We start from the raw sequence: 112935 nt of genomic DNA on the forward strand, positions 1-112935 counted from the left end.
GTGCACTGAGTCGCGCACCGAGACGCGACGGCGCTCACTCGCTGGGGTCGAGCTTGTCGACCAGTGCCAGACCGCGCTGGGCCCAGGCGATCTCACCCTTCGCGCGCTCGACGAGTCCCTCGTAGGTGAAGTGCTTGTACGCGACGATGCGTTCGTGCTCGTCGACAGGGGAGGCCTTCAGACGGCGCTCGAGCATGGGGTTTGGGGGATCGATGAGATCGATCTTGCGGATCTCGCCCTCCCACTGGGCCAGTTCGCTCTCCCACTGTTCGATGTGGCGGAGGAAGAACGCCCGCGCAGCATCCGGTGATGCCGACTCCAAGTACGCGGCGCGCAAGTGGGCAGGGTCGCGTACGCGCTGGTACTCGAGAGGTGAAGCCATCCAGTCGAGGAACGCCTGGTTTCCGGCATCCGTGACGTGATACATGCGACGAGTGCCGCGCTCGCCGCGCGCCTGCTCCTCGGCCTCGACGAGGCCGTCGGCTTCCATCTTGCGCAGCTCGGGATAGATCTGCGAGTCCGGCGCATGCCAGACGTGGCCGACGGACTGGGTGAACTGCTTTGCCAGCTCGTACCCCGACAGCGGTCCGACCCGCAGCAGCGCGAGCAGCGCGTAGCGAAGGCTCATCGGGCCACTCCTTCCGGTCGAATCCGCTCCCGTGATGCTACCGATACGCCGCGAGACTGCATCCGCGCCGCGAGACAGCGTGTTGCGTGTGCTGTCTCGCGGGCAGGATGCAGTCTCGCGGGTTACGGGCCTATCAGTCGTTCTGGTAGCCGGTGCGCCATCCGCCCTGGTAGGTCTGGCGGGCGACGGTCGAGTACGGCACGGGGCTGACGACGACGCGCACGTCGGTCTGCTCGTGCGGCTCGACGGAGGCCTTCTTCGAGCCACCGTTCGGCTCGCCCCAGACCACGCGCAGCTCGGTGCCCTCGGGGACATCGGGCGACACGGTGGCCAGCGACAGGCCGCGGCGCTCGTTCGAGGAGTAGCCGGTGAACATCGAGTAGCCGACGACCGTGCCATCGGCATCCACGACGGCGTCGTAGTTGGCCGAGCCGTAGTTGGCCAGCGGCAGGTCGAAGAACTTGTAGTTCGGGCCGTCGACGTTCAGCAGCGACGTCCAGACCTTGCCGAGGTCCTCGGCATTCCACGCGAGGGTGACCTTCTTGCGCTGTGCGGCCGGGTCCATCTTCTCGAGCGCGTCGCGACCGATGAAGTCGTGGTCGAACTTGACGAACGACCCGTAGCCGAGCTCCCAGGGCGTCAGGTAGTAGTCCTCGATGTTCTCGGACACGAACGACCCGGCGAGCGTTCCGGTCGCCTCGTACGAGTTCGCCGGCAGCCAGTCACGGTACGCCTGCTCCTCGGCGCCGGTGTAGATCGCGGGAAGCGGGGAAGGAATCCAGCCCGACTCGAGCGTGTTCGACGGGTAAGCCCGCGAACCGACGGGCAGGAGGCCGAACTCGGCGCCAGCCTCGACGATCAGGTCGCGGATCTTGTGGTGGTCGGCGTAGGGGCCCCAGATCTCCAGGCCGGGGGCGCCGGCCATGCCGTGACGCAGAGTACGCACGTTCATGCCGCCGATCTTCATCTCCGACATGTTGAAGAAGCCGAGCTTCTCGAGCGGTCCGCCGTTGAGTTTTTCGATCACGGCCCAGGCGTTCGGGCCCTGGATCTGGAAGCGGTAGTACTTGCGCGAGACGGCGTCACCGTACGGGCGCGAGTTCGAGCGGCGGTCGACCTCGACGTCCAGGTTCTGGTAGCCGCCGGTCTCGCCATGGAACATGAGCCAGTTCGATGCGGGCGCGCGGCCGACATAGACGTATTCGTCTTCGGCTTCGCGGAACAGGATGCCGTCGCCGATGACGTGTCCCGAAGCCGTCGTGGGAACGTACTGCTTGGCCTTGTTGACCGGGAAGTTCGCGACGGAGTTGATGGCGGTGTCGGAGATCAGCTTGATGGCATCCGACCCCTTGAGGAACACGTTGTCCATGTGGTGGGACTGGTCGTAGAGCACGGCGGTGTCGCGCCACGCCTTCTGTTCCTTGATCCAGTTGGTGAAGTCGGCTGGCACGACGGGGTAGATGTACGAGCCGATCTGGGAGTTGCGCAGCAACTCGACGGGCGATCCCGCCGCGTCGATGACCTGCTGCAGATTCTGAGGTGCCACGATGAACCTTTCTTTGGGGTGGTGATGGTCAGGGTCAGAAGACGACGGTGTGGTTGCCGTGTCGGATGACGCGGTCTTGTGCGTGCCACAGCACGGCGCGCGAGAGGACTGCCCGTTCGACGTCGGCGCCGCGGCGTTGCAGGTCGGCGGCGGAGTCGGCGTGGGTGACCCGTACGACGTCCTGCTCGATGATGGGTCCTTCGTCGAGGTCCTTGGTCACGTAGTGGCTCGTTGCGCCGATCAGCTTCACGCCGCGTTCCTTCGCCTTGCGGTAGGGACCAGCGCCGATGAAGGCGGGAAGGAACGAGTGGTGGATGTTGATGACCGGGACTGCGACGTCGTCGATGAAGTCCTCGGAGAGGATCTGCATGTACCGCGCGAGGACGACGAAGTCGACGTTGCCCGCGAGCAGCTTCACGATCTCGGCTTCGGCAGCCGACTTGTCCGGCCCCTGGGAGGGCACGTGGAAGAACGGGATGCCGAAGCTTCGGACGTCCTCGGCCATGTTGGTGTGATTGGAGATCACCATCGGGATCGATACGGGGAGCTCGCCGCGGCGGTGACGCCACAGCAGATCGAGAAGACAGTGGTCCGAGGTTGAGGCGAGCACTGCCATGCGTTTGGGAATCGACTGGTCGGTGAGTCGCCAGGTCATCCCGTACGGCTCGAGCGTCTCGGCGATGTCGCTTTCGATCTCTTCGAACGCCGCCGTCAAGTCCGGTCGGTGGAAGACGACGCGCTGGAAGAAGGCGCCGCCTTCGGGGTTGTCGGAGTACTGATCAAGACTCACGATGTTCGCCTTGTGGCGCGTGATCAGGCCGGTGACCGCCGCGACCAGGCCGGGCTGGTCAGGGCCGTGGACGATCAGGCAGGCGTGATCGCGCAGTGCTTCGTTGTGTACCGTCATGGCGTCAAGTCCTCCCCGCTCACTTCGCGATGAAGTCGCGGGCCCACGTCGCCGTGGCCTCGAGACCGCCGAACGTGTACATGTGCAGCTTCACAGCGCCCACCGAAGGGTCAGCGTCGAACAGCGCGGCGAGATCGGAAACGAACTTGTCAGGTCCCGCGGAACCCATCAGGTTCGTGAGGGAGAACCCGTACTTTTTCACGATCATCGCGTTGGCTCCCACGCCGAAGCGCGACGCGAACGAGATGAGGCGCTTGATGCCGGCGGGGCCGGGCGTGCCGAGGCGGATCTGGGTGTCGATGCCGCGGTCGCGAACACCCTTGATCCACGCCATCACCGGGTCGGTGTCGAAGCTGAACTGGGTGAGGATCACGGCATCCAGGCCGGCATCCTTCAGGGCGGCAGATTTGTCTTCGAGGTGCTGCCACAGGACGTCGGTGGCGATGTCGGGGTGGCCCTCGGGGTAGCCGGCGATCGACACCTCCTTGACGCCGTACTGCTGCAGGACTCCCGAACGGATCATCGTCAGCGCGTCGGGGTAGGGGCCCTCCGGCGTCGCGGGGTCGCCGCCGACCGCGAACACGTGCTCGGTGGCGCCGATCTCGGCAAGTGCGCTGAGGAATTCCTCGAGCTGCGCCTGGGATGCGATGCGGCGCGCAGAGATGTGCGGGACGGGGACGAACCCGAGCTCTTTGACGGCCTTGGCTGCAGCTACCCGCATCGGCAGGTCTTCGTTCCCGAGGAAGGTCACGTTGACCTTCGTCCCGGCCGGGATGAGCGAGGCGGCCTCGGTGAGACCGACGACGTCCTTCTCTTTTCCGGTGATCTCGAGGGAGTAGCCCTCGACGAGACGTTTGGCCGACTCGGTCGTCGGTGTGGCGTGTGCCATGGCGAGTGGTCCTTTCCGCTGCCAGGAGTGCGTCGTTGCAGTCTGCAGCAATTTTACCTATGGGCATAGGCAATGTCTAGAGGTACGAAAGCGAGGAGGGGATACCCGACGCCCGGTCGGATATCCCCTCCTCGGGAAGGCGCCGCTCAGCGCGCTCGGCTCGCGGCGGTCTCGTTCTCGAGGATCTGCAGCTCGCGCGCGTCGACGAGCATCCGCTGCAGCAGAGCATTGAGGCTCGTGATCTCGTCGGGTGAGAGGTGGGCGAGGATGATGTCCTGGCCCCTCATCGAGATCGGCAGCATGTCGTCGTGCATCTGGACGCCCTCGGTCGTCAGATACATCGGCCGGGATCCTCGCGGGCCGTCCAGCAGCACGATCAGGTCACGGCCCACGAGCGTGTTGACGCTCTTGGAGACCACTGCCTTGTTGACGCCGATGAACTCGGAGACCTCTGTCGCGGAGAATCCCGGGTTGAGCGCCAGGACCGAGATCACGCGCCAGTCGTTGGTGCCGAGGCCGAAACGGCGTCTCAGCTCGTTCGATTCTCGCCACACCAGAGCATTGGACAGCAGCGCGAGCAGGCGCGGCGTGAAGTTATCGGGGTCGACGGTGTTCTGAAGTGGTTCCCACTGGATGCGTTGATCGAGCCGGTCCATGTGGTCCTTCGCGCGTCGGGATCTGAGTCTGGTCGGGTTGGGAGTGACAGTAGTAGACGATCGGGGTCGCGCGAGGAATCTGCCCGACCCCGATCGTGTGAGGTGCTTCTTAGTGCGCCATCGCCGCGAGGGCTTCGGGGTCGATGGTTGCGATCGAGCGGGTGTCCTGGAACGCACGGATGCCTTCGATACCCTGCTCGCGACCGATGCCGGACTGCTTCATGCCGCCGAACGGAGCACGCAGGTCGAGGCGGGTGGCGCCGTGGTCGTTGACCCAGACGTATCCGCACTCGAGCGCGCCTCCCACCCGCTGAGCAGCTTCGGGGCTTCCCGTCCACACCGACCCGCACAGGCCTGCCCAGGTGTCGTTGGCCAGGCGGATGGCGTCTTCTTCGGAGTCGAAGGGGATGATCGGGATGACGGGGCCGAACTGCTCCATGGTGACAACGCGCAGGTTCGGGTCGGGGTCTACCACGATCGCCGGGCGCATGAAGTTGCCGCCCGCGAGCTCCCCACCGGGCAGCTCGCCGAACTCGCGCACGTCGGCGCCGGCATCCTTGGCCTCCTGGATGAGTTCCTCCACGAACGCTTTCTGCGCCGACGAGTGGAGCGGGCCCATCGTGGTCCCCTCATCGAGGCCGTACCCGATGACTGCCTTGCTCAGGCGGTCGGACAGACCGTTCACGACCTCGTCGAGGCGCGAGCGGTGCACGTAGACGCGCTTGGCGTTCATGCAGATCTGGCCGGTGGTGTCGTAGATCGCGGCGTACAGGCGGTCAAGGTGGGTGTCGTCGATGACAGCGTCTTCGAGGAAGATCGCCGCGTCGTTGCCGCCCAGTTCCAGGGTGACCCGAGTGAGCGTCTTCGAGGCCATCTCCATCATCCGCTTGCCGCCGTTCACCGATCCGGTGAAGCAAACCTTTGCGATGTCGGTGTTCTGAATCAGGCCCGACATGTTCTCGTCCTTGCCGGTGACGATGTTCAGCACCCCGGGCGGGAGCTTCTCTGCTACGCGCTGCACGAGCTTGGCGGTGGCAAGCGGCGCGGTCAGCGGCGGCTTGACGATCGCCGTGTTCCCGGCCAGCAGCGCGTGCGGAAGGGCTGCGCCCAGGATCGCGATCGGCCAGTTGAACGGGACGATGATCGTGGTCACACCCAGCGGCTGGTACGACACCTTCGTGTCGACGGGGATCGCGCCGGGCACCGCGGGGAGGGTGTGGTCGGTGTCGACCTCGTCGGCGAGCATGAGAGCAAGGTTCCAGCGGATCTCGAACACGAGTGCGTCGACCCACGCCTCGAAGCGGACCTTGCCGTTCTCTTGCGAGAGGATCGCCGCGTCCTCGTCACGGTCATCCGCGATACCGGCGATCGCCTCGGCCATCAGGCGTGCGCGCTCTTTCGCGCCCAGAGCCGCCCACGCCGGAAAAGCCTCTTTCGCGGCAGCAACCGCGTCGGCGACGTCCTGCGTCGAAGCGGACGCGGCCTCGCCGACAACCGCGCCCGGCTTTCCCGGGTCCGCGATCTTCAGCGTCTCGTCGGTGAACCGTTCGGTTCCCCCGATGAACAGACCGGTCCGTACACCAGCCTGCGTCAACGTGTCAGACATCCTGCACCTCTCTGTGTGTTGTCTTCCTGATTTCGGATGCCGTAGCACCCTCCCCGCGCCGGGCGGCGCGAGTCCATTGTGCAGCGCCGTCGTGGCGTTGGTAACCGTCTTCGGACAATTCGGATGCCGCGGGAGACGTCCGACCATGCCGTGCACCCAATCACCAGGATGACGCTTCAACGAGTTTAGGTGCATTCCTGTTTACTTGTAAATGAGTTTGTGTTAGCGTCACTGCGTCGCCCCGGCTGAGCCGGTGGCCACCCGAACGAGAGTCGATGATGACCCCCGCGGTCCGTCGCTCTCCTGTCATCGATGAGGAGGCATGTGATGGGTCGAACGTCCCCTGTAGCGCAGGAGCGTCGGAGCGTCGAGGAACTCGAGGATCTCGCTTTCGAGCTTCGTCAGAAGCTCCTGAACCTGTGCGGTACGTACGAGGGAGCAGTGCACATCGGCGGTGATCTGTCCTCTGCCGACATCTTCACCGTGCTGTTCGAGTACGGACTTAATGTCGACCCCACCAACCTCGCCAATCCGACCCGCGATCGGTTCGTCCTCAGCAAGGGTCACGCCGCTGTCGCGATGTACATCGCGATGGCGATCGATGAGGTACAGCGCGATCGGGTACACGCCCTGGTGATGGATGCCGTCGCAAGCGGCGCCGAGCTGCGCGCGGGCGGCACCTACGAGGACCTGTTCTACCGACCGACAGTGCTCGCGAACACGCCCGCAGAAGCGCCCGCCTACTGCGAAGAAGTCTTCGGACCCGTCGCGTCGGTGGTGAAGTTCTCGACCGACGAGGAGGCCGTGGCGCTCGCGTCGGCGACCGACTACGGCCTGTCCCTCGGCATCGTCACCAAGGACGCGCTCGCGGGGTGGGACCTCGCACAGCAGATCCCGACCGGGATCGTGCACATCAACGATCAGACCGTGAACGACGAGGCCAACACGCCCTTCGGCGGAACCGGAGCATCCGGCACGGGCTCACGCCACGGAGGTGCCCAGGCCAACATCGATGCCTTAACCGAGACTCGGTGGATCACGATGCGCCGAGAGCCGTATCCTGTGCGCCCAGGCCGATCTTCTTCAGGGGGCCGCTGCGGGTGAACCCGGGCATCCCGTCCTCAACGACGAGGAGGCTGAATCCGTCTCGACCGGCGTCGGCATCCGTTCGAGCGACGACGATCACGAAATCGGCGAGGAGACCGTTGGAGATGAAGGTCTTCGCTCCGTTGAGCACGAAGTCGTCACCGTCGGGTCGTGCGGTAGTCGCGATGGATGCCAGGTCTGAGCCGGTTCCGGGCTCTGTCATCGCGATAGCGCCGATCTTCTCGCCAGCCACCAGGGGAGTGAGCCACCTGTCGTTCTGCTCGTCGGAGCCGAAGGCGATGAGGTAGGGCGCGATGAGGTCATTGATGCCGCACAGCGACATCGACACCGCTGTCGCGCCGGCGGTAGCGAGCTCCTCGATCATGATCGCGTTGTAGCGGAAATCGTCGACGTCCCCGCCTCCGTTGCTAGCCGGGGCCGAGATTCCGAGCAGTCCGGTCTCGCCAGCCTTCGCGAAGAGGGTCCGATCGACGCGTCCGGCTTCTGTCCAGGCATCCAGGTGGGGCGACACCTCGCGCTGGACGAACCGGCGAACGGTGTCTCGGAAGTCGGCGTGAGACTCGTCGAAGATCGTGCGGGGTACGGCGACGCTGCTCATGGTGAGGATTGTGGCTGCGTCCTCAAATGATTGTCAAGTTCAACGATTGTGTTCGGCAGCGAATTGCTACAATCGCCGGGTGTCCACCGCAAACGATCAGGCACGAGCGGCAGAGCCCCTTGCCCGCTCGGAGAGATTGTGGCGCACACCGGTTGTGGACGACCTGGCATTTCTGCTGGCTCGCGCTAATGCGGTGTCGGTTTCGCGGGTGAATGCGGCGCTTCAGGCTGTCGATCTGCGGGTTCGCGCGTACTCGGTGCTGGCCATTGCCGCCAACAACGCCCGTCCCTCCCAGCGCGAGCTCTCGGAGTTTCTGCGGCTCGATCCGAGTCAGATCGTCGCTCTCATCGACGAGCTCCAGTCTCGCGGGCTCGTCGAGCGCGAGCCCGACCCCAATGACCGGCGCGCCAACGTCGTCGTAGCGACGCCGGCTGGCCGGGACCTGCTCGCCCGGGCCCAGGAGCTTGCGCGCGAGGTCGAGAGCGAGATGTTCGGTGCTCTCGACGGCTCCGAGCGCGAGGCGCTCGCGCACGCGCTGCGCGTGATGGCGGGAGCGGTCGAGGTTACTCCCGACCGCTGAGTGGCGCCCGGCTCCTTACGCGAACTGCCAGCCCGTGTAGGCCTCCGCGAGGTAGGTCTGGCCTGCTTCGGACTCGACGACCGAACGCAGTTCGCCGATCTGGCGGCGGCGATCGAAGTCGGATGCCTCGGGAGTCAGGTGCAGCATGCTCGTCATCCACCAGGAGAAGTGCTGAGCCTTCCAGATGCGCTGCAGGGCCGTCTCGGCGTAAGAATCCAGCAGGCGCTCGTCGCCGTCGTTGAGCAGCGCTCCGAGTGCCCGGTCGAGCAGTACGACGTCGGCGACGGCGAGGTTCATGCCCTTGGCTCCCGTCGGCGGAACGGTGTGGGCGGCATCCCCGACAAGGGCCGCGCGTCCGCGCCGCAGTTCGTAAGCGACGAAGCTGCGGAACCGCAGCACGTCCCGCTGGAAGATGGGCCCCTCCTGCAGCGTCGTGCCGGGAACGCACGATTGCAGGGTCTCCCAGATCTCGGCCTCGCTCATCGCGTTCGGATCGGTCTCCGGATCGCACTGGAAGTACATCCGCTGCACGGTGGCGCTGCGCTGGCTGATGAGAGCGAAGCCGCTCGGGGAGTTGCTGTAGATCAGCTCTTCCGAGCTTGGTGGCGCTTCGCACAGGATGCCGAACCAGGCGAACGGATACTCGCGGAAGTATCCGCCGGTCGACGATCCGGTGACGGCGGCGCGGACCAGGCTGCGGGAGCCGTCACCGCCCACGATGAAGTCGGCCTCAATCTCCAGCGGCGAGCCGTCAGGGTTCGTCGCGAACACGCGGGGTCGATCGGTCTCGATGTCTTCGACACGGTCGACGGTGACACCGAACCGAAGATCCTGCCCGGCAGCCAGGCGTACCGCGATCAGGTCGATGAGCACCTCGTGCTGCGGGAAGAGCCAGACACTGCGACCCGTGAGCGCGGGGAAGTCGATCCGATGCCCCTCGCCCTGGAACCGAAGCTCGATGCCGTCGTGGCGGTTTCCGACAGACTTCACGCGCGGGGAGGCGCCGGTCTCGTCGAGGAGCTGCACGGTGGGGTATTCCAGGATGCCGGCGCGGATCGTCTTCTCGATCTCCTCGCGGGTGCGCTGATCGAGCACGATCGAGTCGATGCCTCGGGCGGCAAGAAGGTGTGACAGCAGCAGCCCGGCGGGGCCGGCGCCGACAATGGCAACCTGAGTGCGGACGGTGGACATGGCGTCTCCTTCGACGGATGCGGGTCTTCGCCGAGTCTGCAACATCAGACCGGTTCGAACCGGCACTTTCCCATTGAACGGGACCAGATCGCGGTCAGAGTCGCTGGCGTCGAAGATCGCTCTCGATCGCTGCGACTGCATCCCGCAGCGCGGCGACTGCCGGCGTCGGGTCGGCATCCCGGGGAAGCACGACGGATAACGCGGCCACGACTTCGCCTTCGTGGCGAAGCGGAACCGCCACACCCGTGGACACTGACTGAATCGATCCGGGCGCGATAGCCACACCGTCGCGTCGGATCCCCGCAATCACGCGCTCGAGTGTCCGCGGGTCGGTGATGGTCTCGCCTGATACGGCGCGCAACGGGCCGCCCAGAACGCTCGCGCGCACCGCCGCCGGCGCGTAGGCGAGCAGGACGAGGCCCGACGACGAGGCGTGCAGCGGAAGCCGACCAGCGATGCGGGTGATGTTGGCACCGGCATCCGGATGCGAGAGACGTTCGATGAACAGCGCTTCATCCTTCTCGCGTACGGCGAGCTGCGTGTGCTCGCGGATCGTCGTTTGCACCGCCTCCATGTGAGGGAGGGCCGCCGTTCGCAGGCGTAGTGCCGAGGATCCGCGCAGGGCGAGTTCCCACAGGCGCATGCCCAGGCGGATCTGCGCATCCTCGTCCCGATCGAGCAGGCCGGCCGAAACGAGGTCATCCACGATGCGGTGGGCGCTGGAGGACGGGAGCCCCGACCGTCGACCGATCTCGGATGCCGACTGCACGGTCCGTTCGGACGTGAAGGTCTCCAGGACGCGCACGATGCGCTCTGTCATCGAGTCACCGGTGGGCGAGTTCGCCATGGCGACAGCTTGGCATGTGCCGATCGACCACGCAGCCGTCGAGTTTTCCCTGCGGATTCATATCGCCCTGCTCGGTCCGCATCGGCGCCCGCCTCGCTACGCTCGAGGTATGACCCGCGCAGCGATGTACAACGAAGTCGGAGGACCCGAGGTCCTGTTCGTGACCGAGGTCGAAGACCCTTCGCCGGGCGCACGGAAGGTGCTGGTCGCCGTCGAAGCTGCCGGGCTGAACCCCTACGACGCGAAGGCTCGCGGCGGATTCATCCCCTCGGACGCCCCGTTTCCGCGACGCATCGGTGGCGACTTCGCCGGCACCGTCATCGCGGTCGGCGAGGGGGCCGCCTATGCGGACGGGACGCCGGTCTCTGTCGGGGATGCCGTCATGGGCCGCGCCGCGGGCGCGATCGCCGATCAGGTGGTCGCGAACGCGGCAGAGATCGCACGGCGGCCCGAGGGGCTTGCGGTCGAGGTCGCCGGTGGGCTGCATGTTGCCGGCCTGACCGCGGTGTCGTGTTTGGCAACCGTCCCGGTCGACGAGGACGATGTCGTGCTGGTCGGTGGCGCGAGCGGCGCCGTCGGACTGGTGGCCTCGCAGCTCGCGATCGCACGCGGAGCGCGAGTGATCGGGTCGGCATCCGTCGCCAACCACGACTTCTTGCGATCGCTCGGCGTCGAGCCGGTCGAGTACGGCGACGGACTCGCCGACAGGGTGCGCGAACTCGGCGAGATCACGGCCGTCATGGATTGCCACGGCCGCGACGCGCTCGATGCCGGGGTCGCTCTGGGCGTTCCCGCCGACCGGATGGTCGCGATCGCCGCCTACGCGGCCCTCGACGAACTGGGCGTACACAATGTCGAGCGGGAGGCCCGCACGCCGGAGAACCTGCGGGCCCTCGGCGAAGACATCGCCGCCGGCAGGATCGTCTTCCCGGTTGTGGCTACGTACCCGCTGGACGACGTGGTGGCGGCATTCCAGGCGCTCGAGTCCTCGCACGACCCCGGCAAGATCGTCGTCCTTCCCTGACGGATGCGCCGAGCCCCTGCGGTTCGTTTGCCGCAAACTGTGCGCTCGGCATCCGTCGGGCGGCGTGTTGCGGCAAGCGAACCGGGCACACGTAGCCGGGGTGAACACCCTCAGTGGTCCGTGACCTCACTCGGCGCGCTCGCGGTAGATGGCGGTGCGGCGGGATCGATGGATGGTGCCGTCAGCCGGCGCGAGACGAACCCCGACAGACGGTCGAGAGCCACGACCGCAAGGGAGATCACCGCGAGCATCACCACGACCCGTAAGAGCGCCAGGAGCATTCCGTCGACGCCGTTGAGCGTCGGATCGAGGAACGGGTAGGGGTAGCGCACGTTGATCTCCGGCAGAAGCGCACCGCGCGCGATCATCACCACGCCATAGCCGATCGGGTAGAGCAGCCACAGCAGCGTGTCGCGCCAGCGGACGATGCCATGCGGCCCGAAGAGTGCCCAGTCCAGGAGGACGAGCCCCGGCGCCACGTAGTGCAGCAGGAAGAGCCCCCAGTTGTCGATCGCGAGCGCTGGGTCCGCGACGACGAGGCCGGGCAGCGGGCTCTCGCCCCGGTTGTTCAAGATGTGCGAGATCAGCGCCGTTGTCAGGAGCCAAAATGTGACGGCACCCCGAAGACGCGGCGCCGGAGGAGCGCTCGTGCGTCGCTGGATCGTCACAACCAGCGTCGTTACGACGTAGGCCAGCGCGATGATGCTGCTTTGACTCGTGAAGTACGGGAGCAGGCGCTCGCCGAGGAGCAGGCCTGTCGCGAGCGCCGCCACGATGGCGCCGCGGAGGATGAGTGGTCCCATGTGGTCGCGGCGATTCATGCGGGCTCTCTTCATCGAGTGCAGGCTTCTCGTATGCCGCAAATTGTGCGCTCGGCATCCGTCGGGCGGCGTGTTGCGGCAAACGAACGCGGGCGGCTAGGCGCGCCAGACTGTCTTCAGATTCATGAACTCTCGGATGCCTGCTGCGGCAAGCTCGCGGCCAACGCCCGAGTTCTTGATTCCGCCGAACGGCAGCTCCGGATGCGAGACTGTCATGCCGTTGACGAAGACGGCACCCGCTTCGAGGCGGTCGATGAACCAGTCGATCTCGTCGTCGTCGGAGCTCCACAGCGAGGATGACAGACCGAACGTCGTCGCGTTGGCGATCTCGACGGCCTCCTCGCGAGAGTCGACCCGGTAGACGGTAGCCACGGGGCCGAACGCCTCCTCCTGGAACAGGCGCATGTCCCGCGTGATGCCGGCGAGGACGGTCGGCGGGTAGAACCAGCCCGGGCGGTCGGGAACGGAGCCTCCCGTCAGCACCTGTGCGCCGCGCTCGATCGCATCGCCAACGAGTTCGGCAAGCTCATCCCGACCGCTCTCGGTCGCGACGGGGCCGACATCGGTTCCGTCCTCCAGAGGGTCGCCCACGCGCAGAGCCGCCGTCTTCTGCACGAAACGCCCCACGAAGTCGTCGTAGACGTCAGTGTGGACGATGAACCGCTTGGCAGCGATACACGACTGCCCGTTGTTCTGGTTTCGGGCGGTGACAGCGACGGATGCCGCAGCATCGAGGTCCGCCGTCGGCATCACGACGAACGGATCCGAGCCACCGAGCTCGAGCACGACGTGCTTGACCTCGCTGCCCGCGATGGAAGCGAGCGAGCGACCGGCGGGCTCCGAACCGGTCAGGGTCGCGGCCACGACCCGCGAGTCGCGGAGGACCCGCTCGACTCCGGATGCCGGGATGAGCAGCGTGTGGAAGGAGCCGACCGGGAATCCGGCGCGCTCGAAGAGAGTGTCAAGGTAGAGCGCGGAACGCGGAACGTTAGAGGCGTGCTTCAGTAGCCCCGTGTTGCCGGCCATGAGCGCCGGGGCAGCGAAGCGCATCACCTGCCACAGCGGGTAATTCCAGGGCATGACCGCAAGCACGACGCCCAGCGGTGCCCAGCGGGTCCCGGCGGCCGAGGCCTTCACCGACGAGGGGTCGGCAAGCTCCTCTGTGGCCAGGAAGTCCTCGGCGTTGTCGGCGTAGAACCGGCATCCGCGAGCGCACTTGAGCACCTCGGCTCGCGACTGGGCGAGGGGACGCCCCATCTCGATCGTGATGGTGCGCGCCATCTCGTCGACGTCAGCTTCCAGCAGCTCGGCAGCCTTGCGCATCCATCCGGCGCGCTCGGCGAACGTCGTATCGCGCAGCGCGACGAACGCCGACTGTGCGGCGGCAATGCGGCGCTCGACCTCGGCCTCATCGTGAGGCTCGAAGGTTTCGATGACTTCGCCGGTCGCAGGATTTGTCACTGCAATGGCCATGAGCTGCCTCTTCCTCGAGATAGGGGACTCCGCGAGCCTATCCGGCGCTTCGGTGTCGCGACAATGTGCCCCGTGGGGCCGAGCGGTCAGAAGACGATGGTGTGGTTTCCGTGACGGATGACGCGATCTTGCGCGTGCCAGAGCACGGCGCGCGAGAGCACTGCACGTTCCACGTCAGCGCCACGTCGTTCGAGGTCTGCAGCAGTGTCGGCGTGCGTGACCCGCACGATGTCTTGCTCGATGATCGGCCCCTCGTCGAGGTCGGTGGTGACGTAGTGCGAGGTCGCTCCGATGAGCTTCACGCCGCGGGTCTTCGCCTGGCGGTAGGGCTGGGCGCCGACGAACGCTGGAAGGAACGAGTGGTGAATGTTGATCACGGGCACCCGCACGCTCTCGAGGAACTCGCCGCTCAGGATCTGCATGTAGCGGGCGAGAACCACGAAGTCGGCATCCGCGTCAGCCAGCACCTCGAGGATGCGGGCTTCACTGGCGCTCTTGTCGGGCCCGGCGACCGAAGGCACGTGCACGAAGGGGATGCCGAAACCGGTGACATCAGCCTCGGCATCCGTGTGGTTCGAGATGACGACCGGGATCTCCACCGGCAGATCGCCGCGACGATGACGCCACAGGAGGTCGAGCAGACAGTGGTCCTGCTTCGAGGCGAGGATCGCCATCCGCTTCGGAACCGACTGGTCGGTGATCGCCCACTGCAGATCGAACCCGTCGCCCAGGGTCGTGGCAAGGTCGTTTTCGATCGCGGGCAGCGCCTCGCGCAGGCCTGGCCGGTGGAAGACGACGCGCTGGAAGTAGGCGCCGCCGGCAGGGTTGTCGGAGTACTGGTCGAATTGCACGATGTTCGCGCCCTGCCGCGTGATCAGCGCCGAGACCGCCGCCACGATGCCGGGGGAGTCCGTGCCATGGACGATGAGGCAGGCGTGATCGACGGGAAGCTGTGCGGCGGGCATGGATCGATTCTGCCCGAACCGCTCAGTCGCCGATCGTCTCGCGCAGTCCGGAGTGGACGGCATCCAGCCAGGCGCCGACGTTTCGGCGGGCCTCCGGGGTGTCGGGGTAGCGGCAGCGCAGGTGCAGGCCTGTCTCGTTCGCGATGAACCAGATCATGACGCCGTCGGTGCGCACCACCGCCGACACGTATTGGATGTCGCGGAGCCTGCCCGGCGCGATCGGGAGCCGCCCCGTATCCAGCCACGAGACCGCGAACATCCCGGGGGTTGCCGGCATGCCGCCGTAGGGAGCAAGGATCGGACCAAGCGGATGCGACCCAAGGCCGATCGCTTCCTTCACGGCGCGGGCGCACGCCCGGGGCGACGGGTCGGATGACTCGATCACGGCGTTCGTGATGAACCATCCGACCGAGTCGTGCCACTGCGGATCGTGCCGGCTGTGCACGGGGAACACCGCGCGCAGCGGCTGGTCACCCATCGCGAGGCTCACGCGCGTCATGACCGATACCGCGATAGCGATAGCGCGGACCCCCGCGGCGGCGGCGCGCTCGCAGAAGGCCTCGAACTCGGAGCCGTCGAAGACGTCGCGAACATCGACGATCTCCGATCGCGCCGCGGCGACGTCGCCCAACGTCAGGGGGAACAGCGGCATCTGGCCGCCCTCGGCATCCAGGATCTCCGCCCATCGGGTCGTGATCGCTTCGGGCGCGGGAGCGCGGGCCGCAAGCTCTGCGGAGTGCTCGGCGAACGCTCGCGGTGCAGGCAGCGCCCCACCCGGCGTGCGATCCTCCCGCTCGTCGTCGACGACCTCAGCGAGATCCCGCGCGAGTACGAGAAGCGACCACATGTCGACGTGTGCGTGATCGGAGGCGATCACGATCGTCGGGTCGGCCCCGCCACCGGGTTCGATAAGGCACAGCCGGTGGGAGGGGGTGGCGAAGGGCCGGCATCCGTCGTCGAGCACTTCGCGCAGCACTTCGCGTGTCAGCCGCTCGGGCGGTGCCGGATGCGTCACCCACCGTCCGACGCCCAGTCGCGCCGGTCGTACCCGCACGGTTCCGACATCGTCCCGATCGAACACGGTACTGAGGGTGCCGTGCCTGTCGACGACGGTGGCCCACGCGTCAGCGATCTCGTCGGGGGCTGCCGGTGTGCGGAGGCGAAACGAGATCGCCATCCATGACCCGGGTCGATCTCCTTCGGAGACGTGCCGACCCTGGTCGAATGACAGCGTCAGCGGCTCCGTGTCGGGCAGAACCTCGGCGGGAAACACGAGGCTGCGGACTCGGCCTGGGGGCAGCGTCATTCGGGCGACGTTCGTCAAGCGCATCGCGCGTAGTCTAGGCGGCAACCGTTTCGCACAGAGGACGCCCGGGAGGGCACGTGAGCACGCTGCGGATTCGAGGCGCCACACTCGACTTCGATGTGACCGGTGATGACGGTCCGCTGGTCGTCCAATTGCACGGTCTGATGTCCAGCCGCAGCCGAGACAGCCACCTCGGTCTTGACCTCGGCCGGGCCCTTCGGGATCACCGCATCCTCCGCATCGACGCGCGCGGCCACGGTGGCTCGACGGGGACCGAGGATCCGCTCGACTACCGGTGGGACAACCTCGCCGACGACCTCCTGGCGGTGCTGGATGCCGTCGCTCCCGGTGAAGCGGTTCACGGCGTGGGGCCATCGATGGGGACCGGCACGATGCTGCACGCCGCACTCAAGGATCCGGTCCGCTTCGCGAGCTTGACCCTCATGGTTCCGCCGACGGCATGGGGTACCCGCCGCGCGCAGGCCGAGGTCTACCGAACGAACGCGGAGCTCATCGAACGCCACGGTGTCGAGGCTTTCGTGAAGCTCGGTTCCACCACGCCCGTCCCGCCGGCCCTCGCGGATGCTCCCGAGTCGCTTCCCGCGGTCGACGAGACACTCCTCCCGACGGTGCTGCGGGGAGCTGCGGCAGCTGACCTGCCGCCGAAGGAGGAGCTCGCGCGCATCGATGTGCCGACGCTGATCCTGGCGTGGACGGGTGACCCGACGCATCCGCTTCGCACCGCGACACGTCTCAACGAGCTTCTGCCGAACAGCCGCCTCATCGTTGCCCGCACGCCCTACGGGGTCATGGCCTGGCCGGGACTGTTCGCCGAACACGTCATCACGGCGGGGGTCGAACTCACCGCGACCGGCTCGATTCCCGTCGTCCGCGAACCGAGGGCCTCATGAGCGACACCGAATCGGCCCGGCTCAGCATCCGCGAGCTCGACACCGTGGCAGAGGTTTTCGAAGCCTCCGCGGTGCTGTCGGAGGTGTGGGGAGGGGACCGCACCGGCATGCCGCCGAACCTGCTGCGCGCCCTCGCCCATTCGGGCAACTACGCGGTCGGGTTCTTCGCGGACGAGCGGATGGTCGGGGCATCCGTCGCCTTCTTCGCCGAACCCGCAGCCCGATCCATGCACTCGCACATCACCGGCATCCTGCCGAGCGCCCAGGGTCAGGGTTTCGGACGGATGCTGAAGCAGCACCAGCGTGAGTGGGGGCTGCGCCGCGGCATCGGGCACGTGACGTGGACCTTCGATCCGCTCGTGTCGCGCAACGCCCACTTCAACCTGGCCGTGCTGGGCGCGCGCGTCACCGAGTACCTCGTGGACCACTACGGCGCGATGGATGACGGGGTCAACCGCGGCGATGAATCGGATCGGCTCATGGTGTCGTGGGCCCTGGCCGCGCCGCCGGTTCCCACCCCCACGGATGCCGAGGTCCGGGCATCCGTCGCGATTCCCCGCGACATCGAGTCGCTCCGGCGCCGCGAACCCGCTGCCGCTGCCATCGAGCGACGGCGCGTCCGCGACGCCCTGCTCACCCACGTGAACGCGGGCCGCCGCATCGGTGGGTTCGACGAGCATCGGGGCTATCTCATCGTCGACGCCTGAGTCGTGCGGGCCGGTTTCGGTCGCGCCTTCGTGTGGGGTGTGGGTTGGGTGACCCGCAATATGGCGCGACTGAACGATGGTGGCCTCCATTTCGGTCGCGCCGAACTGCGGGTGCCGGGTCGGTTGGCCCGCAATATGGCGCGACTGAACGATCTGGCCTAACGAGGATTAGCCTGGCCGCATGCCGATCGCACAGCCCGCTCCGACAGTGACGCTCGAGGGAATCGAGTTGCGGGTGCTGCACCTACCGCTCGTCTCGCCGTTCACGACATCCTTCGGCACCGAGACGGTGCGCGAGGTCATCGTCGCGCGGGCGCTGACTGCCGATGGGGACGGCTGGGGTGAGATCGTCACGCAGGAGTCTCCGCTGTACTCGAGCGAGTACACGCAGGGCGCGTGGGACGTGTCGCTGCGCTTTCTCATCCCCGCGCTGTTGGATCGGCACACTCTCGCCCCCGAAGACGTCGCCTCCGTCTTGGAACCCTTTGTCGGGCACCGGATGGCGAAAGCGGGGCTCGAACTCGCGATACTCGATGCCGCGCTGCGCGCCGAGGGGCGACCGTTCGGACAGTACCTCGGCGCGATCCGCGACCGCGTGCCCTCGGGTGTGAGCGTCGGCATCCAGCGCGACCCCGCCGCTCTGGTCGACACCGTCCGTGGATACCTCGACGAGGGGTACGTCCGCATCAAGATCAAGATCAAGCCCGGCCGCGACATCGCCGACACCGCCGCCGTTCGGGATGCCTTCGGCGATATCCCGCTGCAGGTGGACGCCAACTCCGCGTACACGCTCGCTGACGCCGACACCCTCGCCGAACTCGACAGGTTCGACTTGCTCCTGATCGAGCAGCCCCTGCAGGAGGACGACCTCGTCGACCATGCGACGCTCGCCCAGCGCCTGCGCACACCGGTGTGTCTGGACGAGTCGATCGTGTCGTCGAAGGCTGCAGCCGACGCTCTCGCGCTCGGGTCGGCATCCGTCATCAACATCAAGGCGGGGCGCGTGGGCGGCTACCTCGAGGCCGTGGGTATTCACGACCTGTGCCGAGTGGCCGGCGTGCCGGTGTGGTGCGGCGGGATGCTCGAGACGGGGATCGGTCGCGCCGCGAACGCTGCGCTGGCAGCCCTCCCCGGATTCACGCTGCCGGGCGATATCTCGGCATCCTCGCGGTTCTACGATCGAGACATCGTCACCGAGCCCGCCGTTCTCGAAGACGGCCACGTTCGGGTGCCCACGGGCCCCGGGCTGGGCATCGAGATCGACCCTGTCGCGCTGGAGGACATGACAGTTGCCCGCGAGGTGCTCCGCCGGTGACCGGCCCCGCCGGTACCTCGGGTCAGCGGCGACTCGTCGCCGTGATGCTGGGTGCTGCGCTGGTCCTCGGGATCGCCGCGTGTGCTTCCGCGGCCCCGAACGAGGATCTTCCCGAGGGGGTGAGTGTGCGGCTTGTGCAGCAGCGCTCGGATGTCGCGCTGCATCAGGCCCAGGTCGAGATCACCAACGGCACCGACTCACCGCTGAGTGTCGACGCCCTCTCAGTGGCTGACCCGCGTTTCGAGACGGATGCCGACCGCGTGCTCCAACGGACGAGTGTCATCGCTCCGGGCAGCACTGTCGGCATTCGTATCCAGCTCCCGAGGCCGGCCTGCGATGTTCCCGATGACGGGGCGTCCACCGTGGAGTTCGCGTGGCGTCTCGATGAGCGCTCGGGGATCGCGCGGGCAGACCTTCCCGACGCGCTCGAGTTCCTGCCGGCGATGCACGCGCGCGAGTGTGTCGCCGACGCGCTCGGCGACGCGGCGGCTGCCTCGTTCACGCACTTCGAACCTGGCGCGGGCGGAGGTGTCGGCATCCTCACCCTCGGGGTCCTGCCGACCGGAGCCGGTGGCGCGAGGATCGAGGCGATCCGCCCGACCAACCTCCTCGGTTTCGGCGACGCCGGCACCGGACCGGACGCCGCGCTACCGCTGCAGATCGAGCTCCCCGCCGGCGATACCGCTCGCCGCGAGGTGAACATCGTGCTCGAGCCGTTCCGCTGCGATGCCCATGCCGTGCAGGAAGACAAGCGCGGCACGATCTTCACGACGGATGTGACAGTCGGCGGCGAGAACGGCCAGATCGAGCTGGCGGCCCCGCCGGACATGCGCGCCGAGATCCTGAACGCCGTGGCCGACTACTGCGGGTTCGGTTCCTGAGGCCCACCGGGCTTGTCGGCTGCCTGCTCTAGCGTGGGTGCATGCGCTCACTCGGTGTCGTGTTCGAACCCGCCTTCCCGCCCGAACGTCTCCGGGAAGTGGCTCTCTCGGTCGAGGACGCCGGAGTACCCCAGCTGTGGCTGTGGGAGGACTGCTTTCGCGAGTCGGGTATCGCCTCGGCTGCCGCGGCTCTGGCCGCCACGACCGAGCTGACCGTCGCGATCGGTGTGCTGCCCATGCCGCTTCGCAACGTCGCGCTGACCGCCATGGAGCTCGCTACCCTCTCGCGGCTGTTTCCGGGGCGCATCATCGGCGGCGTCGGCCACGGGGTGCAGAGCTGGATGGCGCAGGTCGGCGCGCGGCACGCATCCCCCCTCACGCTGATGGCGGAGTACTTGCCGACACTGCGAGCGCTGCTTTCCGGGGAACGGGTCACGATCGACGGGCGGTACGTCCAGCTCGATGACGTGGCCCTGGACTGGCCGCCGACCGTCGCCGTTCCCGTCTTCGCCGCGGCAGAAGGACCCAAGACACTCGACAGAGCTGGGGCCCTCGCCGACGGAACGGTCATTCCCTCGGGCTGGAGCCCGAGCCGACTGCGTGCTGCGGCGAGCCGGGTACGAACTGCGGCAGCCGAGAGAGCTGACGACTACCCCGTCGTGGTGTACCTCCCGGCGCGGTTCACCGATGGGTCCGCGGCATCCGACGAGCCGGCGGGGCGCGAGCGCGCGCACGGCGACGTGGCAATGGTCGCCGAGACGGTCGAGGCATTCTTCGCCGCGGGTGCAACCACTGTTGTGCTCCAGCCTTATCCCGACGAGCAGGACCTCATCGGGTTCTCGCAGCGCAGCGGAGAGGTTGCTCGGATGCTGGGAGTTGCGCGGTCTTCGAGCGGCTCACCATCCGTGTGATCGCCGCCCCTTGCGGGGCGCACAGCGAGTCGCCACACTCAGAGGTGGGAGCCGACCATCGCCGGTGTTCGTGTCGGCGCGCGCTCCCAGGGGAGGAACACCAATGAAGACCCGAATCGTCGCTGCCGCGCTCATGCTCGGCGTCGGAGCCATTGCCCTGACCGGATGCGTGAACCCGGTCGAGCAGCTCATCAACAACACCGTCGAAGATGCCATCGAGGGCGCCACCGGCGTCGACATCGACACCGGTGACGGCGCGAGTGTGCCGGAGGGCTTCCCCTCCGACATCCCGCTCCCTTCCGGCTCACCACTCGTTGCGCTCGCGGTCGACGGTGGCTACACCGTCACCTACACACTGCCGAGCGTCGCCGACGGTGAGGGCATCATCGAGCAGCTGAAGGCCCGGTACACCGCAGACTCCGAGTCCGACTTCGGGGGGATGAAGATCTGGTCGTTCACCGGCTCTGACTACACCGTGGGCGTCACTCTGCTCGAGCAGGAAGACGGCACGGCGCAGCTGCTCTACGTGGTCGCGCCGATCACGCAATAGAGACGCCCGGGCCGCTCGCCGGCCGCTGGCTACAGTTCGCCGCGTTCGCGCAGTTCACGCCGCGTGAGCGCTTCCCCCTGCGTCGCAGCGGGTTCTGATTCGTGGGAATCCTCGGCCTGATCCTCCTCGGCCCAGGGCGCGTGGTGGGCGCGTTCGAGCTTGGCGCCTTCCACATCGACATTGGGAACGATGCGGTCGAGCCAGCGCGGCAGCCACCAGGCGGAGCGTCCCAGCAAGTGCATGAGGGCAGGCATGAGCAGCATCCGTACGACGAAGGCATCGAGCAGCACACCGAACGCGAGACCGAAGCCGATCGAGCGGATCATCGTCGATTCGGCGAAGATGAAGCCGCCGAACACCGAAACCATGATGAGCCCCGCCGCTGTCACTACCGCTCGTCCGGCCCGCAGGCCGCGCATGACGGCGACGCGCGCAGGCGTGCCGTGCACGTAGGCCTCCCGCATCCCCGACGACAGGAACAGCTGGTAGTCCATCGCGAGTCCGAACAGGATGCCGACCAGCAGCACCGGCAGGAAGCTCAGGATCGGACCCGTGCTGTGGAGGCCGAAGATCGGGGCTCCCCACCCCCACTGGAACACCGCGACAGTCGCGCCGTAGGTTGCGAACAACGACAGGATGAAGCCGCCCGTAGCGATCAGCGGCACCAGCAGCGACCGGAACACCACGATCATGATGAGAAGCGACAGGCCGACGACGACGCTGATGTAGAGCGGGAGGACTCCGGCGATGTTCTCGGAGATGTCGATGTTGATCGCCGCCTGCCCGGCTACGCCGAGCTCGTACTCCCCGTCAACGGGAGGCAGGGCTCGAAGGTCTCGGACCACTTGTTCGGTCGACTCTGCGCTGGGCCCTTCGGTCGGGATGACCTGGAACGCAGCGAGCGTGCCGTCATCCGATACCGCGATCGGCGCGACGGCCACCACGTTCTCGACCTCCGACAGGGCTGTCGCCACGTCGAGCTGAGCCTGCAGCTGAGCGGTGTCATCCAGGTCACCCGGCAGAGCCGCCGTCACCAGCAGCGTGCTGTTCGCGCCGGATCCGAACGCTTCCGCGGTCAGCTCGTATGCCTGATAGGCGTACGAGTCCTCCGGCTCACTCGATCCGTCGGGCAGGCCCACGCGCATCGACAGGGCAGGAATCGCGATGACCAGCAGCGCCACGATTGCGCCGACTGCCGTGAGCAGCGCACGCCAGGTCGGCATCGCGCGAGCTCGATCGTCAGCGTGGTGCACTGTCCCAACGCGCGCCCGGGCGCGCCGGCCCAGGACCCGCATCCCGACGAGCCGCAGGAGTGCGGGAGTCAGCGTGATGGCGATGAGGACCGCCACGAGAACAGCGAAGGCGCCGACGGTTCCCATGAGGCCGAGGAACGGGATGCCGGTGATATTCAGGGCAAGCAGCGCGATGATCACCGTCGACCCGGCGAACGTCACGGCGTTGCCGGCGGTGCCGTTGGCCAGGCCAATCGACTCGCGGAGGTCAGCGCCCTCAAGCAGCTGCTTGCGGTGACGGTTGATGATGAACAGCGAGTAGTCGATGCCCACGGCAAGTCCGAGCATCACCCCGAGGATCGGCGTGACAGAAGACATGTCGATCACGCCCGACAAGGAGAGTGCCGCCAAGACCGCGATCCCCACTCCTACCAGCGCCGTGACGAGGGGCAGCGCGGCGGCAATGACGGTGCCGAGCATGACCAGCAGCACGATCGCGGCGATGACGACACCGGCGATCTCCCCGATACCGATCAGGTTCGGGAGGGACTGCGCGAGGGTCGTCGAGAAAGCGACCTCGACTCCGTCGATCGGGTGCGCCTCGACGTAATCGATCACCGCTTGCTTCGCTTCGGCGTCGAGTTCGAGCAGCGGTACATCGAACGCGACGTTCAGGAGAGCGGTAGTGCCGTCGCTGGAGACCACTCCGATGCCCTCTGAGAGCTCGAGCAGGTCGGCACCGAGCTCGAGCTGCGTCTCGTTGGTGGCCAGTTCCTCACGAGAGGCATCGAGTTCCGCCTGTTGCGCCTCGAGCTGCTGGCTCGCGGCATCCAACTGTTGACGCTGGGCATCCAGCTGAGCCTGCTGCTGGTCGAGGGCCGCGAGTTGGGAGGCGGGGGCGCCGCCTGCCTCAGCCTGCGCGCGGGCGGCATCCAGTTGCTCCTGTGCGTCCTGGAGCTGAGCCTGTCCGCTCTCGACCTCGGCTCGGGCGGCGTCGAGCTGTGCCTGTCCGGACTCGAGCTGCGCGCGTCCTTGCTCGAGCTGGGCACGCCCGTCGGTGATCTCCTGCTGTTGGTCGGCTCGTTCCTGTTCGGCCTCGAACGGGTCGACGACCCGGGCGACGTCGGGCAAGTCGCGGATGCCTGCAGCAAGGTCAGCGACCTCCGCACGCTGTTCGTCGCTGAAAGGCTCGCCATCTTCGGTGTGCAGCACGATCTGACCCGAGGCCCCCGAATAGTCGGGGAGCTTCTGGGCGAGCTCGTCGGTTACCTCGCCCGATGCGGTTCCGGGAACGTCGAAACTCGTGGCCAGCGTGCCGGCGCCCAGGGCGAAGGCGCCGCCCGCGAGACCGAGAACCGCGACCCAGGCGACGATCACGATCCACGCGCGCTGGGCAGAAGCCTTGCCGAGCCGGTACAGCAGTTCAGCCATGGTCACCTTTCGGGCGGGACGCGGGGGAGAGCAACCGACAGCATACGATACGTACCGTCTCGCATGCTGAGTCGAAGACGGACACTGACTCGAGGATGGATACTGTGACCGACATGACCGAAGCCCTGCCCATCTCCACCGGGCGACGAGGTGGCCCCCCGCGCAGCGAAGAGGCGCGCCTGGCGATCCTGCGCGCGACAGCTCGCCTGTTTCTGGAGAGAGGGTTCGGGCACCTGAGCATTGAGGGGATCGCCGCCGAGGCGGGGGTCGGCAAGCAGACGATCTATCGGTGGTGGCCGGGAAAGAGCGACCTGGTCGCCGAGGCGCTCATCGAGGGCTTCCTGATGCCCGAACACTTCGCGCCCAGCTTCTCGGGCACGCTGCGAGACGATCTGGCGAGCTGGATGCGTATCGTCCTGGACTTCGTCGATGACCCCGGGCATGACGAGATGCTCCGGTCGCTGCTGGCAGCGGGAACGACCAACCCTGCGATCGGCGAGCGCATTCGCGAGCGACTCGGGGCTGACGGTGACCTCGTGCATCGGCTCGAAAAGGGCGTGACCGATGGCGAACTGCCGCCGACAGCACCCATCTCCTCGATCATCGAGCTTCTGGTCGGCGCGATCGTCCTACGCGTCTTCGCGCCCTCGAACCGGGACGACGGTGAGGCCGAGCGGCTCGTCGACGTCGTCCTCGGAACCCACACCGCACGCGGCCAGTGAGTCGCGACGGATAGAATCGACGGATGTCGCGGCATCCGCGATACCCTCGCGCGCAGCGCATCCCCGACCCAGGAGTTCCTCCGTGGCCGAGCAGTCCCGCCTCGACAAAGTGATCGCCCTTGCCCGCCACCGCGGGTTCGTCTTCCAAGCCGGCGAGATCTACGGGGGCTCCCGCTCCGCATGGGACTACGGCCCGCTCGGCACCGAGCTCAAAGAGAACATCCGCCGTCAGTGGTGGCAGACCTTCGTCCGCGGGCGCGGCGACATGGTCGGCCTCGATTCCTCGATCATCCTGCCCAAGCGCGTGTGGGAGGCATCCGGGCACGTCGCGACCTTCACCGACCCCCTCGTCGAGTGCCTGCAGTGCCACAAGCGGTTCCGCGCCGACAACCTCATCGAGGACTTCGAGGCGCGCAAGGGTCGCACCGCCGAGAACGGGCTGGCCGACGTGCCGTGCCCCAACTGCGGCACGAAGGGCCAGTACACCGAACCCCGCGCGTTCTCGGGTCTGGTCAAGACCTACCTCGGGGTCGTCGACGACGAGTCGGGCCTGTACTACCTCCGCCCCGAAACCGCGCAGGGCATCTTCGTGAACTTCACGAACGTGCTCACCGCGAGCCGCAAGAAGCCGCCCTTCGGGATCGGTCAGGTCGGCAAGGCGTTCCGCAACGAAATCACCCCCGGCAACTTCATCTTCCGAACCCGCGAGTTCGAGCAGATGGAGATCGAGTACTTCACTCCCCCGGCCGAGGCTCCGGAGTGGTTCGACCACTGGGTCGAGGCGTGCTGGGACTGGTTTACCGACCTCGGTATCGACCCAGCGAACATGCGGCGCTTCGATGTGCCCGAGGAGGATCGCGCCCACTACTCCGCCGGCACGATTGACGTCGAGTACCGCTTCGGGTTCCCGGGCAAGGAGTGGGGCGAGCTCATGGGGGTCGCCAACCGCACCGACTACGACCTGAAGAGCCATGCCGAGGCATCCGGGCAGAGCCTGACCTACTTCGACCAAGCCTCGGGCGAGAAGTACACCCCGTATGTCATCGAGCCCTCGTTCGGGCTTACTCGCGCCATGATGGCGTTCCTCGTCGACGCTTACCGCGAAGAAGAGGTTGCCAACGCGAAGGGTGGCACCGACACCCGGACCGTCTTGAAGCTTGACCCGCGCCTGGCGCCGGTCAAGGTCGCCGTGCTGCCGCTGTCGCGTAACGAGGCCCTGTCGCCGCTCGCCCGCGGACTGGCTGATCGCTTGCGCGGGCACTGGGCTGTCGATTTCGACGATGCAGGCGCGATCGGTCGCCGTTACCGCCGACAGGACGAGATCGGTACCCCGTTCTGCGTCACCGTCGACTTCGACTCCCTCGAGGATGACGCCGTCACTGTGCGTGACCGCGACACGATGGCCCAGGAGCGCGTGCCGCTCGAGAACGTCGAAACCTACCTCGGCGAGCGCCTCACCGGCGCCTGACACAGGCTGCGGAATCGAGGGTGAGTATCAGCCCTTGGCGGCAGCCTTCATCGCCTTCTTGTGCTCTCGCACCTTCGCAAGGGACTCGGGGCTGGTGATGTCAGCGACGCTGCGGAAGGACCCTTCTTCGCCGTAGGGAGCGGAGGCCTCGCGCCATCCGTCCCCGTCGTACCCGTACTGCTTTCCGAGCAGGGCGAGGAAGATCTTCGCCTTCTGCTCGCCGAAGCCGGGCAGCTTCTTCAGGCGGCTCAGCACCTCCGCGCCGTCGGGATTGCCTTTCGTCCAGATGGCAGCGGCGTCGTCATCCCAGTCGGTCGCGACAGCCTCGCACAGCGCCTGCACCCGACCCGCCATCGATCCCGGGAATCGGTGCACGGCCGGGGTCTGGCGGAACACCTCGACGAATGCTTCGGGGGCGTACGCCGCCAGGGCGGATGCGGAGAGCTCTCCCGTTCGTTCCCTGATCTTCTTCGGGCCTGTGAAGGCGGTCTCCATCGCGATCTGCTGATCAAGCAGCATCCCGATCAGCAGTGCCAGCGGATCGTCGGTCAGCAGTTGGTCGGCGTCGGCATCGCCGGTGATGTGGAGCGTCATGCACCCAGTCTGACATCGAGGCCTAGTGGACTTGGCGAGCGGTAAAGGTCGTGAGCCACGGGGCGATGCCGGTAGGTGTTGCGGCGTTCAAGGTCGTGCCTACTCGAAGGTACTGTACTTCTGGTACAGTACCCATATGACAACAAATCAAACTTCCGTCAACGCACGCCGACTTCTACTGCCCTATGCGCTGATCCTGTTTATTGCGATGGCGGGCGTGCAAACGGTGATCGCTCTGACCGGCGGTCAGATCGGGCTCCTCGCTGGCCTCCTTACCGCCGCAGTCGCGCTTGGGATCGTCGTCTGGCTGTGGTCCAACCGCCGCGAACTTCGACGGGTGCGCTTCGGGCAAGTCGTCGCGCACGCGGTCGCTTTCGTCGTCATCACGTCATCCTTCAATCTGCACGCAGCCATCCGCAGTGTCGCCCTGGCTGGTGAGGCTGATGGCTTCCAGCTCGCAGCCCATGACCTGCTCGCTACGCCGTGGTTCGGAGCAACGCTTGTGATGAGCTCAGTGTGGGGGCTGGGGCTGCTCATTCACCTGATTGGGGCCATTCTGGGCCGCGGCTGGGAAGATTGAGGTGTGAACATGGCGCACCCCGATGAGAATGAAGAGTGGGTGACAAGCCGAATCGAGTCATGGGTGGAGACCTATAAGAAGGCCATGCTTGCCCCGATCCTTCTGCGACTGACGTCCATTCATCAACCGGTCACCGTCAATGACCTCACCACTCATCTCGCCGCCGCTTCCGGCTGGCACGTGACTGAGAGGGGCCTGTATCGCACGGTGAAACGCCTCGAGGACTCCGGGCTCCTCGTGAGCAAGGCTGTCGACGCCCCTCGCACCGGGGCCAAGCGAAAGGAGCTCTCTCTGTCCCCGCTCGGCGGCCACTTCCTGTCCGGCATCAGCGCCAACATCGTGGAGCTCCCCAGGGACGCGACGTCAGCAGACTGAACGCCGCCACGAGCGGCTCGAGGACTCATCCGCCCGCGAGCCCCTCAAGCAGGCGGTGGTCGCACGCGGTCGTCGCGATTGCCAATGGTTATCGCACACGCTGGTCAAGCAGCATCCCGATCAGCAGTGCCAGCGGATCGTCCGATAGCAGCCGGTCGGCAGCGTCATCGCCGGTGATGTGCAACTCCATGGCACCAGTGTTCCACGCAGCTCCCTCCTTCAGCCCAGTTGTCCTTCGCTCAGCCGACTTGTCCTTCCTTGAGTCGAGTTGTCCTTAGTTGCTCGATGTGGGTGAAGGACAACTCGCGTGGGTGAAGGACAACTCGGCTGGGATTGGGGCTCGCGCGGATGGTGGAGGATGGAGGAATGGCCGAATCCGCGTTCGAGAAGCTGGTCGAACACGCCAGATCCGAGCACGTCGTCGTTGTCGGTGCCGGGATCGCCGGACTGGTTGCCGCGCTGGAGTGCGCGAAGGTCGGGCTGCAGGTGACGCTGGTTGAAGCATCCGAGCGTCTCGGCGGTGCCATCGCGCGCGCCGAGGTCGCGGGTATCGCTGTCGACCTCGGCGCCACGGGCTGGGCTACCCGAAACGGTGCAGTCGACGCGCTCGTGGCGGAACTGGGTCTCGGCGATGAGGTGGTCGAGCCGGCGAACGCGGATGTCTGGGTCGCGGTTTCCGGTGGGGTCCAGCCCTACCCGGAGCAGACCGTGGCCGGCATACCGGCGAATCCGTGGGATCCGATGGTGCGCCGCGTGATCGGGTGGGCCGGCACCTGGCGGGCCTATCTCGACCGGCTGCGCCCGCCGCTGACCATCGGGAAAGAACGCAACCTCGGCACACTCGTTCGTCGTCGCATGGGCGGGCAGATTCTGGGCCGGCTCGTTGCCCCGCTGATGCGGGCCCGGTACGGACTGGTCCCCGACGCGGTGGATGTCGGCCTCATCGCGCCCGGACTGAGTTCGGCACTGACGCGAACCGGATCGCTCGCCGCCGCGGCTGGCGAATTGCTGGCGGTCGCCGACGACGAGTCAGGGGTTCCGCCGATCCGTGGCCTGGTGGGCGGACCGACACGTCTGGTCGATGCCCTGATCGCGCGCCTTGGCGACTACGGGGCTTCTGTCATCACCGGGGCGCGAGTATCCCAGCTCACGTCCTCGGGCGGTTCCTGGACCGTCACCCTGGATACCGTCGATGAGACGCAGACACTGGCCGCTGACGCCGTGATCGTCGCAACGGAAGCTGCCGACGCCACCCGCCTCGTGCCCTTCTCCGTCCCTGAGCTCCTGACGCGCGAACTCGTGCAGGATGTCGTCACGCTCGTCGCCTCCGCGCCGGCACCCGAGGAGCAGCACACCACCGTCTTCACGCTGAACCCCGCAACCGAACCGGTTGTCGCGTCGGACGAGACCGCGCGCTGGACCGGTACTGTCACCGGGGTGCGCGTGGCCCGCCTCACGTATGGTGACCTCGAGACCGCGCCCCCGACTGCCGCGCTCAGTGACGACGACGTTTTCGTCAAGGCGGCGCGTGAGGCTGAAGCCTTGCTCGGTCTACCCGCTGACGCGGTTGTCGAAGCGCGTCGAGACCGGTGGGTGCAGCCGCCGGCCGCCGTGATGCGGGGGCGAGACGAGGCAGCCCAGACGCTGCGAGAGCGGGTAGGCAAAGTGCGCGGGCTCGGCCTCGTGGGTGCGTGGGTGTCGGGCCCGGGCCTCGCGCGCGTCGTCGCGCACGCGCGCGAGGAGGCTGAGCGGCTCCGTGTCAACCTCCTGTGGGGGACACATGCCGATGGCGTTACGCTGGGTGAGGACCACCCGCTCGACAAGCGTGAGGAGACCCCATGAGGGGCAAAGCAGGACTCGTCGTCGGACTCGCCGTGGGCTACGTGCTCGGGTCGCGTGCCGGTCGGCAGAGATACGAGCAGATCAAGTCCCAGGCTCTGAAGGTCTGGAACATGGAGCCCGTGCAGAAGCAGGTGGGCAAAGCGAAGGACTTCGCGAAGTCCAGCGCGATGGCGTTGCCGAGCACCCTTTGGGACTCGGCGGTCAAGGTGACCAAGGCTGCCACCTCGAAGGGGACCGCGGGCGAGCGGCTCGACGCCGCGGTGAAGGCCGGGAAAGACTCCGTGGATGCCGTCAGCAGCGCAGCGGACACGTCCGCCGACGCTGTGAAGCAGGCAGCCGACGAGGCGATCGACGACATCGCCAAGGCAGCCGGCAAGGAGTGACATGAGCGCCCCTCGAGAATTCCGCGATCGGGCGAACGATTCCCTTCTCTCGCTCCTCGGCGAGCTTCCGGAACTGATACGGAACCTGATTGTCGCCGAGGTCGATGCCGCGAAGGCATGGGCGCGGCAGGCGGGGAAGGATGCCGGGATCGGCGTCGTCCTGTTCCTCGTCGCCCTGTTCGTGCTGTTCTGGTCGTTGCCGGTGTTCGGTACCTTCCTGATCGCCGGGCTCTCGTCGTGGTGGCCGGTGTGGCTGTCGGCGCTGGTCGTGTTCGCCGCCCTCCTGGTCGTGACTATCGTGTTCGCCCTGCTCGGCGTGCTGAGATTCCGGAAGCTCACCCGCAGGCGTAACCCCGCCCAGGCTGTCAGCCAAGACATCAAGGAGATCCGTGATGAGCTCTGAGACCGGCGTTCCCAAGACAGCGGTAGACCTGTCGCTCACGGACCCGGTCGAGAGGGCCCGGGCAGAGTTGAAGGCCGCGCTCGCTGCCATCGAAGACAAGACCAACGTTCCCAAGCAGGTCTCGAAGGCCACCGACAGCGCGGTGACGAAACTGCGCCGCTTCTCGCGCGAACACCCCGTCGCGACCGTCACTCTCGCCGTGGTGAAAGCGGCGGCCGTGGGCGCTTTGGTGTGGTGGGGCGTCAACTCCTACGTCAACAAGTAGCCCCGCAGCAGCCACGAGGTGACCATCTCGTGACCTTTTGACCGCGACATCCCCCGAGCGTGGGGGTTATGCTCGGACAACAGGCAGCGCGATGATGCGGAAGCTGCCGACGACGTAGTTGCCACCATCCTGTGACCCGAGGTGACACGTCGTTCGGCTGCTCGAACGTCGGGCGGTCGACTCCGCATCGATGAGTCGATCATGAACCGAGCACCGTCCAAGACCGCCGCCAAGCCACTGGCCGGGTGGCGTGTTCTGGTCCCCCGCGGGGGACCCTGGGGCGACTCCGTCGCCGCGACGCTGCGGCGCCAGGGCGCCGTACCTGTCATCGCGCCGCTGATCAATTTCGCGCCCACAACTGACCAGACAGAGCTCGAGTCGGCGCTAGCGGCCCTTGCGGCGGGCGATTTCGACTGGGTGACGCTCACGAGTGCGACCACCGTCGACGTCCTCTATGCCTACCGCGCCGTCATCCCCCCGCAGACGAAGGTCGCCGCGGTCGGAGAAACCACGGCTGCAGCGCTGCAAGCCGTCGGGTACCGCGTGGATCTCGTACCGGACCTCGACAATTCAGCCGCGGGCCTGGCAGGCCAGATGATTGACCTCGAACCCGAGCCGCGCGACATCCTGACACTGCGCAGCGAGACGGCGAAGCCGGTGCTCACCGGAATGCTCACGGAAGCCGGCCACCGCGTGCGCAGCGTGGTCGCCTATCGGACGGTCGGGGTTCCGGTCACCGAGCGCATCGCGAACGACGTGCGTAGCGGTCGGATCAACGCGATCCTCGTCACAAGCGGATCGGTCGCCGAACAGGTGCGCGAGCAGTTCCCGCACATTCCGCCTTCGACCGTCGTGGCGGCGATCGGCCCGCGGACCGCCACTGACGCCCAGGCCGCCGGTCTCACTGTCGACGGTGTGGCCGATCGCCAGACCGTCGATGCGCTCATCGAGGTCGTTGCGCGCTTTCCGCTGCTTCATGCGACCGACGAAGCTGCGCCCTGACGCGATCTCCCTTCCAAGAGTGCGGCCGTGCGGATGCCGAGCCCGAGCTGGGCGGCTTCGTGGAGCTGATCGAGAGTGTCGACGTCTCGCCGTGCGCTCCAGGCCCCCCGCTGCTGCCGGCCGGCCTCGATCTCGCGGGCGAGGTCGAGGAATCCTGCTGCCCGGTGGCGGGTGAAAGAGTCCTCACCGAATGCGGGGACGAGCTCGCCGGCCACCGTCCGCGTGATGAGGGTCGTGCCCGTCCCTTCCGCGTCCGGCAGCGCCGCGCTCTCGTACCGTGCTGCCGCCACGAGCACGGTCTCCAGGTCTGTGGCGCGAAGCGCGGGAAGGTCGCCGAGCATCGCGGCTCGCGGCTGGGCGGCATCCGTCACCGCGAGCCCGGCCCGCACCGCGTCGTTCAAGCCGGTTCCGGGGTCGGTGACGACGAGGCAGCCATCCGAGATCTCACGCGCGATCTCGGCATCCGCGGTCACGACCACCACTTGCGCGACGGCCGGGCACGCCTGCGCTGCGGCTATCGTGTCGAGCCCGATCGCGCGCGCCAGTGCTGCCCGATCGATATCCGGCACGACGAGGCGACTCTTTCCCGCGCCGCCGCGCACCGGGATGACAAGCGTCCAGCCGCTCACGGATCCAGACGTTCGCGCAGGCGGGGGAGGATGTCGCGGCTGTAGCGTTCCATGAACTCCGCCTGGTCGTGCCCGGGGTCGTGGAACACGAGGTGGCGGAAGCCGCGCTCGGCGACTTCGACGATGCGATCGACGTGCTCGTCGGGGTCGGACGAGACGATGAACCGTTTCGCGACACGCTCGATCGGCAGTTCCGCGGCCCGTCGCTGCATCTCGATGGGATCGTGAATGCCGACCTTCTCTTCGGGGCTGAGCGCGAGAGGGGCCCAGAACCGGGTGCGCTCGAGGGCCTCGGCAGGATCGGGGTGGTACGAGACCTTCACCTCGATGAGCGTGTCGATGTCATCACGCGTGCGCCCCGACTTCTCCAGCCCCTCATCCAGAGCCGGAAGGAGTGTGTCGGTGTACAGAGCTGGGTCCTTGCCGCTTGTCGTGATGAAGCCATCGGCGACGCGACCTGCCAGACGGGTAGCGGCGGGGCCGGCGGCACCGATGTAGACCGGTACGGGAGTGTCGGGACGGTCGTAGATCGTCGCATCCCGAACCTGCCAGAACTCGCCGTCGAAACTGACGCGCTCGCCGGTCCACAGCTTGTTCAGGAGCGTGAGCGACTCCTTCAGGCGACGGAAACGTTCGGGCGGCTCGGGCCACGGGATGCCGAGGGTCACCTCGTTGAGGGATTCGCCGGTGCCCACCCCCAGGATGACGCGCCCCGGGTACATCACGCCGAGGGTCGCGAAGGCCTGCGCCACGACACCCGGGTGGTAGCGGAAGGTGGGGGTGAGCACCGACGTGCCGAGGAGGACCCGGGACGTTCGCGCCCCGACGGCGCCGAGCCACGGGATAGCCGCCGGCGCATGGCCACCCTCGTGCATCCAGGGCTGCAGGTGGTCGGAGACGAACACCGAGTCGAACCCGGCCTGCTCGGCGCCCACCGCGAAGTCTGCGAGCTCGTTTGGTCCGAACTGCTCGGCTGATGCCTTGTATCCCAGGCGCAGGGGGATCGTCATGGCGTGGTGCTCCTTTCGGTAGCGGGTTCAGTCAGGAATTCGCTGCCGTCGGCCCGGCGGAGCTGGTCGCGGAACTGTGTCACGGTGCCCGGCCACAGCAAGGTGAGGCGCCCGGACCGTTCGTCGACGTACCAGTTGCGGCATCCTCCGGAGACCCAGGCGGTGTCGCGCGAGCGTCGCACGATCATGCGGGTGTACTCCTGCTCGACGGCGGGGTCGGGGCGCAAGGTGGCCGTTGCCGGGGCCGCGGCGATCGTCCGCGCGGCGTACGCTGCCTGCTCCTCCAGCATGAGGATCGATGAGTTGTGACCGAGGGACGCGTTGGGTCCGTTGAGGATGAACAGGTTCGGGAATCCGCTCACGACCGTCGACAGCGCTGATGACATTCCGCTTGCCCAGTGTTCGTCGAGGGAGATCCCGTCTTCACCCGTGACCAGCTCGGCGTAAGGCTGACGCGTCGCGCTGAACCCGGTAGCAAGAACGACGGCATCCACGGCATGGCGCCGCCCGCTCGCGGCGACGAGGGTACCGCCATCCGCCCGTGCCAGCGCCGAGGGCTCAAGGGTGACGGCGTCCGAGGCAACGGCAGGGTAGAAGTCGTCGGAGAGCAGCACCCGCTTGCAGCCGAACGCGTAGTCGGGGGTGAGCCATGCGCGCAGCGTCGGGTCGGATACCTGCGCGTGCAGATGCGCCTGTGCCTGGTCGGATGCCGCGGCAGCTGCAGCGGCGTCACCCGCGCGCGAGGCGTGGCGGGCTTCCCCCTCGCGGAAGAGATCCTCGCGCAGGGCGGCGAGCACCTCGGGGTGGGTCGCGAACCGCTCGCGTTCGGCATCCGTATAGGTTCTGCCGCCGCGGGGAAGGATCCAGGGCGCGGAACGCTGGAACAGTGTCACCTCGGCACCACGGCGCACGAGCTCCGGGACGAGCTGGACTCCGCTCGCGCCCGTGCCGACGACCGCGATGCGCTTACCGTCCAGGTCGAGCTGGGAATCCCACCGCGCGGAGTGCACGACAGGTCCAGGAAAGGCTGCCAGGCCGTGCACTTCCGGCAGGGACGGTTCCGTGAGCCGACCGCACGCGAGGACGTGCATCCGTGCCCGCAGACTGCCGCCGGTGGTCTGCAGGTTCCACGCGCCGTCGTTCCAGCGGGCGTCAAGCAGCGCGGTGTCGAACCGGATGCGGCTATCGATCCCTGTGGTGGCGGCGACGCGTCGGAGGTACGCCTGGATCTCGGCTCCGGGCGCGAACTCCCGTGTCCAGTGCGGCCACGGATGACGCGCCAGAGCGTAGAGGTGGGCTGGAACATCGCAGGCGACGCCCGGGTAGGTGTTCTCGCGCCAGGTGCCTCCCACCTCTCGCGCCCGCTCGAGGATCACGACGTCGGTGACTCCGGCGGCTTCGAGTTCCATCGCGGCGGCGAGGCCCGCGAAACCCGCGCCGACGATCACGACCTCGTGTTCGGGTGTCATCGCGGCTCCCGGGTTCGGTCGCCTGTGCGAGCAGCGGGACGGGCGTCCCGGTAGTCGGTCGTGCGCTGCCGGAGGGGCCGCAGCAGGTGCCGGGCGATGCGCTCAGCCTCAGACAGGGGGAGCTCGCGCCCGTGCTCCACACCGGTGCGGGGCAGGACCCGACCATCGAGCAGCGTGCCGCCGAGGTCGTCGGCGCCCGAGCGCAGCAACACGGGAATGCTGGCGGCGTCGAGCCGAGGCCACGGCACCTGGATGTGTGAGATCGCGCCCGACAGCAGCAGCCGTGACACGGCGACCATGGCGCGATGCTCATCGATCGGTGACCTGTCCGCGACGAGCGGCACGCCGTATCCGGGCAGCGGGATCGGCACGAACTCGGTGAATCCACCCGTCTCGCGCTGCAGGTCGCGAAGGGTGCGCAGGTGCGCGACGCGGTCGGCGGCGCTTTCGACGTGGCCGTAGAACAGCACGGATGTCGACCGCAGCCCCGCAGCATGTGCGGCGCGGATCGCGGTGAGCCACTGATCGACGGGAAGATCGGTGGCGGCCACCCGCTCGCGGATGCCGTCATCGAGAACCTTGACGCCGGTGCCCGGGACGGTATCGACGCCCGCACCCCTGAGCTCACGGTAGGCCTCGTCGATCGAGAGTCCGCTCCGGGACGCGAAGTCCCAGACGTCCTGCGGGCGGAAGGCGTGCAGGTGCAGCGTGGGCGCGGCATCCTTTACCGTGCGAGCGAGTTCGAGGTAGGCATCCGCCTCGATCGGGATGATGCCCTGCGCGCACAGCTCGCTCGCACCGAGGCCCGCCGCGTCCCGAGCGATCTCGGCGACCTCGGCCAACGTGAATGTGCCGCGGTCCAGGTCGCCGGCGGACACGCTCGGACGCAGCCCGGTCGTGGTGAGGTTGCGATTGACGACGACACTGATGGCCTCACCGACGGTGTAGCGACGCACATCATCTGCTGCGCGGGCGACAGCGTCCAGGTCTGCGCCCTGTGCCGTCAGCAGCCGCGTCCAGTCGTCGTCGGCGAGGGATTCCGGGTCGGTCGCGGCATCCGTGACGAGGGCGTCGAACGAGCTGCCCCGAGCGCGTCGGGCTGCGCTATCTGGGGTCGTCGCGGCGAGCGTCGAGAGCGCGAGCCCCGAGACCGGGTCGGCGAGGGCGGCCACCGCCGAGTGCAGCTCCGGCGCGAGCCACGTCGCGGCGTCGCGGATGTACTCCGGATGCACCGTGAGACGTTCACGCAACTCGAAACCCAGCTCGGCCGTGCGGGCCGCCAGATCGTCGAGGTGGGGCCACGGACGCTCGGGATTGACATGGTCGGCTGTCACCGGCGAGACCCCGCCCCAGTCATCAGCACCGGCCCGCACGAGAAGGGCGAACTCGGTCGGGTCGCTGAGGTTCGGCGGAACCTGGATGCGTGCATTCGCGCCCATCGTCAGGCGCGCAGCCGCCACTGCGGCGACGTACTCCTCCAGCTCGGCATCCGCCGCGTCCCGCATCGCGGTCCCGGGCTTCGCGCGGAAGTTCTGCACGATGATCTCTTGCAGGTGTCCGTGGCGACGGTGCGCGTCCCGCAGAGCCAGCAGGGAGTCGGCGCGGTCGCTGATCGTCTCGCCGATCCCCACGAGGATGCCGGTCGTGAACGGAATGCGGTGGATGCCGGCTTCCTCGATCACCCGAAGCCTGACGTCGGGATCCTTGTCGGGGGACCCATAGTGCACCTGTCCCGGGGTCTCGAACAGCTCGCGCGACGTCGTCTCGAGCATCATGCCCATCGATGGTCCTGTCGGGCGCAACCGCTGAAGTTCGTCGGCGCTCATGACGCCGGGGTTCAGATGCGCGAGCATGCCGGTCTCGGCCGTGATGAGGCGGGCGACGTGCGCGACGTAGTCGAGGGTCGAGGCGAAACCGTGCTCGTCGAGCCAACGGCGAGCCTCGGGCCATCGTTCCTCGGGGCGGTCGCCGAGCGTGAGCAGAGCCTCCTTGCAGCCCTGGCGCTGGCCGGCGCGGGCGACGGCGAGCACCTGCTCGGGGCTCATGAACACCGGCTTGCCGGCGCGCTGCAGCTGTCCGGGGGTATCGACGAACACGCAGTAGTGGCAGCGGTCCCGGCAGAGGGTCGTGACCGGCACGAACACCTTGCGGGAGTAGGTGAAGATTCCCGGGCGTCCAGCCTCTCGCAGGCCGTGATCCCGCAGGTCGCCCGCAACATCGAGGACCGCGTCCAGGTCCGACCCGCGCGCCGAGAGCACCGCGATCAGATCGTCGCGGCTGAGGTCGTCGCCCGCCTCGGCTCGTGAGAGGGCATCGTCGAGGCTCACGGCAGCGGGGCGAGTCGGTGTTCGGTTGAGCGTGCCCACCACCCCAGTGTTGCACCGTCGGTGCAGGGCCCGGTCGTGTGTCGCGGTCGTGTACCCGCGTCCGGTAGATCAAGCGCTTGCGGACGCGCCGATGGCTTCACGGGGCTGCCGCGGAATTCCGGGTGCCGACTCGGTCGGTATCGCGCCTGACCAGGTGTCCATGGAACGATCGTCTTTCGGACGCCGGTCTGGCGAGAGGCCAGGCTTGTCCCCCTTATGGGGGACAGACAGATCCGATGTCCGTAGGTAGCGTCGGCCTTGGCTCGTGAGCGCCCCGTGGGCATTTCCGTGTCGAGGGAGGCCTCTATGCAGGAAGCGCGGTCATTCGCTGACCGGTACTACGAAGTGACGCGAGACCTTGCCGAGGTTCTTGTGACGGCGCGACGCAGGCGCGGCCTCTCTCAAGAAGAGGTCGCGCACATGGCCGATGTATCTGTGCAGACGTATGCGGCGCTCGAGCGGGTCGGGCCTGGTGTCGGGACGGCTCCGAACCCCACGGTGGTCACGGTCATTCGTGTTCTGTGGGCTCTGGAGCTGACACCTCACCCGCCGACGTAGCGTACCCGCCTATCTCATGTTTCCGCCTCTGAGTCCAGGGAACGTACTGCCTGGTTTCGTGTGAGTGCCATGGAGAGAGTGAGACATCGACACTCAACGATGACAGGAGGATTGATGAGACACCTGAAAGCCATCTCACTCGGCGGGGCAATCGCCGCGGTGGTGCTCGCAATGACACCGGCCGCGGCAATTGCCGAATCGGGTAACCAGAGCCCCGTGAAGGAGCCCGTCGAGGAGCCCATCACACCGACGTTCTCCGAGATCTCCTTCGCGCACCCGGTCAGCCTGGAGTCCGCGACGACCGTCGCTCGGGCGGCTGGGCTGCCGGTAGAGGGTTACCGGTTCGAGAGCGATTCGATCGTTGGCGACTTCTGGCTCGACGGCGGACTGACGGTCGAGGAGTTCCTTGCCGAGGTCAGGAAGGAAACAGGCACCGCTCCGGAGATCGTCACAGCGTACGTCGACGGGGAGGCATTCACGGACAAGCGTGAGCAGTCCCGCGGACTGGGTGACGTGGTCCTCGGCGCAGATCTCCCCGTGTACGACGCCCCAGACGCTGTTGTTCCGACGGATCGCGGGCCCGCGGAGAGAAGTTCCACAGCGCAACTCTCCCCTGTTGTGGCGTCCTCGGCTGCCGCGGGGGACACGTGGCAGCCCAACGACGCTCAGGTGATGATCACGGACATGGGGCAGAACCTCTCGATCTCATCGCAGTACTCGTGGTGGTCACTAGACCCATACGCGTCCCCGTTGGTGATGGCAGATCATTGGGGCATGGAGTTCCAGGTCGACTTCTACACGAACAACAGGCCCTGGCCCCCCGGAACACCGATTACATTCCCCGGGAAGGATCTGCGTCCGAATTGCTCCGGCGATGACTACAAGGATTGGGCTGCTGCGTCGAACCAGCCGTTCGACTGGTTCGGATGGGTCATCGACGGCGCGAACGTGGTCGCGGCACCAGGTGCCCTCGGGCTCTATGGTGACTACAACGATCTGTCCGACCCCTGCAACGTGTCGACCGTCGCGGTGGGAATGGCACAGCCCTGGGCCATGCCTTCAGGCACCTACGGCACGAACACTCTCATGATCTACTCCTACCCACTCCGGGGGCAGGAAACCCAGAGCAGGGTCGGATCAATCGTCCAACCCGTGACCCGACACCAATGTGAGAACCAACCCTGGATGCCTCTCACAGACTGCATGGGGGTAACCGCCCTTAGCTATCCCGGTCCCGGTACTGGCCAGAACAGGATGGTCCTCAACGCAGACAACAACAATCAGGCGCCCGACCTCTGCTGGTATTCCGGAGAGTTCGGCCTCGTCGCGGCACAGATCTGGTCATGCAACGGTCCGTACTGATCTGGTGTCGTCCTGTTTAGTAGATACATGAGCGCACAACCTCGACTGCACCAGTCCGGCCTTCTCGGGCTGGGCTGGTGCAGTCTGCTCGTCTCTCTTCTGATCCCGCTCTTCGTCTCCGCCGGCCACTACATGCAGCAACGCAGTCCGTACTGCCAAATCGGCTCCACGTTGAGCGCCGTGCCGCTGCTCTACAGCTGCGGCGAACCCTCCGACCAGCAATTGGTCATCGGCTGGATCGGTGCGATCGTCACGATCGTCCTGTTCGTGGTCGCGGTCGTCTCCGCCGCTCTCGCCCTATGGAAGGTGAGAAGCGCGCGGAGGCTGTCACCGGGACTATGGTCCACCTTCGCCTTCGCGATGACAACCCTCGCCGTGATGGCTGTCATCGCGTTGATGGTCCTCGCAGTCGATGGGGTCCGAACAGCCTCGTGGATCATCTACGCCTCATTCCTGGGTACCGTCGTCTACGTCGTCGGTGGCATCGTGGCCATCATCGTCAGCGTGAGAGCAGCGAATCTCGAGGAGAAGCTTCAGACGCAGGGTCGCTCCGAGTCGGGAACGTAGTCGACCGTGCGGGGCCTGATGATCCGCGCGGGCGCTGGGACGGTCGCTACCGGTAGCCCACCGCGGTGCCCAGCAGTGAGCCGATGCTGTGGGTGGCGGATCGGACGTGTCTCACAGAACGATCGTCTTTCGGACGCGGGGTCGCTGAGAGGCTTCATGGTCGTTGGCGAGAGGCGTCGTGCGAGGCCGGTCCTCTACGGCCTCCTGCGGCGTTCTGAGCGCCTCTAGGGCGTTCTGGGCATCCATGGTGGGGTGGGAGCGGCCTCGAGGGTGTCGTGTGTGGCCGGTAGCGTGTGGGCGTGGAGTCGCTTCAGCTGTCAGCGTGGGGCGATGAGAGCATGCGCGAGGTTGGCGGGATCTCTCACTACCTGCTGGGTGTGGTCGTTGCTGAGGACAGTCGGTGCGACGAGCTGCGGGAGCGGATGCGGGAGCTGCACACTCGCGGGCCGAAGCTTCATTGGCGTGATCTTGAGGGCGCCGAGCAGGCGCGGGTGATCGCGAGCATCGCGGCGTTCGATGCGTACCACGTGGTCGTGGTGGGGGCGCCGGTGAATCCCCGCAAGCAGGAGAGAGCGCGGGCGCTGTGCATCCAGCGGATGTTGTGGGAGCTCGAGCGGCAAGGCGTGACTCGGCTCACGCTCGAGTCGCGAGGTCGATCGCTGGACGGCGCCGATATGCGGACAGTGGAGCGGATGCGCGGGGCGCAGTCGCTGGGTCGGTCGCTGCGGGTGTTCCATGCGCTGCCCAGTGGTGAGCCGATGCTGTGGGTGGCTGACCAGACCCTCGGGGCGTACGGGGAGTCGATCGCGAACCGGAGTCAGTTCTTCGAGCCGATCCGTTCCGCGACCACGATCGTGGATATCCGGCTGTAGCAGCGCGAAAGCCGGGTCCCGTCAAACGGCGGGGGTCCCGGCTTCTACTTCCCTTCCCCCCAGCAGGGGGCGGGCTGCGTCCAGTCTAGGACATATCCGTTCACTGTTGGCTGTATACGGCCGTAGCCGTCGCGCTCGGCCGCGGGACGGCTACGGGTGCTGTCATCACGCCGGGTCGCCCTCGGGCGCCTCGGTTAGTCGGATGGGGTGGTCGGGTTCGAGGTAGAACTCGTCGAACGTGTCGCCGTCTTCGTTGTCGGCGGGCCAGAGGCCGATGTTGATCTTGTGGCCATCGAAGGCGAGCCAGGCGATTTCGCGGGGTGGGATGCGGACGGGGAGGAGCAGGTTGGGGCTGGGGATTTCCCAGCTGATCCAGGCACCGACGTGGGGGTGCCCCAGTTCCCCCGCGATGGTGGGGTTCTGGGGCACCTGAGCATTGCCGGTCACAGGGTCTCGCCTTCGGTGAGGTAGAGGCCGGTGTCGATGTAGTGCTGGCAGAATGCTGAGCTTTCCCGGTCGAGGATGCCGGGTTCGATGAGCGCGATCCACCGGTTGACTTCGGTGACGAACTGGGGGTCGTTGCGGTCGTCCCAATCAGTGTCGTTACGCGCCCACCGGTAGATGATTTCGCCGGCGAGGCTGGAGTAGCCGCCTGCGTGAAGGACTTGGGCGATGGAGAGCGCTTCGACGTATTGGAGGCCACCGAAGACCTCGACGTCGCAGCGGGCGACGACTGACCAGGTTTCCGCGAGGATGCGTACCGCGTCGGTCATAGTGGGGCGTTCGGGGGTTGCCACGGCCGCGGTGGCGCCGTTGTGGTGGCGGGCGACGTGGAGGCTGAGTTGTTCGGTGAGTTCGGTGTCGGTGAAGGCGACGAGGGTTTCGGGGCACATGCTGCAGGCTTCGGTGAGAGCGCGCGGTTCGGGGGTGCTCATGGTGATCTCCGTTCGGGGTGGTGTGGTCAGTTGTGGTCGCTGAGGTCGAAGCCGCCGTAGGGGCTGTAGTCGGGGACGTGACGCATGCCGCTGCCGCCCCGGTCGGTGAGGATGGGTGCGCCGGGGACGCGGAAGTTCTCGGGGTAGTTCGCGTCGAACCAGGCTTCGAGCGCGGGGGTCATTTTCCGGGTGCCCATGTGCCCGCGGAGTTTGCTGGGCAGGGTGGGGAGGTCGCGCCATCCGGGCATGGCGTGGTCGTGCCAGGCTTCGACGGCGGTGTTCTCGTCGTCGGTGATCGCTTGCCAGGAGCAGACGCTGCAGACGCTCTTGTAGAGGAGTTCGCCTACGCACGAGCAGGCGTGATACTCGGCGCCGTGGTGGTCGCAGCGGAGGTCTGTGATCCAGGTGGTGAGGTTGTGGTGCTCGAGGTCGAGTGCCCCGGCTGCGGGGGCAGGGCGCCACAGGTGGCATCGACGCCAGGTGCCGGGTGTTTGTTCGGCTCGCCAACGCTCGAGCGCTGCGGCGAGTTCGTCGGGGGTGTGGTAGGCGCTGGTGTAGTGCAGGGGTGCGCCGTCCCAGGTGGGTAGTGCGGCGATTTCGGCTTCAACGATCAGCTGGTCGATGGCGCTTGTGAGGTCGAGCATTGTGGTCTTTCCCTTCCCGAACATTTCCCTGGGCCTTGGCGGCAAGGAGATCTCCGTGGTCGGTGGAGCCGACCTATGATCGGATGCCGGCAAGGGACCAGGAGTCAGTGGAGGCTGCGGAGGAGCTCGAGCTCCCGGTTGGGCGCTCGGGACGCTGCAGTCGCTGTCGAAGGAGCAGTTGACGCGGAGAGTGCACGTGCTGTCGATCGCGCCAGAGCGTCTGCCGTTGGAGGGAGGGTGCAGAGGGATCGTTGCGGGCTTGTAAGCAAACTCCCCGTAAGGGCGCGAACGCCGCTGGCAGACTAGGTTCATGGTCACCCTGCTGCTTGACTCCGCCCACCTGGAGGTGGCGTTGTCGGGGTCTGAGCGGCTGCTTGCATTCCGGCGGCAGAATGTAGACCTCCCGCGCGACACGATTGCAAAGGTTCAGCTCACCGACGACGTGTGGACCTGGCTTCGCGGCGTGCCGAGCCCCGGCACGCATGTGCGCGGTGTCGTCGCCATGGGAACCTGGAAGTCAGCCGGCAGCGAGGATTTCGTCCTGGTGCGCGGGCGGCGGCCCGGTGTCGTGATCGACCTTGAGGAGCATCCGGACTACGAACGCATCGTGCTCACGACGCGACACGGTCTGGCGCTGGTCCAGGCGCTCCGGCTGGATGTCGAGGGCCCAGCCGAAGACGTCGCCGACCTCGTCAGCTGACGTCGCGGCGCCAGTTGAGCGCGTAGCCGAGCACGAGCAGCACAAGCGCGTAGCCGAGCAGGACGGCGCCGCCAGCCCACCATTCGAGTCCGCTCGTGCTGGCTCCTGCGCCCGCCATCTGGAAGATGCTGGCTCCGACGAGGGCATCGCTTGCCGCGCCCGGCAGGTAGTTCGTGACGGTGTCGAGTCCCTCCACGAACGCGCCTGCCGTGCGGGCGATCGGTTCGAGGAACTGCGTGAAGACAAGCACTCCGACGACGGCGGCTACCTGGTTGCGCACCAGCGTGCCGACCCCGATCCCGACGACCACCCAGATCGTCAGCGCGAGCACGACCCGCGCGATCAGCGCCCAGGTCGACCCGGCTCCCAAGTCGGTATCGATACCGAACACCGTGAGAAACCCCGCCGCGGGCCCGACCGATGACAGCGCGCCGACGATCCCGAAGCCCACGCCGACCACAATGCCCGCGACGATCTTCGCCCACAGGACGGTGCCGCGGCGGGGGGTTGCAAGGAACGTTGCCGTCAGAGTCTTGTGCCGGAACTCGGTCGTAACGATGAGGGTGCCCAGGATGAGCGGGATGACATAGCCGACGCTCGCCGCCAGCGAATACAGCAGGGGGGCGACGCCCTCGGTCGGGACCGGCGCACCGTCTCCAGGAAGGGTTCCGTTGCTGACGGCCCCGAACACGAACGCAAGCGCGCCTGCCGTGGAGGCGATGTAGACCACGAGCACGAGCCCCAACACCCACCACAGGGATGTCGAAAAGAACTTGGTGAACTCCGACCGGGTAACGGTGGCGACGGTCATCGGTTCGCCCCTTCCTCGTCGGCTGACGCACCGACGGGCGTATCGGCCTCGGAATCCGACGCCGTCGTGACCTCAGGCTGCTCCTCGGTCTCGATCGGGACCTCTGGCTGAGGCTCGTCCGTCAGCAGCCGCGGCGGCCTCGTTCCGTTGACGTACTCGAGGAAGATCTCTTCGAGGGCCGGCCCCCGGTCGGTCAGTGCCGAGAGGGCGATGCCGGCAGAGGCAGCGATCGCGCCCACACGAGCGGCGTCGAGGCCCTCCACCTGGATGCCGGTGCGCAGGATTTCGAGCGGAACACCCGCAGCCTCCAGCGCCGTGACGAGTGCGCCGCGGTCGGGAGAGTCGACGAGGGTGACCGGAACCTCCTGGTACGCGAGGTCGGCGAGCGACCCCTCGAAGACGAGGCGTCCGCCCGAGATGATGAGCGCGGCATCCACCGTCTGCTGCACTTCGGCGAGAAGGTGAGACGACACCAGGATCGTCCGCCCCTCGCCGGCCAGAGTCCGCAGGAACGACCGCATCCAGCGGATGCCTTCGGGATCGAGGCCATTGGTGGGCTCGTCGAGCACGAGCACGCCGGGGTCACCGAGCAGCGCGAACGCAACCCCGAGCCGCTGGCGCATCCCGAGGGAGTAGCCGCCGACCTTGCGTCCCGCAGCGTGCGAGAGTCCGACCAGCTCCAGTACCTCATCGACGCGCGAACGCGGGATGCCGGCAGCTTGTGCATACACCGTGAGATGGGCTGCTCCCGTGCGGCCAGGATGAAACCCGGTCGCCTCGAGAACCGCACCGACCGTGTGCAGGGGATGGGTGAGTTCGTCGTAGCGGCGACCGCCGATGGTCGCCGAGCCGGAGGTGGGACGGATCAGACCCAGCAGCATCCGCAGCGTCGTGGTCTTGCCGGCCCCATTGGGTCCGAGAAACGCCGTGATGCGCCCCGGCTGGATGCTGCACGTGAGGTCGGCGACTGCCGAGATCGTCCCGAAGCGCTTGGTAAGCCCCGCGAACTCCAGAACCTGTCCGTCGGGCATGACGAGCCCCTCCCTGGGTGTGGATTGCGCACCAGTTTGGCCGACGCAGCCCTTACGGATGCGGCACCACGCCCGAGGGCGGTCGAAGACCCCCCTCCGTGGCGGTCCCTCGCTACCGTGGGACCGTGGAGAGTACACCGACGGTTGAGATCGAGCAGCGCGGCGAGATCGGCATCCTGACCCTGCAACGACCGCGGGCGCTGAACGCCCTCGATCTCGAGATGGTCGAGGTGCTTGCCGCGGCTCTTGAGCGGTGGGAGCGGGACGACAGCATCCGAGCTGTCGTTCTGCGCGGCGGCGGCGATCGCGGGTTCTGCGCCGGGGGCGATGTTCGCGGGCTGTACGAGACGCTGATCGGCGATCATCCCGAGCAGGTCGAGGCCTTCTTCCGCGCCGAGTACGCCCTCAACGCCCGGATCGCGGAGTATCGGCATCCGATCGTCGCGTTCGCCGACGGGATCACGATGGGCGGTGGAATCGGTCTTGCCGGCCATGCCTCGCACCGCATCGTCACCGAGCGATCGATGCTCGCGATGCCCGAAACGCGGATCGGCTTCACGCCGGATGTCGGCGGATCGTGGCTGCTCGGCCGTGCCCCCGGGCGGGTCGGCGAGTACCTGGCGCTCACCGGCAACACCGTCGGGCCGGCCGACGCCATAGCGGCGGGCCTTGCCGACCACCACGTCCCGAGCGTGCGGCTCGAAGGCCTGCTGTCGGCGCTCGAGGATAGGGTCGACCTCGACAGTGCGATCCAGGCCGTCGCGACAGATCCAGCTCCCGGAACCCTGACCGGTGAGCTGGAGTGGATCGACGTCGCGTTCGCCCAGCCGACCGTCGCCCAGATCGTCGACGCACTGCGCGGACGGCCCGAGGATGCCGCGCGCGAGACCGCTGCGCACCTCGGGACGCTTCCGCCCACAGCGCTCGCGGTGACGCTCGAGGCGGTCCGACGCGCGCGGAAGCTCCCCGACCTGCGCGCAGCGCTTGCCCAGGAGTACGGGCTTGTGCTGTGGTTCGGGACGACGCAGCCCGATCTCGTGGAGGGCATTCGCGCGCAACTCGTCGACAAAGACCGCTCACCGCGCTGGAACCCCGCCCCCGGCCAGGAGCTTCCCGCCGACCTTCTCGATCAGGCTTACGGGTTCACGCCGCCGACGCCCCTCTGGGGCTGAGACCGGGCCCGGGGCCTCAGTCGATCAGACCGAACAGCTGCAGCGGATGCGTCAAGCGCCACCATGGCGAGGGCTGCTCGATCTCGGCAGACACCGCGGCTTCGACGGTGGTGGAGTTCACCGGGCCGGTGAGGGTGAACGTGCCAGCCGGTGATCCGGCTTCCCAGTCGTCGACAGCGAGCGTGGATGACGAACTCGATGCCGCGCCGTTCCAGAGGATGACCGCGGCATCCGCAGTCGTGCGGATCTCTGGGTTCGATCCCCACGCGGTCTCCACTGTCCCGACGACCGTGCCGGCCGGGATGACGTACGGGGTCGTGAGCTCCGCCTCGAGCTGAGCAAGCAACGCCCGGGCCGAGCTGTCTCGCGACTCGTCGCTCGGCTGGGCCAGAACCGTCGCGTAGGTGCGGACCGTCGTGTCGCTGATCGTGAGGTCTCTCGCGGTGGCCAGGTCGTCGACCTCTCGGCCGTTGACGAAGAGCGAACCCGTCTTGATGCCGACGACGCCCGGATCCGCCAGCAGGTCGTTGGTGTTCGTGACCTCACCGGCGCCGGGCAGGTTCACCATCGGTGTCGCGACGATCTCGGCTATCACCGGGTTCTCGAGCGCCTTGCGGCCGAGTGCGATCACGCCCGCAGGAGTGCCGACATTGTCGGAGTCGATACCCGAGGGCTCCACGACCGTGATGCCGCTGATTCCGTGGGTTCTCAGCCAGTCGGCTGCGGCGCTCTCGAAGACCTCGTCCGTCGGCCAGAACTGGTCGGCCAGGCGGGCCGCATAGTTGTTCGCAGAGCCGATCAGTAGCCCCTGCAGCATCTGGTACTCGGTGAGGGACCCGCCGACAGGGACGTCGAGCGCCGACTCGCCGCGCCCGCGGTAGTTCCAGTAGGTGGAGCGATCGCGCGAGGTGAACGCATACTCTGGGCCGGTTTCGCCGAGCGCGAGGGGCTGGCGGTCGAGCACCATGAGCGCGGTCACGAGCTTCGTGATGCTCGCTAGCGGCGCCGCATCCGTCGTCGAGGTCAGCGTGCCCTCGGGAGACGTCGACTCGAACCCGTCGACGGCGACTGCAGCCGAACCCTCGGCGGGCCAGGCAGGAGCCGCAGCGGATGCCGTGAGCGGCGCCACATCGACGGACTGCGCCGTCGGCATCACCGCTGTCAACGGCCAGAGCAGGGTTACCGCGGCGTATGCCGCGACGACAGCGAGCACGATGAGCGTCGGACCGATGACGGTTCCGCGCAGCAGCGAGCGGCGCGGCATCCCGTCCAGGAGGTCGCCCTGGTCCGGGTCGTCGTGCATCCGGCGCGCGGCAGGTGCGCTAGCAGGGCGAGCCCACTGCAGTGCTGCAGTGTCGGCGCGCTCCACCGCTCCCCCCGCGGCCGCACTCGAAGCCTGGTCGGCGTCGGTCGGGTCGGGGGCGGTCGGCGCCTCCGTGTCGGTCATCCCGCCCAGATTATCCGTACCTGGCGCGTATACTCGGCACCACGAACCACGGGAGTCCGGTGTGCCGGGCTGAGAGGAAGCGAATCCACGCTTCGACCGTCGAACCTGATCTGGGTCATGCCAGCGCAGGAAGGAGAACAATGTCTGTTTCGTCGTCCACCCCCACAGCGACCACGCGCCGGTTCCGTTGGCGGATCGTCGACATCGTCGTCGCCAGCGTCATCGGTGTGGCATCCGGCCTGATCTTCCTGGCCTGGAACGTCGGTTACGTCGGCCCGAGCGCGCTGCTCGAGCCGCTGCTGCCGGGCCTGCAGGGTCTGCTTGACGGACCGTGGCTGTTCGCCGGAGTCCTGGGCGCTCTCGTCATCCGCAAGCCGGGTGCCGCGATCTACACCGAGCTGCTCGCTGCCGTCGTCTCGGCGCTGGTCGGCAATCAGTGGGGCGGGTTCCTGACGCTCGAGGCCGGCTTCGTGCAGGGGCTCGGCGCCGAGATCATCTTCCTGATCTTCGCTTACCGCGTCTGGACGCTTCCGGTCGCCATCCTCGCCGGAGCCGGCGCCGCGCTGGCCGGCGGCATCAACAATCTGATCCTCTGGTACGCGGGAGCCGACGTGACCTTCACGATCGTCTACCTGATCAGCACTGTCATCTCGGGTGCGGTGATCGCGGGTCTGCTCTCGTGGTTGTTGGTGCGGGCGCTTGCCGCGACGGGCGCACTCGATGCCTTCCCTGCCGGGCGTGAAGTCCGGCAGCGCGTCTGACGTGACGGCGCAGTCTTCTCGGACTTCTCCGGCCAGCCCTCGTCCCGTTGCTGTCAGGATCGACGGCTGGGGCTGGCGGCACGGCAGTCGGCGGGCATGGGCATTGCGCGACATCGATCTGCAGATCGGCGCCGGCGAGAGGGTGCTGCTGCTGGGAGCATCGGGGTCGGGCAAGTCCACACTCGTGAGGGCGATGGCCGGAGTGCTCGGCGGCGACGAGGGCGAGAGCGAGGGATCGATTCTTCTCGACGGCTCCCCGCCGAGTGCGGCGCGCGGCAGCACGGGCCTCGTGCTGCAGGACCCCGATTCCCAGGTCGTGCTAGCGCGGGTCGGCGATGAGGTCGCGTTCGGTTGCGAGAACCTCGGCGTCCCCCGCGAAGAGATCTGGTCGCGCGTGCGCGAGGCCCTCGACCTGGTGGGACTTGACGTGCCGCTGGATCACTCGACGACCGCTCTGTCGGGAGGGCAGAAGCAGCGGCTGGCGCTCGCCGCCATCGTCGCGATGCGGCCAGGCCTCATCATCCTTGACGAACCGACGGCCAATCTCGACCCCGACGGCGTCGAGCAGGTGCGGGATGCCGTCGCCCGCGTCGTCGACCAAACGGGAGCCACCCTCGTTGTCGTCGAGCATCGGATAGCGGCCTGGGAGTCGCTGGTCGATCGGGTCGTGGTCCTCGAGGCTGGCGTCGTCGTCGCCGACGGCTCGCCGGACGCGGTGCTGCGCGACCGAGGCGCCGATCTCGCCGCGGCCGGCGTCTGGGTCCCCGGCCATCGCCCGGCGTGGCCCCCGCGCGCCCTACACGCTCGGGGTTCGGTGCTGGTGTCGGCCCACGATCTGGTCGTCGCTCGGGTGCCGGGTCGGCCGGTTGCCGAGGTCCCGCGGCTCGACATCGTCGAAGCGGGTGTGACGGCGATCACCGGACCCAACGGTGCCGGCAAGTCCACGCTCGGGCTGACCCTTGCCGGGCTGATCGCACCCGCCGCGGGGTCTGTCGTGGCCTCCGCGGCGCTTGCCGCGGGAGAGCGTGGGCATCCCCACCAGTGGCCCTCGCGAGCACTGCTCACCCGCCTTGGCATGGTGTTCCAAGATCCCGAGCATCAGTTGCTCGCACGAACGGTGCGCGGCGAGCTCGAGGTCGGTCCACGAGCGCTGGGTCTCGTGGAGTCCGAAATCGCGGCACGCGTCGATGAGCTGCTGCACCGGTTGCGGCTGGACAGGCTCGCCGATGCCAACCCTTACACGCTCTCGGGAGGCGAGAAGCGCAGGCTCACGGTCGCCGCGGCTCTCGCGACTCGACCCCGGGTCCTCATTCTCGACGAACCCACCTTCGGGCAGGACGCGCGCACCTGGGCCGAACTCGTCGCCCTCCTTGGCCGGGTGCGCGATGAGGGGTCGGCGGTCGTGACGATCACGCACGATCTCGACGTCGTCGAGGCACTGGGCGCCGACAGTTTCGTGCTCGGCGGGTCGTCGTGATCGACATCCAGACTGTCGCGCCCTCACGGGTGGCGCGACTGAATCCGGTCGCGAAGCTGCTGGCGATCGTCGTGCTGACGATTCCGCTGGTGCTGACCCTGGATGCGGTGTCGGCCGGGGTCGCGCTGGCGATTGAACTCGCTCTGTTCCCTTTCGCTGGCCTCGGCTGGAGTCGTTTCTGGCGGCGCACGTGGATCGTGTGGCTGCTTGCGCCGCTCACCGGCGTGACGATCGCGCTGTACGGCCAGGCGAGTGGAGTGATCTTCCTGGAGTGGTTCGTGGTGCGGGTCAGCGAGGGATCGCTGACTCTGGCGCTTGCCACGATGCTTCGGGTGCTCGCGATAGCGCTGCCGTCGGTCGTTCTGTTCGCCACCGTTGACCCGACCGATCTTGCCGACGGGCTCGCGCAGGTGCTTCGACTCCCGGCCCGGTTCGTCCTCGGCGGGCTCGCCGGTCTGCGGATGGTCGGACTGTTCGTCGATGACTGGCGTGCGCTCGAGCTCGCGCGTCGCTCGCGCGGTGTGGCCGACCGCGGCCGTATCCGTCGGTTCCTCGGAATGGCTTTCGCGCTGCTCGTGCTCTCCATCCGCCGGGGTACGAAACTCGCTGTCGCGATGGAGGCCCGCGGCTTCGGTGCACCCGGCCCGCGCACGTGGGCGCGCGAGTCCCGGTTCGGACTGGCTGAGTGGTTGCTGGTACTCCTCGGTGCGGCAATCGCCGCGGTCGCCGTCACCGCCGCCGTCCTCACCGGCTCGTGGAACTTCATCCTCGGTCCGTCCTGAACCGGCAGTCACCTCGGGGGTAGCCTGGGGCGCGACACGAAGGAGAGTCGGATGAAGGTCAGTGGTGCTGCAGCTCTCGTCACCGGCGGAGCGAGCGGTCTGGGGTTGGCGACGGCGGAGCGGCTCGCCGCTGCCGGGGCGCTGGTCACGATCATCGACCTGCCCGGCTCGCCCGGCGCAGACGTCGCGGCACGCCTCGGCGGCACCTTTGCTCCGGCGGATGTCACGGATTCCGAGGCCGTGCGCGACGCGGTCGCGGTCGCTGCGGCATCCGGCCCGCTTCGGGTCGTCGTGAACTGTGCAGGCATCGCGCCCCCGGCCAAGGTGCTCGATCGGGATGGAGAGCCCTCGTCGATCGCCGCGTTCGAGCGGATCGTCCGCATCAACCTGGTCGGGACGTACACGGTGCTCGCGCATGCCGCGGCAGTGATCGCCCGAACAGAACCGGATGCCGAGTCCGGCGACCGGGGCGTGATCATCAACACCGCCAGTGTCGCTGCCTTCGACGGCCAGATCGGCCAGCCGGGGTACGCCGCCAGCAAGGGCGGGGTGCACGCCATGACGCTGCCGATCGCGCGGGAGCTTGCCCGGCACGCGATCCGCGTCGTCACGATCGCTCCCGGGATCATGGAGACTCCGATGCTCGCCGCCCTGCCGAAGGCGGCGCAGGATTCGCTCGGTCAGCAGGTGCCGTACCCGGCGCGTCTGGGGCGGCCGCAGGAGTACGCGGCGCTCGCGATGAGCATCGTCGAGAACGGTTATCTCAACGGGGAGACGATCCGGCTCGACGGAGCTATCCGGATGGCGCCGCGCTAATCGAGTCAGCACGCCCGGCGTCGCGTCGTTCGCGGCGGCGGGAATAGGCAGCCGCGCTGCGGCTTGAGAGCGCCAGCAGGATCAAGACATCGAGACCGACAGCCAGGAGCGACGTTCGCAGGGTGATCTCCTGCTCCCGCAGGAACCACGTCGTGAACGCCGTCGATATCGAGACGACCGCGAAGACCATGACGACCAGACGAGCCCAGTTGCGTCCCCACCACAGCGAGAGCAGCACGCTCACCTGAACCGCGAGGCTCACGCCCATCAGGGCGATCACGATCCAGAGCGCGAATTGTTCTTCCTCCGCCGTGAGTACATCGCCGCTGACGGCCAGGTCGGAGCTGTCCATCACGTCGGGCCACTCCGCCCACAGGCCAATGATCAACAGGATGCCGGCGAGCACCCGCAACAACAGAAGGAGTGTCCCCGTCGTGATCGTCGCAGGGCGGCGCATGCCGGGGTCCCGGGTGAGCGGGGCGAACAGCGTCGTCGGCGGTTCGAAAGCTACGCGTTTACGCGGCAGGTTCTGTGGAGCCTCCGTCGCGGTCACTGCCGCTACCGTCGCGACCTCCTGGACGCCAGAGGCCGAGAGGGAGGCATCGGTCATATCGGTTGCGGCGTCGGTAGTGGCGGCCTCGGCTACCGCCACCGGCCGCAGATCCAGGATCGGCAGGTCTCCGTCGGTGCGGATCGAGTCACCGCCGCCGTTACGAGCGTGGTAGCTCGTCGAGAAGTCCTCGATCACCTCGACACGGATGCCGGGGTCTGCCGCAAGCAGCGAACTGACGATGTGGTCGCGTTCGACATCCGTGTCGGCATCGATGCGGTGTGTGACCTGGAGCGTGAACAGCGACAAGCCGACGGAGCTGTCGAAGGTTCCCGCCGCGAGCCATTCGACTCGGCGGCCGCCGGGGAGTGGCCAGTCGTCGGGGCACCGCCAGAACCTGACGTGGTGACGCTGCGCGGGGTTGCCGTCGACCTCCTGCTGGTAGGCGAAGTCCTGCATCCGGCCGAAGAGGAACAGCGGACTGACGGGGGCTTGGTGATAGCTGCGACGGGTGAGCGTTGAGGTGACGATCCGGACGGATGACCGCAGCGTGACCGGATCGGCGAGGGTCCAGCCGGCCCGCTCCATCGCCTCGTGCAGCGCAGCCTCTTCACCCATGAAGGCAAGGTTGACCGGATCGCCGAGCAGGCCGTCGCTCGTTCGGGTGCGTCCGATGAAGTAGCCCGGCACGTAGATCGTCGTGAGGATGCGGTGGATGCGTGGCAGCACCAGGTACGCAAGCAGGGCCCAGAACGCGATAGCGACGAGCACGCCCCACCACCCGACGCGGAACGATTCGGTCAAGCTCAGGTAGGCGAGCCAGAGCGCCGATACCCCGGCGAACACGAAGAAGAACCAGTCGATCGCTACCCCAATGGAGTAGCTGCGCCGCCGTTCTCCGCTCACGCCGCAACCCTACCGCCGGTGCGCTCGGGAAGGGTCTCGTGGTTGCCGCCGGCATCGACCACCGATGGGACGCAGTGCCACGGATCGTGAAACGCGGGCTCGCGCGCGATGGTGGCCAGAGTAGAGTGACGGGAGGTTTCGAAGGGGAACGCCGTCTGGCCGCACCCTCACTGCTGAAGGAGGCCGAGATGAGCGATTCCATCCTGGTCGAGGTCGAGGACGGCCTCGCGCACGTCACCTTGAACCGTCCCGCGCGCCTGAACGCCGTGGACTTCGAGATGGGTCGCCGCTGGCGAGATGTGGCGGTCGAACTCACCGGCGATCCCACCGTGACGGCGATTTTGCTGGATGCCGCGGGTCCGGCGTTCTGCGCCGGCGGCGACGTGGTGGCGATGTCGGAGGCTGACCCCGGCGACGGGAGTGCCGGTGACGCCGTCACGGCGATGGCGAGAGTCATCCACGAGGGGATCCTCACGCTGGTGTGCTCGTCGACCCCGATCGTGGCGTCCGTGCAGGGCGCTGTCGCCGGCGGCGGTCTCGGGCTGATGCTGTGCGCCGACTACATCGTCGCCTCTGAAGCGGCCCGCTTCGTGAGCAAGTACGCCAACATCGGGCTCACCCCCGACCTTGGTGTCTCGACACTGCTCCCCGCCGCAATCGGCCAGCGCCGTGCACTGACGATGCTGCTGCAGGATCGGAGCCTCACTGCCGCCGAAGCTCTCGAGTGGGGTCTGGTGAACGAGGTTGTTCCGGCCGATCAGGTTGCTGCGCGCGCACGGGAGGTTGCTGATTTCTGGCAGTCGGGTGCTGTTGTGGCCATCGGTGAAGCGAAGCGACTCGTGCGCTCAGGCGCGGGCCGCGCGTTCGCCCAGAACCTCGAAGACGAGGCGCAGACGATCGGGGAACGATTCGGCACCCACGACGCTCGGACGCGAATCGCCGCGTTCGCTGCGGCATCCCGTACCCCGAAGAACGACACCGCCACCACATCCGCCACCCGAAAGGACCTCGCGTGACCGAGAAGAAGCTTGCCGGAAAGACCGTTCTGCTCTCCGGCGGTAGCCGCGGGATCGGGCTTGCGATCGCGCTGCGCTGTGCGGCCGACGGAGCGAACATCGCCATCCTCGCGAAGACCGACACCCCGCATCCGAAGCTCGAGGGCACCGTTCACACCGCGGCCGAGGCGATCGAGGCGGCGGGCGGGAGTGCGCTGCCGATCGTGGGTGACGTGCGCAACGATGACGATGTCACCGCGGCAGTGCTGAAGACCCAGGGCGAGTTCGGGGGAATCGACGTCGTGATCAACAACGCGAGCGTGATCGACCTGTCGGGCTCGCTCGATCTTTCCGCCAAGAAGTACGACCTGATGCAGGGCGTGAATGTGCGCGGCACGTTCATGCTCTCGCGAGCGGCTGTCCCGATCCTGCGCGAGGCAGAGAACCCGCACATCCTGTCGCTGTCGCCGCCCCTGAACCTCTCGCCGCGGTGGCTTGGCGGGCACACCGGCTACACGCTCGCAAAGTACGGGATGACGATGGCGACCCTCGGTATCGGCGCCGAGTTCGCGAAGGATGGCATCGCGGCCAACACGCTCTGGCCCCGGACCACGATCGCGACAGCGGCCGTGCAGTTCGCGCTCGGCGGCGACCAGATGATGAAGGTCAGTCGCACCCCCGAGATCTACGCGGATGCCGCGTACGAGGTGATCACGAAACCCTCGCGGGACTACACCGGCCAGACACTGATCGTCGAGGACGTACTCGAGGCTGCGGGTGTCACGGACTTCTCGGGTTACGCCGCGGTGCCGGGAACTCCGGACGATCAGCTGTTCCCCGACATCTTCCTCGACTGACGCACGGTTCCGGGGCCTCGCCGCAACTGATCAGTCGAGTGTCTTGCGCAGGAACACCTGCTCGATGCCGGCATCTCCCGGCACGCGCTCGCTTTCGACGTAGCCTTCGCGTTCGTACAGGCGCAGATTCGCCTCGGACAGCGACCCGGTGAACAGTTCGGCTGTCGTGGCGCCGGCATCCTTCCCCCGCTGCTCGACTGCTGCGAGCAGCGCCGTGCCGATTCCCCCGCCCTGCTGATCGGGTGCGATCGCGAGCCGCCCGATGAGCAGCAGCTCGCCGTCCTGCTGTGCGCGGACGGCTCCGACGATCCGGGGTCCGCGCAGCGCGACGCAGCCGAGGTTCTCGACCAGTTCGGCGGATATCTCCTCCAGTGTCTGTGTCAACGGGGGCATGTGCGGGGTGCCGTAGATGATCGCCTCCTGCACGAAGGCGGCGCGCTGCAACGTCAGCACCTCGCCGGCGTCGTCGGGAGTGATCGGGCGGATCTCGAGATCGTCGTGGGGCACGACCTCACGGTACTGGGCAGTAGCCTGCGTGGGCAGGGCTTGACAGCGCCGACTAGGCTTCGCAGCGCCGACAGGGCTTCGCCGGTCGAGCAGGGTCGCGCGGCATCCGCTCGCTTACCCTGGAGTCATGGCTCGCGCGCTCCCTCCCACGTCCTCCGGCGCGCCTCAGGTGCGCCCTGCCACCGAAGGATGGCAACAGAAGAAGGATGCCGAGGGCCGGCCGCTCTTGCAGTTCGCGAGCCCCAAGCGCGGCAAGCCTCCCGTGCACCTGGCCGATCTGACTCCCGAACAGCGCGTCGAGAAGGCCAAGGAACTCGGTCTTCCGGGCTTTCGCGCCGGTCAGCTTGAGCGCCATTACCTGACCCGCTGGACGAGCGATCCGGCAGAGATGACCGATCTGCCGGCATCCGGTCGTGAGGAACTTGTCGCGGGGCTGCTGCCGCCGCTGCTGACTGAGGTGCGCCGGCTCGACACCGACAAGGGCGACACGATCAAGTTCCTCTGGAAACTGCACGACGGTGCGCTCGTCGAGTCGGTTCTCATGCGGTACCCGGGTCGGATCACCCTGTGCGTATCAAGCCAGGCCGGATGTGGAATGAACTGCCCGTTCTGCGCGACCGGCCAGGCGGGGCTCACCCGGAACATGTCGGCTGCCGAAATCGTCGACCAGGTGGTGCGCGCCAATCAAGCGATCGCCCGAGGTGAGCTCGGCGGCAAGCGCAGCACCGATCAGTCCCTGGAGCGGGTGTCGAACATCGTCTTCATGGGGATGGGGGAGCCGCTTGCCAACTACGCCCGTGTCATGCAGGCGGTTCGGGTGATGACCGACAAGAAGCACGGCATGGGCATGAGCGCTCGTGGCATCACGGTGTCGACAGTGGGACTTGTGCCCGCGATCACCAAACTTGCCGCCGAAGACATCCCGGTCACCTTCGCCCTGTCTCTGCACGCTCCCGACGACGAACTGCGCGACGAACTCATCCCCGTGAACTCGCGCTGGAAGGTCGATGAGGCGCTGGATGCCGCCCGCGGCTACTTCGAGCGGACGGGCCGTCGCGTCTCGATCGAGTACGCCCTCATCAAAGACATGAACGACCACCCGTGGCGGGCCGACCTGCTGGCGCAGAAGCTCAACGCGCGCGGGCGCGGTTGGGTGCACGTCAACCCGATTCCGCTCAATCCGACGCCAGGTTCCATCTGGACGGCATCCGAACCGCACGTGCAGAACGAGTTCGTGCGGCGCCTGAACGCCGCGGGCATCCCGACGACACTGCGGGACACGCGCGGCAAAGAGATCGACGGCGCGTGCGGGCAACTGGTCGCTACCGAGGACGACGAGGCCGCGGCGTCAGCCTCGTGACCGTCTCGTAAGTCCCGTCAGGATGCCGGTCTGAAGGCGTCCACGGCCGCAGCGCGCGGGAGCGGCAGCGTCCGCGAGTCGACATCGAAGACGCGCACGCGGCGGCCGGGGGCAAACGGCTCCCATCCCGGGTCGCCGTCGCGGATCATCCGCACCCACGCGCCGTGCATTTCATCCGCGAGGCGCTGCGGCGGCGCATCCCCGGCCATTCGGATGCTGTCGGGATTGCTCACACCGTCGAAGACGAAGCCGAGTTCGAGAGCGTGCCCGGCGCCGAGGCCGTCGACCGGGCTCTGCCAGGCGAACTCGTAGACGAAGGTCGGCGCCGTTCGGCGATCCGCCACCTGGGTCATCGGCGCTCGCAGCATCGAGTCAGTGAGCGCTTGCCCGAGCCGGTCGCCGGTGCCGGCATCCGGGAACGCGGCCCGGTAGGCGCGCACCGCGGCACGCGGGATTCTCAGGGCAAGATGGCCGAGGCTGGCCTGCCACGGCGAGATCTTCGCGAGCGCGTCAGGCGTGAACCAGAGCCGGTACTCGTCGGTGTTGGTGCCGATGAGGATAGGGGCTGAGGCCGTGGGGAGTGCCTGGCGAGGGGATTCGGGGAGGCTCTCGGGGTCGCGAGCGAGCAGGAACCCGGGCGCGCCCCGCAGCGGCGAGCTGCCGGCAGCCTGGGCCGTTCGTGCCTCCAGCAGCTCGGCCGGCGACAGCGCGGCAAACGCCTCGCGCGTCGCCGGCACGCCGAGCCGTTTGGCGAGCGCGCGGGTGACCCGGCCCGCCCGCTTCGGGTCGACGGCATCCAGGGGCCCTGACTCGATGATCGCGCCCGAGATGAGGGGCGCGGTGTCGGGTCGGGAGAGGAGCGCGGCGACCAGCGCCCCGCCGGCAGACTCTCCCATGACCGTGATGCGCGAGAGGTCTCCACCGAACGCCGCGATCTCAGCGTGCGTCCAGCGAAGGGCCGCAGCGACGTCTTCGAGGCCGAGATTGCGCGGGGCATCCTCGAGCACCGAGAAACCCTCGGACCCGAGGCGGTAGTTCGCCGAGACGAACACGACGCCGCCCCGGGCAAAACTCGTCCCGTCGTACCCGGCGATCGAACTCCCGCCGCGCTCGAACGCGCCGCCGTGGATCCAGAGCACGACAGGTAGCGGCCCGGATGCCGGGTCGGTCGCGTCCGTCGGGGCCCAGACGTTGACGGTCAGGATGTCTTCGTTGGTCCCGTCGCTGGTCAGGCTCGGCAGGAGTTCTCCGATCCTGCCGCGGTAGGGCGTTTGCGGTGCCGAGGGCCCGAACTGCGTCGCATCGCGCACCCCGACCCAGGCATCCGGTGCCGCGGGCAGCCGGAATCGCCGCGAGCCGAAGGGAGGCGCGGCGTACGGGATGCCGAGGAAGCGACGGATGCCGTCCGTCACGCTCCCGCGGAGTGTTCCGGTGCTGATGGTCGTTTCGATTGCTTCGGTGCCCACTCCCTCAGGGTAGGCCGTTCCATCACGGGCCGGCCCCGCTGTCGCGGCGCGGCGATAGCGTGGAGCAATGGTCAACTATCGCTATCTCGGCAACAGCGGCTTCAAAGTCACAGAGATCACCTACGGCAACTGGATCACCCACGGCTCGCAGGTCGAAAACGACGCAGCCATCGCGACAGTTCACCGAGCACTGGACCTCGGCATCACGAGCTTCGACACCGCCGACGTGTACGCGAACACGGTCGCCGAGCAGGTTCTCGGCGAGGCGCTGAAGGGCCAGCGTCGGGAGTCGCTCGAGATCTTCACGAAGGTCTACTGGCCCGTCGGGCCGGGCGGCGCCAATGACTCGGGTCTGTCGCGCAAGCACATCATGGACGGCATCCACGGCTCGCTCGAGCGGCTCGGAACCGACTACGTCGACCTCTACCAGGCGCACCGGTACGACTACGAAACCCCGCTGGAAGAGACGATGCAGGCCTTTGCCGACATCGTCCGGCAGGGCAAGGCGCTCTACATCGGCGTGAGCGAGTGGACGGCCGAGCAGCTGCGCGCCGGGCACGCGCTGGCCAAGGATCTCGGCATCCAGCTCGTTTCGAACCAGCCCCAGTACTCGGCGCTGTGGCGCGTCATCGAGGGGAAGGTCGTTCCGACCTCCGAGGAGCTCGGAATCTCGCAGATCGTCTGGTCGCCGATGGCGCAGGGCGTGCTCAGCGGCAAGTACCTGCCCGGTCAGCCGGCTCCCGCCGGTTCGCGGGCCACCGACGAGAAGAGCGGCGCGGGCTTCATCAAGCGGTTCATGACGGATGACGTGCTCAGCGCAGTGCAGAAGCTGCATCCGGTAGCCGAGCAGGCGGGTCTGACCCTGCCGCAGCTCGCGATCGCGTGGGTGCTTCAGAACCCCAACGTGTCGGCGGCTCTCGTCGGCGCCTCGCGTCCCGAGCAGCTCGATGACACCGTGAAGGCGTCAGGCGTGACGCTGGATGCCGACACGATGGTGGCGATCGATGACGCTCTCGGCTCGGTGGCCGAGACCGATCCGGCGCTCACCGAAGAGTCCTCGCCACCGTCCCGCCCATAAGGGCGCGACGTCTGGCACCGTCCCGCCCGTGAGGGCGCGACGTCTGGCACCGTCCCGCCCATAAGGGCGCCACGGCTCAGGGGAAGGCGAGAACCTCGTCTCCCCAGCCGGTGCGCAACTCGTGATCGAGGTCGGGGACCACACGGTCCGCGGCCTCGATCACGAGCGTTGCGCGGGTATCGACATCGAATGCCGGCCACTCCACGGCGCCGTCGGCGTTCGGGGCCTCCCCCGTGGCGAACGCCGTCCATCGTTGCTGCATTCTCGCCGAGATCCGTTCGGCCTCATGGCGGCCGCCGAGTCGGAAGCTGATGTCGTGCGCGCGGCGGCCGAACGTGCCCCATACGTAGGGGAGCTCGGTCGCGTGCGTTGCGCCGATGCGCAGCAGGTGCAGCATCGGCGTCGCGTGGTCAAAGCGGTAGAGCCAGACCGGCGCGACGCGGGAATGGCCCTCGACGGCCCAGAGCGTCGGCATCCGGAATCCGATGTCACGGGCGATTCCCAGCCCGACCGCGTGGTGACGAACGCCCTCGTACGCTGAGAGCACCTGCGCCATCGACGGCAGGTCGATACCGGGGCGTTCGGTGCCGAGTTCGGCGAGCATCTGCTCGATCTGCTCCTCGCGGATGGGCATGAGCGGTGACTTCATCATCCGGAAGAGGGATGCCTCGTCCTTGTTTGTGCCGATCAACAGCGGTACCGGCAGACCACGCCCCTCGGCAAGGACTGTCGCCGGCGCCTCGGGCAGCAGGTCGCCGTCGATGACGGGACCGAATGCGATGGTTCCTGGATGCTGCGCCGGGACTTCGGCGAACACCGTCATCCCGGCTTCGACGATCTGCTCGACCGGCAGTGTTCGCAGATCTGCCGGGGCGGGATTACCGACCGCCGCCAAGAACAGGTCGGTGACGGTCTCGGCCCGGGCCGCGTCGTAGACGCTCGAGACCGGCGAGGATTCGGCGATCGCGCGCGAGAAGAGCCCCGCAGCGCTCGGGACGGCGAGCAGCGTCGTCACGAGGCCCGCGCCCGCGGACTCGCCGAAGACGGTCACGCGCTCGGGGTCGCCCCCGAACGCTGCGATGTTCCGCTGCACCCAGCGCAACGCCAGCATGACGTCCTTCAGGGCGAGGTTTCCGTCGAAGGGATGCTCCGGGGTGGACTTGCTCGACAGATCGAGGAATCCGAGCGCGCCGATGCGGTAGTTGATCGTCACTACGACCACGCCGTGGCCCGCGAGGGCTTCGCCGTCATAGACCGGCTGGCTGCTGGAGCCGAACGTGTAAGCCCCGCCGTGCAGCCACACCATGACCGGAGCCGGAGCATCAACATCCGCCCCGCTCCAGACGTTCAGGAAGAGGCAGTCCTCGTCGAAGATCGGGTCCGGCCCGAGGTCCATGGCCGGATTCGCCTTCTGCGGTGCGGCGGGCCCGAAGCTTGTCACCTCGACCGTCACGCCGGCATCCAGCGGCTCGGCCGGAACAGGGTCGCGCCAGCGGGCGTCGCCGGTCGGGGCCTGGGCATAGCGGATGCCGCGCCAGACGCGGATGCCGCCTGCAAGCTCCTCTCCGGCGAAGCGCCCGGCGGGTGCGGCTGCAACAGGGGTCTCGTCCATGGGGGCCTTCCGGGTCTGGTGAGAGGGCGGCGTCGCGAGACAGCGTAGACGGTGGCGCTATGCGGCCGGGTTTCGGTGCAGTTCGTGCGCCCGGATCATGCTGCTGACACAATCGGGACATGCCGATCTGGCTTGCTGTCCTTCTGCTCACTGCCGCCTTCGCTGCGCTGTCCGCATGGGTCAGCAGGCGACTCCTCGACGCCCAGATCGGATGGGTTCGCGCTCTCGTGACCTCCGCCGTGGTGTTCCTTGGCTCACTTCCGCTGACAGCGTGGGTGTTCGAGCAGGCCGACGTCATCGACGGTGATCGCGTCGTCGTCGAAAGCCCGATCGTGGTGGCCTTCGTCGCCCTCGTACTCGGCTGGATCTTCGCCGTCGTCGTCGTCATCCTCGTCACCCTGGAGTTCCTCTGGCCCAGTCGCCCGCTCGGAAATCCGGTGACGATCGTCCGGGAGGCGTTCCGTCGGCGCGATCGCGCCCGCCGATACGCGCAGATCGTTGCCATCGCCTCCCGGCACGGCCTGGGAATGTACCGCGGCCGATCGGATGCCGCGCGAGACGCGTTGCCCCAGGCGCTGGTGGCGGCCCTGGCCGAGGCCGGCGTCACCTTCGTCAAACTCGGCCAGGTGCTCTCGACGCGCGAGGACGTGCTGCCGCGAGACCTCATCGAAGCGCTCTCGACGCTGCAAATGGACTCGACCCCGATTCCCTGGCCGGAGGCCGAAGCGGCGATCCGTGCCGAACTCAGGCGGCCGATCACCGAGGTGTTCGCAGAGATCGAGTCGGAGCCGATGGCTGCGGCATCCGTCGCCCAGGTGCACGCCGCGACGCTGGTGTCGGGCGAGCGCGTCGTCGTGAAGATCCAGCGGCCCTCCGCACGCGCCCAAGTCACCACCGATCTCGACATCCTCGAGCGCCTCGCGCGTGATGCCGAACGTCGCACTGCGTGGGCAGCCGACTATGGTGCCGTCGCCCTTGTCGCCGAGTTCTCGCGCGCACTCACCGAGGAGCTCGACTATCGCATCGAGGTGGCCAACGCCGAGATGCTGCGGGGCGCCATCGCGAAGACGCACGCGATGCCGTTGCGGGTTCCCCGGGTCTTTCCGGATCTGTGCACCCAGCGAATGATCGTGCAAGAGCGCATCGAGGGAGTGCCCTTCGGCAAGCTCCCCGAGGGAGTGGTGGAGCCGGGCGCAGCCCGCGCGCTCGCCGACGGGGTCCTGGATGCCGTGTTCGAGCAGATCGCCGTGCGCGGGGTCTTCCACGCCGACCTGCATCCGGGAAACCTGATCCTCTGCGATGACGGAGAGGTAGCCCTGATCGATTTCGGCGCCGTGGGCATACTGGAGGCCAGTATGCGGCGCCTTCTCGTGCCGCTGCTGACAGCGATCGCCGCCGACGATGATCAGGCCGCCACCGATATCGTGCTGCTGCTGTGCGAACCCGACCCGGCGGGCGCCGATCAGGCAGCGCTGCAGCGTGATGTCGGAGCGATCATCACTCGGGTTCGCAACGCCCCCGCGGGCGAGGATGTCTTCCGGTTTCTGCTCGACACCCTCCGCCACCACCGACTGGCGATGCCCCCGTCTCTGCTGCTGGTATTCCGGACTCTCGGCTCGCTCGAGGGGGGCCTCCGCCGGGTGTATCCGGGGTACGACATGGTCGGTCAGGCGCTTACGCGGGCACCGCACTTCGCCCGCAGCATGCTGTCGCTGCGTACCGCAGCGCTGTCGGCGCAGACGCAGCTCGTGCTCGCTCTGGAGCAGGTGCGCCGCGTGCCGCGGCGCCTGGAGAACATTTCGCGCTCCCTCGAACAGGGCACCTTCTCGGTGCGCCTTCGCTCGTTCGAGGGTGCGGGTGAGCGGCGATGGATCGAGGGAATGCTCGGCCAGGTGACGAGCACGCTCGTCGGTGTGACTCTGCTGGCCACGGGCATCGCCCTGGCGATTTCCTCGGGCGGACCGCAACTGACCGAGGACGTTCCCCTGTTCCCGTTCCTTGGCAGTGTCGTCGGCCTGGGCGGTCTGCTGCTGCTCGTGCGGAGCCTTCGCGCCGCGCTGCGGCGCCGAGACGGCGCCGGCTGATGCCGGTAACGAGCGCCGGCTTGCTGGTGTATCGCCTCGTAGTGTCCGCGTCGGGTGGCTCGAGCGCCCTCGAGGTACTCATCGCCCACATGGGTGGACCGTTCTGGCAGCGCAAGGATGCCGGAGCCTGGACGATCCCCAAGGGCGAATATGACCCGGCGGAGGAGCCCCCACTTCAGGCCGCGCGGCGCGAGTTCCGTGAGGAGCTCGGGATCGATCCGCCGGATGGCCCTGTGGTCGAGCTCGGGTCTTTCGCGGCATCACGCAAGACGATCAGCGTCTTCGCCATTGAGGACACCGGGCTCGATATCTCGCGCCCGGTCTTCGGGGAGTTCGAGCTCGAGTGGCCGCCGCGATCGGCGAGGACGGTGAGCTTTCCCGAGGTCGATCGTGTCGAGTGGATGCAACCTGCCGTTGCCGCCGAGAAGCTCACCGCGTCACAGCGACCGGTGATTGCTGCACTTGCTGCAGCGCTCGGTGCTCACGGCGTCAGTTGACCGGGTCCGGCGGTGCTGAGTCGACGAAGACGCCGACGCGGTCGCCCTCCAGGACGAACTGCAGCGAGGACCCTTCTCCGAAGCGTTCCAGAGCCTCGGCCGGCGAACCCGCATGGATCTGTAGTGACGCGCTCGGCGGGAAAGTCCCGGCGCCGCATCCGTAGTACGTCGGCCCGTTCGGAAAGCCCGACTCGTCGTCAACGTCCTCAGTTCTGAAGACGACAAGGCACTCGCTGTCGACGCCGTCGCTCGAGTTCGTGGCCGTGATCAGCGTGTAGCCCGCGAACTGGAATCCCACCGGGGGTGTGTCGGTGTTCCCAAACGGCGGGGCTGTGGCTGACGGGTCGGGATCGAGCGCCGCAATCTGTCGCGCTCCCGAGCCTTCGGAGATCACCGGAATCGAGGCGAGGCCCCAGGTGACGGATGCGGCGAGCGTCGCTACCGCCATCACCGAAATGAGCCAGAAGGCGCGCGCGAGCGGGGGCACGCGGGTGAGCGGCGACCAAGCCGCGCGGGCACCTGATTCGCTGGCCCGTTCGGTGCTCCGGGGGACTGCCGTGCCCGCGGACTCCTGATCGCCGGTGCCGGCCGCCGCTGCCGCGGACGATGGGGCGCCCCCTTCGGTGCTGGATGCCACTGACGACGTACCTGGGACCGCACCGCTGCGCTCCGGCCCTCGCTGCTCGCTGCGCAGCTGCGCTTCGAGTTCCTGCAGTCGGTCGTAGGCGACCGGGTCGCGCAGGATGTCGGCGTCGGGACCGTAGGCTCGCGCGCGCAACGCTTGCAGCTCAGCGGCGGCATCGTCGGTCATCGCTTCATGCTCGCATGACCCGTGCTCGCTGACGGTGTCGCCCGCGTCCGGAAGCTAGGCCGCGGTCGCGCCGCCGTCCCAGAAGACACCGATCCGGTCGTCCTGCAGAACGAACTGCAGTGCGCCGCCCTCGGGGAATTGCTCGCGCAAGCGCTCCGGCGCTGTGTCATCCAAGGGAACTTCGATCGTCGCGGGGAAGGCCCCGGCCCGGCATCCGTAGTAGAACGGCCCGTTCACGCCTTGACCATCGGCAGTCAGGTCGTCTTCGTCCAGCCCGATAAGACACTCGCTCTCCCCGTTCGGGCTCATGGCCGACGATTGCGCCATCAGAAGCCCGTAGTACTCGTAGGCGATGGCCTGCTCCGACGTCGTGCCGAAGAATCCCTCGGGTATCGCAACGTCGTCATCGATCTCGAGAGTGGCTACCTGACGGCTCGCGCTTGTCTGCGAGATCATGGGAAGAGACGCGAGTCCCCAGACGATGGATGCGGTCAACGCAATCGCCGCTGCGATCGACACGGCGACGATGGCGGTCGCGACAGGTGGCAGCCGCGAGGTCAGCATGCGCACCAGTGCCCACAGGAGGCGTGTCGCCGGGTCGTCTGCGGCTTCGGCGTCGAGGTCTGCGGCGGGCGCATCGGGCGATTGTGCCTCGGCGGCTGGGCCTGGCTCGCGGCCCGTTCCGGATGCGCTGGACGCCGTAGCCACCGGAGGCCGCTCTGCCTCGCGCTCCGCTCGAAGCTGTGCTTCAAGTTCCATCAGGCGCGAGCTGGCGGCGGGGTCCTCGAGCAGGTCGGCGTCGGGGCCGTATGCCCGGGCGCGGAGCTTCCGCAGTTCGGCAGCCGATGCGTCATCCATTGCCTCATCGTCGCACGGTGTGCATTGCAGGTTCGGCGTGACGAACGCCCTTGTCAGTGCCCCGCGCGACGATCAGACTTGCACCGTCGGGTGAGTCCCGGCTGCTCGGCGCTCATCGAGGAGAACGACATGGCACACGGTGACATCACGCACATCGACATTCCGGTCGCCGACATGGCGGCAGCGACAGCGTTCTACGAACGGCTCTTCGGGTGGCAGATCCGAGAGGCTCCCGGTTTCGAGGGCTACCCGATGTGGCAGGCGCCGAACCAGATCAGCGGTGGGGGCCTCGCCCCACGCAGTGAGGGCTTCACGCAGCCGCGGTCCTACGTCGAGGTGGATTCGATCGACGAGACTGTCGCGTCGGCGACGGATGCCGGTGGCGCCGTCTTGATGTCGAAGCAGCCGATCGATGACACGAGCTGGTGGGCGGTCATCAGCGACCCCGACGGGAATGTCATCGGCCTGTACGAGGGCTCGCCGGGAACGGACGGCTCCTAGCGAACCGTCGCTCTTTGTATACCTAGAGCTATCACAGGAACCAGTATTGATAGCTGGATAGCTTTTGTGTATACATGGAGGCGGGGAAGGGAGAGTCGATGCGAGCGAGCGATCGTGCGTACCGGACGCTCCTGACCGAGATCCAAGACGGCCTCCTACCCGCGGGTGCCGTGCTCGGCGAAGTCGAGCAGGCGGCCCGCCTCGGTGTGAGCCGTACGCCACTGCGTGAGGCGCTCGCGCGCCTGGCTGCAGACGGGCTCGTCGTGCAACAGTCGCCGAGGGTCACTGTCGTGTCGGACGTCGATGCTGATGACATCCGTGCCCTGTTCGAGTTCCGCCGGGCGCTCGAAGAAGCTGCGGCGCGCCTTGCCGCGACGCACGCCGACCCTGCCGCGTTCGCGGCGCTCGCCGCCGAGTTCGACCGCACGTCGCTTCGCGGCGAAGGGCGGGAGCACTACTACGACCTGATCGCTCGGTTCGATGCTGCCCTCGACGACGCCGTCGACAACGCCTACCTCAGCTCGGCGCTGCACACCATCCGCACTCACCTCGTGCGCGTCCGGCGCCTCGCCCGCGAGAATCCCGACCGTCTTTCCGCCTCCGTCGGCGAACACGCCCTGATTGCGCACGCGATCGCGGCGCAGGATGCCGACCTTGCCGCCCACGCAACTCACGTCCACCTCCACAACGCCCTCACCAGCATCCTCGCCTCCCTGTCGGAGGCCCGCACCGAATCCGGAGCAGCATGACCATCACGCATCACGTCCGCGTCCACCGCAGCGACGAGAACCTCGCCCGCGAGGGACAACTCGCCTGGCACATCGCGGAGGTTGCCGCCGACCCGGTAGCGGTCGAACCCGAGGTCGTCGACATGATCATCAACCGCGTGATCGACAACGCCGCGGTTGCGGCGGCATCCCTCACTCGCCGACCGGTGAGTGCTGCACGACAGCAGGCGCTCGACCACGCGGTGTCGGTCAGCGGTGCCGGATCAACGGTCTTCGGCTGCGCGAACGAGCGTCGCACGAGTCCGGAGTGGGCGGCGTGGGCAAACGGAGTCGCGGTGCGTGAGCTCGACTACCACGACACGTTCCTGGCTGCCGAGTACTCTCACCCGGGTGACAACATCCCGCCGATCCTGGCCGTCGCCCAGCACGTCGGGGCCGATGGTGCCGCGGTGGTGCGGGCTCTCGCGACGGGCTACGAGATCCAGATGGACCTCGTGCGCGCGATCTCGCTACACAAGCACAAGATCGACCACGTCGCACACCTCGGTCCGTCGGCAGCTGCCGGCATCGGCACCCTCCTGGGCCTGTCCGTCGAGACGATCTACCAGGCCGTCGGGCAGGCCCTGCACACGACCACCGCGACCCGCCAGTCCCGCAAGGGCGAGATCTCGACGTGGAAGGCCCACGCCCCTGCCTTCGCCGGCAAGATGGCAGTCGAAGCCGTGGACCGGGCGATGCGCGGTGAGACGAGCCCCAGCCCGATCTATGAGGGCGAGGACGGCGTGATCGCCTGGCTGCTCGATGGCAAGGATGCCGCCTACGAGGTGCCGCTTCCGGCGCCGGGCGAGTCCAAGCGGGCGATCCTCGACTCCTACACGAAGGAGCACTCGGCCGAGTACCAGGCGCAGGCGTGGATCGACTTGGCCCGCAAGCTCGGTACCGAGCGCCCCGAGCTGCGCGACCCCGCCAACATCGCGAGCATCGTGCTGCACACGAGCCACCACACGCACTACGTCATCGGCTCGGGGGCGAACGACCCGCAGAAGTACGACCCGCAGGCATCCCGCGAGACCCTCGATCACTCGATCCCGTACATTTTCGCGGTCGCGTTGCAGGACGGCGCGTGGCATCACGTCGACTCGTATCTTCCCGAACGTGCCGCACGGCCCGACACGGTGGAGCTCTGGCGCAAGATCACGACGGCCGAGGATGCCGAGTGGACGCGCCGCTACCACTCCGAGGACCCCGACGAGAAGGCCTTCGGGGGGCGCGTGGAGATCGTTATGGCCGACGGTTCCACCGTTGTCGACGAGATCGCTGTTGCCGACGCGCACCCGTTGGGCGCGCGGCCGTTCGCTCGCGAGGACTACGTTCGTAAGTTCCGGCTGCTTGCCGAGCCCGTGCTCGCTCCCGAAGAGATCGAACGGTTCCTCGACCTCGCCCAGCGCCTCCCTGAGCTCTCGGCAGACGAGGTCGGGCAGCTCAACATCGTCGCGAGAATCGGTGTTCTCGCCTCGGCGCCCGCGCCCAAGGGGCTCTTCTGATGCTCTACAGCCAGACATCCGCGGCCGAGAAGCGAAGGCTGTTTCGGGAGCGCCTTGCGTCGGGAGAGCTGTTGCGATTCCCGGGAGCCTTCAACCCGCTGTCGGCGCGGCTGATCGAGCGCAAGGGCTTCGAGGGGGTCTACATCTCCGGTGCCGTCCTTGCGGCCGACCTCGGGCTCCCCGACATCGGCCTGACGACCCTCACCGAGGTCGCGGGCCGCGGGCAGCAGATCGCCCGGATGACCGAGCTTCCGGCGATCATCGACGCCGACACCGGGTTCGGCGAGCCGATGAACGTGGCACGCACCATTCAGACCCTCGAAGACGCAGGCCTTGCGGGCACCCACATCGAGGATCAGATCAACCCCAAGCGGTGCGGTCACCTCGACGGGAAGGCCGTCGTCGATGCTGACACCGCGGTCAAACGCATCCGTGCCGCCGTCGACGCGCGTCGGGACGAGAACTTCCTCATCATGGCTCGCACCGACATCCGTGCCATCGAGGGACTGGATGCCGCGATCGACCGGGCCAAGGTTCTCGTGGATGCCGGCGCCGACGCGATCTTCCCCGAGGCGATGCGTAATCTCGGCGAGTTCGAGAGGATGCGTGCGGCGCTGGACGTGCCGGTGCTCGCGAATATGACCGAGTTCGGCAAGAGCGAGCTGTTCTCGACCGAGCAGCTGCGCTCCGCCGGCATCAACATCGTCATCTGGCCGGTCTCGCTGCTGCGCGTCGCCATGGGCTCGGCGGGGCGCGCACTCGACGAGCTGGATGCGAAGGGGCACCTGCGCGACAGGCTCGACGAGATGCAGCACCGCGCCGACCTCTACGACCTGATCGATTACGAGCAGTACAACCACTTCGACTCGAGCATCTTCAACTTCACTGTCTCTGCACCCATCACGAAGGAGTGAGCATGGCCGACACCGACATCAAGAAGGGGCTTGCCGGCGTCGTCGTCGACTACACGGCAGTCAGCAAGGTCAACCCCGACAGCAACAGCCTGCTCTACCGCGGATACCCGGTTCAGGAGCTCGCCGCCACACAGCCTGTCGAAGCCGTCGCGCACCTGCTGTGGACCGGCGAGCTGCCCTCAGACGAGCAGCTTGCCACTCTGCGCAAGACGGAGCGCGAGAACCGCGCACTGCAGCCCGACGTGAGGGCCGCGATCGATCTCATCCCGCTCGATGCTCATCCGATGGATGAGGTGCGCACAGCCGTCAGTGTCATCGGGGCGCGTGAGACCCGCGGCATCGTGAATGTCATGGACGCGGTGGGCACTCCGCAGCAGAACCTCGAGCGCAGCATCCGTCTCTTCGGCGAACTTCCGGCGATCGTCGCCTACGGGCAGCGGCGCCGCCACGGGCTCGAACCCGTCGATGCGCGCGACGAGCTGGATTACGCCGCGAACTTCCTCTGGCTCACCTTCGGCGAAGAGGCCGACGACGTTGTCGTGGATGCGTTCAACCGGTCAATGATCCTCTACGCCGAGCACTCGTTCAACGCGTCGACATTCACGGCCCGCGTCATCACCTCGACCCTCAGCGACCTTTACTCCGCAGTGGTAGGTGCGATCGGCGCGTTGAAGGGACCCCTGCACGGTGGCGCGAACGAGGCAGTGCTGCACATCTTCGACGAGATCGGCTCGGCCGAGAACGTGTCAGCGTGGCTCGACACGGCTCTCGCCGAGAAGCGCAAGATCATGGGCTTCGGGCATCGCGTGTACAAGCGCGGTGACTCGCGCGTTCCCACCATGAAGGCGGCGCTCGACACCCTTGTCGCCCACTACGACCGCCCGGATGTCGCAGCCCTCTACGACGCCCTCGAATCGGAGTTCGTGGCGCGTAAGGGCATCTACCCGAACCTCGACTACCCGTCGGGTCCGGCCTACAGCCTGATCGGCTTCGACACGCTGACCTTCACGCCGCTGTTCGTCGCGGCCCGCGTTGTGGGCTGGACCTCACACATCATGGAGCAGCAGGCCTCGAACGCGCTCATCCGGCCGCTGTCGGCCTACAACGGCCCCGATGAGCGCCACATCGAGGGCTACGTGCCCGACACCTCCGCGATCAACGTGCAAGAGCGCCCGGAGGAGGCCGCCGAGTGACCACCGCCGTCATCGTCGACGTCGTCCGGACGCCCTCCGGTCGGGGCAAGCCCGGAGGCGCGCTCTCCGGTGTGCATCCCGTCGACCTCGCAGCCGGCACGCTGACCGCGATCCTCGAGCGCAACGGGCTCGAGTCGCGCCAGATCGATGACGTCCTGATGGGGTGCGTCAGTCAGGTCGGCGACCAGGCCGCCAACATCGCTCGTCAGGCTGTTCTTGCGGCGGGCTTCGACGAGTCGGTGCCGGCCGCGACGATCGACCGGCAGTGCGGCTCGAGCCAGCAGGCTGTGCACTTCGCGGCCCACGGGATCATTGCCGGTGCCTATGACGTCGTGATCGCGGCGGGAGTCGAGTCGATGAGCCGCGTCCCGCTGGGCTCGGCTGGTGCCGGCGGTGCGGATGCCGACGGCATCCGTCGCCGCTACCCTGAGGGCCTCGTGAACCAGGGCGTCTCCGCGGAACTTATCGCGGCGCGGTGGGGCCTCGGACGAGATGAGCTCGACGCGTATGCTGCCCAGTCGCACCGACGGGCCGCCGAAGCCGCGGCGGCAGGCCGTTTCGCGGCTGACGTGCTGCCGGTCGTCACGCCGGGCGGGCTCGTGGACGCCGACGAGACGATTCGAGCCGGCACGTCCGCCGAACAGCTGGCGAGCCTTGCGCCGGCGTTCCGCACACCGGAACTCGCCGAGCGCTTTCCCGACGTCGACTGGCGGATCACCGCGGGAAACTCGTCGCCGCTGACGGATGCCGCCTCAGCAGCGCTCATTATGAGTGAGGAACGCGCGAATGCGCTGGGCCTGACGCCTCGCGCCCGCTTCCACGCCTTTGCCGTGGTCGGCGATGACCCGATCATGATGCTCACCGCACCGATCCCGGCAACCCGGAGGATCCTCGACCGGGCAGGGCTCACGATCGATGACCTCGACGCCTACGAGGTGAACGAGGCTTTCGCGTCAGTACCACTTGCGTGGCAGCGGGAACTCGGCGCCGATCCCGACAAACTCAACCCGTGGGGCGGCGCGATCGCGCTCGGGCATGCGGTCGGCGCATCCGGAACCCGCCTGCTCGGGACCCTCCTGGCTTCGCTCGAACACAGCGGCGGACGCTACGGACTGCAGACGATGTGCGAAGGCGGCGGGATGGCGAACGCCACCATCATCGAGCGGCTGTAGCCAACCGACAATCGGTTGGCGACACCGCCTGTGGATTCGGCAGGATCGATCCGGCCGGCACGCCCCAGCGACACCGAAGAAGGAGAGCGAACGTGACCGAGAACACCGGTGATTTCCAGACGATCTTGGTCGACACGCGCGGTCGCGTGGGCTGGATCCAGCTGAACAGGCCCGAGGCGCTCAACGCCTTGAACTCAACCCTCGCGACCGAGCTCGGTGCCGCAGTGGCAGCCTTCGATGCCGACGAAGAGATCGGATGCATCGTGCTGACCGGTTCGGAGCGCGCCTTTGCCGCGGGCGCCGACATTAAGGAGATGGCCGACAAGACGGTGCGCGACATGACAGTCGACAGCCCCTTTGTCGGCCTCGAGGCCCTTGGCCGGGCCCGCACACCGATCGTCGCCGCCGTTTCGGGCTTCGCACTCGGAGGCGGGTGCGAGCTCGCGATGAGTTGCGACATCATCCTCGCCGCCGACACCGCGAAGTTCGGGCAGCCGGAGATCACCCTGGGAGTCATTCCGGGCCTGGGCGGCACGCAGCGCCTGACCCGCGCGATCGGCTATTACAAGGCCGCCGAGCTCGTTCTGACCGGGCGCATGATGGATGCCGTCGAGGCGGAGCGCGCCGGCCTGGTGTCCCGGATCGTTCCGGCCGAAGACCTCGCCGCCGAGGCTCTGGCGGTGGCGGAGTCGATCGCCGCGAAGTCGCTGCCGGTGGCGTACGCGGCCAAGGAAGCCCTGCGCGCCTCGCAGGAGAGCGGACTGGCCGAGGGGCTGAGGTTCGAGCGTCAGGCTTTTGCCGCACTGTTCGCCCTCGAAGACCAGAAGGAAGGGATGGCGGCTTTCCGCGAGAAGCGCGCCCCCCGATTCACCGGCCGGTGACCGATTCACCCGCACGGATTCGCCCCGGGCTGGCGACCCTAGACTCGATGCAAGAAGGAGGAGCGCGATGAGGATTCTCGTCCTGGTGAAAGAGGTCCCCGACACGTGGGGGGATCGAGTACTGAATCTCGAGACGGGACTGGCCGATCGAGGCGCAAGCGACGCCGTCATCGACGAGATCGGTGAGCGTTCGCTCGAGGTCGCGCTCTCGTACGCGGACGCCAACCCTGGCACCGAGGTCGTCGTCGTGATGATGGCGCCGGAGTCGGCATCCGGATCGGTGCGCAAGGCGCTCGCCATGGGCGCAGCATCCGCCGTGCACGTCGTCGATGACGCGCTGCTGGGTGCCGATCTGGGGCTCACTGCACAGACCCTGGCCGCCGCGATCTCACGGGCCGGGTTCGACCTCGTGATCACGGGAAACCAGTCCACCGACGGATCGGGTGGGGTCATGGCGGCGATGCTCGCCGAACTGCTGGATGTGCCGAGCATCACGAGCATGAACTCCGTGACCATCACCGAATCTGAGGTCTCGGGTGAGCGGTCGGTCGACGGTGGGTCGATGACGGCATCCGCTGCTCTTCCCGCCGTGATCTCGATCACCGAACGGCTGCCCGATGCGCGGTTCCCGAACTTCAAGGGGATCATGGCGGCCAAGAAAAAGCCGGTCGACACGGTCTCACTCGCTGACCTCGGCGTCACCGCCGATGACCCGGATGCTGCTCGCTCGATCATGATCGCGGTGGCGCAGAAGCCGCCGCGGGCGGCGGGCGTGAAGGTCGTCGACGAGGGCGATGCGGGCGTGAAGCTCGCCGAGTTCCTGATCTCGAACCGGTTGGTCTAAGGGGCAGATGATGGTGGATATTGCAGCTGATGCTGTTCTGGTCGTTCTCGATGTCACGCCCGGTGGCACGCTCGCCCCAAGCGCCGCGGGCCTGCTGGGTGCTGCGGCCGGCGTGGGAACCCCCGTCGCTCTGATCGTCGGCGAGCACGCCGAGACCCTCGCGCCCACGGCCGCTGAACTGGGCGCCACGCTGGTGCTCACCGCCACGCCAGAGGGCCAAGGGGAGGCGCTGGGTGTGCCGGCGACGGATGCGGTGGCTGCCGCCGCGGCGCTCGTGAATCCGGATGCGGTGCTGCTGTCGCACTCGATCGAGTCGCGCGAGACCGCGGGCCGGTACGCTGCCCGGTCGCGCTCGGCGCTGTGCGTGGATGCCGTCGGCGTGACCCGCGACGACGAAGGAATCGTGGCTCACCATTCCGTCTACGGCGGCGCATACAACGTCGAGGCAGCGGCTACCTTCGGTGCTCCCGTCATCACGGTGCGCCAGGGCTCGATCGATGCGCGAGCGGAGGCTCAGCCGCTTGTCGCCGAGAAGCTCGAGGTGGCGGCATCCGGTCGCAAGGCGGCGACCGTCGGGTCGGTCGAAGAGGTCGTCGTGACCTCGGCGCGGCCTGAGCTGCGTGGCGCCGCCAAGGTCGTCTCGGGCGGGCGTGGCCTCGGCTCGGAGGAGAAGTTCGCTCTCGTCGAGGAACTCGCCGACGTGCTCGGTGCCGCCGTCGGCGCGTCGCGTGCTGCGGTCGACGCCGGCTACATCGCCCAGTCCGCGCAGGTCGGTCAGACCGGTGTCTCGGTTGCTCCGCAGCTGTATGTCGCGCTCGGCATCTCCGGAGCGATCCAGCACAAGGCCGGCATGCAGACGGCCAAGACGATCGTCGCGATCAACAAGGATGCCGACGCCCCGATCTTCGAGATCGCCGATTTCGGCGTCGTCGGAGACCTCTTCACCGTCGTGCCGCAGTTGATCGAGACGCTGCAGGCGAAGAAGGCCTGAGCCCATGGCGACCTACGCGCGCACCCTGCGGCGCGGGCTGCCCCGCATCCCGGGCGGCGACCCCTGGCCGCCCGCCGGAGAGACGCCCGGCGGGGCGGCCGCGGAGTCCGCGGAAGCCCCCGCACCCTCCGCGGCCACGCCGGCTGCGGCATCCGTGCCTGCCGGCGGCTCACACGAGAGCGGCAGTTCTGCGCAGGAGCTGCGGGAAGATGCACAGCAGTCGCACGAAACTGCCGCACCCGCCGGAGGGGTAGCGGCGACGGATGCCGCCGCAGTCGCGCCGGCTTCACGGGCTGTGCGCCGGGGTCTGCCCCGCGTCCCCGGCGGCGAGCCGTGGCCGCCGGCCGCGCCGTCCCCCGAGCGCGGCACTTCTGTGCAAGCGCTGCGGGAAGATGCACAGCAGTCGCACGAAACTGCAGCACACACGGGAGTGACCGCCACGGCGGTGACGGATGCGGCATCCGGCGCCCCCGAGTCTCGCTTGCCGCAACACGCCGCGTCGGCGACGGACGAAGCGCGGTTTGCGGCAAACGAAGGTGCCGCGCGCCCCGTACGTCGGGGCCTGCCTCGTGTTCCGGGTGGCGAGCCGTGGCCGACCGCCGAGATGGTCGCGGCGATTGCAGCATCCAGCGCCGAGGCTCGGTTGCCCGAAAACGCCGGCTCCGACGACGACGCACGGCGTGTTGCGGCAAGCGAGGCGCACCCGGATGCCGCCCCTGCCGAGACCTCAGTGGTCAGTGCTCCGGCACATGACGTCAGCGTGCCGCTCCCGTTCACGCCGACGGTCTGGGAGGGGGCATCAGCCCGCACGCGCCCCGCGCCGCGGCCAGAGCCCGCCCGCGTCGGCCCGTTCACACGCACGCAGTGGGCAGGCGCCGTCATCGTGGGCGGCCTCGGGCTGCTCTTCGCTGCGGGCATGGCGGTGCTTGCGGTGCGCTGGCTGCTCTCGCTTGATGGGATGCAGGACTTCCTTACGACCTACCCCGGCGAGTACCACCTGCCCGAGGGAGCTCCCGTCGGCTTCCCGGCGTGGCTCGGATGGCAGCACTTCTTCAACGTGTTCCTCATGGTGCTGATCATCCGGTCGGGTCTCACGATCCGCACCGAGAAGCGCCCGAGCGTGTTCTGGGCGCCGCGGAACAAGCCCAAGGGCAAGGTCAGCCTGACGATCTGGTTCCACCAAGCCCTCGACATCCTGTGGATCGTGAACGGCCTCATCTTCGTGGTACTGCTGTTCGTCACGGGACAGTGGATGCGGATCGTTCCCACGAGCTGGGAAGTGTTCCCCAATGCCCTGTCGGCGGCGCTGCAGTACGTATCGCTGGATTGGCCGACCGAGAACGGATGGGTCAACTACAACTCACTGCAGCAACTCGCCTACTTCACGACGGTGTTCATCGCGGCTCCGCTGGCGATCATCACCGGCGTGCGGATGAGCGGGATCTGGCCGAAGAACGCGAAGGCGCTGAACCGGGCCTACCCGGTCGAGTGGGCACGCACGGTGCACTTCCCCGTGATGCTGTACTTCGTCGCGTTCATCATCGTCCACGTCATCCTGGTCTTTGCGACCGGGGCCCTGCGCAACCTCAACCACATGTACGCAGCCACTGACGCCGAGAACTGGGTCGGTTTCTGGCTGTTCGTCCTGTCGATGATCGTGATTGCGGCAGCGTGGGTTGCGGCGCGCCCTCTCGTGCTGGCTCCGATCGCGCGCCTGTTCGGCACGGTGTCCAGCCGCTGACGGGGGCGGGTTCGGGCGGCATCCGTCAGGACCCGGCGAGCCCGGCCGGATGTCGGGGGTTATCCCCCCGTGATTCGACCGGCTGGCAGGGACGCGGAAAGCGGATGCCGGAACCTACCGTGGAGGCATGACGACAACGTATTCGCCACCTCGGCCCGTCGCGACGCCCGCGCGCGTGGCTGGCGCGATCGCCCAGCTCGCCGCGCTCGGTGTGATCGGCCCCGGGGTGTTCGCCATTCTCATGACGCTTCTGGGTCTCGGCCTCGGGCTTCTGCCCGTGATCGGGATCGGGCTCCTCTTCCTGCTGGCCTTCGTGTACGTGCTGTTCGCGCTGAGTTGGCTCGAGAACGCGCGCATCGACGGGCTCTACCGCTTCGGACTTCCTGCGCGTCGCCCCCGCCGCAGCCCCAAGCCGGGATTCGGTGGCTTCCTCCACACGATTTGGCTGCAGTTCATCGACCCGGGCATGTGGCGCGCTGTGGCAAACGGCGCGATCGCCACCATCCTCGGCTGGATCGTGCTGAGCCTCGTCGGCGTCACGGCATCCGGTGTCGCGCTCGCGTTCTCGCCCCTGTACGCCGGAACAGCGGATGCCGTTCGCCTCGGCAGCACGTGGATCGATGTGTCCACGGCGTGGGCGGTCCCGGTCGGCATCGTCGTGTCGCTGCTGGCGCTGGCGACCATCGTGGGTCTTGCCATCTTGCACGGTGTGCTGGCCCGCGCGATCATGATCCCCTCGCGGGAAGCGCTTCTGGCTGAGCAGGCCCGGCAGTCCCAGGCGCAGCGTGCCGGGGCTGTGCGCGCCGCCGACGTCGAGCGCACCCGGATCGAACGTGACCTCCACGATGGCGTGCAGCCGCGGCTCGTGTCGGTGGGGATGACCCTGGGGCTGGCGCAGCAGAAGATCGACTCCGATCCCGCAGCCGCGAAGGAACTCATCTCCGAGGCCCACACGTCGACGAAGGCGGCGATCACGGAACTGCGGCAGCTGGCGCGCGGCATCCACACCTCCGTGCTCGACGACCGCGGACTGGATGCTGCGCTATCCGCCCTGGCTGCCCGGTCGCCCGTGCCCGTTGTGCTCGACGTGAGGATCACCGAGCGCTGCGCACCGACAGCGGAGGCCGCCGCCTACTTCGTGATCGCGGAAGCGCTCACCAACGCGGCAAAGCACTCGCGTGCGACCGAAGCGCGGGTGCTGGTGCGCCAGCGCGAGGGAGGAGTGCTCTGGGCCCGCGTCGAAGACAACGGCATCGGCGGTGCCCAGGTCATTCCCGGCGGGGGACTGGACGGCATTTCGAACCGTGCGCTCGGCGCCGGCGGCACCTTCTCCGTTGACAGTCCCGTCGGCGGCCCGACGACCGTGGAAGTGAGCCTGCCATGCGCATCGTGATCTGCGAAGACTCCGTCCTGCTGCGGGAGGGTCTGGTCCGCCTGCTCGAGGATGCCGGGCACGAGGTGGTCGCCGCTCTCGGCGACACCGACGGCCTGACCGACGCGGTAGCTGACCTCGACCCTCAGCTGTGCATCCTGGACGTTCGCCTTCCCCCGACCCGCACCGATGAAGGCATCCGTGCTGCAGTCAGCCTTCGCGCGTCGCGCCCCGATCTTCCCGTCCTGGTGCTCTCGCAGTATGTGGAGGAACGGTACGCGAGCGAGCTCATCGCCGGACGCGGCGGCGCCCTCGGCTATCTGCTGAAAGACCGGGTAGCCGACGTGGCCGAGTTCCTCGAGTCCGTCGACGACATCGCGGCAGGAGGGACTGTCTTCGACCCCGAGGTCGTCGCCCAGTTGCTGGGCAGGCGAGCCCGGGATGAGCGGATGCAGCGGCTGACCGACCGCGAGGCCACGGTGCTCGCACTCATCGCCGAAGGCAAGTCCAACCAGGCCATCGGGCGCACCCTCCACATCAGCGAGGGCAGCGTCGAAAAACACATCACGGCGGTCTTCCAGAAGCTCGAACTCGAGCAGGACGACTCCGGCAACCGGCGGGTGCTCGCGGCCCTCGCCCACATCGCTCACGGCGGGATGCCGCCCCAGACGGGAGAATTGTCATGACCACGAACCTCACACCGCCACCCGCTCCCACTTCGCCGCAAGGCCCCGATGCCCCGGCTCCCGGCTCCGAGCCCGCGTCTTCCGGACCACGCGGATCCTCCACCGTCGTCGCGATCCTGATCATCGTCCTCGGCGCGCTGATCGTGCTCGGCACGATCGTCGGTGCGGTATTCAGCACGATCCGGGCAGCTGCCGTTTCCACTGCCTCGTCGACTGTCGCCGTGGCTGGAGTCGACGCCCTCTCGATTGAGTTGAACGCCGGGTCGTTGACCGTCGAGTACGCGGATGTCGACGAGGCAGAGCTCGAGGTCACCGCACCCTTCGGTGGTGATCGCTGGACTCTCGAGCGTGCCGGTGACACCCTCACGGTCGCCTCCCCGAGCTGGGAATGGGGGATGGGCTGGATCTTTGGCGGCAGCGGCCGCGCCGTGCTCGTCCTGCCGGACAGTCTCGAGGGCCTCGACGCCGACATGCAGATGGCGGCTGGGTCACTGCGCGCCGACGGCGACTTCGGTCTCGTCGACCTCACTGTCGGTGCGGGGGAGCTCACGCTCGACGGATCCGCCGAGGACGTGTCGGTCGACCTGTCTGCGGGGCGCGCAGTGCTCAACCTCGCGGATGTTGACACCGCGGACCTGACGGTCAGTGCCGGGTCGATGGATGCCGCGTTCAGTGGGGCTCAGCCCAGCGACATCCGTGCCGGAGTGAGCGCGGGTTCGCTCACCCTCGTCGTTCCCGACGGGGCGTACGACGTCACCTCTGACGTCTCAGCCGGCAACTTCCGCAATCAGCTCGGCAGCGATCCCGGCGCTGACAGCACGATCTCAGTGGAGGTCTCGGCCGGACAGGTGATGCTGCGCGCCGCACGCTGATGCGAAAAGCGACGGAGGGGGGAAGCTCAGAGCTTCGCCCCTCCGTCGCCGTCGTTCGCCTCCCGAGCCGCAACGAGCCCCGCGGCGCGGCCGGCGGCGTAGGACTCGGCGGCGCCGGTGTGGAACATGTCGTGCTCGCGTGCTCGGATGATCGAATGGGCACCGGGCAGCTCGAGCGAACCCACGAGGTCGCTTCGTCCCCGAACGACCGCAACCGGCGTGCGTCCGGTCTTTCCCTTCACAAGGTCGGCAGCTGCAGCGAGCTCGTCGGCGACGCACGGCATCGTCACCACGAGCGGCCGGCCCTCGGCATCCGTGCCGCCGCGCAGGTCGTCGAACACTCGGATGCCGGCCGCGCCGATCGCGGCATCCGTCTGGCCCTCGCGCCACGCGCGCCCGAGGGTGTCGCTGATGATGACGCCGATCTCGGCGCCGGTCACGTCGCGAAGCCCTGCGGCAAGGGCGCGGGCCGAGGCATCCGGATCGACAGGAAGCAACAACACCGTGCCGTCGGGTGTGTTGGACGCGTCGACGCCTGCGGCCGCCGCGATGATTCCCAGACGGTTCTCGACGATGCGGGTGGTATGACCGGATGCCGCGACCCGCGTGGCGACGACACGCACAGTCTCGGCGGTGATCGCTTCCTCGCGGTCGGCGGCGGCGACGAATCGATCTTCAGCCTTCGAGATGATCTTGGAGGTGACCACCAGGATGTCACCGTCGACAAGCGAGTCTCCGGCGGCGGCGCCGATCAGAGCGACGAGGTCATCTCCGGCGACGATCTCGCGAATGCCGTCGAGCGCCCAGATCTGCAGCATCGTCACGGACGTTCAGTTCGCGTCGAGCCGTCACGCTCGACCGAGCGGGAGCGTGTCACCGGACGAAGCGCACCTCAGTCAGCGACTCGCCGAGGAACGCCTCGTCGTGGGTTGCTCCGTCCAGAGCGAAACCGTTTCGGGTGTAGAACCGATGTGCGCGGGGGTTATCAGCGGCGACCCACAGGTACACCCCTTCGCCCTCTTCGATCGCTGCGTCGAACAGGAGCTGGCCCACACCGGTGCCGTGGAACCGGTGCAGCAGGTAGATGAAGTACAGCTCGCGCTCACGCGGAGCATCCTCGTCCCGGGCCGGCCCGGAACCGACGAAGCCGATGATCTCGCCGTCGACGAGCGCCGCGCTCATGCGGTATTCCTCACCCTGGGCTGCCCAGTGCGTCCACAGCTCGGCAAGTCTCTTCGGTGAGACATTCTCGAGAGCTGCTTTGCTGATGAGGTGGTCGTAGGTCTCGTGCCAGCACGTCGCGTGGACGCGACCGAGTTCCTGTGCGTCGACATCGCGCACGGGCCTGACGATGACATCCGTCTGCGTTTCGGCGTTCATGGCCAGACTCTACGCGGGCGATCACGCGGAAAAGAAATCGGCGCAAAGCCGGGGCGGATGCGGCGGGTTTGTGCTGTGGAAATCCCACAACCGCGTACCCCGTCGATGCGTTCTCCCCTAGCATCGCCCCTCGTGAACGTGATGTGGCGAACGATGCTGGTGATCTGGCGAGCCCGGTGGCGCAAGCGCCGAGAGGGTCTGGTCTCACCCACGGGCGTTGCGCGGATTCGCTTGACGACGCTGCCGACAGATATCGACATCCTGCGCCACATGAACAACGGACGATATCTGTCGCTGTTCGACCTCGGCCGGTGGGACTTGCTGGTGCGCTCAGGCCTGCTCGACGCGATGCGGGAGCAGGGTTGGTATGCCGTGGTCTCGAGCGAGACCATCTCGTTCCGTAAGTCTCTCCAGCTGTGGCAGCGGTTTGACGTCGAGACACGCTTCATCGGTCACGACGATAAGGCGCTGTATCTGGAGCATCGCGCGGTCGTAAACGGCGAGATCTTCGCCCGCGCGATCATCCGGTCGCGGATGCTCAAGCGCGCGGGCGGCACGGTCAGCCACGACGAGTTCTTCGCCGCCGTTGGCCGCCCCGACGACACCCCGGACGTCTCGTCCTGGATCCACGACTGGGCAGCGGCATCTGCCCTCCCGCCCACCAAGGCCGAGGCGCCCAGCATCTGGGCCTGATCGGGCTCGCGGACGCGGCGCCGCTAACTCCTCAGCCCCGGGCCTCATGGCGGGGTTTATTGCGTTCCGGATGCTGATTCGGGGCGGAGTTGCGGAGTTAGCCACGTCCCGAGAAGACCGCCGCCGCGCAATCTCTTCCGCGGGCCGGCCGGACGTAGGCTGATCGCATGCAGGAGACCCCCGACACGGCGCCATCCGCGCCGTCGGGCGACCTGGCGCCGCGCGCGATCGACCTCGCCGCACGCTGGGTCGCCGAAGCCGCCGAGTTCCCCGCGGATGCCTCGGCGCAGCGCCTCGCCGGAGTCCTCAAGGATCCGAACGGTCTGCCCTTCACGATTGGGTTTGTCGACGGCGTCATGCGCCCTGAGAGTCTGACGGCGGCGGCATCCACGCTGTCGCGGATCGCCCCGCTCGCGCCGGAGTTCCTGCCGTGGTACCTGCGCGGCGCCGTCAAGGTCGGTGGGGCAGTGGCGCCCGTGCTCCCTTCCCCCGTCGTGCCGATAGCCCGCCGCGCCCTGCGCGAGATGGTCTCGCACCTCGTCGTCGACGCACGGCCCGACAAGCTCGGCCCCGCCATAGCCGCGCTCCGCGAGGGCGGCGCCAAGCTGAACCTCAACCTGCTGGGCGAGGCAGTGCTCGGTGAGCGCGAGGCGCTGCGCCGACTCGAGGGCATCCACGACCTCATCCGTCGGCCCGATGTCGACTACGTCTCGGTGAAGGTCTCGGCGATCGCGAGTCACATCTCGATGTGGGCCTTCGATGAGATCGTGGATGCCGTCGTCGAGCGCCTCACGCCGCTGTACCTCACCGCGGCGGCGGGACTGCCCGAGAACGGCGGCCGCACCTTCATCAACCTCGACATGGAGGAGTACCGCGACCTCGACCTCACGATCGCGGTGTTCACTCGGATCCTCGAAGATGAGCGGCTCCGCGATCTCGAGGCGGGGATCGTGCTGCAGGCCTATCTGCCCGATGCCCTGCCGGCACTGCGAGAGCTGACCGCGTGGGCGCGCCAGCGGGTGGCTGATGGTGGTGCTCGCATCAAGATCCGGCTCGTCAAGGGCGCGAACCTCGCGATGGAGCGCGTCGATGCGATCATGCACGACTGGTCGCTGGCAACCTACGACCGCAAGGTCGACGCCGACGCGAACTATCTGCGCTGCCTCGACGAGGCGCTACAACCGAAGAACACGGATGCCGTGAGGCTCGGCGTCGCGGGGCATAACCTGTTCGACATCGCCTACGCGTGGCTGCTCGCGGGCGAGCGCGGAGTACGCGAGGACATCGAGATCGAGATGCTCCTCGGCATGGCGCAGGGCCAGGTCGCGGCGATCTCCCGCGAGGTCGGACACGTGCTCCTGTACGTGCCGGTCGTGCACCCGCAGGAGTTCGATGTCGCGATCAGCTATCTCGTGCGCCGGCTCGAAGAGAACGCGTCGAGTGAGAACTTCTTGTCGGCAGCGTTCGACCTCGCCGACGATCCTGCGCTGTTCGAGCGCGAGCGGGATCGTTTCGTCGCATCCCTCGAGCGCGCCGCCGATCCCGGGCTTCCGACCGGACCCAACCGCCGCCAGAACCGCGCGGACGAGCAAGCCGCAGACAGGGCCACCGAACCACGTATTCTTCGCGACTCGCCGCCGCCCCAGGTCGGGGGTTTGACCCAGGCCGTGCTCGGGATCGCCAGCTCCGCGGCATCCGATGATGGCATCGCACGCTTCGGTGGCGTTGAGTACGTCGAGACGGCGATCTATTCCGCGACCGAGTCTGACGGAGTCGCAGCCGGCGCGCCGGGGTTCCGAAACGCGCGTGACACTGACCCGGCACTCCCGGCGAACCGCGAATGGGCCAGGCAGGTTCTCGAGCGCATGGCGGTCTCGACGGCGGGGGATGACACGATCGAGGCATTCCGGGTCACGGATGCCGAGCGGCTCGAAGAGATCATTGCGGGTGTTCGCGACGCGGCGCCTCGGTGGGGCGCCATGCCGGCAGCAGACCGGTCGGCGGTGCTGCAGGCGGCGGCCCGGGCGCTGGAGGCCCGGCGCGGTGAGCTGATCGAGGTCGCCGGATCCGAGACGGGCAAGGTGTTCGCCGAGGCTGACGTCGAGGTGAGCGAGGCTGTCGACTTCGCCAACTACTACGCCGCAACGGCGAGGGAACTCGATCGGGTGAGCGGTGCGGTCTTCGTGCCCGCGCGGGTGACCGTCGTCACCCCGCCGTGGAACTTCCCGATCGCGATACCCGCGGGCGGAGTGCTTGCTGCGCTCGCCGCGGGCTCCGGAGTGATCTTCAAGCCGGCGCCGCAGGCGAGGCGCTGCGCGGCAGTAGTAGCCGAGGCGCTGTGGTCGGCAGGCGTTCCGCGTGACGTCCTCGCCCTGGTCGACATCGACGAGGGCGGCCTCGGGCAGCAGCTGGTCTCGCACCCGGATGTCGATCGCGTCATCCTGACCGGCTCCTTCGAGACGGCATCTCTCTTCCGCTCCTGGCGCCCCGACCTGCCGCTGCTCGCTGAAACGAGCGGCAAGAACGCGATGGTGATCATGCCGTCTGCGGATCTGGACATCGCGGCATCCGATCTCATCAAGAGCGCCTTCGGACACGCGGGTCAGAAGTGCTCCGCGGCGTCGCTCGCGATCCTCGTCGGCCCCGTCGGGCGCTCGGAGCGCTTCGCGCGTCAGCTCGTGGATGCCGCGACGTCGCTGCGGGTAGGACCGCCGACCGATCCGCGCTCCGAGATGGGGCCGGTCATCGAACCGCCACGCGGAAAGCTGCAGTGGGCTCTGACCACCCTCGACGAGGGCGAGCAGTGGCTCGTCAGGCCCGAGCCGCTGGATGTCGGGCCTGAGTATGCCGGCCGGTTCTTCCGTCCCGGCATCCGTGTCGGGGTGCAGCCCGGGTCGCGCGTGCACCTGGAGGAGTTTTTCGGGCCCGTGCTCGGGATCATGCACGCGAACTCCCTCGGGCACGCGATCGAACTCCAGAACGCCGTCGCGTACGGACTCACGGCGGGTCTGTATACCCAGAACCCCGACGACCTCGCGATGTGGCTCGACCGCGTCGAGGCGGGCAACCTCTATGTGAACCGCGGGATCACGGGCGCGATCGTGCAGCGGCAGCCGTTCGGTGGCTGGAAGCGCTCGTCGGTCGGTCCCGGCACGAAGGCCGGCGGACCGAATTACCTCATCGGCCTCGGGAAGTGGCGGGGGACGGATGCCGGTGCCCCCTCGTCCACGCTGCACTTGCGTGGTCTCGATTCGCGCATCACGACGGTGATCGAGGCTGCCCAGGCATCACTCGATTACCCCGCGTTCGAGTGGCTTCGCCGCGCCGCGCTCTCGGACGCGGTCGCCTGGAACGAGGAGTTCGGGCGGGTGACGGATGTCTCGCGGCTGGGCGTGGAGCGCAACCTCTTCCGCTACCGGCCCGTCGAGGTCGCGATCCGGGCGACGGGGGATGCGACGTGGCAGGCGCTGCTGCGCGTCATCCTTGCCGGCATCCGCACCGGGTCGGCGACCACCGTCAGTGCTCCTGTCGGCCTGCCCGCGGCGGTGCGTCGAGCGCTCAGCGACCAGGACGTGAACATCTTCGTCGAGACCGAGGACGAGTGGCTCGACCGCGTCGCTCGTCCCGAGCAGGATGTCGCGGATGCCGTCGCCGGCGAGCCCAGGCCGACCCGCCCGCCCCGGGTGCGCTTGGTCGGCGGCGCCGTCGCCGTCGCGGCATTGCATTCCGCGCTCGCCGAGGCCGTCGGCGGAGACCCGGATGTCGCGATCTATGACAACGAGGTGACAACGGCGGGCCGCATCGAGCTGCTCCCGTTCCTGCACGAGCAGTCGATCACCATTACCGCCCACCGCTTCGGCAACCCCGACGCGTGGTCGGCGGACGTCATCTGAGGGGCGATGGTGGTCGCAACGGCGCAGATTCTGCGTAACGCGGCGCCGTTGCGAACGCGACATCACTCGAGCGGGTAGCGACGCCGCAGAACCCAGCGCTGGCCGAGCGTCCAAGTGACTGTCACGGCGAGATAGAGCGCGGCGGCCAGTGGCACGAACGCCGCGAACACGACGGACAGGTACGGCAAGAACCCGAGCGCACGCTGCACGCCGCCGGATGCCAAGGGCGAGGCATCCGGCTCTGCGGGAACCGCCGGGCGGAAAATGCGCCGCGTGACCTCGGCGACTGCTGCCATCAGCACCATGAGGGTGCCGAACACGACAGCCGTCTCGACCGAGAAGACGCCGGCGGACCCCACGAGGCTCGTACCGAGAGGTACCCCGAGGACGTGTTCGGTCAGCAGGTCGTTCGGGTGATCGGCGACGGTCGTGCGCAAAAACACGGCGTAGATCAGACCGACGATCGGAGCCTGGATCAGGGCGGGCAGGATGCCGGCAAGCGGTGAGGTGTTCTCATCGCGGTAGAGCTGCATCATCTCCCGCTGCATCCGTTCGGGGTTCTTTCGGAACCGCTTCTGTATCTCCCGCAGCCGGGGAGCGATTCGCATGCGCACCTGCTCGGAGCGGGCCTGGGCTATGCCGGCGGGAATGAGCGCGGCGCGGACGAAGAGGGTGATGATGACGATCGCGAGGGCGGCGGAGGCAGCTCCCGCGACCGGGCTGAGGAGGGCAGACAGGCCCATGAGGGTTCGGTAGGTGGTGTCGAGAAGAAAGGCGAACGGAGGAAAGGCGAACAGGTCCACGGCGGACTCCCGGTAAGTCGATGACGGATGCGGGTGCGTCTGGCCGCAGGGTCATCGAACGTCCGGGTGCACGCCATAAGGGGGCGTGCGTAAACTCCGGAAAAGGCGAACGAACGGGTGCGGCCTAGGCCGCGAGCCCCGGGGCCCTCGGGCGGGCGTGGCCCTCGGCATCCGGGTCGCTCTGCTCCACGAGCGCGGAGGGATCGATCTGTCGGCCGGCTCGGGTAAGCCGTTGCCGGGCCGAGCTCGGGCGGGCGATCGCGTGGAGGGCGAGGACCGCGAGCGCGATGGTGGTGACGACGACAACCGCGAGCGTCACGGTGTTCGCATCGGCGAGCGTCAGCAGGCCGAGCGTTGAGAGGATGAGGGCGAGCAGCGCAGCGGTCGCGTTACGCATCCGTCGGCCTCCTCTCGTCAGTCACACGGTAACACCGCGCTGCGTGGCATGCGCGTGCTGGAATGGGGGCATGGCCGAAAAGAACTGGGCGGGGAATCTCACGTATCGGGCGGCGGCGGTGCGGGAGCCCGCGAGCCTCCGCGAGCTCTCCGACATCGTCGCCCGGACTCCGGGGGTCCGGGCGCTCGGTAGTCGCCACTCGTTCAGCCCCATCGCCGACACGGACGGAACACTCGTGTCGCTCGCGAGGATGCCGCACGAGATCGAGGTCGACACCGATGCCGCTACAGCCCGGGTATCGGCGGGGCTGCGGCACGGCGACCTGGTGCCCGCCCTCGATGCCGCCGGGTTTGCGCTCGCCAATCTCGCGTCGCTGCCGCACATCTCGGTCGCCGGCGCTGTGCAGACCGGGACGCACGGGTCGGGGGATCGGATCGGGTCGCTCGCCACGCAGGTGCTCGGCGTCGAGATGGTGACCGCCGACGGCGGGGCGCTGACCCTGCGACGCGGTGATCCGCAGTTCGACGGAGCGGTCGTGGCACTCGGCGCGCTCGGTATCGTCACGCATCTGACGCTTGAGCTCGAACCGGCATACGAGATCGCGCAGACGGTCTACGACGGCGCCCGCTGGGACGACGTGCTCGCAGGGTTCGACGCGATCACGGGCGCGGGAGACAGCGTCAGCCTGTTCACCAGCTGGCAGGATGCCGACACGATCGACCAGATCTGGGTCAAGGCGCGTCCGGGGCGAGCCAATGCCGACGCCGTGCTCGCAGCGGGTGGACGCGAGGCGGACGGGCCGCGGCATCCGGTTCCCGGCGTGGGGCCCGAGCCCTGCACGGTGCAGGGCGGGGTGCCCGGTCCGTGGCACTCCCGGCTGCCGCACTTCCGGCTCGAGTTCACGCCATCGGCTGGCGCGGAACTGCAGAGCGAATACCTCATCGACCGGCGCGATGGTCTCGCCGCGATCGACGTATTGCGCAGCCTCGCGCCGGAGATCGCCCCGCTGCTCTATGTCTGCGAAGTGCGCGAGATGGCGGCTGACGACCTGTGGCTGAGTCCCGCGTTCGGGCGGGAGACCGTCGGTCTTCACTTCACGTGGCGACCTGACGTAGCGGGGGTCGAGGGGCTCCTACCCCGAATCGAAGACGCTCTACCCGAGTCGGCGCGGCCACACTGGGGCAAGGTCTTCACGATGGATGCTGACCGCATCCGCAGTCGGTACCCGCGGTGGGACGAGTTCGCGGCGCTGCGTGCGCGGATGGACCCCCGCGGCAGGTTCACCAACGACTACCTCTCGCGCCTCGGCTTAGCCTGACACGTGAGCGCCAGCGATATGTAAAGAAAACTTGACACGGATGCCTCGCGACTCTACGCTCGGAGATGTCAAAGATTCTATACATCTGAGTTCGAGGGAGTCGAGGTGGGATACGTCGAGAGAAATACCTGGTCGCAACTGATTGCAAGTGCTGCGGGAACCGCTGTGTACCTGGTGCTGGTGCTGCCCCAGCTAGGGACCACCCCCATAGGAGAGATCGCCTGGCAGTGGCCGATGGTCTGGACGATCGCCGGTGCCATCGTGGTATCGATCGTGATCAGCATCCTGTGGGGTATCGGCGCGGGCATGCGCGACCCCGACGAGGAGCACCGCGCCGACCAGCGTGACCGGGAGATCGAGCACCTCGGCGACCGCGTCGGACAGGCCTTTCTGGTCATCGGTGGGCTGGCAGCGCTCATCCTGGCGATGGTGCAGGCCGAGTGGTTCTGGATCGGCAACGCCGTCTTCTTCGGCTTTTTCCTGTCCGCGTTCATCGGCGGCATCGCCCGCATCGTCGTTTACCGCCGAGGGATGCCGTAATGGTCAAGCCCACGAGAATCACCAACACCATCCGCGCGACGCGCGAAGCCGCCGGGATGACGCAGGCCGAGGTGGCCCGCCACATCGGAGTCACCCGCCAGACGCTCATCGCGATCGAGCAGGGCAAGTACTCCCCGTCGCTCGAACTCGCCTTTCAGCTCTCGCGGCTGTTTGGCATGACGATCGACGATCTCTTCGAGTACCCGACGGATGCCCCGGACGGAGTGTCAGCATGACGACGAACCCTCCCATGGCCGAATCGGCGGCACCCCACGTGCCGAACGAGACGATGCGGGCCTGGGCCCAGCAGCGCTACGGCGGTCCGGAGACCGTTGAACCTGTCCGGGTCCCGGTGCCGACGCCCGGTCCCGCGGACCTCCTCCTGCGGGTGCGCGCGTGCGGCATCCATGCCGGCGACGCACGACTGATGCGTGGCGACCCCGCACTCGTGCGGCTCGCTTTCGGCATCCGTCGCCCGCGGACTGCCACGCGAGGGATAGATGTCGCAGGCACGGTGGTCGCGATGGGAGCGGCCGTGACGGGCTTTCGGATCGGTGACGAGGTGGTGGCCGAGATCGGTGTGGGTGGGGGCCTCGCCGAGTATGCGATCATACCCGCCGCCCGCGCGGTCAGCCGCCCCGCCCGGATCTCGCCGGCGGTCGCGGCCGCGCTCCCGGTTTCGGGCGGTACGGCCTGGCAGGCGCTGGATGCCGCCGGCGTCCACTCAGGAAGCCGCGTCCTGGTGATCGGGGCGTCGGGAGGCGTCGGCACGTACACCGTGCAGCTTGCCGCCGAGCGCGGCGCCGAGGTGTGGGCTCTCGCCGGCGAGCGAGCGCTCGGCCTCGTGACCGGCCTCGGCGCGGCCCACACGTTCGACTACCGACAGGTGCAGCCCGGCGCGCCCGAGCTCCCCCCGGCGAGCTTCGACGCGGTCATCGACATCGCCGGCACCGCTCCGCTCGCCACGTTGCGCGGTCTGCTCCGGGAGGGCGGGACCGTCGTGCTCGTCTCGGGCGCTGGGGGGAAGATCCTCGGACCCATGGGGCGGATGCTGAAAGCTGCCTTCCTGTCGCGGCGCCGCCGCCGCATCCGTTCCCTCGCCGCCACCGCGAGACCTGAGATCCTGGCGCAGCTGCTGGAGCTGACTGATCGTGGCAGCATCCGTCCCGTGATCGAACGGACGTACTCGTTGGACGCGGCACGCGACGCGCTCGCGCACGTGGACGCGGGACATGCTGTGGGCAAGGTTGTCGTGGCGGTCGAGTAGCGCTCTCGCGCCGTGGCTAACTCCTCAACCCCTCGTTAGATTCGCCCGGTCGAGCTCCCGAACTACCTCGCGGGGGTCAACGTTGAGGAGTTAGCCGCACCGCGGGGCCGATCCCTCGGCCGATGGCGACGATCGTGCGAGAATAGAGTCCGGCGTGCCCGTGTCGCCGGCATCTTTCTGCTCCGCCGGGCCTCTGGACAGCGTCCGCCAGCCGCACTCTCCAGGAGAACGACGTGACGACTACGACGCCCGCACCGAACGCCGCACCGACCCGCACGGCTCAGCGCCGCCGCTACCTGATGTGCCGCCCCGAGCACTTCACGGTCAGCTACACGATCAACCCGTGGATGGAGCCCGCCAAGCCCACCGACACCGCCAAGGCCGTGGCGCAGTGGCAGGTGCTCTACGACACCTACCTCGAGCTCGGGCACGAGGTCGAGCTGATCGACCCCGCCGAGGGGCTTCCCGACATGGTCTACACGGCCAACGGCGGGTTCATCATCGACGGCATCGCCTATGCGCCGAAGTTCCGGTTCGCTGAGCGCGCCGGCGAGGAGCGCCACTTCATCGACTGGTTCCGCGCCGCAGGATTCGAGACCGTCATCCCCGAGGAAGTCAACGAGGGCGAGGGCGACTTCCTGCTCGCGGGTGACGTCATCCTCGCGGGTACTGGGTTCCGCTCGACCGGCGACAGCCACCGTGAGGTCGGCGAGGTTTTCGGCAGGGAGGTCATCTCGCTGACTCTCACCGACCCGCGCTTCTATCACCTCGACACGGCGATCTCGGTGCTCGATCCGGTCATCGGCGCGGCCCAGGGCGGGCCGGATGCCGCGAACATCGCCTACCTGCCGGGTGCCTTCGATGAGGCCAGCCAGCGGATCCTCGCCGAGCGCTTCCCCGACGCGATCCGGGTCTCGGATGCCGACGGCGCGGTGTTCGGATTGAACTCGGCCAGCGATGGCTACAACGTGTTCATCTCGCCGCGGGCTACCGGTTTCGAGGCGCAGTTGCGAGAGCGCGGCTATAACCCGGTGCTCATCGACCTGTCTGAGCTGCTCCTCGGCGGCGGCGGGATCAAGTGCTGCACCCTCGAGCTGCGGGCGAAGCGGGACGAGTCATGAGCGCCGACCAGATCTCCATCGACGCGACCACGCTCGAGATCATCCGGGCAGAAGACGAGCACCTCGCCCACAACTACCACCCGCTGCCGGTCGTGATCTCCCGCGGCGAGGGAGTGTGGGTGACGGATGTCGAGGGCAAGCGCTACCTGGACCTGCTGTCGGCGTACTCGGCGTTGAACTTCGGGCACGGGCATCCGGCTCTGCTCGCCGTTGCCCGGGAGCAGTTGGAACGGTTGACCCTCACGAGCCGGGCGTACCACAACGACAAGCTCGGAACCTTCGCTGCTGCGCTCGCGAAGCTCGCCGGCAAACACATGGTGCTTCCGATGAACACCGGCGCCGAGGCCGTCGAGACCGGCATCAAGGTCGCGCGCGCCTGGGGGTATCGGGTCAAGGGCATCCCCGCGGACGCAGCACGCGTGATCGTCGCGGGCGGGAACTTCCACGGCCGCACGATCACGATTGTCGGGTTCTCCGACGACCCCTCGGCCCGGGACGCTTTCGGGCCGTACAGTGGCGGCTTCGCGCAGGTTCCGTTCGGGGATGCCGCGGCCCTCGAGGCAGCCATCGACGAGAACACCGCGGCCGTCCTTCTTGAGCCGATCCAGGGTGAGGCCGGCGTCATTGTTCCGCCGGATGGCTACCTGCGATCGGTGCGCGAGATCTGCGACCGCCACAATGTTCTGCTTATCGCCGACGAGATCCAGTCAGGTCTCGGCCGGGTGGGCGAGACCTTCGCGTGCGACCGCGAACAGGTCGTGCCCGACATGTACCTGCTCGGCAAGGCGCTCGGCGGCGGCATCCTGCCCCTGTCGGCAGTCGTGGCCGACGCCGACGTTCTCGGCGTCATCCGTCCCGGCGAGCACGGCTCGACCTTCGGAGGGAACCCGCTCGCTGCCGCGATAGGTGAGCGTGTCGTTGAGATGCTCTCGACCGGAGAGTTCCAGGAGCGAGCTCGCGCACTCGGGGAGCACCTCGAGTCGCGCCTTTCGGACCTCGTCGGGCACGGGGTGACGGCGATCCGCGTCGCGGGGCTCTGGGCAGGGATCGACATCGATCCGAAGGTCGGTACCGGACGCGAGGTCGCCGAACGGCTGCTCTCCCGCGGCGTGCTCGTCAAGGACACGCACGGTCAGACCATCCGGATCGCACCGCCCCTCGTCATCCGTGCCACCGAGATCGACTGGGCCGTCGAGCAACTCAAACTCGTCCTCGCTGCGTGACCCCCGCGCCCGGCCTGTCCCGAGGCGCGAACCCACAGCATCCTGCCCAAACCCACACGTTCTGGCGCGCGGAAGGTGTGGGTTCGGCGCGGAAGGTGTGGGTTCGGCAGAAGATGGGGTGGATGCGGGAAGCGGGTGCTACGCGACGTTGGCGATGATGGTGTGCCAACCGGTCGCACCGTTCGGAGCCGGCGGGGCCTGATCGGATGTCTGGGTCTGGCTGTCCACGTTGGTCGCGCGGCACCGTATGGTGTGCTGGCCGGCATCGGTCGCGTTCCACGGGATGCTCCACTGCACCCAGGTGTCGTCCGAGATCGCGGTCGCAAGCTCGGCCTGCTGCCACGGGCCGTCATCGATCTTCACCTCGACGCCGGCGACCCCGACATGCTGCTGCCACGCCACCCCCGCGATGACCGTCTCACCGGCGGGCACCGTGACGCCCGAGCGAGGCACGTCGATACGGGACTGCAGCTTGATAGGCCCGAGTTCCGACCAGCCGCGCGGAGTCCAGTAACCCTCGGCCTGATCGAACCGCGTGACCTCGAGATCGACGACCCACTTGGTGGCCGATACGTATCCGTAGAGCCCGGGTACGACCATCCGCACCGGAAAGCCGTGCTCGGGCGGAAGGGGCTCGCCGTTCATGCCGATGGCGAGAATCGCATTGCGATCGTCAGTGAGCGCCTCCAGTGGCGTCCCCGCGGTGAACCCATCGACCGACGTCGACAGCACCATGTCGGCATCCGCCGTCGGGCGAGCCCGGGCGAGCAGCTCGCGGATGGGGTAACCCAGCCATACCGCGTTGCCGACGAGGTCACCGCCGACGTTGTTCGAGACGCACGTGAGTGTCGTCGTGCTCTCATCCAGCGGCAGCGCGAGCAGTTCGTCCCAGGTGACTTCGACCTCTTCCTCGACCATGCCGTGGATGCGAAGACTCCACGTCGCAGGATCGACCTGCGGAACCACCAGGGCAGTGTCGATGCGGTAGAAGTCGGCGTTCGGCGTGATGAGGGGCGTGATCCCCTGGATGTCGAGCTCGGCGCCCGCGGGTATTGGCGGGGCGGTCGTCGCGGGCGCAGGCAGCTTCAACGCGTCGCGCACGGTCGTCACCGCTCGCGCCCCGCCGCGTGCGATGTTTCCGGCGACTGCCGCAATAACGCCGACCGCGGTTGCGCCGCCCATCCACACGAGTGCCTGGCGGCGGCTCGGTCGAGTGTCGGCATCCGTGTCGGTGGCCTCGTCATCGCGCGCCGCACTGCGCCGCAGTACCCGGATGAGGTAGTGCAGCGCAAGGACCGAAACGACGCCTGCGATGACCGAGGGAAGCCAAGCGATCCCGCTGGCATCGCTGCGAGTGAGGGCGACGACAGCGCCCACGACACCGAACGCGCCGAGAATGACCAGGCCCCACGGGGGCTTGCGCAGCTGCAGGATGCCGGCCACTCCCGCCAGCAGCACGAGGACGATTCCGATGCCCGTCAGCAGAGCGATCTTGTCGTTCGTCCCGAACAGGGCGATCGCGAGGTCCTTGCCCCACGGCGGCGCGGCATCGATGATCGCCCCGCCGATGACGGCGAACGGGCTGGATGCCGGAGCGAACAAGACCGCCGAGAGTTCTCCCAGGCCCGCACCGAGGATCGCCGCGGCGGCTCCTGCGAGAGCGGCGACGGCGGTGTCTTGCCTGCGTCGGGTGTCACCCACGTTCCCGAGGCTAACCGCGTTCGGAGGGGGTGCGGCCCGTCCGTAAGGAATCCGAAAGAAGGAAACACCCGTGCAACACGGCCGCGACTAGGCTCGACCCATGGGTGACCTGTTCGACGGATACGGCTCCACCGCATCGACGCGGAAGACATCGTCGGGCGTCCCGCCCTTCGATGAGATGTTCGCGTCAGCGCCGGCAAAGGATGGGTCGGCCGAGTCGCGGCGGGCGTACCGCGAGCTCTACCAGGCGCTCGCGCAGATGACCCAAGAGGAGCTGCGCGGCCGCACCGATTCGCTTGCGAGTTCGTACCTCGCGCAAGGCGTCACGTTCGATTTCGCGGGTGAGGAACGCCCCTTCCCGCTGGATGCTGTGCCCCGTGTCATCCCCTACGACGAGTGGTCGCGTGTGGAGGCTGGAGTCTCGCAGCGCGTCCGGGCCCTCGAAGCGTTCCTCGATGACGCGTACGGTCGGCAGCACTGCGTGCGTGACGGAGTGCTGCCAGCCGCGCTCATCGCGTCCTCGCAGTACTACTACCGGCAGGCTGCCGGGATTCACAGTGCCAACGGAGTGCGCATCCAGGTCTCGGGGATCGACCTCATCCGTGATGAGCACGGCGAGATGCGCGTGCTCGAAGACAACGTTCGTGTGCCATCCGGCGTGAGCTACGTCATCTCGAACCGGCGGGTGATGGCCCAGACGCTGCCCGAGCTGTTCGTGTCGATGCGGGTGCGCCCGGTCGGTGACTATCCGAACAAGCTGCTGGGCGCGCTTCGTGCCTCGGCGCCCCCGGGCATCGAGGACCCGAACGTCGTCGTCCTCACCCCCGGTGTCTACAACTCGGCGTACTTCGAGCACACCCTGCTTGCCCGGCTCATGGGCGTCGAGCTCGTCGAAGGCCGGGATCTCGTATGCATCGGCGGCAAGGTCTTCATGCGCACGACCCGTGGACCGCAGCGCGTCGACGTGATCTACCGTCGGGTCGACGACGACTTCCTCGATCCGCTGCAGTTTCGCGCCGACTCCATGCTCGGAGCTCCCGGCCTGCTGCTGGCAGCGCGCCTGGGCAACGTCACGATCGCCAACGCCGTGGGCAACGGCGTCGCCGACGACAAACTGCTCTACACCTACGTGCCCGACCTGATCCGGTACTACCTCGCCGAAGAGCCGATCCTCAAGAATGTCGACACGTGGCGCCTCGAGGAACCGAACGCTCTCGAGGAGGTCCTGGACCGTCTCGACGAGCTCGTGGTGAAGCCAGTCGATGGCTCGGGCGGTAAGGGTCTCGTCGTCGGCCCGGATGCCTCGCCGGCCGAACTCGAGAAGCTTCGCAAGCGCCTGCTCGCCGACCCGCGCGGCTGGATCGCCCAGCCGGTCGTCATGCTCTCGACCATCCCGACTCTCGTGGAGGACGGGGTGCGGCCACGGCACGCAGACCTGCGTCCGTTCGCCGTCAACAACGGCGACGAAGTGTGGGTGCTCCCGGGTGGTCTCACCCGCGTGGCGCTGCCGGAGGGGCAGCTCGTCGTCAACTCGAGCCAGGGCGGTGGATCGAAAGACACGTGGATTGTCGGCGGCGATGCTCCGCCGCACGTCGAGTACGGGCAGGGTCACGGTCTAGCCGGGCTCGTCGCCGATCAGGCGTCCGTCACCGAGGCGATCCCGATCATCTATCCCGAGCAGACCGAGCCGACGCACTCGCCACAGGATCGTCCCCGCACGCACACCGAGCAGCAAGAGCAACAGCAGCAGCAGGCCCAGGATGGTGCGCCATGCTGAGCCGCATCGCCGAGAGCCTCTTCTGGATCGGACGCTACATCGAGCGCTCGGACGGCACTGCCCGCATCCTCGACGTGCACCTCCAGCTCCTGCTGGAGGATCCCTGGATCGACGAAGACACCGCGTGCCGGTCGCTCCTGAGCGTCATGGGCTCCGTTCCGCCGGACGGCCTCGAGGTCGTCGGGCGTAACGACGTCCTGCAGCGGCTCGCTGTCGACCGCATGAACCCGTCGAGCATCGCCTACTCGGTGGCATCCGCCCGCGAGAACGCACGCCGGGCCCGGGAGATCGTCTCGACCGAGCTCTGGGAGTGCTTGAACACCACCAACTCCCGGATGCCGCGGCGTCTGCAGACCGACAAGGTGCACGACTTCTTCCAGTGGGCCCGCGAGCGCGCCGCGCTCGCGGTCGGAATCGTCGACTCCTCGACCAGCCGTGACGAGTCGTGGCAGTTCTTCACGCTCGGTCGCAGCATCGAGCGGGCCGACATGACCGCTCGGCTCCTTGCCACGCGGTCGCTGACCGAGGCATCCGGTCCGTCCTGGACGACGATCCTGCGGTCGTGCGGCGCCTACGAGGCATACCTGCGCACCTACCGCGGCATCCCGAGCGCGCGCAATGCCGCCGAGTTCCTGCTCTTGGATCGCCTGTTCCCGCGCTCGATCATCTACTCGATCCAGCAGGCGGAGGGGTGCATGTCGGCGATCGACCCGCGTGCCGACCGCGTCGGGCACTCCAACAGCGTGCTGCGGGCCCTCGGCCGGATCCGCAACGAACTCGAGTACAAGCCCGTCGCCGACATCCTCAGCGATCTTCCCGAGGAGATGGAGCGCGTGCAGGTCGTCACCCGCGAGGCGTCGGAGGCGATCCGCCAGCGCTTCTTCCCGACGCAGGCTGAGCCGAGCTGGATCGGAGAGATCTCATGAAGCGCCTGCGCATCGAACATCAGACGGCCTTCGCCTACCAGGGGGATGTCTCGGCTTCCTACAACGAGGCGCGGATGCTGCCGGGTTCCACCGACAGCCAGTTCGTGCTGAGCGCGTCGCTCGATATCGAACCGTCGACGTCGGTCAATCAGTACGTGGACTACTTCGGTACGCGCGTGACCTCGTTCGACATCCTGTCGCCTCACGCCTCGCTGACCCTCACCGCTCGGTCTCTCGTGGAGGTGCGGCCGCGTCCGCTCGAGCACGCAGACATGACCTGGGATCAGCTGCGCCGGGAGGCGGCGCGTTCGGTGGAGGTCGTCGAGCAGCTCGGGCAGACCTCGCGCACCAAGCCGCATCCGGAGGTTGCGGAGATAGCCCGGGCAGTTGCTGCGCAGCACGATCAGCCGGGCCAGGCCGCCCACGCTATAGCGATGGCTATCGGGGATGCCGTCGAGTACGTCCACGGCGTGACGGGCGTCCACTCCACCGGGGCAGAAGCCTGGGAGGCGCGCAAGGGCGTCTGCCAGGACATCGCGCACATCGTGTTGGGGGCGCTGCGTGAGGTCGGCATCCCCGCCCGTTACGTCTCGGGATACCTGCACCCGAATGCCAACGCCGAGGTCGGGGTGCCCGTCGAGGGAGAGTCGCACGCCTGGGTGGAGTGGTTCTCGGGATCGTGGGAGGGCTTCGACCCGACCAACAACACCGAGATCGGAGACCGTCACGTGCTCGTAGGACGCGGCCGCGACTACAACGACGTGCCGCCTGTGCGGGGCGTGTACGCGGGACCGTTCAAGAGCGACATGTCGGTGAAGGTGACGATCACCCGCGAGGCGTGACCTGGGTGACGGAGTGTTGCGTCGCGTGACGGCGGCTGACGCGGTGTGACGCTGTGTGACCTCGTGTGACCCTTCGTGTCGGACTGAGTTCGCTGGATGCGCTCACGGGCCTACCGTCGCGTCATGACAACTCTCGCCCCCACCTCCGAAGACCTTGCTGTCGAGCGCGCGTCCCGCCTGGATGCTGCAGCATCCGCCTGGGGATCGCGGATCGACGCCGACCGCACGGCCGCCCACCTCACCTATCGCGTCCGCGGCACCGGCGAGGGAGCCGTTGCGACCCGCATCCGTGCCGGCGGACACGAGTTCGTCATCGACGAACCTGCCGCGCTTGCCGGTGACGATTCAGCTGCCAGCCCCGTCGAGTACGCGCTCGGCGCGATCGCCGCGTGTCAGGTGGTCGTTTTTCGCCTCTACGCTCACGCGCTCGGCATCGCGCTCGATCACATCGAGGTGACGGCCGAGGGAGATCTCGATGCGGCCCGATTGTTCGGCAAGGACGAGACAGTCCGCCCCGGTTTCTCCGAGGTGCGCGTTTCGATCGAGGTGAGCGGCGACGCGAGCGCAGCCGAATACGAGCGGCTGCGCCAGGTCGTCGACGCGCACTGCCCCGTCCTCGACCTGTTCGCGAATCCCACGCCGGTCACGACATCCGTGACGGTTCGCTGACCGACCTCCTCAGGACTCGGCCCGGTCGACCTGTTCGCGCAGGTCCTCCGGGTCGAGGTTTGCCCGAGCGAACTCGGGGGTGCGGGGGAGCTCAAGATGCAGATCCGTGCCGACGCACACCTGCACCCTGCCGCGGAGTATGACGTGATCGAGCACATGTCCGCCGCTGCGGCGCTCATCGAGCAGCACGTGCGCGTGGTAGCCAGGAACTGACAGACCTTCCTCGAACGCCGGCGTTCGAAAGCCCACGACGGTGCCCGAGACATCGCTGAACTCCGTCACCTTCTGCTCTGCCGTTGCCTGCACGAGAGGGCGGTACGGCTGCTGCTGCACGTGGACGGCACGCACCGTCATCCGCTCGTAGACGCCGTCCACCCGCACCGCGTACATGTAGTTGGCAGAGCCGAGCCTCTCGTCGATGAGCGCCGTGAACTCTGCCCGCGTGTTCCGCCCGGTGATCTCGAAGCTCAGGTGAGGCTCGAAGCGCGTGACGACGGCGTAGGGCACCCCTTCGCCGTCGTCTGCCACCGTAGCCGTGCCGTCATCTCGGATGCGGTAGCAGATGTCGTCGAGAAGGATGAGTTCGCCGTCGAGGCCTTCGAAGGTGCCGATTCCGAAGTCACCGCGGCGGCGGAGGCTGCCGACGGTGGTCTCGCCGTCGTAGACGCCGTCAAGAAGCGCGGCGATGACGCTCGTCTGATGGATGGTGTGGCGCGCTGTGGTCACGCCTCGAGGCTATCGGCGGGAGGTGCCGCTGGTGTGGGTTGCGGCGCGCAGCTACCGCGCTCGCGAAGATCCGTAGACTCGCGGCGTGACCGTGAAACGGCGCATTGTGATCGCGCCCGACAGCTTCAAGGGGTCGGTACCGGCGCGGCGTGCAGCTGACGCGTTGGCGCGGGGCTGGGGCCGGGCAAGGCCCGACGATGAGGTGATTGTTCGTCCGATGGCTGACGGCGGCGAAGGGACGCTCGACGCGTTCTTGGCGGCGATCCCCGGCGCCACGCTGCGGCCGATGCGGGCGACAGGCGCTGACGGTGAGCGCCATGACAGCGCGTGGGTGCTCGTGCCTCCGGAGGGTTCGTGGGGCGGCACTACCGCAGTCATCGAGTTGGCGTCGACCTCGGGAATCGAAGCGCTACAGGGTCGTCTGCGTCCCTGGGATGCTGACACCACGGGGGTGGGCGAGGCGATCGTCGATGCGCTGCGAGCCGGCGTATCCCGCATCATGGTCGGTCTCGGTTCGAGTGCCTCCACGGACGGCGGGGCCGGGATCCTCCGCGCCCTGGGTGCACGCATCCTTGATGCGGATGGCGAGCCGATCGCGCCGGGCCTTCGCGGCCTCAGGGATGTCACAAGCGTCGACCTGTCAGGGCTCGCCTCCCTGCCCTCGGGCGGCGTGATGGTGCTCGCCGACGTCGACACTCCGCTGTGCGGTCCTCGGGGAGCTGCTGCCGTGTTCGGTCCCCAGAAGGGGCTGCGTGTCCACGAGATCGCCGGGGCTGATGCGGCGCTCGCGGCGTGGGCTGCGAAGATGGGGACGCCGCCGGACGTGCCGGGCGCGGGAGCCGCCGGTGGAGCCGGGTTCGCTATGCATGTCTGGGGTGCGAAGATCGTGTCCGGCGCCCGCTATGTGGCCGAACTCATTGGCCTGCCCAGGCTCCTTACGCCCGACACGATCGTGGTGACGGGTGAAGGCGCGTACGACCGGGCAACGGCGGCAGGCAAGGTACCGGAGGTCGTCGCGCGGCTGGCGCAGGTCGCCGGAGCGCGCGCGGCGCTTGTCGTGGGCCGCATCGACCCCGCCGCCGATACTGGCTTCTTCGCGGAGGCCGTGTCCCTCACGGAAATCGCTGGAGACTCGGCATCCGCGATGGCTGAGCCTGAGCGCTACCTAGAGGCCGCTGGGGCCCTGCTTGCGTCGCGGCTCGCGTAGGCGGTCTGACCTCAGTTCGACGCGGAAGCCTTGGCTATCGGCTGTGTGATGACCGAGAGGGGGCGCGTCTCGTCAAGTCGAAGCCGGAGCCTGCCACCCCGGTGCACTCGCCCCGACCAGACGAGCCAGGTGATGGCTATGGCCGCGGCGATCAGGGACGCGAGGGTTCCTAGCTGGATGGCGGCGCGAGGCCCGAGCTCGTCGGCGACCCATCCAACGATCGGTGCTCCCACCGGGGTGCCTCCGAGCAGAATGGCGACGTAGATCGCCAGGACGCGCCCGCGCAGGTGAGCGTCAGTCGTTGCCTGGACGTATCCGTTGGCCGTCGAGAGGATCGTGACGACGGTGAATCCGGTGAACACCAGCGTTACGGCATACAGCGCGTAGGTCGGCATGACCGACGAGACCGCTGATGCCACCGCGAATCCGAGGACCCCGGCGATCACGACCCGAACCCGCGCGCGGTCGCGCCTGGCGGCAAGCAGGGCGCCCGTGAGCGACCCGATCGCGAGCACGGAATTCAGCAGGCCGAATCCGTCGGCTCCAGCGCCGAACTCGAGAGCCATCGTGGAGGCGTAGATCGGAAAGTTCATGCCGAACGCGCCCAGCAGGAACACGACGATGAAGACCACGATCAGGTCGGGTCGGGTGGCGACATAGCGAAATCCGTCGGAGAGGCGGGAACGACCGTGGGTGACAGCGCGGGGGGTGAGCTCGTGCCGGCGCATCGCGAGCAGGGCGCCGATCGTTGCGAGAAAGGTGAACGCGTTCACGATGAACATCCATCCGGTCCCGACCAGAACGATGAACAGGCCCGCCACTGCGGGTCCGATCATCCGCGCCGCGTTGAAGGATGCCGAGTTCAGCGCCACAGCGTTGCTGGTGTTCTCCTTCGTCACCAAGTCCGAGACGAAGGCCTGGCGCGCCGGATTGTCGAAGGCGGCGACAAGGCCCAGCCCCAGGGCGAACGCATACATGAGGGGGAGCGTCATGGCGCCGGTGAGGATGAGGATGCCGATCGCCGTGGCAAGCAGCAGTGAAACGCCCTGCGTCGCGAGCAGGATGTGGCGTCGCTCGAACCGGTCGGTTGCCCAGCCCGTCAGGCCCACGAGCAGGAGGGGCGGCCCGAACTGGAGGGCCATCGTGACCCCGACGGCACCCGCATCACCAGGAGTCAGCTCGGTGAGGACCACCCAGTTCTGGGCTGTCGACTGCATCCAGGCGCCGACGTTCGACACGAGAGCGCCGATGAACCAGACACGGTAATTGAAGATCCCGAGGGACCGGAACATTGTGCTCACTGCGCTGCCAGCCGCTGCAGGATCTCCGCGGCCGCAGCCAGCGTCATCCGCTCTTGTTCGCTGACGTCAGCAAGCACTGTCTCGACCCATGCATCGCGGCGTCGAGTCGTCTCGTCGACAACGGCTCGCCCGGCATCGGTGATCGTGATGACGACCTTGCGACCGTCGCTGTCATCTGCTGACCGCTCGACATATCCGGCATCCTGCAGACAGTTGACCGTTCGGTTCATCGACGGCGGCGAGACCCGCTCGCGCTCCGCGAGCTGGCCGAGCGTGCGCGGTCCGTGCAGGTAAAGGCCCGCGAGAACCGCGAACTGACCGTCGCTCATCGAGTCGACTGAGCGCTCCGTGCGCATCCGCCTCGCAAACCGGAAGACGCCTATGCGCAACTGCGAGGCGTCGCCGGCGAGGGGATGCGAATCAGGAGGTGATGTGGGTTCGGTCACGGTTTCTTTAGCATAGCTCATTAGTTATGCTAAGGAACTTGCGCGTCCTACTTCCGTGGACCCGGGGCAGCACCGCGCGGCCGGGGATCAGTCAGTCGCGGTCTTCGGTGCGTTCTCGCTGTGGTCGCTCTCGGTCGCCTCTTCCGGGCGTCGGGAGGGGAGAGCGAGTGTGGCGACCAGCCCGATGGCCAAGAACCCGGCAGCGGTGAACGCCGCGTAGCGGGTGCCGTCTGAAAAGGCGGTCTTGGCGGCATCCGCGGCAGCCGACGTCGCCGGCGACTGCTCGAGCTGCGCGATGGCACCGCCGGCGCTTTGAACGACTGCCGTCACGATCTGATCGGCCTGGTCGCTGGCCATTCCTTGGTCTTCGAGGTTCGAGGCGAGGATGCCGGCGGTGCTCGTGAATAGGACGGTGCCGAGGATGGCGATGCCCAGTGCCGATCCGATTTGCCGAGCTGTCGACTGCGTGCCAGAGCCCTGGCCGCTTCGCTCGACGGGAACGTCCACCAGAATGACGCCGGTCAGCTGCGCGGTGGCAAGGCCGACCCCGAATCCGTAGATGAACAGGGCGGGGATGAGCCGGCCCCACGCGGCATCCGGAGCGATTACCAGCCCGACCCACACCACGCCGATGATCTCGGCGGCAAGACCCACGCGCACGACCCAGACCGCCGGGATACGCGAGCTCGCGCCGGCTGCCGCGCCGCTGGCGACGAACGACCCGCCAGCGAGGGCCAGCAAGATGAGCCCGGTCTGCAGGGCGTCGAACCCGAGAACGAACTGCAGCCAGAGGGGGAGCGAAAGAATGATGCCGAACTCGCCGAGCGAAACGAGCATCGCCGCGATGTTCCCGTTTCGGAAGGTACCGATGCGGAAGAGGCTGAACGAGAGCAGTGAGACCCGACCCGTACGCTCGCGGTGGATGCCCCACGCGATGAAGGCGACGGCGCCGAGGATTGCGATGAGGAACGCGACGGGGACGGGGGAGAGCGCCCACGGCCAGGTCCAGGACCCGATCGTGAAGTCGCCCTCGGTGGCCCACCACCCCAGGGTCCGCCCCTCGATGAGGCCGAAGACAAGTGCGCCGAACGTGATGAACGAGAGCGCGCCGCCCATGATGTCGATCGAGCGGGTGTTCTCATCGCGCGACTCGGCAACCGTCAGCAGCACCCCGATGATGATGAGGATGCCGAGCGGGATGTTGATCCCGAACGCCCATCGCCACGAGAACGCGGTAGTGAGCCATCCGCCCAGCAGCGGCCCGACCGCCGCCATGCCGCCAATTGTCGAACCCCAGACAGCGAACGCGATTCCGCGCTCGCGGCCACGGAAAGTCGCGTTGATCAGCGACAGGGTGGTCGGCAGGATCATCGCACCGCCGATGCCCTGGATCAGCCGCGCAAGGATCAGCAGGTCTCCGGTGGGCGCGAAGGCTGCCGCGATGGACGAGAGCACGAAGATCACGACGCCGAGCAGCATGATGCGGCGGCGGCCGAAGCGGTCTGCCAGTGATCCGAACACGAGTAGGAGCGACGCGAAGACCAGCGTGTAGGCCTCCTGCACCCACTGCACCTGCGTCGAGGTGATCCCGAGATCGTCGACGATCGCCGGAATAGCCACGTTGACGATCGTCGAGTCGACGATGATCAGCGACACGGCGATGCTGATGAACACGAGGCCGAGCCAGCGACGATGTTGCACGTCGCTAGCTTATCTAGCTAAATACTCGCCGCAAGAGGCATCTCGCATCAGCCTCTGCCCGGCCCGCTAAGCTTCCGGCATGCCCGAGTACACCGACGTGCACGGTGTCGAGATCGTCTACGACCTCGCCACTCCCGTGACCACTCCCCGCGGCGTCATCCATCTCCTCCACGGCGTGGGCGAACACGCCGGCCGCTATGGCGCGGTGATCGGTGCGCTGACGGATGCCGGGTTCATCGTCTACGCCGACGATCATCGCGGTCACGGCCGCACCGGGATGCGCCAGCACGGCAGCAGCGAGCGCCTCGGTCGCCTCGGCCCCGGCGGCTTGCGTGCGACGATCGACGCGGTCTGGCAGTTGAGCGAGATGGCTAGGGCGGAGCATCCGGATCTTCCCTTCATCCTGCTCGGTCACTCGTGGGGATCCTTCATCGCGCAGATCCTCGTGAACCGTCATTCGGCGGCGATCGATGGACTGATCCTCAGCGGGTCGGCGTTGCGCTGGCCGGGATCGCTGAACTCGGGTGATCTGAACGCGCCGTGGCAGGGCCCGAACGCCAACGGCATGGAATGGCTCTCGACCGATCCGGCAGTTGCCGAAGCGTTCCTCGCCGATCCGCTCACGACCTCGACTCCGCTGGCCAAGCTCTTCGGGCCCGTCGATACGCTCCGACTGATCGGCAAACCCGGTCGTCATCTCGAGCGCGACGTGCCGACCCTCATCATGGTGGGGCGCGAGGACACCGTCGGCGGCCCGCGCAGCAACCATTTGCTGGCGGATGCCTATCGCACGCGTTCGGGGTTCACCGATGTCACCACGCTCGTCTACCCGGGAGCGCGGCACGAGATCTTCAACGAGGCCCAGCAGGCCGAGGTCCGCGCTGACCTCCTGGCGTGGCTCGATGCCCGCTTCCCGGTCCGCGACTGACGGTCCGCGCCTCGGTGCGCAGCTCCTCCTAGGCTGGTGCCATGCACGCTGAGTACAAGGTCCCGGGCGGAAAGCTCGTCGTCGTCGACCTGGATGTCGAAGCCGGGCGCTTGGCGAATGTGCGACTCGCTGGCGATTTCTTCCTCGAGCCCGACGATGCCCTCGGCGCGATCAACGCGGCGGTGTCGGGCCTTCCCTCCGAAGCCGACGTGCCCACGATCGCTGCGGCCGTACGTGCGGCGCTCCCTGACGGTGCACAACTTCTGGGGTTCACGCCCGAGGCCGTGGGCACCGTGGTGCGCCGGGCGCTCGTGACCGCATCCGGCTGGAAAGACTTCTCATGGCAGATCGTCCACGACCGCCCGGTCTCGCCGCGCATGAACCTCGCGCTCGACGAAGTACTCACGACCCGTGTGGGCGACGGGCGACGGATGCCGACCCTGCGCCTGTGGGAATGGAATGAGTCGGCGGTCGTCATCGGATCGTTCCAGTCGTACCGCAATGAGGTGGACCCGGCGGGTGCCCGCCGTCATGGCTACGACGTCGTCAGGCGAATCTCGGGCGGCGGCGCGATGCTCATGGGCGCCGATGCGATCATCACGTACTCGCTCTCGGTTCCCGCGTCGCTGGTGGCGGGCATGACCTTCGCCGACTCCTACGCGTTCCTCGACGACTGGGTTCTGCAGGCGCTGCGCTCGCTTGGAATCGATGCGACGTACCAGCCGCTCAATGACATCGCGAGCCCGGAGGGCAAGATCGGCGGCGCCGCGCAGAAGCGGTTGGCCAACGGAGGGGTGCTGCATCACGCGACCCTCAGCTACGACATGGACGGTGAGGTGCTCACCGACGTGCTCCGCATCGGCCGGGAGAAGCTCAGCGACAAGGGGACGACCTCGGCCGCCAAACGCGTCGACCCGCTGCGGCGGCAGACGGGACTGCCTCGCGAGGCGATCATCCAGGCCTTCGCCGACACATTCACCACGCTCTACGGCGCCGAGGTCGGGCATATCACCGAAGAGGAATACGCCGAAGCAGAGGCTCTCGTCGCGTCGAAGTTCGCCACCGACGCGTGGCTGCATCGGGTTCCGTGACCGTCACGATCCATCACGGCGACAATCTGTCCGTGATGCGCGGACTGCCGGATGCGTCCTTCGGTCTGGTCTACCTCGACCCCCCGTTCAACACCGGGCGCCTCCGGGAGCGGGCAGTCGAATCAGCCAGCACGCCCCGGGATGAGCGGCTTCCGGGCGCTGTGACCCGGCGCGGATTCCACGGTCGCGACTACGAACGGCTGCGGGGAGACCTGCGTGTGTACGACGACCGGTTCGACGACTACTGGGGCTTTCTCGAACCGCGAGTGCTCGAGGCGTGGCGACTGCTTGCCGACTCCGGCACTCTGTACCTTCACCTCGATTACCGCGAGGCGCATTACGCGAAGGTGCTCCTGGATGCAGTGTTCGGTCGCGACCACTTCCTCAACGAGATCATCTGGTCGTACGACTACGGTGCGAAGACCCGCAAACGGTGGCCCACCAAGCACGACACGATTCTCGTCTACGTGAAAGATCCAGCGCTGTACTGGTTCGATTCCGAGGCCGTTGATCGCGAGCCGTATATGGCGCCGGGGCTCGTGACCGCTGAGAAAGCGGCCCGCGGCAAGCTCCCGACAGATGTGTGGTGGCACACGATCGTCCCGACGGCGGGGCGCGAGAAGACCGGATATCCCACTCAAAAGCCCGAGGGTGTGCTACGGCGAATCGTGCAGGCATCCTCTCGCCCGGGCGAGGCTGTCCTCGACCCGTTCGCCGGGTCGGGAACGACAGGTGCTGTCGCCCAGGCGCTGGGGCGCGACGCCGTGCTCATCGACGCGAATCCCGAAGCGATAGCGGTGATGCGGACCAGGATGCCGCTCGCGATGATCGTCGAAAACTGACCCGTGCTTCGGCTACGCAAGCCTAGGCTGACGCTATGCGATTCGGAATCTTCATCCCCCAAGGCTGGCGACTCGACCTCGTGGGAATCGATCCCGCGCAGCAGTGGGAAGCGATGAACGGACTGGCTCAGCGCGCCGATGCAGGGCCCTGGGAATCCCTCTGGGTCTACGACCACTTCCACACGGTGCCCGTCGCGACCCAGGAGGCGACACACGAGGCGTGGACGCTGATGTCAGCGTTCGCAGCGTCGACCAGCCGCATCCGTCTCGGCCAGATGTGCACCTGCATGGGCTATCGAAACCCGGCCTACCTCGCGAAGGTCGCCGCAACGGTCGACATCATCTCGGGTGGCCGCGCCGAAATGGGTATCGGTGGCGGATGGTACGAGCACGAGTGGCGGGCCTACGGGTACGGCTTCCCGGAGGTACGCGATCGCCTCGCGATGCTGCGCGAGGGAGTGGAGATCATGCACCAGGCCTGGACGACGGGCTCGGCATCTCTTGACGGGAAGTACTACCAGGTCGACGGCGCGATTGTGCAGCCCCAGCCGCTGCAAGCAACACAGCCGCTGCAGCGCCCGGGGATTCCCTTCTGGATCGCTGGTGGCGGCGAGAAGGTCACGCTGAAGATCGCAGCGAAGTACGCGTCGTACACGAACTTCGCCGGCAGCGTCGAGGAGTTCGATCACAAGCTGTCGGTCGTGCGCGAGCACTGCGCGACGCTCGGTCGCGACCCGGGCGAGATCACCGCGTCGTCGAACGTCAACACGATCGTGGGTGCGACCGAGGCAGAGGCAGAGGAACGCCTGCGTGCGGTCCTGGGGCGCCTCGCGCCGTTCGTCGGTGACGAGCGACTTGCCGGCATCGAGGCCGAGTACCGCGGGTCGCTCGGTTTCGGCACTCCCGAGCAGGTGGCCGAGCGGCTGCAGGAGCGCGCGAGCCACGGACTCGGGTACGCGATCCACTACTTTCCCGAAGCGGCATACGACACGAGCGGCATCGAACTGTTCGAGGCGGAGGTCGTGCCGGCGCTTGCGTGAGCCGGCCGGCGCGGGTCAGAGCAGGGCTCGGACGCTGGCGTAGCCGTCCGCGATGGTTCCGGGGCCAGTGGCGTCGAAGATCCGCGTGCGACCGGGCTCGGCCGACCATTTCTCCCACCCCGGATCGCCAACCCGCACGAAGGCTGACGCAGCACCGTGCACCGCATCCGCCAGGAGTTGAGGCGGGTCGTCGCCGGTGAGTGCGTCAACCCGCTCCCGGTCGAGCACGTCGAACCAAAACGGCACGTCGACGCAGTGGCACGCCCAGCCGATGCGCGTCGAGGCCCACGAGAAGCGGTACACCCAGGTCGGCGCTTCGCCACGGGCCGCCGCAATCCGTACGACGCCGCTGCGGAACACCTTGTCGGAAACGTAGCGGCCGAGCAGGGCTGCCGTACCGAGCCGGTGCTGCTCCGCATTGTCGGAAAGATAGCCGCGCCGCATCGGCCGACCCACACCGAGCGCACCAAGCGCGACTGTGGCCGGAACGAAGCGGAGCTTACCGCGGGCGTCGTCAGTGATCATCGTGAATTCGTCGTCGGTTGATCCCACGACCAGCGGCTTGTTCGCGCCAACCCCCGATGCGATCGATTCCGGCGTCGTGGTCGTCAGCAGATCACCGTCGACGAGGGGACCCCACGGCAGACCGTCGTCGAGCAGCGAGCGAATTCCCGACAGTCGGGCTCCGCCACGCTCGCTGACCGTCTGCTGCAGCCCGATCAGCGCATCCGGATCGACGGATGCGAATCCGTCGCGCGTGGCAGGGACCCCGGCGAGTTCAGCGAGCTGCGCCGCAATGTTCTCGGCGCGCGCGAGCGAGACATCGCCGAGCGCCGGGGAGAGCGCCCAGACCCGCTCGAAGAGGTGCTGGGCAGCCGGCATCCCGAGCAGCGTCAGCACGGCGCCACCGCCAGCGGATTGCCCGGCGATCGTGACAGCATCCGGGTCTCCGCCGAACGCCGTGATCTCGCGCTGGACCCATTCGAGCGCCGCCAGCCAGTCGCGCACGCCGCGATTGGTCGGGGCTCCCTCGATGAGGCCGAACCCGTCGAAACCGAGCCGGTAGGACACGACGACAGTGACGACTCCGCGGCGCGCGAACGACTCGCCGTCGTACCAGGGGCTTGCCGGCGATCCCGAAACGTAGCCGCCGCCGTGGATGTAGACCAGTACCGGCATCCGTGCTGACGGGTCGCCGGGTCGGGGCGTGAACACGTTGACGTTCAGGGTCGAGTCTCCGGGAACCGACGGCTCGGGGATGAGGGTGACCTCGGCGACGGGGCCGCGTTGTGGTGTCGCGCCGAAGCTCGTAGCATCCCGAACGCCGGTCCACGGCTCGATGGGAACCGGCGCCGCGAACCGTAGTTCACCGACCGGTGGCCGGGCGAACGGGATGCCGAGGAAGGCGGCAGACCGAGCCTCACCGCTGGTGCGCCACAGGCCCCGCACTGCGCCGGAGGTGGTTTCGACGACGGGTGCCTCTCGGCTTGGTAGCGGTGTGGGATTGGTCACGGTGTCGCGGCGGGCTTCTGCTCTAGGGCGGCGAGGAGCTGGTCGATGATACCCGCCATGTCAACGGTGGGGTCGACGAGCCACTGGAGCTGCAGGCCGTCAGCGACTGCCTGCAGAATCCGGGCATAGACATCGGGTGGCAGGCTGTCGGACGCTGCAGTCAGCTCGAAGGCTCCCCGCACTGTTTCGCCCCGCTCGAGAAAGTAGTCGTGGGCGGGATGCTCGGGGTTCGCGGCCTCGACGGCCAAGCGCGAGAAAAGCTCGACGAGACCTGGAACTTCGCTGTTGTGGCGGATGACGCGAATCACGCTGTCGCGGATCACGGCGGGGTCGACCGGATCGGCGTCCTTCGACCTGTCATCGGGCAGACCGAACTGTTCACCGTCGTGTTCGTCACGCTTGCGCAGGACCTCGGTGAACAGCTCCTCTTTGCTGTCGAAGTAGTGCAGCAAGCCCGCCTGGCTGAGCCCAACGGCCTCCGCGATGCGCTTGACGCTCGCGCCGTCGTAGCCCTCGGTCGCGATCACATCGAGTGCACGTTCGAGGATCTCTTCGCGCTTGGCTACGCCCTTCGCGTACGACCCTCGTTGTGCCATGAGACGAGTGTGCCCAATGATGCTTGTTTTTCAAAACCTAGTGTCATAAGGTTTTCGTCGAGTCTGCTGTTGGAAGGAAATCCATGACTGACAATGACGTCACAGCCACTGTCGCTGATCTGACCCTGGAAGAGAAGGCGTCGCTGACCAGCGGGCTGAACTTCTGGCACACCAAGCCGGTCGAGCGGGTAGGCATCCCGTCGATCATGATGACCGACGGACCGCACGGCCTTCGTAAGCAGGCGGGTGCCGGTGACCACCTGGGCGTCGGATCGAGTGTGCCGGCTACCTGTTTCCCGCCGGCCGTCGGGCTTGGGTCGTCGTGGGACGTCGAGTTGCTCGATCGGGTCGGCCGGGCCCTCGGCGCCGAGACGTCGATCGAGGGTGTCGCCGTGCTCCTCGGACCCGGCATCAACATCAAGCGCTCGCCGCTGTGCGGTCGCAACTTCGAGTACTTCTCCGAAGACCCCTTGATCTCTGGCGTGCTCGGCGCCGCATTCGTCACGGGCGTCCAGTCGCAGGGCGTCGGTACCTCGCTCAAGCACTTCGCCGCGAACAATCAAGAGACCGATCGGATGCGAGCGAGCTCCGACATCGACCCGCGGCCACTACGCGAGATCTACCTGCGCGGGTTCGAACGGGTCGTGCGCGATGCTCAGCCGTGGACGGTCATGTGCTCGTACAACAAGATCAATGGGGTCTACGCGTCGGAAGACCCCTGGCTGCTCACGCGTGTGCTGCGCGACGAGTGGGGCTTCGAGGGTCTTGTCGTCTCGGACTGGGGAGCGGTCAACGAACGCGTGAAGGGTCTTCCCGCCGGACTCGATCTGGAGATGCCCTCCTCGAGCGGGCGCACTGATGCTGAGCTCGTCGCGGCAGTCCGTGCCGGAGACCTCGATGAGTCGGCTCTCGATGTCGCAGCGGGCCGTGTCATCGACCTTGTCCGCAAGGCCCAGGCCGGGGCCGGCGCGGTGGCAGGACTGCTCGACGTCGACGCACACCATGCCCTCGCCCGCGAGGCTGCCGGCCGCTCGATCGTGCTCCTGAAGAACGAGGGCGACATCCTGCCCCTGGCCAAGGACGCGAACCTTGCCGTCCTCGGAGCGTTCGCCGAGAAGCCGCGCTACCAGGGCGCCGGCTCGTCGTTGATCAATCCGACCCGCCTCGACACGGCGCTCGAGGAGATCCGCGCGCTCGCGACCGGCGAGGTCGCCTATGCGCCCGGATTCTCGCTGGCTGCCGATGTCGCCGAATCCGAGGCGGCTCAGTTGCGTGATGAGGCTGCGGCTGCGGCATCCGCCGCCGAGGTCGTCGTGCTGTTCCTCGGGCTGCCCGCGCGCCTCGAGTCCGAAGGCTACGACCGCGACGACATAGACCTGCCGGCGGAGCAGCTCGCGGTGTTGGATGCCGTCCGTGCCGCGAACCCGAACGTCGTCGTCGTGCTCTCCAACGGTGGGGTCGTCGCGCTTCCCTTCGCGCGCGACGTCCCCGCAATTCTCGAAGGATGGCTCCTCGGTCAGGCCGGGGGTGGGGCGACGGCCGACGTACTCTTCGGTGACGTGAACCCGTCGGCCAAGCTCACCGAGACGATTCCGCTGCGGCTCTCGGACACCCCGGCCTACCTGGACTTCCCGGGTGAGTTCGGCCACGTCCGTTACAGCGAGGGTCTGTTCGTCGGCTACCGCTGGTACGACGCGCGGAACCTCGAGGTTGCCTATCCCTTCGGTCACGGCCTGTCGTACACGACGTTCTCGCACACGGATGCCGCGGTCCGCGTCACCGACAGCGGCGACCTTGAAGTCACGGTCACCGTGACCAACACGGGTCAGCGCGACGGCCGCGAGATCGTGCAGGTCTACACCTCGCTGCCGGGGTCGACGGTGCAGCGCCCGGTGCGCGAGCTCAAGGGCTTCGCGTCAGTGGCTCTGACTGCGGGTCAGTCCCGGGAGGTTGCGGTGACGGTGCGCCGTGCGGACCTCGCCTACTGGGACATCCGTGTCGACGATTGGATCGTCGAGGGCGGGGAATACACGGTCGAGGTCGGGGCATCCAGCCGCGACATCCGCAGCTCGGTGACCGTAGCCGTCGAGGGGGACCCGGTGGCGTTTCCGCTGACCCGCGAGTCCTCGCTCGCTGAAGCGATTGCTCACCCGGTTGTCGGCGAAATGGTGCAGGGCGCTTTGCGGCAGATGATGGCCACGATGGAAGGCCTCGAGTCCGTGATGCCCGAGGGCGTCTCGATGGACAGGATGATGATGTCATTCCCCATCGGCCGGATGTCGGGGCTGACCGGAGATCAGGTCAGCCCCGAGATGATCGACGGCCTTATCGCGATGGCGAACGCTCCGCAGCAGTAGGCGCCGTGACCGCCGTCTCATGAAGGTAGGCGAAATCCCCGGGGTAGGACGTTTGGCAAACCAATCGTCCTACCCCGGGGATTTGTCCTACCTCGGTGAGATGGGCGAGAAGGGGTGTGGCGGGGATCGCGAGCGAAATCAGCTGTCGCGGTGCGCGCCGGCTGAGGGCTGCACCGTGAAGATGCGGGGTGCTCGGAACCCGGATGTCGAGAATGCCGCGGTCACGGCATCCGTCACCGCAGTCAGGGTGTCGCGCGCGACGAGGGCGATCGCCGCGCCCCCGAAACCGCCGCCGGTCATGCGCGCGCCGATCGCGCCGCCCGACATCGCCGCCTCGACAGCAGTATCCAGCTCCGGAACCGAGATCTCGAAGTCGTCGCGCATCGACGCATGCGAAGCGAGCAGAAGCTCGCCGATGGCCCGCGGGCCGGACTCGCGCAGCACGCGCACGGTCTCGAGCACGCGCTCATTCTCGGTGACGACGTGCCGCACGCGGCGGAAGGTGACCTCATCCATGACGGATGCCGCCCGCTCGAGGTCATGGACCGAGAGATCACGCAACGACTCGACACCCATCACCGCCGCACCCTGTTCGCAGGATGCCCGGCGCTCGCGGTATCCGCCGGTGGAGTGGGCGTGGGTGACGAGCGTGTCGATGACGAGGACGTCCAGGCCCGCGGCCTGCAGGCCCAGGGGCACGATCTCGGTAGCGAGCGCGCGGCAGTCGAGGAACACCGCGGCATCGGTCTGGCCCAGCATCGACGCTGTCTGGTCCATGATGCCCGTCGGCGCGCCGACCGCGTCGTTCTCGGCGGTGCGACCCACCCGCGTGAGGTCCTTCGCGCTCAGGTCGGCGCCCCACAGCTCGTTCAGCGCCACGGCGACGGCGCATTCGATGGCGGCGGATGACGAGAGCCCGGCGCCCACGGGAACCGATGAGGCGATCGCGAGGTCCAGCCCTGCGGCTGTCGCGGCGTCGCCGGCCGCGCGCAGCAGCGCCCACGCCACTCCGAGCGGGTAGGTCGTCCACTCGGGAACCGAGGTCGGTGCGGGGCTCGCGAACAGCTCATCGAGGTCGGCGATAGCGACGGATGCCTCGGAGTCGTCGAAGCTCGAACGAACCCGCAGCAGCCGGTCTGTGCGTGGGGCGACGGCAACAGCGGTGCGCGCATCGATGGCGAACGGCAAGACGAAGCCGTCGTTGTAGTCGGTGTGCTCGCCGATGAGGTTCACGCGCCCGGGAGCGGACCAGACGCCCAGGGGAGCGGCATCCGTCATCTCGCTCAGCAGGGCGAGGGCGAGCGGGCGGGGATCGGAGGCGCTCACAGCTGCACTCCCTCGACCACGTCGCGCAGGCGTGCTGCGGCATCCTCGGGAGGGATGTCGCCGATCCAGGCGCCCATCGTCGCCTCGGACCCGGCGAGGAACTTCAGCTTGTCGGCAGCTCGCCTGGGAGAGGTGATCTCGAGGTGCATCCGCACGGTGTCCCGCGCGACGTTCACGGGCGCCTGGTGCCAGGCGGCGATGTAGGGAGTGGGGGTGTCGTACAGGGTGTCGATGCCGCGCAGCAAACGCAGATACAGCCCGGCGAGTTCGTCGCGTTCGGTATCCGTCGCCTCGGCGAAGTCCGGGACGTGGCGGTGCGGCATGAGGTGCACCTCGATGGGCCAGCGGGCGGCGAACGGGACGTAGGCCGTCCAGTGCTCGCCGGCGAGGATGACGCGGCTTCCGTCTCGTTCGAAGTCGAGCACGCGCTGCATCAAATCGGGAGAGGTACGCGAGATGTTCTCGACCAGCCGCCGCGTGCGCGGCGTGACGTACGGGTAGGCGTAGATCTGGCCGTGCGGGTGGGGGAGGGTTACCCCGATCGCCTCGCCGCGGTTCTCGAACGGGAACACCTGCTCGACACCCGGCAGGGCCGACAGTGCTGCCGTGCGGTCGGCCCACGCTTCGATGACCGTACGTGCCCGGGTGACGGACTGGGTGCCGAAGGATCCGGTGTGCTCAGGGCTGAAGCAGACGACCTCGCATCGGCCCACGGAGGTCCGAACGCTGCCGAGGCCCAGCGCGTCGAGATCGTCGAGACCGCGCGGCGGGTTCGGTGCCTCGGGGGCATCGCCGTGCGCTGCGGACAGGGCCGGGCCGAAGGAGGGCGACCGATTCTCGAAGACCGCGACGTCGTAGCGCGACGGGATCTCGGAGGGGTTGGTCGGCGTCTGCGGAGACAGCGGGTCAAGCTCCGCGGGCGGCAGGAAGGCGCGGTTCTGCCGCGCTGCCGCAATCGAGATCCAGTCGCCGGTCAGGATGTCTTGGCGCATCGTCGCCGTGGCCGGGCGCGGGTCGAGCGCTCGCTGATCGATCCCGCGTTCGGCGCCGAGCGTTGTGTCGGGATCGTCGTAGTAGAAGAGGTCTCGTCCGTCGGCGAGGGCGGTGTCTCGTCTGATGACGCCGGCGCCAAGCACTACCGGTTCCCGAAGCATGTTCACGATAACA

General features: G+C 67.7%; 110 protein-coding genes, 1 pseudogene and 1 riboswitch (1 of these 112 only partly in view). Of the genes and pseudogenes, 66 read left to right on the forward strand and 45 right to left on the reverse strand.

Annotation, left to right across the window (positions count from 1 at the left end):
• Positions 1 to 9, forward strand: partial view of a serine hydrolase gene (locus tag LL236_RS08400; RefSeq protein ID WP_228178296.1) — the final stretch only. It extends 798 nt beyond the left edge of the window; only the last 9 of its 807 coding nucleotides appear in the window; its start codon lies off the left edge, out of view; its stop codon occupies positions 7 to 9.
• Between the two features lie 25 nt (positions 10 to 34).
• On the opposite strand, the gene LL236_RS08405 is transcribed toward LL236_RS08400, so the two are convergent.
• The 6 genes from LL236_RS08405 to LL236_RS08430 all read right to left on the reverse strand — a co-directional run bounded on the left by LL236_RS08405 (position 35) and on the right by LL236_RS08430 (position 6232).
• Positions 35 to 628: a PadR family transcriptional regulator gene (locus tag LL236_RS08405; RefSeq protein WP_228178297.1), complete on the reverse strand. Its 594-nt coding sequence runs from the start codon at positions 626 to 628 to the stop codon at positions 35 to 37.
• 133 nt (positions 629 to 761) lie between these two features.
• Positions 762 to 2174, reverse strand: a complete 1413-nt coding sequence (ligM, locus tag LL236_RS08410) for a vanillate/3-O-methylgallate O-demethylase (protein ID WP_228178299.1) — start codon at positions 2172 to 2174, stop codon at positions 762 to 764.
• Positions 2175 to 2208: 34 nt separating this feature from the next.
• The gene (purU, locus tag LL236_RS08415) at positions 2209 to 3081 is read right to left on the reverse strand and encodes a formyltetrahydrofolate deformylase (RefSeq protein ID WP_228178300.1); all 873 of its coding nucleotides are present in this window, start codon (positions 3079 to 3081) and stop codon (positions 2209 to 2211) included.
• Between the two features lie 19 nt (positions 3082 to 3100).
• Positions 3101 to 3970, reverse strand: a complete 870-nt coding sequence (locus tag LL236_RS08420; protein WP_228178301.1) for a methylenetetrahydrofolate reductase — start codon at positions 3968 to 3970, stop codon at positions 3101 to 3103.
• 146 nt (positions 3971 to 4116) lie between these two features.
• On the reverse strand, positions 4117 to 4626 hold the full coding sequence (locus tag LL236_RS08425; protein WP_228178302.1) for a MarR family winged helix-turn-helix transcriptional regulator: 510 nt from the start codon (positions 4624 to 4626) through the stop codon (positions 4117 to 4119).
• Positions 4627 to 4735: 109 nt separating this feature from the next.
• A complete protein-coding gene (locus LL236_RS08430) occupies positions 4736 to 6232 on the reverse strand; it encodes an aldehyde dehydrogenase family protein (protein WP_228178303.1) in 1497 nt (498 codons plus the stop codon).
• Between the two features lie 327 nt (positions 6233 to 6559).
• On the opposite strand from LL236_RS08430, the gene LL236_RS08435 reads away from it, so the two are divergent.
• Entirely contained in the window at positions 6560 to 7336 is a 777-nt protein-coding gene (locus tag LL236_RS08435) for an aldehyde dehydrogenase family protein (RefSeq protein WP_228178304.1), read from the forward strand.
• Here the strand turns inward: LL236_RS08435 and LL236_RS08440 are convergent.
• Positions 7269 to 7937, reverse strand: a complete 669-nt coding sequence (locus LL236_RS08440; RefSeq protein WP_308017250.1) for an acyl-CoA dehydrogenase family protein — start codon at positions 7935 to 7937, stop codon at positions 7269 to 7271. The genes LL236_RS08435 and LL236_RS08440 overlap by 68 nt on opposite strands.
• A 79-nt stretch (positions 7938 to 8016) precedes the next feature.
• Here LL236_RS08440 and LL236_RS08445 point away from each other — a divergent pair, with 79 nt between their 5' ends.
• Positions 8017 to 8517, forward strand: a complete 501-nt coding sequence (locus LL236_RS08445; RefSeq protein WP_228178305.1) for a MarR family winged helix-turn-helix transcriptional regulator — start codon at positions 8017 to 8019, stop codon at positions 8515 to 8517.
• A gap of 15 nt (positions 8518 to 8532) precedes the next feature.
• Here LL236_RS08445 and LL236_RS08450 read toward each other — a convergent pair whose 3' ends face one another.
• The gene (locus LL236_RS08450; protein ID WP_228178306.1) at positions 8533 to 9708 is read right to left on the reverse strand and encodes a 4-hydroxybenzoate 3-monooxygenase; all 1176 of its coding nucleotides are present in this window, start codon (positions 9706 to 9708) and stop codon (positions 8533 to 8535) included.
• A gap of 94 nt (positions 9709 to 9802) precedes the next feature.
• On the reverse strand, positions 9803 to 10555 hold the full coding sequence (locus tag LL236_RS08455) for an IclR family transcriptional regulator (RefSeq protein ID WP_228178307.1): 753 nt from the start codon (positions 10553 to 10555) through the stop codon (positions 9803 to 9805).
• A 109-nt stretch (positions 10556 to 10664) separates the two neighbouring features.
• On the opposite strand from LL236_RS08455, the gene LL236_RS08460 reads away from it, so the two are divergent.
• Positions 10665 to 11579, forward strand: coding sequence for an NADP-dependent oxidoreductase (locus LL236_RS08460; protein WP_228178308.1), 915 nt, complete (start codon positions 10665 to 10667; stop codon positions 11577 to 11579).
• Between the two features lie 110 nt (positions 11580 to 11689).
• Here the strand turns inward: LL236_RS08460 and LL236_RS08465 are convergent, their stop codons facing one another.
• From LL236_RS08465 to LL236_RS08480, 4 genes are all read right to left on the reverse strand, one after another.
• Entirely contained in the window at positions 11690 to 12400 is a 711-nt protein-coding gene (locus LL236_RS08465) for a Pr6Pr family membrane protein (RefSeq protein WP_228178309.1), read from the reverse strand.
• 96 nt (positions 12401 to 12496) lie between these two features.
• Positions 12497 to 13873 carry an NADP-dependent succinic semialdehyde dehydrogenase gene (locus tag LL236_RS08470; RefSeq protein ID WP_228178310.1) on the reverse strand — a complete coding sequence of 459 codons (1377 nt, stop codon included), beginning with the start codon at positions 13871 to 13873 and terminating at the stop codon, positions 12497 to 12499.
• 86 nt (positions 13874 to 13959) lie between these two features.
• A complete protein-coding gene (gene purU / locus LL236_RS08475; RefSeq protein ID WP_228178311.1) occupies positions 13960 to 14838 on the reverse strand; it encodes a formyltetrahydrofolate deformylase in 879 nt (292 codons plus the stop codon).
• A 22-nt stretch (positions 14839 to 14860) separates the two neighbouring features.
• On the reverse strand, positions 14861 to 16168 hold the full coding sequence (locus tag LL236_RS08480; protein ID WP_228178312.1) for a peptide synthetase: 1308 nt from the start codon (positions 16166 to 16168) through the stop codon (positions 14861 to 14863).
• A gap of 53 nt (positions 16169 to 16221) precedes the next feature.
• Here LL236_RS08480 and LL236_RS08485 point away from each other — a divergent pair, with 53 nt between their 5' ends.
• The 6 genes from LL236_RS08485 (at position 16222) to LL236_RS08510 (ending at position 21419) form a co-directional block, all read left to right on the forward strand.
• The gene (locus tag LL236_RS08485; RefSeq protein WP_228178313.1) at positions 16222 to 17055 is read left to right on the forward strand and encodes an alpha/beta fold hydrolase; all 834 of its coding nucleotides are present in this window, start codon (positions 16222 to 16224) and stop codon (positions 17053 to 17055) included.
• Positions 17052 to 17762, forward strand: coding sequence for a GNAT family N-acetyltransferase (locus LL236_RS08490; protein ID WP_228178314.1), 711 nt, complete (start codon positions 17052 to 17054; stop codon positions 17760 to 17762). Before LL236_RS08485 ends, LL236_RS08490 begins: the two co-directional genes overlap by 4 nt.
• Before the next feature lie 181 nt (positions 17763 to 17943).
• Complete coding sequence (gene menC, locus LL236_RS08495; RefSeq protein ID WP_228178316.1) at positions 17944 to 19077, forward strand: o-succinylbenzoate synthase; 1134 nt, start codon at positions 17944 to 17946, stop codon at positions 19075 to 19077.
• Positions 19074 to 19958: a hypothetical protein gene (locus LL236_RS08500; RefSeq protein WP_228178319.1), complete on the forward strand. Its 885-nt coding sequence runs from the start codon at positions 19074 to 19076 to the stop codon at positions 19956 to 19958. Before menC ends, LL236_RS08500 begins: the two co-directional genes overlap by 4 nt.
• Before the next feature lie 41 nt (positions 19959 to 19999).
• Positions 20000 to 20869, forward strand: coding sequence for an LLM class flavin-dependent oxidoreductase (locus LL236_RS08505; protein WP_228178320.1), 870 nt, complete (start codon positions 20000 to 20002; stop codon positions 20867 to 20869).
• Positions 20870 to 20972: 103 nt separating this feature from the next.
• Complete coding sequence (locus tag LL236_RS08510) at positions 20973 to 21419, forward strand: hypothetical protein (RefSeq protein WP_228178321.1); 447 nt, start codon at positions 20973 to 20975, stop codon at positions 21417 to 21419.
• A gap of 29 nt (positions 21420 to 21448) precedes the next feature.
• Here the strand turns inward: LL236_RS08510 and LL236_RS08515 are convergent, their stop codons facing one another.
• Positions 21449 to 24082: an MMPL family transporter gene (locus LL236_RS08515; protein ID WP_228178322.1), complete on the reverse strand. Its 2634-nt coding sequence runs from the start codon at positions 24080 to 24082 to the stop codon at positions 21449 to 21451.
• Positions 24083 to 24195: 113 nt separating this feature from the next.
• Between LL236_RS08515 and LL236_RS08520 the strand changes: the two genes are divergently transcribed.
• On the forward strand, positions 24196 to 24804 hold the full coding sequence (locus LL236_RS08520; protein WP_228178457.1) for a TetR/AcrR family transcriptional regulator: 609 nt from the start codon (positions 24196 to 24198) through the stop codon (positions 24802 to 24804).
• An 82-nt stretch (positions 24805 to 24886) separates the two neighbouring features.
• The gene (locus LL236_RS08525; RefSeq protein WP_228178323.1) at positions 24887 to 26272 is read left to right on the forward strand and encodes a glycine--tRNA ligase; all 1386 of its coding nucleotides are present in this window, start codon (positions 24887 to 24889) and stop codon (positions 26270 to 26272) included.
• 27 nt (positions 26273 to 26299) lie between these two features.
• On the opposite strand, the gene LL236_RS08530 is transcribed toward LL236_RS08525, so the two are convergent.
• A complete protein-coding gene (locus LL236_RS08530) occupies positions 26300 to 26866 on the reverse strand; it encodes an HhH-GPD-type base excision DNA repair protein (protein ID WP_228178324.1) in 567 nt (188 codons plus the stop codon).
• Positions 26867 to 27002: 136 nt separating this feature from the next.
• Between LL236_RS08530 and LL236_RS08535 the strand changes: the two genes are divergently transcribed.
• Together LL236_RS08535 and LL236_RS08540 are read left to right on the forward strand one after the other, a co-directional pair.
• Positions 27003 to 27446: a hypothetical protein gene (locus LL236_RS08535; protein WP_228178325.1), complete on the forward strand. Its 444-nt coding sequence runs from the start codon at positions 27003 to 27005 to the stop codon at positions 27444 to 27446.
• 9 nt (positions 27447 to 27455) lie between these two features.
• Entirely contained in the window at positions 27456 to 27821 is a 366-nt protein-coding gene (locus LL236_RS08540; protein ID WP_228178326.1) for a helix-turn-helix transcriptional regulator, read from the forward strand.
• Between the two features lie 94 nt (positions 27822 to 27915).
• Here the strand turns inward: LL236_RS08540 and LL236_RS08545 are convergent.
• A pseudogene (locus LL236_RS08545) lies at positions 27916 to 28011 on the reverse strand (HhH-GPD-type base excision DNA repair protein); the annotation flags it as partial.
• 176 nt (positions 28012 to 28187) lie between these two features.
• Between LL236_RS08545 and LL236_RS08550 the strand changes: the two are divergent.
• From LL236_RS08550 to LL236_RS08570, 5 genes are all read left to right on the forward strand, one after another.
• The gene (locus LL236_RS08550) at positions 28188 to 29663 is read left to right on the forward strand and encodes a protoporphyrinogen/coproporphyrinogen oxidase (RefSeq protein WP_228178327.1); all 1476 of its coding nucleotides are present in this window, start codon (positions 28188 to 28190) and stop codon (positions 29661 to 29663) included.
• Positions 29660 to 30046, forward strand: a complete 387-nt coding sequence (locus tag LL236_RS08555; RefSeq protein WP_228178328.1) for a hypothetical protein — start codon at positions 29660 to 29662, stop codon at positions 30044 to 30046. Before LL236_RS08550 ends, LL236_RS08555 begins: the two co-directional genes overlap by 4 nt.
• A gap of 1 nt (position 30047) precedes the next feature.
• Complete coding sequence (locus LL236_RS08560) at positions 30048 to 30449, forward strand: phage holin family protein (protein ID WP_228178329.1); 402 nt, start codon at positions 30048 to 30050, stop codon at positions 30447 to 30449.
• Complete coding sequence (locus tag LL236_RS08565; RefSeq protein WP_228178330.1) at positions 30439 to 30714, forward strand: hypothetical protein; 276 nt, start codon at positions 30439 to 30441, stop codon at positions 30712 to 30714. The genes LL236_RS08560 and LL236_RS08565 overlap by 11 nt, the downstream gene beginning before the upstream one ends.
• Before the next feature lie 201 nt (positions 30715 to 30915).
• Positions 30916 to 31716 (forward strand): uroporphyrinogen-III synthase, encoded by an 801-nt coding sequence (locus LL236_RS08570; protein ID WP_228178331.1) that lies wholly within the window; start codon positions 30916 to 30918, stop codon positions 31714 to 31716.
• Here the strand turns inward: LL236_RS08570 and cofC are convergent.
• From cofC to cofG, 4 genes are read right to left on the reverse strand one after another with little or no spacing between them, the layout of a single operon-like run.
• Positions 31689 to 32345 (reverse strand): 2-phospho-L-lactate guanylyltransferase, encoded by a 657-nt coding sequence (gene cofC / locus LL236_RS08575; protein ID WP_228178332.1) that lies wholly within the window; start codon positions 32343 to 32345, stop codon positions 31689 to 31691. The genes LL236_RS08570 and cofC overlap by 28 nt on opposite strands.
• Positions 32342 to 33355: a glucose-6-phosphate dehydrogenase (coenzyme-F420) gene (gene fgd / locus LL236_RS08580; RefSeq protein ID WP_228178333.1), complete on the reverse strand. Its 1014-nt coding sequence runs from the start codon at positions 33353 to 33355 to the stop codon at positions 32342 to 32344. The genes cofC and fgd overlap by 4 nt, the downstream gene beginning before the upstream one ends.
• A complete protein-coding gene (locus tag LL236_RS08585) occupies positions 33352 to 34824 on the reverse strand; it encodes a flavin-containing monooxygenase (RefSeq protein ID WP_228178334.1) in 1473 nt (490 codons plus the stop codon). Before LL236_RS08585 ends, fgd begins: the two co-directional genes overlap by 4 nt.
• Entirely contained in the window at positions 34821 to 37190 is a 2370-nt protein-coding gene (gene cofG, locus LL236_RS08590; RefSeq protein WP_228178335.1) for a 7,8-didemethyl-8-hydroxy-5-deazariboflavin synthase CofG, read from the reverse strand. Before cofG ends, LL236_RS08585 begins: the two co-directional genes overlap by 4 nt.
• 306 nt (positions 37191 to 37496) lie before the next feature.
• On the opposite strand from cofG, the gene LL236_RS08595 reads away from it, so the two are divergent.
• The 4 genes from LL236_RS08595 to LL236_RS08610 all read left to right on the forward strand — a co-directional run bounded on the left by LL236_RS08595 (position 37497) and on the right by LL236_RS08610 (position 40549).
• Positions 37497 to 37748 carry a helix-turn-helix transcriptional regulator gene (locus tag LL236_RS08595; protein WP_228178336.1) on the forward strand — a complete coding sequence of 84 codons (252 nt, stop codon included), beginning with the start codon at positions 37497 to 37499 and terminating at the stop codon, positions 37746 to 37748.
• A 114-nt stretch (positions 37749 to 37862) separates the two neighbouring features.
• The gene (locus LL236_RS08600; RefSeq protein WP_228178337.1) at positions 37863 to 39110 is read left to right on the forward strand and encodes a hypothetical protein; all 1248 of its coding nucleotides are present in this window, start codon (positions 37863 to 37865) and stop codon (positions 39108 to 39110) included.
• 27 nt (positions 39111 to 39137) lie between these two features.
• The gene (locus tag LL236_RS08605) at positions 39138 to 39677 is read left to right on the forward strand and encodes a hypothetical protein (RefSeq protein WP_228178338.1); all 540 of its coding nucleotides are present in this window, start codon (positions 39138 to 39140) and stop codon (positions 39675 to 39677) included.
• A 299-nt stretch (positions 39678 to 39976) separates the two neighbouring features.
• A complete protein-coding gene (locus LL236_RS08610) occupies positions 39977 to 40549 on the forward strand; it encodes a hypothetical protein (RefSeq protein ID WP_228178339.1) in 573 nt (190 codons plus the stop codon).
• A gap of 165 nt (positions 40550 to 40714) precedes the next feature.
• Here LL236_RS08610 and LL236_RS08615 read toward each other — a convergent pair whose 3' ends face one another.
• Genes LL236_RS08615 through LL236_RS08625 form a run of 3 tightly spaced genes read right to left on the reverse strand, consistent with a single transcriptional unit; the run spans position 40715 to position 42128 of the window.
• Entirely contained in the window at positions 40715 to 40996 is a 282-nt protein-coding gene (locus LL236_RS08615; RefSeq protein WP_228178340.1) for a hypothetical protein, read from the reverse strand.
• A complete protein-coding gene (locus tag LL236_RS08620; protein ID WP_228178341.1) occupies positions 40993 to 41484 on the reverse strand; it encodes a hypothetical protein in 492 nt (163 codons plus the stop codon). The genes LL236_RS08615 and LL236_RS08620 overlap by 4 nt, the downstream gene beginning before the upstream one ends.
• 26 nt (positions 41485 to 41510) lie before the next feature.
• On the reverse strand, positions 41511 to 42128 hold the full coding sequence (locus LL236_RS08625; protein WP_228178342.1) for a DUF6349 family protein: 618 nt from the start codon (positions 42126 to 42128) through the stop codon (positions 41511 to 41513).
• 310 nt (positions 42129 to 42438) lie between these two features.
• On the opposite strand from LL236_RS08625, the gene LL236_RS08630 reads away from it, so the two are divergent.
• Positions 42439 to 42828 carry a hypothetical protein gene (locus LL236_RS08630; protein WP_228178343.1) on the forward strand — a complete coding sequence of 130 codons (390 nt, stop codon included), beginning with the start codon at positions 42439 to 42441 and terminating at the stop codon, positions 42826 to 42828.
• Here the strand turns inward: LL236_RS08630 and LL236_RS08635 are convergent.
• The gene (locus tag LL236_RS08635) at positions 42821 to 43639 is read right to left on the reverse strand and encodes an ABC transporter permease (protein ID WP_228178344.1); all 819 of its coding nucleotides are present in this window, start codon (positions 43637 to 43639) and stop codon (positions 42821 to 42823) included. The genes LL236_RS08630 and LL236_RS08635 overlap by 8 nt on opposite strands.
• A complete protein-coding gene (locus LL236_RS08640; RefSeq protein WP_228178345.1) occupies positions 43636 to 44670 on the reverse strand; it encodes an ABC transporter ATP-binding protein in 1035 nt (344 codons plus the stop codon). Before LL236_RS08640 ends, LL236_RS08635 begins: the two co-directional genes overlap by 4 nt.
• Before the next feature lie 125 nt (positions 44671 to 44795).
• On the opposite strand from LL236_RS08640, the gene LL236_RS08645 reads away from it, so the two are divergent.
• Positions 44796 to 45842 (forward strand): enoyl-CoA hydratase/isomerase family protein, encoded by a 1047-nt coding sequence (locus LL236_RS08645; RefSeq protein ID WP_228178346.1) that lies wholly within the window; start codon positions 44796 to 44798, stop codon positions 45840 to 45842.
• 16 nt (positions 45843 to 45858) lie between these two features.
• Here the strand turns inward: LL236_RS08645 and LL236_RS08650 are convergent, their stop codons facing one another.
• Positions 45859 to 47289 (reverse strand): D-alanyl-D-alanine carboxypeptidase family protein, encoded by a 1431-nt coding sequence (locus tag LL236_RS08650; protein WP_228178347.1) that lies wholly within the window; start codon positions 47287 to 47289, stop codon positions 45859 to 45861.
• A 38-nt stretch (positions 47290 to 47327) separates the two neighbouring features.
• A riboswitch (TPP riboswitch) is annotated at positions 47328 to 47438 on the forward strand.
• Here LL236_RS08650 and LL236_RS08655 point away from each other — a divergent pair.
• The 4 genes from LL236_RS08655 to LL236_RS08670 all read left to right on the forward strand — a co-directional run bounded on the left by LL236_RS08655 (position 47430) and on the right by LL236_RS08670 (position 51125).
• Positions 47430 to 48050: an ECF transporter S component gene (locus tag LL236_RS08655; RefSeq protein ID WP_228178348.1), complete on the forward strand. Its 621-nt coding sequence runs from the start codon at positions 47430 to 47432 to the stop codon at positions 48048 to 48050. (Overlaps the previous riboswitch by 9 nt.)
• A gap of 103 nt (positions 48051 to 48153) precedes the next feature.
• Positions 48154 to 49527, forward strand: coding sequence for an ABC transporter ATP-binding protein (locus tag LL236_RS08660; RefSeq protein WP_228178349.1), 1374 nt, complete (start codon positions 48154 to 48156; stop codon positions 49525 to 49527).
• Positions 49524 to 50309 carry an energy-coupling factor transporter transmembrane component T family protein gene (locus tag LL236_RS08665; RefSeq protein ID WP_228178350.1) on the forward strand — a complete coding sequence of 262 codons (786 nt, stop codon included), beginning with the start codon at positions 49524 to 49526 and terminating at the stop codon, positions 50307 to 50309. Before LL236_RS08660 ends, LL236_RS08665 begins: the two co-directional genes overlap by 4 nt.
• A gap of 51 nt (positions 50310 to 50360) precedes the next feature.
• Positions 50361 to 51125 (forward strand): SDR family NAD(P)-dependent oxidoreductase, encoded by a 765-nt coding sequence (locus tag LL236_RS08670; RefSeq protein ID WP_228178351.1) that lies wholly within the window; start codon positions 50361 to 50363, stop codon positions 51123 to 51125.
• On the opposite strand, the gene LL236_RS08675 is transcribed toward LL236_RS08670, so the two are convergent.
• Entirely contained in the window at positions 51103 to 52581 is a 1479-nt protein-coding gene (locus tag LL236_RS08675; RefSeq protein ID WP_228178352.1) for an LssY C-terminal domain-containing protein, read from the reverse strand. The two genes, LL236_RS08670 and LL236_RS08675, sit on opposite strands and share 23 nt — an antisense overlap.
• A 188-nt stretch (positions 52582 to 52769) precedes the next feature.
• On the opposite strand from LL236_RS08675, the gene LL236_RS08680 reads away from it, so the two are divergent.
• Both LL236_RS08680 and LL236_RS08685 read left to right on the forward strand, forming a co-directional pair.
• Positions 52770 to 53597: an enoyl-CoA hydratase/isomerase family protein gene (locus LL236_RS08680; RefSeq protein ID WP_228178353.1), complete on the forward strand. Its 828-nt coding sequence runs from the start codon at positions 52770 to 52772 to the stop codon at positions 53595 to 53597.
• Positions 53594 to 54433 (forward strand): SDR family oxidoreductase, encoded by an 840-nt coding sequence (locus tag LL236_RS08685; RefSeq protein WP_228178354.1) that lies wholly within the window; start codon positions 53594 to 53596, stop codon positions 54431 to 54433. The genes LL236_RS08680 and LL236_RS08685 overlap by 4 nt, the downstream gene beginning before the upstream one ends.
• A 30-nt stretch (positions 54434 to 54463) precedes the next feature.
• Here the strand turns inward: LL236_RS08685 and LL236_RS08690 are convergent, their stop codons facing one another.
• Positions 54464 to 54940: a GNAT family N-acetyltransferase gene (locus LL236_RS08690; protein ID WP_228178355.1), complete on the reverse strand. Its 477-nt coding sequence runs from the start codon at positions 54938 to 54940 to the stop codon at positions 54464 to 54466.
• A 127-nt stretch (positions 54941 to 55067) separates the two neighbouring features.
• Between LL236_RS08690 and rlmN the strand changes: the two genes are divergently transcribed.
• Positions 55068 to 56300: a 23S rRNA (adenine(2503)-C(2))-methyltransferase RlmN gene (rlmN, locus tag LL236_RS08695; RefSeq protein ID WP_228178356.1), complete on the forward strand. Its 1233-nt coding sequence runs from the start codon at positions 55068 to 55070 to the stop codon at positions 56298 to 56300.
• Between the two features lie 17 nt (positions 56301 to 56317).
• Here rlmN and LL236_RS08700 read toward each other — a convergent pair whose 3' ends face one another.
• Positions 56318 to 57766: a carboxylesterase/lipase family protein gene (locus tag LL236_RS08700; RefSeq protein ID WP_228178357.1), complete on the reverse strand. Its 1449-nt coding sequence runs from the start codon at positions 57764 to 57766 to the stop codon at positions 56318 to 56320.
• Positions 57767 to 57833: 67 nt separating this feature from the next.
• On the opposite strand from LL236_RS08700, the gene LL236_RS08705 reads away from it, so the two are divergent.
• The gene (locus LL236_RS08705) at positions 57834 to 58844 is read left to right on the forward strand and encodes an aldo/keto reductase family protein (protein WP_228178358.1); all 1011 of its coding nucleotides are present in this window, start codon (positions 57834 to 57836) and stop codon (positions 58842 to 58844) included.
• Positions 58845 to 58920: 76 nt separating this feature from the next.
• Here the strand turns inward: LL236_RS08705 and LL236_RS08710 are convergent, their stop codons facing one another.
• The gene (locus LL236_RS08710) at positions 58921 to 60456 is read right to left on the reverse strand and encodes a carboxylesterase/lipase family protein (RefSeq protein WP_228178359.1); all 1536 of its coding nucleotides are present in this window, start codon (positions 60454 to 60456) and stop codon (positions 58921 to 58923) included.
• 119 nt (positions 60457 to 60575) lie between these two features.
• Between LL236_RS08710 and LL236_RS08715 the strand changes: the two genes are divergently transcribed.
• The gene (locus LL236_RS08715) at positions 60576 to 62540 is read left to right on the forward strand and encodes an ABC1 kinase family protein (RefSeq protein ID WP_228178360.1); all 1965 of its coding nucleotides are present in this window, start codon (positions 60576 to 60578) and stop codon (positions 62538 to 62540) included.
• Positions 62541 to 62581: 41 nt separating this feature from the next.
• On the forward strand, positions 62582 to 63037 hold the full coding sequence (locus tag LL236_RS08720) for an NUDIX domain-containing protein (protein WP_308017251.1): 456 nt from the start codon (positions 62582 to 62584) through the stop codon (positions 63035 to 63037).
• Here the strand turns inward: LL236_RS08720 and LL236_RS08725 are convergent.
• Complete coding sequence (locus LL236_RS08725) at positions 63030 to 63848, reverse strand: hypothetical protein (protein WP_228178362.1); 819 nt, start codon at positions 63846 to 63848, stop codon at positions 63030 to 63032. The two genes, LL236_RS08720 and LL236_RS08725, sit on opposite strands and share 8 nt — an antisense overlap.
• Positions 63849 to 63902: 54 nt before the next feature.
• Entirely contained in the window at positions 63903 to 64706 is an 804-nt protein-coding gene (locus LL236_RS08730) for a hypothetical protein (protein ID WP_228178363.1), read from the reverse strand.
• Between the two features lie 129 nt (positions 64707 to 64835).
• Between LL236_RS08730 and LL236_RS08735 the strand changes: the two genes are divergently transcribed.
• From LL236_RS08735 to LL236_RS08795, 13 genes are all read left to right on the forward strand, one after another.
• The gene (locus LL236_RS08735; protein WP_228178364.1) at positions 64836 to 65207 is read left to right on the forward strand and encodes a VOC family protein; all 372 of its coding nucleotides are present in this window, start codon (positions 64836 to 64838) and stop codon (positions 65205 to 65207) included.
• Positions 65208 to 65305: 98 nt separating this feature from the next.
• The gene (locus LL236_RS08740) at positions 65306 to 65956 is read left to right on the forward strand and encodes a GntR family transcriptional regulator (RefSeq protein ID WP_228178365.1); all 651 of its coding nucleotides are present in this window, start codon (positions 65306 to 65308) and stop codon (positions 65954 to 65956) included.
• A complete protein-coding gene (locus LL236_RS08745; RefSeq protein ID WP_228178366.1) occupies positions 65953 to 67479 on the forward strand; it encodes an MmgE/PrpD family protein in 1527 nt (508 codons plus the stop codon). The genes LL236_RS08740 and LL236_RS08745 overlap by 4 nt, the downstream gene beginning before the upstream one ends.
• Positions 67479 to 68393: a methylisocitrate lyase gene (gene prpB, locus LL236_RS08750; RefSeq protein WP_228178367.1), complete on the forward strand. Its 915-nt coding sequence runs from the start codon at positions 67479 to 67481 to the stop codon at positions 68391 to 68393. The genes LL236_RS08745 and prpB overlap by 1 nt, the downstream gene beginning before the upstream one ends.
• A gap of 2 nt (positions 68394 to 68395) precedes the next feature.
• Positions 68396 to 69586, forward strand: a complete 1191-nt coding sequence (locus LL236_RS08755; RefSeq protein WP_228178368.1) for a bifunctional 2-methylcitrate synthase/citrate synthase — start codon at positions 68396 to 68398, stop codon at positions 69584 to 69586.
• Positions 69583 to 70758, forward strand: a complete 1176-nt coding sequence (locus tag LL236_RS08760; protein ID WP_228178369.1) for a thiolase family protein — start codon at positions 69583 to 69585, stop codon at positions 70756 to 70758. Before LL236_RS08755 ends, LL236_RS08760 begins: the two co-directional genes overlap by 4 nt.
• 92 nt (positions 70759 to 70850) lie before the next feature.
• Positions 70851 to 71639, forward strand: a complete 789-nt coding sequence (locus tag LL236_RS08765; RefSeq protein ID WP_228178370.1) for an enoyl-CoA hydratase-related protein — start codon at positions 70851 to 70853, stop codon at positions 71637 to 71639.
• Positions 71640 to 71706: 67 nt separating this feature from the next.
• Positions 71707 to 72483, forward strand: coding sequence for an electron transfer flavoprotein subunit beta/FixA family protein (locus LL236_RS08770; RefSeq protein ID WP_228178371.1), 777 nt, complete (start codon positions 71707 to 71709; stop codon positions 72481 to 72483).
• Between the two features lie 10 nt (positions 72484 to 72493).
• Positions 72494 to 73474, forward strand: a complete 981-nt coding sequence (locus LL236_RS08775) for an electron transfer flavoprotein subunit alpha/FixB family protein (protein WP_228178372.1) — start codon at positions 72494 to 72496, stop codon at positions 73472 to 73474.
• A gap of 4 nt (positions 73475 to 73478) precedes the next feature.
• Positions 73479 to 75215, forward strand: a complete 1737-nt coding sequence (locus LL236_RS08780) for a cytochrome b/b6 domain-containing protein (RefSeq protein WP_228178373.1) — start codon at positions 73479 to 73481, stop codon at positions 75213 to 75215.
• Positions 75216 to 75342: 127 nt separating this feature from the next.
• Positions 75343 to 76608 carry a sensor histidine kinase gene (locus tag LL236_RS08785; protein WP_228178374.1) on the forward strand — a complete coding sequence of 422 codons (1266 nt, stop codon included), beginning with the start codon at positions 75343 to 75345 and terminating at the stop codon, positions 76606 to 76608.
• A complete protein-coding gene (locus LL236_RS08790; RefSeq protein ID WP_228178375.1) occupies positions 76596 to 77273 on the forward strand; it encodes a response regulator transcription factor in 678 nt (225 codons plus the stop codon). The genes LL236_RS08785 and LL236_RS08790 overlap by 13 nt, the downstream gene beginning before the upstream one ends.
• Complete coding sequence (locus LL236_RS08795) at positions 77270 to 78145, forward strand: hypothetical protein (RefSeq protein WP_228178376.1); 876 nt, start codon at positions 77270 to 77272, stop codon at positions 78143 to 78145. The genes LL236_RS08790 and LL236_RS08795 overlap by 4 nt, the downstream gene beginning before the upstream one ends.
• A 26-nt stretch (positions 78146 to 78171) precedes the next feature.
• Here LL236_RS08795 and cofE read toward each other — a convergent pair whose 3' ends face one another.
• Positions 78172 to 78963 (reverse strand): coenzyme F420-0:L-glutamate ligase, encoded by a 792-nt coding sequence (cofE, locus tag LL236_RS08800; RefSeq protein ID WP_228178458.1) that lies wholly within the window; start codon positions 78961 to 78963, stop codon positions 78172 to 78174.
• Between the two features lie 55 nt (positions 78964 to 79018).
• A complete protein-coding gene (locus LL236_RS08805; protein ID WP_228178377.1) occupies positions 79019 to 79525 on the reverse strand; it encodes a GNAT family N-acetyltransferase in 507 nt (168 codons plus the stop codon).
• A 132-nt stretch (positions 79526 to 79657) separates the two neighbouring features.
• Here LL236_RS08805 and LL236_RS08810 point away from each other — a divergent pair, with 132 nt between their 5' ends.
• Complete coding sequence (locus LL236_RS08810; protein ID WP_228178378.1) at positions 79658 to 80218, forward strand: acyl-CoA thioesterase; 561 nt, start codon at positions 79658 to 79660, stop codon at positions 80216 to 80218.
• 167 nt (positions 80219 to 80385) lie between these two features.
• The gene (locus LL236_RS08815; protein WP_228178379.1) at positions 80386 to 84111 is read left to right on the forward strand and encodes a proline dehydrogenase family protein; all 3726 of its coding nucleotides are present in this window, start codon (positions 80386 to 80388) and stop codon (positions 84109 to 84111) included.
• A gap of 62 nt (positions 84112 to 84173) precedes the next feature.
• Here LL236_RS08815 and LL236_RS08820 read toward each other — a convergent pair whose 3' ends face one another.
• Both LL236_RS08820 and LL236_RS08825 read right to left on the reverse strand, forming a co-directional pair.
• Positions 84174 to 84914: a YidC/Oxa1 family membrane protein insertase gene (locus LL236_RS08820; protein ID WP_228178380.1), complete on the reverse strand. Its 741-nt coding sequence runs from the start codon at positions 84912 to 84914 to the stop codon at positions 84174 to 84176.
• Between the two features lie 124 nt (positions 84915 to 85038).
• On the reverse strand, positions 85039 to 85311 hold the full coding sequence (locus tag LL236_RS08825; RefSeq protein ID WP_228178381.1) for a DUF6412 domain-containing protein: 273 nt from the start codon (positions 85309 to 85311) through the stop codon (positions 85039 to 85041).
• Between the two features lie 70 nt (positions 85312 to 85381).
• Between LL236_RS08825 and LL236_RS08830 the strand changes: the two genes are divergently transcribed.
• From LL236_RS08830 to rocD, 6 genes are all read left to right on the forward strand, one after another.
• Positions 85382 to 86629 carry an FAD-binding protein gene (locus tag LL236_RS08830; RefSeq protein WP_228178382.1) on the forward strand — a complete coding sequence of 416 codons (1248 nt, stop codon included), beginning with the start codon at positions 85382 to 85384 and terminating at the stop codon, positions 86627 to 86629.
• A 105-nt stretch (positions 86630 to 86734) separates the two neighbouring features.
• Positions 86735 to 87169 carry a hypothetical protein gene (locus LL236_RS08835; RefSeq protein ID WP_228178383.1) on the forward strand — a complete coding sequence of 145 codons (435 nt, stop codon included), beginning with the start codon at positions 86735 to 86737 and terminating at the stop codon, positions 87167 to 87169.
• The gene (locus LL236_RS08840; protein ID WP_228178384.1) at positions 87169 to 87405 is read left to right on the forward strand and encodes a helix-turn-helix transcriptional regulator; all 237 of its coding nucleotides are present in this window, start codon (positions 87169 to 87171) and stop codon (positions 87403 to 87405) included. Before LL236_RS08835 ends, LL236_RS08840 begins: the two co-directional genes overlap by 1 nt.
• A complete protein-coding gene (locus LL236_RS08845) occupies positions 87402 to 88436 on the forward strand; it encodes an NAD(P)-dependent alcohol dehydrogenase (RefSeq protein WP_228178385.1) in 1035 nt (344 codons plus the stop codon). Before LL236_RS08840 ends, LL236_RS08845 begins: the two co-directional genes overlap by 4 nt.
• Positions 88437 to 88669: 233 nt before the next feature.
• Positions 88670 to 89557, forward strand: a complete 888-nt coding sequence (gene ddaH / locus LL236_RS08850; protein ID WP_347425157.1) for a dimethylargininase — start codon at positions 88670 to 88672, stop codon at positions 89555 to 89557.
• Positions 89554 to 90780, forward strand: coding sequence for an ornithine--oxo-acid transaminase (gene rocD, locus LL236_RS08855; protein WP_228178386.1), 1227 nt, complete (start codon positions 89554 to 89556; stop codon positions 90778 to 90780). The genes ddaH and rocD overlap by 4 nt, the downstream gene beginning before the upstream one ends.
• A gap of 138 nt (positions 90781 to 90918) precedes the next feature.
• On the opposite strand, the gene LL236_RS08860 is transcribed toward rocD, so the two are convergent.
• Complete coding sequence (locus LL236_RS08860; protein WP_228178387.1) at positions 90919 to 92481, reverse strand: molybdopterin-dependent oxidoreductase; 1563 nt, start codon at positions 92479 to 92481, stop codon at positions 90919 to 90921.
• A gap of 100 nt (positions 92482 to 92581) precedes the next feature.
• Between LL236_RS08860 and LL236_RS08865 the strand changes: the two genes are divergently transcribed.
• The 4 genes from LL236_RS08865 to LL236_RS08880 all read left to right on the forward strand — a co-directional run bounded on the left by LL236_RS08865 (position 92582) and on the right by LL236_RS08880 (position 96695).
• Positions 92582 to 94258: a circularly permuted type 2 ATP-grasp protein gene (locus LL236_RS08865; RefSeq protein WP_228178388.1), complete on the forward strand. Its 1677-nt coding sequence runs from the start codon at positions 92582 to 92584 to the stop codon at positions 94256 to 94258.
• Positions 94252 to 95184 carry an alpha-E domain-containing protein gene (locus tag LL236_RS08870; protein WP_228178389.1) on the forward strand — a complete coding sequence of 311 codons (933 nt, stop codon included), beginning with the start codon at positions 94252 to 94254 and terminating at the stop codon, positions 95182 to 95184. Before LL236_RS08865 ends, LL236_RS08870 begins: the two co-directional genes overlap by 7 nt.
• Entirely contained in the window at positions 95181 to 96026 is an 846-nt protein-coding gene (locus LL236_RS08875) for a transglutaminase family protein (RefSeq protein WP_228178390.1), read from the forward strand. Before LL236_RS08870 ends, LL236_RS08875 begins: the two co-directional genes overlap by 4 nt.
• A gap of 123 nt (positions 96027 to 96149) precedes the next feature.
• Complete coding sequence (locus LL236_RS08880) at positions 96150 to 96695, forward strand: OsmC family protein (RefSeq protein WP_228178391.1); 546 nt, start codon at positions 96150 to 96152, stop codon at positions 96693 to 96695.
• Positions 96696 to 96704: 9 nt separating this feature from the next.
• Here LL236_RS08880 and budA read toward each other — a convergent pair whose 3' ends face one another.
• Positions 96705 to 97421: an acetolactate decarboxylase gene (gene budA / locus LL236_RS08885; RefSeq protein ID WP_228178392.1), complete on the reverse strand. Its 717-nt coding sequence runs from the start codon at positions 97419 to 97421 to the stop codon at positions 96705 to 96707.
• Positions 97422 to 97506: 85 nt separating this feature from the next.
• On the opposite strand from budA, the gene LL236_RS08890 reads away from it, so the two are divergent.
• On the forward strand, positions 97507 to 98628 hold the full coding sequence (locus LL236_RS08890; RefSeq protein ID WP_374198021.1) for a glycerate kinase: 1122 nt from the start codon (positions 97507 to 97509) through the stop codon (positions 98626 to 98628).
• 11 nt (positions 98629 to 98639) lie between these two features.
• Here the strand turns inward: LL236_RS08890 and LL236_RS08895 are convergent, their stop codons facing one another.
• The 3 genes from LL236_RS08895 to LL236_RS08905 form a co-directional block, all read right to left on the reverse strand.
• A complete protein-coding gene (locus tag LL236_RS08895; protein ID WP_228178393.1) occupies positions 98640 to 99920 on the reverse strand; it encodes an MFS transporter in 1281 nt (426 codons plus the stop codon).
• 5 nt (positions 99921 to 99925) lie between these two features.
• The gene (locus tag LL236_RS08900; protein WP_374198022.1) at positions 99926 to 100375 is read right to left on the reverse strand and encodes a MarR family winged helix-turn-helix transcriptional regulator; all 450 of its coding nucleotides are present in this window, start codon (positions 100373 to 100375) and stop codon (positions 99926 to 99928) included.
• Positions 100376 to 100462: 87 nt separating this feature from the next.
• Positions 100463 to 102076 carry an MFS transporter gene (locus tag LL236_RS08905; protein WP_228178395.1) on the reverse strand — a complete coding sequence of 538 codons (1614 nt, stop codon included), beginning with the start codon at positions 102074 to 102076 and terminating at the stop codon, positions 100463 to 100465.
• A gap of 79 nt (positions 102077 to 102155) precedes the next feature.
• On the opposite strand from LL236_RS08905, the gene LL236_RS08910 reads away from it, so the two are divergent.
• Genes LL236_RS08910 through LL236_RS08925 form a run of 4 tightly spaced genes read left to right on the forward strand, consistent with a single transcriptional unit; the run spans position 102156 to position 105977 of the window.
• Positions 102156 to 103004, forward strand: coding sequence for an alpha/beta fold hydrolase (locus tag LL236_RS08910; protein WP_228178396.1), 849 nt, complete (start codon positions 102156 to 102158; stop codon positions 103002 to 103004).
• Positions 103005 to 103045: 41 nt separating this feature from the next.
• On the forward strand, positions 103046 to 104095 hold the full coding sequence (locus tag LL236_RS08915; protein ID WP_228178397.1) for a lipoate--protein ligase family protein: 1050 nt from the start codon (positions 103046 to 103048) through the stop codon (positions 104093 to 104095).
• A 35-nt stretch (positions 104096 to 104130) separates the two neighbouring features.
• A complete protein-coding gene (locus LL236_RS08920; protein WP_228178461.1) occupies positions 104131 to 104937 on the forward strand; it encodes a DNA-methyltransferase in 807 nt (268 codons plus the stop codon).
• A 35-nt stretch (positions 104938 to 104972) separates the two neighbouring features.
• On the forward strand, positions 104973 to 105977 hold the full coding sequence (locus LL236_RS08925; protein ID WP_228178398.1) for an LLM class F420-dependent oxidoreductase: 1005 nt from the start codon (positions 104973 to 104975) through the stop codon (positions 105975 to 105977).
• Between the two features lie 15 nt (positions 105978 to 105992).
• Here LL236_RS08925 and LL236_RS08930 read toward each other — a convergent pair whose 3' ends face one another.
• Together LL236_RS08930 and LL236_RS08935 are read right to left on the reverse strand one after the other, a co-directional pair.
• On the reverse strand, positions 105993 to 107489 hold the full coding sequence (locus LL236_RS08930) for a carboxylesterase/lipase family protein (protein ID WP_228178399.1): 1497 nt from the start codon (positions 107487 to 107489) through the stop codon (positions 105993 to 105995).
• Positions 107486 to 108085 carry a TetR/AcrR family transcriptional regulator gene (locus tag LL236_RS08935; RefSeq protein WP_228178400.1) on the reverse strand — a complete coding sequence of 200 codons (600 nt, stop codon included), beginning with the start codon at positions 108083 to 108085 and terminating at the stop codon, positions 107486 to 107488. Before LL236_RS08935 ends, LL236_RS08930 begins: the two co-directional genes overlap by 4 nt.
• Positions 108086 to 108168: 83 nt before the next feature.
• Between LL236_RS08935 and LL236_RS08940 the strand changes: the two genes are divergently transcribed.
• Positions 108169 to 110442, forward strand: coding sequence for a glycoside hydrolase family 3 C-terminal domain-containing protein (locus LL236_RS08940; RefSeq protein ID WP_228178401.1), 2274 nt, complete (start codon positions 108169 to 108171; stop codon positions 110440 to 110442).
• A 138-nt stretch (positions 110443 to 110580) separates the two neighbouring features.
• On the opposite strand, the gene galK is transcribed toward LL236_RS08940, so the two are convergent.
• Together galK and galT are read right to left on the reverse strand one after the other, a co-directional pair.
• Positions 110581 to 111720, reverse strand: coding sequence for a galactokinase (galK, locus tag LL236_RS08945; RefSeq protein WP_228178462.1), 1140 nt, complete (start codon positions 111718 to 111720; stop codon positions 110581 to 110583).
• 44 nt (positions 111721 to 111764) lie between these two features.
• Positions 111765 to 112922 (reverse strand): galactose-1-phosphate uridylyltransferase, encoded by a 1158-nt coding sequence (galT, locus tag LL236_RS08950; protein ID WP_228178463.1) that lies wholly within the window; start codon positions 112920 to 112922, stop codon positions 111765 to 111767.
• Positions 112923 to 112935: the final 13 nt, after the last annotated feature.

The sequence above is a fragment of the Microbacterium schleiferi genome (assembly GCF_020781975.1).
In the GTDB taxonomy this organism is placed as follows: Bacteria; Actinomycetota; Actinomycetes; order Actinomycetales; family Microbacteriaceae; genus Microbacterium.

Coding starts and splice junctions, on each gene's coding strand:
- LL236_RS08405 (WP_228178297.1), bottom strand. CDS start 628: ATGAGCCTTCGCTACGCGCTGCTCGCGCTGCTGCGGGTCGGACCGCTG.
- purU (WP_228178300.1), bottom strand. CDS start 3,081: ATGACGGTACACAACGAAGCACTGCGCGATCACGCCTGCCTGATCGTC.
- LL236_RS08420 (WP_228178301.1), bottom strand. CDS start 3,970: ATGGCACACGCCACACCGACGACCGAGTCGGCCAAACGTCTCGTCGAG.
- LL236_RS08425 (WP_228178302.1), bottom strand. CDS start 4,626: ATGGACCGGCTCGATCAACGCATCCAGTGGGAACCACTTCAGAACACC.
- LL236_RS08430 (WP_228178303.1), bottom strand. CDS start 6,232: ATGTCTGACACGTTGACGCAGGCTGGTGTACGGACCGGTCTGTTCATC.
- LL236_RS08435 (WP_228178304.1), top strand. CDS start 6,560: ATGGGTCGAACGTCCCCTGTAGCGCAGGAGCGTCGGAGCGTCGAGGAA.
- LL236_RS08440 (WP_308017250.1), bottom strand. CDS start 7,937: ATGAGCAGCGTCGCCGTACCCCGCACGATCTTCGACGAGTCTCACGCC.
- LL236_RS08450 (WP_228178306.1), bottom strand. CDS start 9,708: ATGTCCACCGTCCGCACTCAGGTTGCCATTGTCGGCGCCGGCCCCGCC.
- LL236_RS08455 (WP_228178307.1), bottom strand. CDS start 10,555: ATGGCGAACTCGCCCACCGGTGACTCGATGACAGAGCGCATCGTGCGC.
- LL236_RS08460 (WP_228178308.1), top strand. CDS start 10,665: ATGACCCGCGCAGCGATGTACAACGAAGTCGGAGGACCCGAGGTCCTG.
- LL236_RS08465 (WP_228178309.1), bottom strand. CDS start 12,400: ATGAATCGCCGCGACCACATGGGACCACTCATCCTCCGCGGCGCCATC.
- LL236_RS08470 (WP_228178310.1), bottom strand. CDS start 13,873: ATGGCCATTGCAGTGACAAATCCTGCGACCGGCGAAGTCATCGAAACC.
- purU (WP_228178311.1), bottom strand. CDS start 14,838: ATGCCCGCCGCACAGCTTCCCGTCGATCACGCCTGCCTCATCGTCCAT.
- LL236_RS08480 (WP_228178312.1), bottom strand. CDS start 16,168: ATGCGCTTGACGAACGTCGCCCGAATGACGCTGCCCCCAGGCCGAGTC.
- LL236_RS08490 (WP_228178314.1), top strand. CDS start 17,052: ATGAGCGACACCGAATCGGCCCGGCTCAGCATCCGCGAGCTCGACACC.
- menC (WP_228178316.1), top strand. CDS start 17,944: ATGCCGATCGCACAGCCCGCTCCGACAGTGACGCTCGAGGGAATCGAG.
- LL236_RS08505 (WP_228178320.1), top strand. CDS start 20,000: ATGCGCTCACTCGGTGTCGTGTTCGAACCCGCCTTCCCGCCCGAACGT.
- LL236_RS08510 (WP_228178321.1), top strand. CDS start 20,973: ATGAAGACCCGAATCGTCGCTGCCGCGCTCATGCTCGGCGTCGGAGCC.
- LL236_RS08515 (WP_228178322.1), bottom strand. CDS start 24,082: ATGGCTGAACTGCTGTACCGGCTCGGCAAGGCTTCTGCCCAGCGCGCG.
- LL236_RS08520 (WP_228178457.1), top strand. CDS start 24,196: ATGACCGAAGCCCTGCCCATCTCCACCGGGCGACGAGGTGGCCCCCCG.
- LL236_RS08530 (WP_228178324.1), bottom strand. CDS start 26,866: ATGACGCTCCACATCACCGGCGATGCCGACGCCGACCAACTGCTGACC.
- LL236_RS08535 (WP_228178325.1), top strand. CDS start 27,003: ATGACAACAAATCAAACTTCCGTCAACGCACGCCGACTTCTACTGCCC.
- LL236_RS08540 (WP_228178326.1), top strand. CDS start 27,456: ATGGCGCACCCCGATGAGAATGAAGAGTGGGTGACAAGCCGAATCGAG.
- LL236_RS08550 (WP_228178327.1), top strand. CDS start 28,188: ATGGCCGAATCCGCGTTCGAGAAGCTGGTCGAACACGCCAGATCCGAG.
- LL236_RS08555 (WP_228178328.1), top strand. CDS start 29,660: ATGAGGGGCAAAGCAGGACTCGTCGTCGGACTCGCCGTGGGCTACGTG.
- LL236_RS08560 (WP_228178329.1), top strand. CDS start 30,048: ATGAGCGCCCCTCGAGAATTCCGCGATCGGGCGAACGATTCCCTTCTC.
- LL236_RS08565 (WP_228178330.1), top strand. CDS start 30,439: ATGAGCTCTGAGACCGGCGTTCCCAAGACAGCGGTAGACCTGTCGCTC.
- LL236_RS08570 (WP_228178331.1), top strand. CDS start 30,916: ATGAACCGAGCACCGTCCAAGACCGCCGCCAAGCCACTGGCCGGGTGG.
- fgd (WP_228178333.1), bottom strand. CDS start 33,355: ATGACGATCCCCCTGCGCCTGGGATACAAGGCATCAGCCGAGCAGTTC.
- LL236_RS08585 (WP_228178334.1), bottom strand. CDS start 34,824: ATGACACCCGAACACGAGGTCGTGATCGTCGGCGCGGGTTTCGCGGGC.
- LL236_RS08595 (WP_228178336.1), top strand. CDS start 37,497: ATGCAGGAAGCGCGGTCATTCGCTGACCGGTACTACGAAGTGACGCGA.
- LL236_RS08600 (WP_228178337.1), top strand. CDS start 37,863: ATGAGACACCTGAAAGCCATCTCACTCGGCGGGGCAATCGCCGCGGTG.
- LL236_RS08605 (WP_228178338.1), top strand. CDS start 39,138: ATGAGCGCACAACCTCGACTGCACCAGTCCGGCCTTCTCGGGCTGGGC.
- LL236_RS08620 (WP_228178341.1), bottom strand. CDS start 41,484: ATGAGCACCCCCGAACCGCGCGCTCTCACCGAAGCCTGCAGCATGTGC.
- LL236_RS08625 (WP_228178342.1), bottom strand. CDS start 42,128: ATGCTCGACCTCACAAGCGCCATCGACCAGCTGATCGTTGAAGCCGAA.
- LL236_RS08630 (WP_228178343.1), top strand. CDS start 42,439: ATGGTCACCCTGCTGCTTGACTCCGCCCACCTGGAGGTGGCGTTGTCG.
- LL236_RS08635 (WP_228178344.1), bottom strand. CDS start 43,639: ATGACCGTCGCCACCGTTACCCGGTCGGAGTTCACCAAGTTCTTTTCG.
- LL236_RS08640 (WP_228178345.1), bottom strand. CDS start 44,670: ATGCCCGACGGACAGGTTCTGGAGTTCGCGGGGCTTACCAAGCGCTTC.
- LL236_RS08650 (WP_228178347.1), bottom strand. CDS start 47,289: ATGACCGACACGGAGGCGCCGACCGCCCCCGACCCGACCGACGCCGAC.
- LL236_RS08655 (WP_228178348.1), top strand. CDS start 47,430: ATGTCTGTTTCGTCGTCCACCCCCACAGCGACCACGCGCCGGTTCCGT.
- LL236_RS08670 (WP_228178351.1), top strand. CDS start 50,361: ATGAAGGTCAGTGGTGCTGCAGCTCTCGTCACCGGCGGAGCGAGCGGT.
- LL236_RS08680 (WP_228178353.1), top strand. CDS start 52,770: ATGAGCGATTCCATCCTGGTCGAGGTCGAGGACGGCCTCGCGCACGTC.
- rlmN (WP_228178356.1), top strand. CDS start 55,068: ATGGCTCGCGCGCTCCCTCCCACGTCCTCCGGCGCGCCTCAGGTGCGC.
- LL236_RS08705 (WP_228178358.1), top strand. CDS start 57,834: ATGGTCAACTATCGCTATCTCGGCAACAGCGGCTTCAAAGTCACAGAG.
- LL236_RS08710 (WP_228178359.1), bottom strand. CDS start 60,456: ATGGACGAGACCCCTGTTGCAGCCGCACCCGCCGGGCGCTTCGCCGGA.
- LL236_RS08715 (WP_228178360.1), top strand. CDS start 60,576: ATGCCGATCTGGCTTGCTGTCCTTCTGCTCACTGCCGCCTTCGCTGCG.
- LL236_RS08725 (WP_228178362.1), bottom strand. CDS start 63,848: ATGACCGACGATGCCGCCGCTGAGCTGCAAGCGTTGCGCGCGCGAGCC.
- LL236_RS08730 (WP_228178363.1), bottom strand. CDS start 64,706: ATGGATGACGCATCGGCTGCCGAACTGCGGAAGCTCCGCGCCCGGGCA.
- LL236_RS08735 (WP_228178364.1), top strand. CDS start 64,836: ATGGCACACGGTGACATCACGCACATCGACATTCCGGTCGCCGACATG.
- LL236_RS08740 (WP_228178365.1), top strand. CDS start 65,306: ATGCGAGCGAGCGATCGTGCGTACCGGACGCTCCTGACCGAGATCCAA.
- LL236_RS08745 (WP_228178366.1), top strand. CDS start 65,953: ATGACCATCACGCATCACGTCCGCGTCCACCGCAGCGACGAGAACCTC.
- prpB (WP_228178367.1), top strand. CDS start 67,479: ATGCTCTACAGCCAGACATCCGCGGCCGAGAAGCGAAGGCTGTTTCGG.
- LL236_RS08755 (WP_228178368.1), top strand. CDS start 68,396: ATGGCCGACACCGACATCAAGAAGGGGCTTGCCGGCGTCGTCGTCGAC.
- LL236_RS08770 (WP_228178371.1), top strand. CDS start 71,707: ATGAGGATTCTCGTCCTGGTGAAAGAGGTCCCCGACACGTGGGGGGAT.
- LL236_RS08775 (WP_228178372.1), top strand. CDS start 72,494: ATGGTGGATATTGCAGCTGATGCTGTTCTGGTCGTTCTCGATGTCACG.
- LL236_RS08780 (WP_228178373.1), top strand. CDS start 73,479: ATGGCGACCTACGCGCGCACCCTGCGGCGCGGGCTGCCCCGCATCCCG.
- LL236_RS08785 (WP_228178374.1), top strand. CDS start 75,343: ATGACGACAACGTATTCGCCACCTCGGCCCGTCGCGACGCCCGCGCGC.
- LL236_RS08790 (WP_228178375.1), top strand. CDS start 76,596: ATGCGCATCGTGATCTGCGAAGACTCCGTCCTGCTGCGGGAGGGTCTG.
- LL236_RS08795 (WP_228178376.1), top strand. CDS start 77,270: ATGACCACGAACCTCACACCGCCACCCGCTCCCACTTCGCCGCAAGGC.
- cofE (WP_228178458.1), bottom strand. CDS start 78,963: ATGCTGCAGATCTGGGCGCTCGACGGCATTCGCGAGATCGTCGCCGGA.
- LL236_RS08805 (WP_228178377.1), bottom strand. CDS start 79,525: ATGAACGCCGAAACGCAGACGGATGTCATCGTCAGGCCCGTGCGCGAT.
- LL236_RS08815 (WP_228178379.1), top strand. CDS start 80,386: ATGCAGGAGACCCCCGACACGGCGCCATCCGCGCCGTCGGGCGACCTG.
- LL236_RS08825 (WP_228178381.1), bottom strand. CDS start 85,311: ATGCGTAACGCGACCGCTGCGCTGCTCGCCCTCATCCTCTCAACGCTC.
- LL236_RS08830 (WP_228178382.1), top strand. CDS start 85,382: ATGGCCGAAAAGAACTGGGCGGGGAATCTCACGTATCGGGCGGCGGCG.
- LL236_RS08840 (WP_228178384.1), top strand. CDS start 87,169: ATGGTCAAGCCCACGAGAATCACCAACACCATCCGCGCGACGCGCGAA.
- LL236_RS08845 (WP_228178385.1), top strand. CDS start 87,402: ATGACGACGAACCCTCCCATGGCCGAATCGGCGGCACCCCACGTGCCG.
- rocD (WP_228178386.1), top strand. CDS start 89,554: ATGAGCGCCGACCAGATCTCCATCGACGCGACCACGCTCGAGATCATC.
- LL236_RS08865 (WP_228178388.1), top strand. CDS start 92,582: ATGGGTGACCTGTTCGACGGATACGGCTCCACCGCATCGACGCGGAAG.
- LL236_RS08870 (WP_228178389.1), top strand. CDS start 94,252: ATGCTGAGCCGCATCGCCGAGAGCCTCTTCTGGATCGGACGCTACATC.
- LL236_RS08875 (WP_228178390.1), top strand. CDS start 95,181: ATGAAGCGCCTGCGCATCGAACATCAGACGGCCTTCGCCTACCAGGGG.
- LL236_RS08880 (WP_228178391.1), top strand. CDS start 96,150: ATGACAACTCTCGCCCCCACCTCCGAAGACCTTGCTGTCGAGCGCGCG.
- LL236_RS08895 (WP_228178393.1), bottom strand. CDS start 99,920: ATGTTCCGGTCCCTCGGGATCTTCAATTACCGTGTCTGGTTCATCGGC.
- LL236_RS08910 (WP_228178396.1), top strand. CDS start 102,156: ATGCCCGAGTACACCGACGTGCACGGTGTCGAGATCGTCTACGACCTC.
- LL236_RS08915 (WP_228178397.1), top strand. CDS start 103,046: ATGCACGCTGAGTACAAGGTCCCGGGCGGAAAGCTCGTCGTCGTCGAC.
- LL236_RS08920 (WP_228178461.1), top strand. CDS start 104,131: ATGCGCGGACTGCCGGATGCGTCCTTCGGTCTGGTCTACCTCGACCCC.
- LL236_RS08925 (WP_228178398.1), top strand. CDS start 104,973: ATGCGATTCGGAATCTTCATCCCCCAAGGCTGGCGACTCGACCTCGTG.
- LL236_RS08935 (WP_228178400.1), bottom strand. CDS start 108,085: ATGGCACAACGAGGGTCGTACGCGAAGGGCGTAGCCAAGCGCGAAGAG.
- LL236_RS08940 (WP_228178401.1), top strand. CDS start 108,169: ATGACTGACAATGACGTCACAGCCACTGTCGCTGATCTGACCCTGGAA.
- galK (WP_228178462.1), bottom strand. CDS start 111,720: ATGACGGATGCCGCTCCCCTGGGCGTCTGGTCCGCTCCCGGGCGCGTG.
- galT (WP_228178463.1), bottom strand. CDS start 112,922: ATGCTTCGGGAACCGGTAGTGCTTGGCGCCGGCGTCATCAGACGAGAC.